101 protein-coding genes and 1 tRNA gene (2 of these 102 cut by a window edge) are annotated in these 113,233 nt (G+C 69.7%); 54 read left to right on the top strand and 48 right to left on the bottom strand.

Annotated elements, in window-relative coordinates; translation table 11 throughout:
- The 5 genes from NUG20_RS16735 to NUG20_RS16715 all read right to left on the bottom strand — a co-directional run.
- Positions 1-2,333: the 5' portion of a DUF802 domain-containing protein gene (locus tag NUG20_RS16735; protein WP_263395556.1), read on the bottom strand. It extends 4 nt beyond the left edge of the window; only the first 2,333 of its 2,337 coding nucleotides appear in the window; its start codon is at positions 2,331-2,333; the stop codon falls past the left edge of the window.
- Positions 2,334-2,343: 10 nt separating this feature from the next.
- Positions 2,344-3,081: a DUF3348 domain-containing protein gene (locus NUG20_RS16730; protein WP_263395555.1), complete on the bottom strand. Its 738-nt coding sequence runs from the start codon at positions 3,079-3,081 to the stop codon at positions 2,344-2,346.
- 349 nt (positions 3,082-3,430) lie between these two features.
- On the bottom strand, positions 3,431-4,138 hold the full coding sequence (locus NUG20_RS16725) for a M23 family metallopeptidase (RefSeq protein ID WP_263395554.1): 708 nt from the start codon (positions 4,136-4,138) through the stop codon (positions 3,431-3,433).
- Between the two features lie 4 nt (positions 4,139-4,142).
- On the bottom strand, positions 4,143-5,105 hold the full coding sequence (locus tag NUG20_RS16720) for a L,D-transpeptidase family protein (RefSeq protein WP_263395553.1): 963 nt from the start codon (positions 5,103-5,105) through the stop codon (positions 4,143-4,145).
- Positions 5,106-5,508: 403 nt separating this feature from the next.
- Positions 5,509-7,455, bottom strand: a complete 1,947-nt coding sequence (locus NUG20_RS16715) for an acetyl-CoA hydrolase/transferase C-terminal domain-containing protein (protein ID WP_263395552.1) — start codon at positions 7,453-7,455, stop codon at positions 5,509-5,511.
- A gap of 111 nt (positions 7,456-7,566) precedes the next feature.
- On the opposite strand from NUG20_RS16715, the gene NUG20_RS16710 reads away from it, so the two are divergent.
- The 3 genes from NUG20_RS16710 to NUG20_RS16700 are packed head-to-tail and all read left to right on the top strand — an operon-like array spanning position 7,567 to position 10,053.
- Positions 7,567-7,935, top strand: a complete 369-nt coding sequence (locus NUG20_RS16710) for a BlaI/MecI/CopY family transcriptional regulator (protein WP_263395551.1) — start codon at positions 7,567-7,569, stop codon at positions 7,933-7,935.
- On the top strand, positions 7,925-9,466 hold the full coding sequence (locus tag NUG20_RS16705) for a TonB family protein (RefSeq protein WP_263395550.1): 1,542 nt from the start codon (positions 7,925-7,927) through the stop codon (positions 9,464-9,466). The genes NUG20_RS16710 and NUG20_RS16705 overlap by 11 nt, the downstream gene beginning before the upstream one ends.
- Positions 9,463-10,053, top strand: a complete 591-nt coding sequence (locus tag NUG20_RS16700; protein WP_263395549.1) for a hypothetical protein — start codon at positions 9,463-9,465, stop codon at positions 10,051-10,053. The genes NUG20_RS16705 and NUG20_RS16700 overlap by 4 nt, the downstream gene beginning before the upstream one ends.
- A 205-nt stretch (positions 10,054-10,258) precedes the next feature.
- Here the strand turns inward: NUG20_RS16700 and NUG20_RS16695 are convergent, their stop codons facing one another.
- The 7 genes from NUG20_RS16695 to NUG20_RS16665 all read right to left on the bottom strand — a co-directional run bounded on the left by NUG20_RS16695 (position 10,259) and on the right by NUG20_RS16665 (position 14,718).
- Positions 10,259-10,816: a flavin reductase family protein gene (locus NUG20_RS16695; RefSeq protein ID WP_263395548.1), complete on the bottom strand. Its 558-nt coding sequence runs from the start codon at positions 10,814-10,816 to the stop codon at positions 10,259-10,261.
- A gap of 69 nt (positions 10,817-10,885) precedes the next feature.
- Positions 10,886-11,503 carry an ATP-binding cassette domain-containing protein gene (locus NUG20_RS16690; protein WP_263395547.1) on the bottom strand — a complete coding sequence of 206 codons (618 nt, stop codon included), beginning with the start codon at positions 11,501-11,503 and terminating at the stop codon, positions 10,886-10,888.
- 64 nt (positions 11,504-11,567) lie between these two features.
- Complete coding sequence (gene modB, locus NUG20_RS16685; RefSeq protein WP_263395546.1) at positions 11,568-12,263, bottom strand: molybdate ABC transporter permease subunit; 696 nt, start codon at positions 12,261-12,263, stop codon at positions 11,568-11,570.
- A gap of 10 nt (positions 12,264-12,273) precedes the next feature.
- Entirely contained in the window at positions 12,274-13,047 is a 774-nt protein-coding gene (modA, locus tag NUG20_RS16680) for a molybdate ABC transporter substrate-binding protein (protein ID WP_263395545.1), read from the bottom strand.
- A 122-nt stretch (positions 13,048-13,169) separates the two neighbouring features.
- Entirely contained in the window at positions 13,170-14,003 is an 834-nt protein-coding gene (locus tag NUG20_RS16675; protein WP_263395544.1) for an MBL fold metallo-hydrolase, read from the bottom strand.
- The gene (locus tag NUG20_RS16670; RefSeq protein WP_263395543.1) at positions 14,000-14,350 is read right to left on the bottom strand and encodes an ArsR/SmtB family transcription factor; all 351 of its coding nucleotides are present in this window, start codon (positions 14,348-14,350) and stop codon (positions 14,000-14,002) included. Before NUG20_RS16670 ends, NUG20_RS16675 begins: the two co-directional genes overlap by 4 nt.
- 5 nt (positions 14,351-14,355) lie before the next feature.
- Positions 14,356-14,718: a rhodanese-like domain-containing protein gene (locus tag NUG20_RS16665; RefSeq protein ID WP_263395542.1), complete on the bottom strand. Its 363-nt coding sequence runs from the start codon at positions 14,716-14,718 to the stop codon at positions 14,356-14,358.
- Positions 14,719-14,854: 136 nt separating this feature from the next.
- On the opposite strand from NUG20_RS16665, the gene NUG20_RS16660 reads away from it, so the two are divergent.
- From NUG20_RS16660 to trxC, 7 genes are all read left to right on the top strand, one after another.
- Positions 14,855-15,937 (top strand): efflux RND transporter periplasmic adaptor subunit, encoded by a 1,083-nt coding sequence (locus NUG20_RS16660; protein ID WP_263395541.1) that lies wholly within the window; start codon positions 14,855-14,857, stop codon positions 15,935-15,937.
- Between the two features lies 1 nt (position 15,938).
- Positions 15,939-19,163, top strand: a complete 3,225-nt coding sequence (locus NUG20_RS16655; RefSeq protein WP_263395540.1) for an efflux RND transporter permease subunit — start codon at positions 15,939-15,941, stop codon at positions 19,161-19,163.
- An 84-nt stretch (positions 19,164-19,247) separates the two neighbouring features.
- Positions 19,248-19,625 (top strand): OsmC family peroxiredoxin, encoded by a 378-nt coding sequence (locus tag NUG20_RS16650; RefSeq protein ID WP_263395539.1) that lies wholly within the window; start codon positions 19,248-19,250, stop codon positions 19,623-19,625.
- A 253-nt stretch (positions 19,626-19,878) separates the two neighbouring features.
- A complete protein-coding gene (locus NUG20_RS16645) occupies positions 19,879-20,874 on the top strand; it encodes a trypsin-like serine peptidase (protein WP_263395538.1) in 996 nt (331 codons plus the stop codon).
- A 101-nt stretch (positions 20,875-20,975) separates the two neighbouring features.
- Positions 20,976-21,254 (top strand): hypothetical protein, encoded by a 279-nt coding sequence (locus tag NUG20_RS16640; protein ID WP_263395537.1) that lies wholly within the window; start codon positions 20,976-20,978, stop codon positions 21,252-21,254.
- An 82-nt stretch (positions 21,255-21,336) separates the two neighbouring features.
- The gene (locus NUG20_RS16635; protein ID WP_263395536.1) at positions 21,337-21,642 is read left to right on the top strand and encodes an SRPBCC family protein; all 306 of its coding nucleotides are present in this window, start codon (positions 21,337-21,339) and stop codon (positions 21,640-21,642) included.
- Positions 21,639-22,085, top strand: a complete 447-nt coding sequence (gene trxC, locus NUG20_RS16630) for a thioredoxin TrxC (protein ID WP_263395535.1) — start codon at positions 21,639-21,641, stop codon at positions 22,083-22,085. Before NUG20_RS16635 ends, trxC begins: the two co-directional genes overlap by 4 nt.
- 118 nt (positions 22,086-22,203) lie before the next feature.
- Here the strand turns inward: trxC and NUG20_RS16625 are convergent, their stop codons facing one another.
- The 3 genes from NUG20_RS16625 to NUG20_RS16615 all read right to left on the bottom strand — a co-directional run bounded on the left by NUG20_RS16625 (position 22,204) and on the right by NUG20_RS16615 (position 24,490).
- The gene (locus tag NUG20_RS16625) at positions 22,204-23,016 is read right to left on the bottom strand and encodes a S1/P1 nuclease (RefSeq protein ID WP_263395534.1); all 813 of its coding nucleotides are present in this window, start codon (positions 23,014-23,016) and stop codon (positions 22,204-22,206) included.
- Positions 23,017-23,121: 105 nt separating this feature from the next.
- Positions 23,122-23,742, bottom strand: coding sequence for an OmpW/AlkL family protein (locus tag NUG20_RS16620; protein WP_263395533.1), 621 nt, complete (start codon positions 23,740-23,742; stop codon positions 23,122-23,124).
- Positions 23,743-23,860: 118 nt separating this feature from the next.
- The gene (locus NUG20_RS16615; RefSeq protein WP_263395532.1) at positions 23,861-24,490 is read right to left on the bottom strand and encodes an OmpW/AlkL family protein; all 630 of its coding nucleotides are present in this window, start codon (positions 24,488-24,490) and stop codon (positions 23,861-23,863) included.
- Between the two features lie 159 nt (positions 24,491-24,649).
- Between NUG20_RS16615 and gap the strand changes: the two genes are divergently transcribed.
- Positions 24,650-25,651 carry a type I glyceraldehyde-3-phosphate dehydrogenase gene (gap, locus tag NUG20_RS16610; protein WP_263395531.1) on the top strand — a complete coding sequence of 334 codons (1,002 nt, stop codon included), beginning with the start codon at positions 24,650-24,652 and terminating at the stop codon, positions 25,649-25,651.
- Between the two features lie 231 nt (positions 25,652-25,882).
- Here the strand turns inward: gap and NUG20_RS16605 are convergent, their stop codons facing one another.
- Both NUG20_RS16605 and NUG20_RS16600 read right to left on the bottom strand, forming a co-directional pair.
- Positions 25,883-26,344 (bottom strand): hypothetical protein, encoded by a 462-nt coding sequence (locus NUG20_RS16605; protein ID WP_263395530.1) that lies wholly within the window; start codon positions 26,342-26,344, stop codon positions 25,883-25,885.
- Between the two features lie 430 nt (positions 26,345-26,774).
- A complete protein-coding gene (locus tag NUG20_RS16600) occupies positions 26,775-27,374 on the bottom strand; it encodes a TetR/AcrR family transcriptional regulator (RefSeq protein WP_263395529.1) in 600 nt (199 codons plus the stop codon).
- A 217-nt stretch (positions 27,375-27,591) separates the two neighbouring features.
- On the opposite strand from NUG20_RS16600, the gene NUG20_RS16595 reads away from it, so the two are divergent.
- From NUG20_RS16595 to NUG20_RS16575, 5 genes are all read left to right on the top strand, one after another.
- Complete coding sequence (locus NUG20_RS16595) at positions 27,592-28,686, top strand: alkene reductase (protein ID WP_263395528.1); 1,095 nt, start codon at positions 27,592-27,594, stop codon at positions 28,684-28,686.
- A gap of 71 nt (positions 28,687-28,757) precedes the next feature.
- Entirely contained in the window at positions 28,758-29,546 is a 789-nt protein-coding gene (locus tag NUG20_RS16590; protein WP_263395527.1) for an SDR family NAD(P)-dependent oxidoreductase, read from the top strand.
- A gap of 40 nt (positions 29,547-29,586) precedes the next feature.
- Entirely contained in the window at positions 29,587-30,372 is a 786-nt protein-coding gene (locus NUG20_RS16585; protein WP_263395526.1) for an SDR family NAD(P)-dependent oxidoreductase, read from the top strand.
- Positions 30,315-30,752 carry a hypothetical protein gene (locus tag NUG20_RS16580; RefSeq protein ID WP_263395525.1) on the top strand — a complete coding sequence of 146 codons (438 nt, stop codon included), beginning with the start codon at positions 30,315-30,317 and terminating at the stop codon, positions 30,750-30,752. Before NUG20_RS16585 ends, NUG20_RS16580 begins: the two co-directional genes overlap by 58 nt.
- On the top strand, positions 30,749-31,750 hold the full coding sequence (locus NUG20_RS16575; protein ID WP_263395524.1) for an NADP-dependent oxidoreductase: 1,002 nt from the start codon (positions 30,749-30,751) through the stop codon (positions 31,748-31,750). Before NUG20_RS16580 ends, NUG20_RS16575 begins: the two co-directional genes overlap by 4 nt.
- Before the next feature lie 28 nt (positions 31,751-31,778).
- On the opposite strand, the gene NUG20_RS16570 is transcribed toward NUG20_RS16575, so the two are convergent.
- A complete protein-coding gene (locus NUG20_RS16570; protein WP_263395523.1) occupies positions 31,779-32,855 on the bottom strand; it encodes a methyl-accepting chemotaxis protein in 1,077 nt (358 codons plus the stop codon).
- A gap of 252 nt (positions 32,856-33,107) precedes the next feature.
- Between NUG20_RS16570 and NUG20_RS16565 the strand changes: the two genes are divergently transcribed.
- The 6 genes from NUG20_RS16565 to NUG20_RS16540 all read left to right on the top strand — a co-directional run bounded on the left by NUG20_RS16565 (position 33,108) and on the right by NUG20_RS16540 (position 42,408).
- On the top strand, positions 33,108-35,795 hold the full coding sequence (locus tag NUG20_RS16565; RefSeq protein WP_263395522.1) for a DUF2339 domain-containing protein: 2,688 nt from the start codon (positions 33,108-33,110) through the stop codon (positions 35,793-35,795).
- Entirely contained in the window at positions 35,792-37,156 is a 1,365-nt protein-coding gene (locus NUG20_RS16560) for a DUF3999 domain-containing protein (protein ID WP_263395521.1), read from the top strand. The genes NUG20_RS16565 and NUG20_RS16560 overlap by 4 nt, the downstream gene beginning before the upstream one ends.
- 264 nt (positions 37,157-37,420) lie before the next feature.
- Positions 37,421-38,599: a phosphoglycerate kinase gene (locus NUG20_RS16555; protein ID WP_263395520.1), complete on the top strand. Its 1,179-nt coding sequence runs from the start codon at positions 37,421-37,423 to the stop codon at positions 38,597-38,599.
- Positions 38,596-39,237, top strand: a complete 642-nt coding sequence (locus tag NUG20_RS16550; RefSeq protein WP_263395519.1) for an HAD-IA family hydrolase — start codon at positions 38,596-38,598, stop codon at positions 39,235-39,237. The genes NUG20_RS16555 and NUG20_RS16550 overlap by 4 nt, the downstream gene beginning before the upstream one ends.
- 352 nt (positions 39,238-39,589) lie before the next feature.
- The gene (pyk, locus tag NUG20_RS16545) at positions 39,590-41,056 is read left to right on the top strand and encodes a pyruvate kinase (RefSeq protein ID WP_263395518.1); all 1,467 of its coding nucleotides are present in this window, start codon (positions 39,590-39,592) and stop codon (positions 41,054-41,056) included.
- 347 nt (positions 41,057-41,403) lie between these two features.
- Positions 41,404-42,408 (top strand): class I fructose-bisphosphate aldolase, encoded by a 1,005-nt coding sequence (locus tag NUG20_RS16540; RefSeq protein WP_263395517.1) that lies wholly within the window; start codon positions 41,404-41,406, stop codon positions 42,406-42,408.
- Between the two features lie 135 nt (positions 42,409-42,543).
- Here the strand turns inward: NUG20_RS16540 and NUG20_RS16535 are convergent, their stop codons facing one another.
- A complete protein-coding gene (locus tag NUG20_RS16535; RefSeq protein WP_263395516.1) occupies positions 42,544-43,434 on the bottom strand; it encodes a LysR family transcriptional regulator in 891 nt (296 codons plus the stop codon).
- Positions 43,435-43,604: 170 nt separating this feature from the next.
- Here NUG20_RS16535 and NUG20_RS16530 point away from each other — a divergent pair, with 170 nt between their 5' ends.
- Positions 43,605-44,693, top strand: a complete 1,089-nt coding sequence (locus tag NUG20_RS16530; RefSeq protein WP_263395515.1) for an epoxide hydrolase family protein — start codon at positions 43,605-43,607, stop codon at positions 44,691-44,693.
- 258 nt (positions 44,694-44,951) lie between these two features.
- A complete protein-coding gene (locus tag NUG20_RS16525) occupies positions 44,952-45,860 on the top strand; it encodes an alpha/beta fold hydrolase (RefSeq protein WP_263395514.1) in 909 nt (302 codons plus the stop codon).
- 152 nt (positions 45,861-46,012) lie between these two features.
- Here NUG20_RS16525 and NUG20_RS16520 read toward each other — a convergent pair whose 3' ends face one another.
- The gene (locus tag NUG20_RS16520; RefSeq protein WP_263395513.1) at positions 46,013-46,552 is read right to left on the bottom strand and encodes an O-acetyl-ADP-ribose deacetylase; all 540 of its coding nucleotides are present in this window, start codon (positions 46,550-46,552) and stop codon (positions 46,013-46,015) included.
- Positions 46,553-46,678: 126 nt separating this feature from the next.
- Here NUG20_RS16520 and NUG20_RS16515 point away from each other — a divergent pair, with 126 nt between their 5' ends.
- A complete protein-coding gene (locus tag NUG20_RS16515; protein ID WP_263395512.1) occupies positions 46,679-47,164 on the top strand; it encodes a hypothetical protein in 486 nt (161 codons plus the stop codon).
- A gap of 154 nt (positions 47,165-47,318) precedes the next feature.
- On the opposite strand, the gene NUG20_RS16510 is transcribed toward NUG20_RS16515, so the two are convergent.
- Complete coding sequence (locus tag NUG20_RS16510; protein ID WP_263395511.1) at positions 47,319-47,825, bottom strand: methyltransferase family protein; 507 nt, start codon at positions 47,823-47,825, stop codon at positions 47,319-47,321.
- 478 nt (positions 47,826-48,303) lie between these two features.
- Here NUG20_RS16510 and NUG20_RS16505 point away from each other — a divergent pair, with 478 nt between their 5' ends.
- Positions 48,304-49,410 (top strand): nucleoside hydrolase, encoded by a 1,107-nt coding sequence (locus tag NUG20_RS16505; RefSeq protein ID WP_263395510.1) that lies wholly within the window; start codon positions 48,304-48,306, stop codon positions 49,408-49,410.
- Positions 49,411-49,777: 367 nt separating this feature from the next.
- On the opposite strand, the gene cysK is transcribed toward NUG20_RS16505, so the two are convergent.
- Entirely contained in the window at positions 49,778-50,737 is a 960-nt protein-coding gene (gene cysK / locus NUG20_RS16500) for a cysteine synthase A (RefSeq protein ID WP_263395509.1), read from the bottom strand.
- 29 nt (positions 50,738-50,766) lie between these two features.
- Complete coding sequence (gene cobA, locus NUG20_RS16495; RefSeq protein WP_263395508.1) at positions 50,767-51,984, bottom strand: uroporphyrinogen-III C-methyltransferase; 1,218 nt, start codon at positions 51,982-51,984, stop codon at positions 50,767-50,769.
- A 169-nt stretch (positions 51,985-52,153) separates the two neighbouring features.
- Here cobA and NUG20_RS16490 point away from each other — a divergent pair, with 169 nt between their 5' ends.
- The 3 genes from NUG20_RS16490 to NUG20_RS16480 all read left to right on the top strand — a co-directional run bounded on the left by NUG20_RS16490 (position 52,154) and on the right by NUG20_RS16480 (position 54,608).
- Positions 52,154-53,137: a LysR family transcriptional regulator gene (locus NUG20_RS16490; RefSeq protein ID WP_179566748.1), complete on the top strand. Its 984-nt coding sequence runs from the start codon at positions 52,154-52,156 to the stop codon at positions 53,135-53,137.
- A 15-nt stretch (positions 53,138-53,152) separates the two neighbouring features.
- Positions 53,153-53,413: a hypothetical protein gene (locus NUG20_RS16485; RefSeq protein WP_263395507.1), complete on the top strand. Its 261-nt coding sequence runs from the start codon at positions 53,153-53,155 to the stop codon at positions 53,411-53,413.
- A 607-nt stretch (positions 53,414-54,020) separates the two neighbouring features.
- Positions 54,021-54,608 carry an LURP-one-related family protein gene (locus NUG20_RS16480; protein WP_263395506.1) on the top strand — a complete coding sequence of 196 codons (588 nt, stop codon included), beginning with the start codon at positions 54,021-54,023 and terminating at the stop codon, positions 54,606-54,608.
- A 164-nt stretch (positions 54,609-54,772) separates the two neighbouring features.
- Here the strand turns inward: NUG20_RS16480 and arsH are convergent, their stop codons facing one another.
- Genes arsH through NUG20_RS16465 form a run of 3 tightly spaced genes read right to left on the bottom strand, consistent with a single transcriptional unit; the run spans position 54,773 to position 56,275 of the window.
- Positions 54,773-55,507 carry an arsenical resistance protein ArsH gene (arsH, locus tag NUG20_RS16475; RefSeq protein WP_263395505.1) on the bottom strand — a complete coding sequence of 245 codons (735 nt, stop codon included), beginning with the start codon at positions 55,505-55,507 and terminating at the stop codon, positions 54,773-54,775.
- Positions 55,482-55,907: an arsenate reductase (glutaredoxin) gene (gene arsC / locus NUG20_RS16470; RefSeq protein ID WP_263395504.1), complete on the bottom strand. Its 426-nt coding sequence runs from the start codon at positions 55,905-55,907 to the stop codon at positions 55,482-55,484. Before arsC ends, arsH begins: the two co-directional genes overlap by 26 nt.
- Positions 55,908-55,939: 32 nt before the next feature.
- Positions 55,940-56,275 (bottom strand): ArsR/SmtB family transcription factor, encoded by a 336-nt coding sequence (locus NUG20_RS16465; RefSeq protein WP_263395503.1) that lies wholly within the window; start codon positions 56,273-56,275, stop codon positions 55,940-55,942.
- A 387-nt stretch (positions 56,276-56,662) separates the two neighbouring features.
- Here NUG20_RS16465 and NUG20_RS16460 point away from each other — a divergent pair, with 387 nt between their 5' ends.
- From NUG20_RS16460 to NUG20_RS16450, 3 genes are all read left to right on the top strand, one after another.
- Positions 56,663-57,010, top strand: coding sequence for a DUF2946 family protein (locus NUG20_RS16460; RefSeq protein ID WP_263398514.1), 348 nt, complete (start codon positions 56,663-56,665; stop codon positions 57,008-57,010).
- A 69-nt stretch (positions 57,011-57,079) separates the two neighbouring features.
- Positions 57,080-59,140 (top strand): TonB-dependent receptor, encoded by a 2,061-nt coding sequence (locus NUG20_RS16455; RefSeq protein ID WP_263395502.1) that lies wholly within the window; start codon positions 57,080-57,082, stop codon positions 59,138-59,140.
- Positions 59,140-60,639: a PepSY-associated TM helix domain-containing protein gene (locus tag NUG20_RS16450; protein ID WP_263395501.1), complete on the top strand. Its 1,500-nt coding sequence runs from the start codon at positions 59,140-59,142 to the stop codon at positions 60,637-60,639. The genes NUG20_RS16455 and NUG20_RS16450 overlap by 1 nt, the downstream gene beginning before the upstream one ends.
- 518 nt (positions 60,640-61,157) lie before the next feature.
- On the opposite strand, the gene NUG20_RS16445 is transcribed toward NUG20_RS16450, so the two are convergent.
- The 3 genes from NUG20_RS16445 to NUG20_RS16435 all read right to left on the bottom strand — a co-directional run bounded on the left by NUG20_RS16445 (position 61,158) and on the right by NUG20_RS16435 (position 65,605).
- The gene (locus NUG20_RS16445) at positions 61,158-61,898 is read right to left on the bottom strand and encodes a phosphoadenylyl-sulfate reductase (protein WP_263395500.1); all 741 of its coding nucleotides are present in this window, start codon (positions 61,896-61,898) and stop codon (positions 61,158-61,160) included.
- A complete protein-coding gene (cysI, locus tag NUG20_RS16440; protein WP_263395499.1) occupies positions 61,895-63,619 on the bottom strand; it encodes an assimilatory sulfite reductase (NADPH) hemoprotein subunit in 1,725 nt (574 codons plus the stop codon). The genes NUG20_RS16445 and cysI overlap by 4 nt, the downstream gene beginning before the upstream one ends.
- A 114-nt stretch (positions 63,620-63,733) precedes the next feature.
- A complete protein-coding gene (locus NUG20_RS16435; protein WP_263395498.1) occupies positions 63,734-65,605 on the bottom strand; it encodes an assimilatory sulfite reductase (NADPH) flavoprotein subunit in 1,872 nt (623 codons plus the stop codon).
- A 206-nt stretch (positions 65,606-65,811) separates the two neighbouring features.
- On the opposite strand from NUG20_RS16435, the gene cysD reads away from it, so the two are divergent.
- From cysD to NUG20_RS16405, 6 genes are all read left to right on the top strand, one after another.
- On the top strand, positions 65,812-66,720 hold the full coding sequence (gene cysD / locus NUG20_RS16430; protein WP_263395497.1) for a sulfate adenylyltransferase subunit CysD: 909 nt from the start codon (positions 65,812-65,814) through the stop codon (positions 66,718-66,720).
- 176 nt (positions 66,721-66,896) lie between these two features.
- Positions 66,897-68,756: a sulfate adenylyltransferase subunit CysN gene (gene cysN, locus NUG20_RS16425; protein ID WP_317852752.1), complete on the top strand. Its 1,860-nt coding sequence runs from the start codon at positions 66,897-66,899 to the stop codon at positions 68,754-68,756.
- Positions 68,757-68,948: 192 nt separating this feature from the next.
- A complete protein-coding gene (locus tag NUG20_RS16420) occupies positions 68,949-71,630 on the top strand; it encodes a M1 family metallopeptidase (protein WP_263395495.1) in 2,682 nt (893 codons plus the stop codon).
- Positions 71,631-71,790: 160 nt separating this feature from the next.
- Positions 71,791-72,216, top strand: a complete 426-nt coding sequence (locus tag NUG20_RS16415) for a hypothetical protein (protein ID WP_263395494.1) — start codon at positions 71,791-71,793, stop codon at positions 72,214-72,216.
- A gap of 173 nt (positions 72,217-72,389) precedes the next feature.
- Complete coding sequence (locus NUG20_RS16410) at positions 72,390-73,481, top strand: efflux RND transporter periplasmic adaptor subunit (protein WP_263395493.1); 1,092 nt, start codon at positions 72,390-72,392, stop codon at positions 73,479-73,481.
- Positions 73,478-76,603, top strand: coding sequence for an efflux RND transporter permease subunit (locus NUG20_RS16405; RefSeq protein ID WP_263395492.1), 3,126 nt, complete (start codon positions 73,478-73,480; stop codon positions 76,601-76,603). The genes NUG20_RS16410 and NUG20_RS16405 overlap by 4 nt, the downstream gene beginning before the upstream one ends.
- 18 nt (positions 76,604-76,621) lie before the next feature.
- On the opposite strand, the gene NUG20_RS16400 is transcribed toward NUG20_RS16405, so the two are convergent.
- Both NUG20_RS16400 and NUG20_RS16395 read right to left on the bottom strand, forming a co-directional pair.
- Positions 76,622-77,743, bottom strand: coding sequence for a glycosyltransferase family 4 protein (locus tag NUG20_RS16400; RefSeq protein ID WP_263395491.1), 1,122 nt, complete (start codon positions 77,741-77,743; stop codon positions 76,622-76,624).
- Positions 77,740-78,486: a polysaccharide deacetylase family protein gene (locus NUG20_RS16395; protein WP_263395490.1), complete on the bottom strand. Its 747-nt coding sequence runs from the start codon at positions 78,484-78,486 to the stop codon at positions 77,740-77,742. The genes NUG20_RS16400 and NUG20_RS16395 overlap by 4 nt, the downstream gene beginning before the upstream one ends.
- A 216-nt stretch (positions 78,487-78,702) precedes the next feature.
- Between NUG20_RS16395 and NUG20_RS16390 the strand changes: the two genes are divergently transcribed.
- The 4 genes from NUG20_RS16390 (at position 78,703) to NUG20_RS16375 (ending at position 83,598) form a co-directional block, all read left to right on the top strand.
- Positions 78,703-79,260: a GNAT family N-acetyltransferase gene (locus tag NUG20_RS16390; protein ID WP_263395489.1), complete on the top strand. Its 558-nt coding sequence runs from the start codon at positions 78,703-78,705 to the stop codon at positions 79,258-79,260.
- Between the two features lie 88 nt (positions 79,261-79,348).
- On the top strand, positions 79,349-80,863 hold the full coding sequence (locus NUG20_RS16385) for an alanine/glycine:cation symporter family protein (RefSeq protein WP_263395488.1): 1,515 nt from the start codon (positions 79,349-79,351) through the stop codon (positions 80,861-80,863).
- Between the two features lie 399 nt (positions 80,864-81,262).
- Positions 81,263-82,093 (top strand): TrmH family RNA methyltransferase, encoded by an 831-nt coding sequence (locus NUG20_RS16380; protein WP_263395487.1) that lies wholly within the window; start codon positions 81,263-81,265, stop codon positions 82,091-82,093.
- The gene (locus NUG20_RS16375; protein ID WP_263395486.1) at positions 82,090-83,598 is read left to right on the top strand and encodes a carboxylesterase/lipase family protein; all 1,509 of its coding nucleotides are present in this window, start codon (positions 82,090-82,092) and stop codon (positions 83,596-83,598) included. Before NUG20_RS16380 ends, NUG20_RS16375 begins: the two co-directional genes overlap by 4 nt.
- 307 nt (positions 83,599-83,905) lie before the next feature.
- Here the strand turns inward: NUG20_RS16375 and NUG20_RS16370 are convergent, their stop codons facing one another.
- From NUG20_RS16370 to NUG20_RS16350, 5 genes are all read right to left on the bottom strand, one after another.
- Positions 83,906-84,976 carry a LacI family DNA-binding transcriptional regulator gene (locus tag NUG20_RS16370; protein ID WP_263395485.1) on the bottom strand — a complete coding sequence of 357 codons (1,071 nt, stop codon included), beginning with the start codon at positions 84,974-84,976 and terminating at the stop codon, positions 83,906-83,908.
- A 64-nt stretch (positions 84,977-85,040) separates the two neighbouring features.
- Positions 85,041-86,453: a M28 family peptidase gene (locus NUG20_RS16365; RefSeq protein WP_263395484.1), complete on the bottom strand. Its 1,413-nt coding sequence runs from the start codon at positions 86,451-86,453 to the stop codon at positions 85,041-85,043.
- A 65-nt stretch (positions 86,454-86,518) separates the two neighbouring features.
- The gene (gene mscL / locus NUG20_RS16360; RefSeq protein WP_263395483.1) at positions 86,519-86,938 is read right to left on the bottom strand and encodes a large-conductance mechanosensitive channel protein MscL; all 420 of its coding nucleotides are present in this window, start codon (positions 86,936-86,938) and stop codon (positions 86,519-86,521) included.
- Positions 86,939-87,051: 113 nt separating this feature from the next.
- The gene (locus NUG20_RS16355; RefSeq protein WP_263395482.1) at positions 87,052-87,759 is read right to left on the bottom strand and encodes a fumarylacetoacetate hydrolase family protein; all 708 of its coding nucleotides are present in this window, start codon (positions 87,757-87,759) and stop codon (positions 87,052-87,054) included.
- 121 nt (positions 87,760-87,880) lie between these two features.
- Positions 87,881-88,156: a hypothetical protein gene (locus NUG20_RS16350; protein WP_263395481.1), complete on the bottom strand. Its 276-nt coding sequence runs from the start codon at positions 88,154-88,156 to the stop codon at positions 87,881-87,883.
- Positions 88,157-88,429: 273 nt separating this feature from the next.
- Here NUG20_RS16350 and NUG20_RS16345 point away from each other — a divergent pair, with 273 nt between their 5' ends.
- The gene (locus NUG20_RS16345; RefSeq protein WP_263398513.1) at positions 88,430-88,768 is read left to right on the top strand and encodes a Rieske (2Fe-2S) protein; all 339 of its coding nucleotides are present in this window, start codon (positions 88,430-88,432) and stop codon (positions 88,766-88,768) included.
- Positions 88,769-88,919: 151 nt separating this feature from the next.
- Here NUG20_RS16345 and NUG20_RS16340 read toward each other — a convergent pair whose 3' ends face one another.
- The 4 genes from NUG20_RS16340 to thiS all read right to left on the bottom strand — a co-directional run bounded on the left by NUG20_RS16340 (position 88,920) and on the right by thiS (position 92,717).
- Positions 88,920-90,788, bottom strand: coding sequence for an SLC13 family permease (locus NUG20_RS16340; RefSeq protein WP_263395480.1), 1,869 nt, complete (start codon positions 90,786-90,788; stop codon positions 88,920-88,922).
- Positions 90,789-90,904: 116 nt separating this feature from the next.
- On the bottom strand, positions 90,905-91,657 hold the full coding sequence (gene trmB, locus NUG20_RS16335) for a tRNA (guanosine(46)-N7)-methyltransferase TrmB (RefSeq protein ID WP_263395479.1): 753 nt from the start codon (positions 91,655-91,657) through the stop codon (positions 90,905-90,907).
- Positions 91,658-91,667: 10 nt separating this feature from the next.
- Entirely contained in the window at positions 91,668-92,462 is a 795-nt protein-coding gene (locus NUG20_RS16330) for a thiazole synthase (RefSeq protein WP_263395478.1), read from the bottom strand.
- A gap of 54 nt (positions 92,463-92,516) precedes the next feature.
- Positions 92,517-92,717 (bottom strand): sulfur carrier protein ThiS, encoded by a 201-nt coding sequence (gene thiS / locus NUG20_RS16325; protein ID WP_263395477.1) that lies wholly within the window; start codon positions 92,715-92,717, stop codon positions 92,517-92,519.
- A gap of 154 nt (positions 92,718-92,871) precedes the next feature.
- Here thiS and NUG20_RS16320 point away from each other — a divergent pair, with 154 nt between their 5' ends.
- Together NUG20_RS16320 and NUG20_RS16315 are read left to right on the top strand one after the other, a co-directional pair.
- A complete protein-coding gene (locus NUG20_RS16320; protein WP_263395476.1) occupies positions 92,872-94,692 on the top strand; it encodes an autotransporter domain-containing protein in 1,821 nt (606 codons plus the stop codon).
- A gap of 268 nt (positions 94,693-94,960) precedes the next feature.
- Positions 94,961-95,034, top strand: a tRNA-Gly gene (locus NUG20_RS16315).
- Between the two features lie 182 nt (positions 95,035-95,216).
- Here the strand turns inward: NUG20_RS16315 and NUG20_RS16310 are convergent.
- From NUG20_RS16310 to NUG20_RS16290, 5 genes are all read right to left on the bottom strand, one after another.
- The gene (locus NUG20_RS16310; protein WP_263395475.1) at positions 95,217-96,308 is read right to left on the bottom strand and encodes a serine hydrolase domain-containing protein; all 1,092 of its coding nucleotides are present in this window, start codon (positions 96,306-96,308) and stop codon (positions 95,217-95,219) included.
- Between the two features lie 489 nt (positions 96,309-96,797).
- Positions 96,798-97,223, bottom strand: coding sequence for a hypothetical protein (locus NUG20_RS16305; protein ID WP_263395474.1), 426 nt, complete (start codon positions 97,221-97,223; stop codon positions 96,798-96,800).
- 88 nt (positions 97,224-97,311) lie between these two features.
- Complete coding sequence (locus NUG20_RS16300; RefSeq protein WP_263395473.1) at positions 97,312-97,938, bottom strand: hydrolase; 627 nt, start codon at positions 97,936-97,938, stop codon at positions 97,312-97,314.
- Positions 97,939-97,958: 20 nt separating this feature from the next.
- The gene (locus NUG20_RS16295; protein WP_263395472.1) at positions 97,959-98,477 is read right to left on the bottom strand and encodes an ester cyclase; all 519 of its coding nucleotides are present in this window, start codon (positions 98,475-98,477) and stop codon (positions 97,959-97,961) included.
- 39 nt (positions 98,478-98,516) lie between these two features.
- On the bottom strand, positions 98,517-99,035 hold the full coding sequence (locus NUG20_RS16290; protein ID WP_263395471.1) for a Dps family protein: 519 nt from the start codon (positions 99,033-99,035) through the stop codon (positions 98,517-98,519).
- Between the two features lie 383 nt (positions 99,036-99,418).
- Between NUG20_RS16290 and NUG20_RS16285 the strand changes: the two genes are divergently transcribed.
- The 5 genes from NUG20_RS16285 to NUG20_RS16265 all read left to right on the top strand — a co-directional run bounded on the left by NUG20_RS16285 (position 99,419) and on the right by NUG20_RS16265 (position 105,895).
- Entirely contained in the window at positions 99,419-101,380 is a 1,962-nt protein-coding gene (locus tag NUG20_RS16285) for a PAS domain-containing sensor histidine kinase (RefSeq protein ID WP_263395470.1), read from the top strand.
- On the top strand, positions 101,377-102,024 hold the full coding sequence (locus NUG20_RS16280) for a response regulator transcription factor (RefSeq protein WP_263395469.1): 648 nt from the start codon (positions 101,377-101,379) through the stop codon (positions 102,022-102,024). The genes NUG20_RS16285 and NUG20_RS16280 overlap by 4 nt, the downstream gene beginning before the upstream one ends.
- A gap of 173 nt (positions 102,025-102,197) precedes the next feature.
- Positions 102,198-102,521, top strand: a complete 324-nt coding sequence (locus NUG20_RS16275; RefSeq protein ID WP_263395468.1) for a response regulator transcription factor — start codon at positions 102,198-102,200, stop codon at positions 102,519-102,521.
- A 112-nt stretch (positions 102,522-102,633) separates the two neighbouring features.
- Complete coding sequence (locus tag NUG20_RS16270) at positions 102,634-103,464, top strand: alpha/beta fold hydrolase (protein WP_263395467.1); 831 nt, start codon at positions 102,634-102,636, stop codon at positions 103,462-103,464.
- 409 nt (positions 103,465-103,873) lie between these two features.
- On the top strand, positions 103,874-105,895 hold the full coding sequence (locus NUG20_RS16265; protein ID WP_263395466.1) for a phosphocholine-specific phospholipase C: 2,022 nt from the start codon (positions 103,874-103,876) through the stop codon (positions 105,893-105,895).
- A gap of 247 nt (positions 105,896-106,142) precedes the next feature.
- Here the strand turns inward: NUG20_RS16265 and NUG20_RS16260 are convergent, their stop codons facing one another.
- On the bottom strand, positions 106,143-108,452 hold the full coding sequence (locus NUG20_RS16260) for a TonB-dependent receptor (protein WP_263395465.1): 2,310 nt from the start codon (positions 108,450-108,452) through the stop codon (positions 106,143-106,145).
- 298 nt (positions 108,453-108,750) lie between these two features.
- Between NUG20_RS16260 and rimK the strand changes: the two genes are divergently transcribed.
- The 4 genes from rimK (at position 108,751) to NUG20_RS16240 (ending at position 112,387) form a co-directional block, all read left to right on the top strand.
- Positions 108,751-109,644: a 30S ribosomal protein S6--L-glutamate ligase gene (rimK, locus tag NUG20_RS16255; RefSeq protein WP_263395464.1), complete on the top strand. Its 894-nt coding sequence runs from the start codon at positions 108,751-108,753 to the stop codon at positions 109,642-109,644.
- A gap of 265 nt (positions 109,645-109,909) precedes the next feature.
- On the top strand, positions 109,910-110,368 hold the full coding sequence (locus NUG20_RS16250; protein ID WP_263395463.1) for a hypothetical protein: 459 nt from the start codon (positions 109,910-109,912) through the stop codon (positions 110,366-110,368).
- A gap of 14 nt (positions 110,369-110,382) precedes the next feature.
- Positions 110,383-111,060, top strand: coding sequence for a response regulator transcription factor (locus NUG20_RS16245; RefSeq protein ID WP_145703507.1), 678 nt, complete (start codon positions 110,383-110,385; stop codon positions 111,058-111,060).
- Positions 111,053-112,387 carry a sensor histidine kinase gene (locus NUG20_RS16240; protein ID WP_263395462.1) on the top strand — a complete coding sequence of 445 codons (1,335 nt, stop codon included), beginning with the start codon at positions 111,053-111,055 and terminating at the stop codon, positions 112,385-112,387. The genes NUG20_RS16245 and NUG20_RS16240 overlap by 8 nt, the downstream gene beginning before the upstream one ends.
- A gap of 117 nt (positions 112,388-112,504) precedes the next feature.
- Here the strand turns inward: NUG20_RS16240 and coaE are convergent, their stop codons facing one another.
- Together coaE and NUG20_RS16230 are read right to left on the bottom strand one after the other, a co-directional pair.
- On the bottom strand, positions 112,505-113,125 hold the full coding sequence (gene coaE, locus NUG20_RS16235; RefSeq protein ID WP_263395461.1) for a dephospho-CoA kinase: 621 nt from the start codon (positions 113,123-113,125) through the stop codon (positions 112,505-112,507).
- Positions 113,126-113,138: 13 nt separating this feature from the next.
- A protein-coding gene (locus NUG20_RS16230) for a prepilin peptidase (protein ID WP_263395460.1) crosses the window boundary here: on the bottom strand, positions 113,139-113,233 show its final stretch. 769 nt of this gene lie beyond the right edge of the window; only the last 95 of its 864 coding nucleotides appear in the window; its start codon lies beyond the right edge, outside the window — the gene reads right to left on this strand; its stop codon occupies positions 113,139-113,141.

Below are 113,233 nucleotides of genomic sequence, written 5' to 3'. Positions count from 1 at the left end.
GCCGCTTCGGCCCCGCCGTGGCCATGCTGGCCGGGCAGCTGGCGCAGTTCCTCGATGATCTGCTTCTGCGACAGCATGCTCAGGTCGATCACTTCACGCGCCTGGGCCACGTAGTAGGCCAACTGCTCGTCGCTGCGCGCCAGCGACTTGTCCAGCGCCTGTTCGATGCCCTGCAGGCGCTCCAGCAGCGCCGCGTTCGACTGGCCGAACGCCTCCACCGCGCCACCGAACGCATCGCCCAGGCTCGCCACTTCGGTGGCGCCGACCGCGACCTGCGCGGCGACCGATTCGAGCTTGCCGGTCTCGGCCTCGATGTGGTCGGTGAAGCGGGTGCCGACGCGGTCGAGCAGATCCGCCGAGGTGGTGACCAGCGCGTCCACCGCCGTGCGTTGCTCGGTGGACGCGTGGTTCACCGCATCGAGCAGCGTGTGCAGCGTGTCCAGCAGGCGGCTGCGCTCTTCCAGCATGGCGGTATCGCGGACCATGCTCTCGGAGAGCTTCTGGCGCAGCTCGGCGACGACGTCGGCGGCGGCCTTCGGCGCTTCGGAGGCGGTCTGCACCAGGCGCGAGATCTCGGCGATGGTCTCGCTGGCATGCGCCTGGGTCTGCGCCGCGATCGCGGCTGCGGTGCGTTCGAGCGTGTCGCAGATCTCCTGCTGGCGCTGCGCGCTGTGCGCGCTGTTGCGTTCCCACTCCGCATTCAAGCCGGCGACCATGGTGGCGAACGTGTCCGCCCACGCGGCCAGGCGCGCCTGGTCGCGTGCCTGCAGCGCGTCCTGCAGCTGCGCATGCGCTTGCTGCATGACCGCGACCAGCGCCGCCGCGCGTTCTTCCAGCGTCGTGGCGGCTTCGCTCAGCGCCTGCGCGTTGCGCTCGGCCAGAGCCGTGTTGACCTGCTCCTGGCGCGACAGGGCATCGTTCCAGGCTTGCTTGGCGGCGTCCGCGGTGGCGTCCAGGCGCGCCGAGATCGCGTCCAGCGCCTGTGCGTTGCGCGCCGCCAATTGCGCGTTGATCTCCTCCTGGCGCGACAGCGCGTCGCTCCAGGCCTGCTTCGCGCCGTCGGCGGTGGCGTCCAGGCGCACCGCGATCGCGTCCAGCGCTTGCGCATTGCGCGCCGCCAGGCGGTCGTTGAGGTCTTCCTGGCGCGACAGCGCCTCGTGCCATGCCTGTTTGGCGCCGTCCGCGGTCGCGTCCAGGCGCGCCGACACGGCATCCAGCAGCCCGGCCGAGCGCGTCGCGAAGCTGTCGCCGGCACCCTCCAGCGCGCTGCGCAGATCCTGGACCAGCGCCTCGTTGGTGCCGCGTTGCCCCGCCAGTGCGGCGTCCCAGGTCTGCGCAGCGCGCGCAGCGGCGGTTTCGAAGCCGGACGTCAGGCCGTCCAGCTGCCGCTGCACGGCGTGTTCGACGCGCTCGTGCAGCGTGGCGGTTTCGCGCGCCAGGCCGGCCAGCGTGGCCTGCACCACCGGCTGCAGCGCGGCGCCGAGCGCGCGCGCGTTTTCGGCGACCCCGGCCTGCAGCGACTGCTCCACCGCGCCGGCCAGGCGCGTGTAGGCGGCCTCGGTCCGGGCGTGGAAGGCGTCCTGATGGCTCGCCAGCCGGTCGCCGCTGGCGGCGCCCTGTTGCTCGATGCCCGCCGCCATCGCCTGCAGCCGGTCGATCAGCGCCGGCATCAGCTCGGTCTGCCGTTGCAGCAGCTTGAACGCTTCGCTGCGCTGGAACGCTTGCGAATGGGTGTGCAGGGTGGTCGCGATCTGCAGGTCGAGCGCTTGCACCGCCTGCGAGCGCTCGCGCCGGCACAGCGCGGCGAGCAGGCCGAGCATCGCCGAACTGGCCACGCCGGCGATCGAGGTGCCGAACGCGAAGCCCAGGCCCTTGACCGGCGCGGCCAGCGAGTCGCGGATGGCCTGCAGGTCGGTCGCGCTTTCCAGCGCCAGGCCGGTGCCGCGCAGCGTCGCCATCATGCCCAGGAAGGTACCCAGCATGCCCAGCAGGACCAGCAGGCCGACCAGGTACGGGGTCAGCCCCGGTGCTGGCAAGGCAACGCGCTCGCCCTCGATGCGCAGGCGCACCGCGTTGCGCAGGCTCGGATCCAGGCGCGCGAGCCAGCCGCCCAGGTCGGCCTGCGCCGCACTGGCTTCGGTCACGGCATGGGCGAGGCTGGCGGTTGCTTGCCGGTAGCGGTACAGCTCCAGCGCGCCGGCCACGTAGCACGCGCCGATCAGCAGCGCGAAGCTGGCGCCCAGCGGGTTGGAGCCGAGGTAGCCCACGCCGATCCAGCACACGGCGGCGAGGCCGGCAAGGAAGACGATGGAATGGAAGATGGTCTTGAACATGTCGTCTCGGTCAGCGGGTGCGAAGCGCTGCGAGCAGCCCTTCGATGGGATGGAAGCGGACGTCCAGCTCGGCGCGCAGCACGCTGCGCATGTCCTGGCGGAACACGTCCAGCCAGGCGCCGGCGCGCGCGGCCTGGGAGGCGGTGTCCGGCGGCTGCGCGTCGGCCGGCGGCGGGTGCCCGGCCTCGCGCAGGCGTTCGAAATGGTGTCCCAGCAGCGTCGGGACCGCGGCCAGCAGGGTCTGCTCGCGCGGGCTCAGGGTCGACTCCATGACCGCGTCCACCTCCGCCAGCCGCGCCATGTCGGCCGAGGACCGCGCCAGCGTGTCGCGCAGCTGGCCGCGCAGGCGGCCGGTGGCGGTCAGCATCGCCCGCTGCAGCGACAGGTAGCGCTCGCGGAACGGCGCATAGTCGATCGGCGCGGTCGCGTCGGCGCCATGGCCATGTCCGGCGCCCCGAGCTTTGCCGGCGCCCGTGGCCGGATCGGCGCAGATGGCCTCCTCCAGCGCGCCGCGCACCCGCGCGCATTCGTGCTCGTCGGTGCTCTCGAAGGGCGCGTCGTCGTCGATGGCAGGCAGCTTGCCGTCCAGCGCCCTGGACACGGCGACGGCACGCGTCCAGTCGATCCATTGGCCGAGGCGATCGGCCAGTGCGGGGCTGGACGGCGCCATGTCGGCGTCGCTGAGACGTGCGAGGAGGCGAATGAACGCCGGGCCCGGGACAGGCGGCCGTGGAGGAGCTTTCGCCATGCTTCTGCGCAAAGCGCGCAATTTTACACGCGAATGACATCCCGGGCCGGGCGGACCTTCGAAGCGATGCCGGAAACCGGGCTGTCGGTCCGCTGCGGTTCAAGCGCTCGCCGCGTCGCCGACGCCAGCCAGGCACCGTGGTGCCTGCCGCTCGGCGCTGGTTGGCGGCCTGCCGGGCCTGCGTGGCTTGCTCGGAGAAAGCAGCCCAGCCGCGCACGGTGCGAACGCCAGCCGGGGCCGGCCTGGACCTGAACCGACTCGGATTCGATGCTTCCGGTCCGGCTGGCCCCCAAAGTGAAGCAGGCCAAGATGCGGCAGGCCGCCAAGGGGTCTTCGGGCGGCCCCTCGGCTACAACTGCCGCTCCCCGCGCAGCAACGGATACGGATTGAGCGATTCGCCCTTCCACCACTGCTTTTCCGGGCCGAGCCGGTGGATCTCGAAATGCAGGTGCGGCGCGCCAGGGTCGGCATTGCCGGTGCTGCCGACATAGCCGATCACCTGGCCGCGGCGGATCGCCTGCTTCTCCGCCAGCCCGTCCGCATAGCGCTGCAGGTGCGCGTAGTAGTAGGCGTAGCGGCCGCTGGGCTCGAACTGGTACACGGTCAGCCCGCCGCGCTCGCTGTCGAACAGTTTTTCCACGCTGCCGTCGGCGACCGCCAGCACCGGTGTGCCGGCCGGCGCCAGGATGTCGATTGCGTCGTGGCGGCGGCCCTGGCTGCGGGCGTCGGTGAAGGTGTCCTGCAACTGGTCGCCGGTCACGCCCTGTACCGGGATCAGCAGACCGGCGGATGCGCTGGCCGGCGCCGCTGCGCTCGCTGGCGCCGCAACCGGTCGAGCCTGCGCGGTGTCCGCGACGGACGGAGGCGATGGTGCAGTCGCCACAGGTTGTGCCTGCGCCGCTGCCGGCCCGGCAGCGGGGGGTGCCTCTGGCGTGGCGGGCGCCGCGCTGTCGGCCGATGGCACGGGGCTGGGACGGACCTGCACCACGCCGCCGCGCAGGCTCAAGTACCCCAGTGCCGCCGCGACCAGCAATGCCAGGATCGGAACGCTACGCATGCGCTCAGTCCTGCATGGTGACCGGCACCGACGCGTTCACCGCGGCGGCGACGGTCAGCGCATCCCAATTGGTCAGGCGGACGCAGCCGTGCGATTGCGCCTTGCCGACCCGTGCCGGATTCGGCGTGCCGTGCAGGCCGTAGTGGTCCTTGGACAGGTCGATCCACACCTCGCCAACTGGGTTGTTCGGGCCTGCCGCCAGCGTCGCCTTCTTGTCCGACTTGTCGGCGTCCCAGAACAGCTTGGGGTTGTAGTGGAAGGTCGGCTGCCGCACCACGCCCTTGATCTTCCATTCGCCGATCGGCAGCGGATCGTGCTCGCTGCCGGTGGAGGCGGGGAACTGGGCCAGGATCGCGCCGTTGGCGTCGAGCAGGCGCACGGTGGAATCGGACTTGTCGACCAGCAGCTTGGCCGCCTTGGGCAGCGCGGCGGTGCCGAGCACGTTCGGCACTTGCACGCTGGCGCCGGCCTGGGCGAAGTCGATCGAGGGGTTCAGCGCCCGCAGCAGCGCAGGCGCGGCGTGGAAGCGCTCGCCCAGGCGCTCTTCCACCGATTCGTAGCCCAGCGCCGGCAACGTGGCCTTCTCCGCGGTGTCCTCGGGGATCTTGGGGAACGGACCGGCGACGTCCTCGGCGGTGAGCGTGTAGGCGACCAGCGCCGGCGCGGTGTCCTGCGCCAGCGCCTGCCAGGTGGCGTCGTCGAGTTCGCCGCTCGCGTTCAGGCCGCGCGCGGCCTGGAACCCGGAGACGGCGCGGCGCTGGTTGGAGCCAGCCTGGCCGTCGATCTCGCCCGGCGAGAAGTGCGCGCGGTCCAGCAGCACCTGCGCGCGCAGCAGCGAGCGCTCGCCGCTGTCCGGCGCCGGTGCTGGCGCGGTGGCGGCTTTGGCGGGCGGTTGCGCCGCCGCACTGTCGATCGTGCTCGCGAACAGGACGGCAAGGCAGGCGAGTGGAAGCGATAGACGGGACATCGGCGACTCCAGCAGGAATTCCGTCCACCATGCCTACGCGCTGCGGCTAGCCCGCGTGAAATGGCTGGCTCCCCGCTGACCGGAGCGCAGCGAGGCTGCCGGGCCGCGCTCCTGCACCGTATCGCGAGCGTCCATCGGGGTATCGCGGAGCGTCCCATCGGCAAGATGCGGCGGCGAGCCGCGAGCCGCGGGCCGCGAGCGGCGACGCCGGGTCGGGCATCGCCTCGGGTTCCGCTCGTGTCTGCATCGGCGGTGGCGATGCTTCTCCCTGCGCTGGCCTGCGCCGGCAGCGTTACCGACACGGCGGCCAGCGCATGTCTTCCCTCGTATCGCCGCGCGCACCATCCCAATCGCACCGACAGGCTCGGGCAGCGACATGCTGCCGTGGCGGGATACTGATGCTTCAGCCCGCCTCGGTTTGCCGAAGGGCGTAGGCGAGCAACCGCGCCTGCACGCGTTCGCCCAGGCTGCGCGGCGCATCCAGGGCCATGCGCTGCAGGCACGCCGGATCGGCGGCGGTGCGCGACAGCAGCGCGCGCGCCACGGTCGCGAGCTTCGCGCCGGTGCCGGCGGTGTTGCGTTTCAGCCAGGCCAATGCGCGCAGCAGGCGCTGCTCGATCTCGGTGAAGTCGCTGCCGAGCGGATAGTCGGGCAGGGTGCCGTCGGCGCGGAACGGAGCCAGCGCGGCACGCACCCGCTCGGCGCGGTTGCGCTGCCAGTGCCGCGGCGCGACGAAATCCACGGCGAGCTTGCGCGCTTGCCTGGCCTGCTGCAGCAGTGCCGGCTGGAACGCCACGTCGGCCAGGCCGGCCATCGCCACGGCGCAGTCCTCGTCGGTCATGCCGCGCAGGTCGGCGATGCCGTATTCGTTGAGGTAGATGTCGCGCAGGTGGCGCGGGATCGTGGTGTGGGCGTAGTTCCAGCGCAGATTGGACTGCAGCGTGCGCGCCTCGCCGCGGGTGGCGCGGAACATCAGCACGCTGCGCGCGTCGTCCAGCGCATGCGCCATCGCCACGAAGTTGTACTGGCCGCCCACGCCGGACACCACGCGGCCGTCGTCCAGCGCATCGGACACCGCCGCGCCCAGCGCGGTGGCCATCATGCACGAGTTGAAGAAGCGCGCCTCGCGCCGTTGCGCGCGGCGCAGCGCCTCGCCGCCGTACAGCTGGTTGATCTCGCTGATCCGCCGCATGCCGATCGCGGCGCATGCCTCCGGCGCCATGTCGCGCAGCCAGGCGTAGAACTCGGGCGAGCCGAGGTAGAACGCGCCCTGCAGGTATTCGCCATCGCGCTGCAGCCGCGCCTGGTCGTCGGCACTGGCGCTGCCGTCGGCCACGCGCTGCATCAGCGCGGCATCGTCGAGCACCTTGCGCCGGATCACGCCGCACTGGACCAGTTGCCGGAAGCCTTCGTTGAGCATTTCGCTGCAGCCGAACAGGCCGATCGAGAACGGTGCCAGTCCGCCGCATTCCTGCACCGCCGGGTGCGTTTCCAGTTCCGGATCCAGCGCCGCCAGCACCTGCCGATAGCGCGCGTTGTCGGTATGCCGCAGCACCAGCGCGTGGCACAGCGCGTCGGCCAGTGTGCCGATGCCGATCTGCAGTGTGCCGCCATCGCGCACCAGCGTGCTCGCGTACAGGCCGATGGCGTAGTCGGCATCGGCCACCGGTTGCCGCGGCAGCCCGAACAGGCGCGGATACGGACCCGGCGGCGTCGCCACCACGTCGAAGAACGACGGCTCCACCGCCGCGCTGCCGCCGATCCACGGCAGCTGCGGATCGACCTCGGCGACCAGCAGCGGCCGCGGCAGGCCGCGCCGGCGCACCGCGTCCAGCGTGTCCTGGGTGATGTCGTTGTTGCACGAGAACGACAGGCGCGTGCCGCCGGGTTCGCGCGCCACCTTCTGCACGATCAGGTTCGGCGCGCGCTGCGCCACCGCGTCGGCGGCATGGGTGTAGTTGAGGCTGGTGTAGCCGCGCTGCGCCTGTGCCGAGTGCAGCAGCGCGCCGGACTGCATGTAGAACTCCTCGACCTGGATATGCGCCGGCAGCGCATCGCGCTGCAACGCCTGCACGTACTTGAGCGCCGGGAAATCCTCGCCGAAATGGCGCTGCACGAACGGCCGCACGAAGCGGCCTTCCAGCCCGCCGCCGGCCGGCGGTGGGTTCAGCGACAGCGCGGTGTAGAGCTGCATCGGCCGCGCCGGATCGGCGGCGACGCGGTCGTACAGCGCGTTTAGCAGGCGATGCGGCTTGCCGATGCCCAGCGGCGCGCCGATGCGCAGCGTGCCGGGGATGCGCTGCAGGATCAGGTCGGCAACGGCGTCTAGGTCTTCGAGGTGGTCGGTCATCCGCATAGCTTAGGCGAGGGCCACGGTTCCAGGGTTCGGCAATGTGCGGTGACCGCTTGACAAGCGGTTCGTTTACTCGTGTAATCGATAAAAATTACAGGTGTAAACGCTATGGCGATCAGCGATGCGGAAGCGGTGGTGATGGAAGTGCTGTGGAGCCGGCATCCGCTCGCGGCCGAAGAGGTGTTCGCGGCCCTGTCCGGGCATGGCGGCTGGGCCGAACCCACGGTCAAGACCTTGCTCAACCGGCTGCTCAACAAGGGCGCGATCCGCGCCGACAAACAGGGACGACGCTATCTGTACGCGCCGCTGCTGCAGCGCGAACAGTGGGTGCAGCAACAGAGCGAAGGCCTGCTCGAACGCCTGTTCGGCGGCCGCGTCGCGCCGCTGGTGGCGCACTTCAGCGAACGCGGCAAGCTCAGCGACGCCGATATCGCCGAACTCAAACGACTGATCCAGGAGCTGGACGATGAGCGTTGAAACTTTCGTGGCGGGGATGTGGGCGACGGCGCTGGCCGGCAGTGCGGCGATCGTAGCGGTGCTGGCGCTGCGCGCGCCGTTGCGGCGGATGTTCGGCGCCAGCGTCGCCTATACGTTGTGGGCGGTGGTGCCGTTGGCGATGCTCGGCGTGCTGCTACCTGGCGATGTGCGCCCGGCGCTGCCGGCGGCGCTGGCGATGCCGCAGGTCTGGGTCGGGCTGCCGCAGGGATCGGCTGGCGCTACTGGCGCGATGGCGATGGCGAACGACCATCTGGCATTGTGGATGGCCGCACTGTGGCTGCTGGGCGCAGCGTCGATGGCTGCCGTCCTGTGGCGGCAGCAGCGGCGCTACCGGCGCAGCCTGGGGCGGTTGTCGCCGGGTGCAGATGGCGTGCTGTACGCGCAGCATGCGGCACACGGTCCGCTGGTGCTCGGCGCCTTGCGGCCGCGCGTGGTGCTGCCGATGGACTTCGCCCTGCGCTATCCGGCCGCGCAGTCGGAACTGGTGCTGGCGCACGAACGCATGCATATCGCCCGCGGCGACACCCGCTGCAACCTGCTGCTGGCGGCGCTGCGCTGCGTGCACTGGTTCAATCCGTTGCTGCACTGGGCCGCGCCGCGGTTCCGCTTCGACCAGGAACTGGCCTGCGATGCGGCGGTGCTGGCGCGGCATCCGGCCTCGCGCCGCAGCTACGCCGAGGCGATGCTGCAGACCCAGCTGGATGCGATCGCGTTGCCGGTCGGCTGTCATTGGCAGGCCGGGCAGACCTTGCGGCAGCGGATCGGCATGCTGCGACGGCCGGCGGTGAGCGGCTGGCGGCGGCGCACGGGAGTTGCTTTGGTGGCGATGGCGGGGCTGTGCGGCGGCGCTACGGCCTGGGCGTTGCAGCCACCGCCGGCGTCCGCGTTGGCGGGAAGCGGCATCGCGCCTGGGCGGTCGGATGCGCAAGCCCCGGATGCGGGTGTTGTGCTGGCGGGGGACGCGTCTGCAGCGGGCACTGGGCCGGCAAGCAGCGGGAAGCGCCTGCCGATGACACTCGCTGCCGCAGCCGGCGCCGCGGCGACGGACACGGCCGCCAAGCGCGCAACCATGCCTGCCAAGCCCATGACGATGCTGCCGCCGCGCTATCCGCGCGAAGCGCTGCGCGAGGGTGCCTCGGGAAAAGTGATGCTGTTGGTCAGTGTGGATGAAGCCGGTACGGCCAGCGACGTGCGTTTGCTCGGTCGTGGCAGCGGCAACGCGGCATTGGACCAGGCGGCCATCGCGGCCGCCCGGCAGTGGCGCTTCACGCCGGCCCAGGAACACGGGCGTGCGATCCGTGGCCGGCTGAAGATTCCGGTCACGTTCGAGTCCGGGATGCAGCCTGTCGCGACGCCTACGGGACTGGCCGATGCGGATGGCTATCGCTGGTATCTGCTGGATGCGGAGACGCGCAATACGGACCAGCGCATGTGCGATGTGGTCAAGTCCGATGGACAAGGGCCGGCCCGGCGCGTGTATTGCGGCGTGACCGTGGCGTCGCAGAGATGAGCGCGCGCCGGATCGGTTCGGCAGGTCTGTTTCTGTGCCTGGCAGCCTGCGCCAGCCAGCCGCAGCGCGAGCAGACCCAGCGGCTGGATTCCGTGGACCAGCGCCTGCTTGCGCCACGCGGCGACGGCGCCCCCGCGGGGGCCATCTCGGCCTACGAGATGCAGCCGCAGCAGGTGTTCCGCATGCCGCAGCCGCTGGACGCGGCGACACCGCAACTGCCGACCGAGTCGCCACGGCGCACGCTGCCGCCGACCACGGTGTGCGTGCGCGTGATCCTGTCCGCGCAGGGCGCCGTCGAGCGCAGCGAGCCGTTGCACGATCGCGAGGAATGCAGTGCCGGTGCGTTGGTCGACAATGCCGACTTGCTGCAGGCGGTGCAGCGCGAGGTCGCGGGCTGGCGTTTCGTGCCAGCGGCGATCTGCACCTATGCCGATCCGGCGCAGCGGCCGGCAGTAGAGGGCCGCTGCGACGATGCAATGTCGGTGGAAGAGGTGCCGGTGACGCTGGCCTATGCGTTCACCTTCGAGGTGCGCGAGGGCAAGGCCAGCGTGCAGACCGGGCGCGTGGGCGGTCGAAGTGCGCGTTGAGTGCGTGATGCCGAACCGTGAGCGCTGGAAAGTATTTCTCTGACGATTGAGGATTGCGGAAGCGATCGGTTAGCTTCTGGCCATCGGTTGCGATAGGCGTCGCCGTACAGTCTGTCGCGACTGAAGTCGCTCCTACAAGGTCGGCATCTCGACGGGATGCCCGATGTGGCAGCAGCAGGATCGCTGCCGTGCATTGTCATCGCGGCTACAGCATCTCCGGCTTGAACAGCCGCCGCCGCGAGACTTCCGCGCCGGACAGCATGAACTTGCCGTCGCCGCGGTAGTGCAGGGTCCTGGGCAGTTTCGGCGACGTGGCGACCTGCGCCTTGACCACTTCCCAGACGAACAGGTTGTGCCTGGCGATCTGGCGGCCGTCGTGCAGGCGGCACTCGAAGCTCGCGTAGCACTCGGCGATCGACGGCGCACCGACGTGCGTGCTGGGTATCGCGGTCAGCCCGAAGTGGGCGAACTTGTCGAGCTGCGCGCCGCTGCTGTTGCCGATGCCGACCACGGTGTCGAGCAGGTCCGCGGTCGGCAGGTTGATCGTGCATTGCCTGCTGCGCCGGACCAGCTCGAAGCTATGGTTGGCGCTGGAGATGCAGCAGGCGATCAGCGATGGCGAGAACTCCAGCACCATGTGCCAACCCATGGTCATGATGTCGCGCTGCCCTTTCCATGCCGAAGCGAGCAGCACCACCGGGCCGGGTTCCAGGAACCGGCGTACCTGGTCGAGCGGGAAATCGTGCTTGCGGTAGCGACGCATGGCGGCGGCCTCGCTTCGATGGCGATGGCGCACAGTCTGGCCATCGGCGGTGAATGCGGCGTCGGCGCCCTAGTCCAGCTGATGGATCGCATCGGCGATGCGTTCCACTTCCTCGGCCTGGTGGCTGACGTAGAGCATCGGCAGGCGCACCTCGTCGCGCACGCGCTGCAGGTACGGGATCAGCTCGCCGCGGCGTTGCGCATCCAGCGCCGACAGCGGTTCGTCGAACAGCAGGATCGCCGGCTGCGACAGCAGCGCGCGGCCGATCGCCACGCGCTGCGCTTCGCCGCCGGACAGATTGCCAGGGCGCCGCGACAGCAGCGGCGCGATGCCGAGCAGCTCGACCACCGCATCGAAGCCGAAGCGCTCGGCCTGGCCGCGGCCGTGGCGGCCGTAGCCGAGGTTGCGGCGCACATCCATGTGCGGGAACAGCCGCGCGTCCTGGAACACGTAGCCGATCCGGCGCCGGTGGGTGGGCACGTCGATGCCGGCGTCGCTGTCGTAGAGCACGCGCGCGTCGATGACGATGCGCCCGCTGCGCGGCCGCAGCACGCCGGCGATGGCGTTGAGCATGCTGGTCTTGCCGACGCCGGAGGGGCCGACCAGCGCGACCACGCGCGCCTGTTCCTCGACCCGCAAGCGGCGCTGGAAGCGGCCGCGTTGCACTTCGATGTCGATGCTCAGCATCGGCGCGCGCTCCCGTGCCGCGAACGCGGTATGAGCAGGAGGCGCGCAGCGGCGTTGGGCCGGCTCATGCGTCCGCCTCCGGCCCGCGCTGGCGCCGCACCAGCCATTCGGACAGCAGCAGCGCGGCCAGCGAGATCGCCAGGGCAACCGCCGCCAACCGCCAGATGCCCGCTTCGCCGCCGGGCACCTGCAGCAGGCCGTAGATCGCCGCCGACAGGGTCTGCGTTTCTCCGGGAATATTCGACACGAAGGTGATGGTGGCGCCGAATTCGCCCAGCGCCTTGGCGAAGGCGAGCGCGGTGCCGGCGACCAGCCCCGGCCAGGCCAGCGGCAGGGTGATGCTGAAGAACACCCGCCACGGCCCGGCGCCGAGCGTGGCCGCGGCCGCCTCCAGGCGCCGGTCGGTGGATTCCAGGGCCAGGCGGATCGCGCGCACCATCAGCGGGAATCCCATCACCGCGCTGGCCAGCGCGGCGCCGGTCCAGCGGAACGCGAACTGCACGCCCAGATGCTCCAGCAACCAGGCGCCGACCGGTCCCTGCGTGCCGAGCACGATCAACAGCACGTACCCGGTGACCACCGGCGGCATCACCAGCGGCAGGTGCAGCAAGGCGTCCAGCAGCGATTTGCCGGGGAAACGGCGCCGTGCCAGCAGCCAGCCGCAGGCCACCCCGAACGGCAGGCTGCCCAGCGCCGCGACCAGCGCGACCTTGACGCTGAGCGCGATGGCGGTGAGTTCCTGCGGCGTGAACGCGAACAACGGCGACGGCTCAGTGCGCGAGCGAGAAACCGCGGCGCTGGAAGATCGCCTGCGCCGACGGCGTGCCCAGCCAGCGCACGAAGTCGGCCGCGGCCGGGTGCTTGCTCGCGCGCAGCGCCGCCACCGGATACACGATCGGCGCGTGACTGTCGGCGGGGAACACCGCCACTACCCGCACCTTCGGCTCGGCCTTGGCATCGGAGCCGTAGACGATGCCCAGCGGCGTTTCGCCGCGCGCGACCAGCATCAGCGCGGCGCGCACGCTGTCCGATTCGGCCAGCCGCGCCTGCACGCCGTCCCACTGGCCGAGCGTCTGCAGCGCGGCGCGCGCGTACTTGCCGGCCGGCACGCTATTGGTCTGGCCGAGCGCCAGCCGGCCCTGCGCGCCGAGCGCGGCAGCGAGCGCGCCGGGCTTGCGCAGATCGACCTTGGCCGCACTCGACGCGGGTGCGACCAGCACCAGCGTATTGCCCAGCAGATTGCGCCGCTGCGCCGGAGCGACCAATTGGCGCTGCTGCAGATAGTCCATCCACTCCAGGTCGGCGGAGAAGAACACATCCGCCGGCGCGCCCTGTTCCACCTGCCGCGCCAGCGCCGAGCTGGCCGCGTACGACACCTGTACCGGCGTGCCGCTGGCGCGCTGATAGGCCGCGGCGGCCTCGTCCAGCGATTCCTTCAGGCTGGCGGCGGCGAACACGGTCAACGGCGTCTGCGCAAAGGCCGGCACGGCCATGGCGACGGTGAGCGAGAGCAGGCACAGCAGGCTGCGTAGCGTGCGGGACATGGGGGATGCTCCGGGGACATCGGGGGGGACAGCGGCAACCGACTGGACATGGCGCACTTCGCGCGCCAGCGGCCGGTGCTGCAGCGCGACCGTGCGGCGGCACTTGCCGCATCCTAACGCCTTCACTGTGGCGAGGGGGACAGATCGTCGGTACGGCCGGCCTGGATGTTGGCGCGCACCGACGGTTGCATCAGCCGCGGCTGCGCCAGCGTCGCGTCGCGCGCCTGGCGCAGCGCGACGAACGCCGCTTCGTCGACGCCGTCGCGCACGTGGATGTTGTCGCGACGCTGCGCGCCGATGCTGGTTTCGCAGGCGACCGCGCGGCCGCCGGCGCCGTAGTCGTGGCAGACGAACACGCGGGTGGCGGGGGGCAGTGCGTAGAGCGTGTGGATCGAACGGAACAGCGTCGCCGCGTCGCCGCCGGGGAAATCGCAGCGCGCGGTGCCGCTGTCGGGCATGAACAGCGAATCGCCGGGAAACAGCGCATCGCCGATCAGGTAGGCGATGCTGTCGTCGGTGTGCCCGGGTACCGCGATCACCTGGGCGGACAACGCGCCGATCGCGAACCGCTCGCCGTCGGCGAACAGATGATCGAAGCCGCAGCGCATATCGCCGCCGTCCTCGGCCAGGCCGAACTGCGGCGCGAAGCGCGCGCGCACCTGGCGGATGCCGGCGCCGATCGCCAGCGTCGCCTGCGGCCAGCGCCGCTTGAACCACTGCGCGGCGGAAACGTGGTCGGCATGCGCGTGGGTTTCCAGGATCCAGCGCAACTGCAGGTCACGCGCGTGCAACAGCCCGGCCAGGCCTTGCGTCGGCGCATCGCGCAGCGCGCCGGTGTCCGGATCGAAGTCCAGCACCGGGTCGATCACCGCGGCCTCGTGGCCGTCTTCGACCAGATAGCTCCAGGTGCCGGAACCGGCGTGGTGGAAGGGGTGGACGTTGGGAACCTGGCTCATGGGCCTGCCTTGGCGGGAGAGGAGTGGCCGGCGCTGCAGTAGATGCCGTGCAAGGTATCGAGGATGCGCTGCGCCGGGCCGGGGACCAGCGAATAGTAGATGGTCTGCCCGTCGCGGCGGGTCTGCACCAGGCCGTCCTCGCGCAGCACCGCCAGGTGCTGCGACAGCGCTGATTGGCTCAGGTCCAGGCGCGTGTTGAGTTCGCCCACCGAGTGTTCGTGGTCCACCAGCAGGCACAGCAACAGCAGCCGCTTTTCGTTGCCGAGCGCCTTCAGCAGGCGCGCGGCTTCGCCGGCATGCGCGCGCATCGCCGCAGAATCCATCGCGGGTTGCAGGCGGCGGGCCATCGGACTCAGAAGGCGACCGGCAGGCCGGCAGCGGTCCAGCCGAGGAAGCCGCCGTTCAACGAGCGCACCGCGCTGTAGCCGAGTTGCTGCAGGCTCAGCGCGGCCAGCGTGGAGCGGCCGCCGGTGGCGCAGTACAGCAGGATCGGTTGGTCGCGCCGCGATAGTGCCGGATCGGTGTCGAGACGGAATTCGAGGATGCCGCGCGGGATGTTGATCGCGTTGGGCAGGTGGCCGACGGCGAATTCGCCGGGTTCGCGCACGTCGATGATCCATTCGCCAGGCAGCGGCGTGGCCGCGGCATCGGTGTCGACCTCGTGGATCTGCGGGCGCGCCCTGTCGACCAGGGCTTGTGCGGAGGAATGGGGCATTGGGGGCTCCGGTGGATGAACGGCGCCCATAATATCAGTTGACTCTAATATAAGAAAATTCTAATTTATCTCGCAGCCAGCGACGGTTCGCTGGCACCGACCGGGTTCCGTGGAACCCTCGTCCTGGAGCCGCCGCGTGAAGCCGTTTGCCCTCTCGATCGCGCTGGCCGCGAGTCTGTCGCTCGCGGCGTGCCGCCACGAATCCCCCTCGGCGGTGCCGCCGCCGCTGCCTGCGCTGCAGACCGACGCGGTGGCGTTCGCCGATTCCTCCGCGCGTGCCTGGGACGGCGTGGTCGCTGCGGTGGACCATGCCGACCTGTCAGCGCAGACCGACGGGCGCGTGCGTGAGGTCACTGTGGACGTCGACGACCGTGTCGCCGCCGGCCAGGTGCTGCTGCGGCTCAGCGCCGTGGAGCAGCGCGCCGGCGTGGACAGCGCGCAGGCGCAGCTGCGTTCCGCCACGGCCAGTGCCGACGAAGCCGAGGCCAGCTATCGCCGCTACGCCGCGCTGGCCGGCGCGCAGTACGTGTCCAGGGCGCAGCTGGATCAGGTCCGGGCCACCCGCGATGCCGCGGTCGCGGCGCGCCAGTCCGCCTCCGCGCAGCTGGCGCAGGCGCGGCAGCCGGCCGACTACACGGTGATCCGTGCACCGTTTGCCGGCGTGGTCAGTGCGCGGCAGGTGCAGCCCGGCGAAGCGGTGGCGACGGGCCAGCTGCTGCTGTCGTTGTACGCGCCTGGGGCGCAGCGCATCGAGGTGCAGGTGCCGCAGTCCGATGCCGCGGCGATCCGCGCCGCGCCGCACGCGCAGGTGCGGCTGGACGACGGCCGCGCGCTGGCGGTGCAACGGGTGCGGGTGTTTCCCACCGCCGATCCGAACAGCCACAGCGTGACGGTGCGCGTGCCGCTGCCCGCGCTGCTGCCGGCACCGGCACCGGGCACGACCGCCAAGGTCGCGTTCGCCGTACCGACCGATGGCACCGACGCGGCCACGACCACGCTGTGGATGCCGCGTGCGGCGTTGCTGCAGCGTGGCGAACTCAGCGCGGCCTATGTGCTGGCCGCCGGCGCGCTGAGCCTGCGCCAGCTGCGCGTGGGCCGGCAGGAGCCGCAGCGGGTCGAAGTGCTGGCGGGATTACGCGTCGGCGAACGCGTGGCGCGCGATCCGGTCGCCGCCGGGCAGGCGCTGGCCGCGCAGCGGCGCGCGCTGGCGGAGCGCTGAGATGGCGGCGCGACTGGGCGTGTCCGGGCGTCTGGCGGCGGCGTTCCAGGCCAATCCGCTGGCCCCGTTGCTGGCGCTGCTGGGCCTGCTGCTGGGCCTGGCCGCGGTGGCGATCACTCCGCGCGAGGAAGAGCCGCAGATCGACGTGACCATGGCCACCGTGTCGGTGGCCTTCGCCGGCGCCGATGCGCGCGAAGTGGAGCAGCTGCTGAGCACGCCGCTGGAGCAGAAGCTGTCCGAGATCGAAGGGGTCAAGCACGTGTACTCGGTCAGCCGCCCGGGGCAGGCGCTGCTGACCGTCGAGTTCCAGGTCGGGGTGCCGCGCCAGGCGGCGCTGGTGCGCCTGTACAACCAGGTGTATTCGAACCTGGATGCGTTGCCGCAGGGCATGGGCGTGGGCACCCCGCTGATCAAACCCAAGGGCATCGACGACGTGCCGGTGATGGCGGTGACGTTGTGGAGCGACGATCCGCAGCGCAGCGCGGTGGACCTGGGCGAGGTCGCGCACACCCTGGAAAGCGAACTCAAGCGCATTCCCGGCACGCGCGACATCTACAGCATCGGCGCGCCGCAACGGGTACTGACGCTGACCCTGGATCCGACGCGGCTGGCCGCCTACGGCCTGACCGTGTCCGACCTGAGCCAGGCGCTGCAGGCGGCCAATGCGGTGCGCCAACTCGGCGAGCGCATCGGTGGCGGCCGCGCGGTGCCGGTCGCCGCCGGCACCTTCCTGGCCGATGCCGACACGGTGGCGTCGCTGGTGATCGGTGTGCACGACGGCCAACCGCTGCACCTGCGCGACGTGGCGCAGGTGCGCGCTGGCGCCGACCTGCCCAGCAGCTATGTCTGGTACGGCGCGCCGGCCGCACGCGGCGGTCCAGCACAGGGCCGCGCGCCGGCGGTGACCCTCGCCATCGCCAAGCAGCCCGGCAGCGATGCCGCCGCGATCACCCGAGCGGTCGCCGCGCGCCTGCAGCAGCTGCGCGGCGAAACGATCCCGCAAGGCGTGCACGCCCAAGTGACCCGCGATTACGGCGCCAGCGCCGACGCCAAGGCCGCCAAGCTGATCCACAAGCTGGTGTTCGCGACCGGTTCGGTGGTGCTGCTGGTGCTGTTCGCGCTGGGCTGGCGCGAGGCCATCGTGGTCGGCAGCGCGGTGGTGCTGACCCTGGCGCTGACCCTGTTCGCGTCGTGGGCGATGGGCTTCACCCTCAACCGGGTGTCGCTATTCGCGCTGATCTTCTCGATCGGCATCCTGGTCGACGACGCCATCGTGGTGGTGGAGAACATCCACCGGCACATGCGCGCCGGCGGCAAGACCCTGCGCGAGGCGATCCCGCCGGCAGTGGACGAGGTCGGTGGGCCGACCATCCTCGCCACCTTCACCGTGATCGCGGCGCTGATGCCGATGGCCTTCGTCAGCGGATTGATGGGGCCGTACATGCGGCCGATTCCGATCAACGCCTCGGTCGGCATGCTGCTGTCGCTGGCGATCGCCCTGATCGTGACCCCGTGGCTGGCGCTGAAGCTGCTGGCGCGGCATGCGCCGGCGACGTCCGATGCCGATGCCGGCAGCGAAACGGCGTCCGCATCGCCACGCCTGCAGCGCTTCTTCTCGAGACTGCTGCATCCCTTCCTCGCCCCCGAGCGCGGCGCGCGGCGGCGCGGCTGGTTGTTCGCCGGCATCGCCGCGCTGCTGGTGCTGGCGGTGTCGCTGGTCGGGCTGCAATGGGTGGTGATGAAGATGCTGCCGTTCGACGACAAGTCCGAACTGCAGATCGTGGTGGATCTGCCCGAAGGCAGCACGCTGCAGGACACCGATGCGCTGCTGGTCGAGCTGGCCGGCGTGCTCGACCGCACCCAGGGCGTGCACGACTACCAGGGCTATGCCGGCACCTCGGCGCCGGTCAATTTCAACGGCCTGGTGCGCCAGTACTATCTGCGCAGCGGCAACAACGTCGGCGACCTGCAGGTGAATCTGGTCGACAAACACCTGCGCACCCGGCAGAGCCACGCCATCGCGCGCGCGTTGCGTCCCGAACTGGCGGCGATCGCGCGCCGTCATGGCGCGGCGCTGAAGGTGGTGGAGGTGCCGCCGGGCCCGCCGGTGCTGGCGCCGCTGGTCGCCGAGGTGTACGGCCCGGACTACGCGCGCAGCCGCCAGCTGGCCCTGGCTTTGCAGCGGCGCTTCCTGCGCACGCCGAACGTGGTCGATGTGGATACCAGCGTGGAAAGCGCCGCGATGCGCGAGGTGATCGTGGTCGATCGGGTGCGCGCGGCGCGGCTGGGCGTGACCCAATCGGCGATCGCCGATGCGCTGGCGGCGTCGGTGCAGGGCGTGGACGCGACCTGGCTGCACGATGGCGCGTCCAAGTATCCGCAACCGATGCGGCTGCGCCTGGCCGCGGCCGACCAGGCCGGCGTCGCGCGCATGCTGGCGCTGCACGTGCGCGGCGGCGACGGCCAACTGGTGCCGTTGTCGGAGCTGGTCGCGGTGCAGCGGCTGCCCTGGGACGGTGCGATCTCGCACAAGGATCTGCGGCCGGTGGTGTACGTCACCGGCGACGAGGCCGGGCGCCTGGACAGCCCGCTGTACGGTATGTTCGACCTGGTCGGGCAGCTGCGCCAACACCGCGTCGGCGGGCAGGCGGTGGCGCAGTCTTTCATCGCGCAACCGCTCGACAGCGGCGACTTCGCGGTCAAGTGGGAGGGCGAGTGGCAGATCACCTACGAGACCTTCCGCGACATGGGCATCGCCTACGCGGTCGGCCTGCTGCTGATCTATCTGCTGGTGGTGGCGCAGTTCCGCAGCTATCTGGTGCCGCTGGTGATCATGGCGCCGATCCCGCTGACGGTGATCGGGGTGCTGCCGGGACACGCGCTGCTCGGCGCGCAGTTCACCGCCACCAGCATGATCGGCATGATCGCGCTGGCCGGCATCATCGTGCGCAACTCGATCCTGCTGGTGGACTTCATCGGCCAGGCGTTGGCGCGGGGCCGCAGCGCCGAGCAGGCGGTGGTGGAGGCCTGCGCGGTGCGCGCGCCGCCGATCGTGCTGACCGGGTTGGCGGCGATGCTGGGCGCATTCTTCATCCTCGACGACCCGATCTTCAACGGTCTGGCGGTGGCGCTGATCTTCGGCATCCTGGTCAGCACCGCGCTGACCCTGCTGGTGATCCCGCTGCTGTACTACCCATTGGCGCGCCGCGCTGCCAAGCCGGCGTGAGCGCGATGCGCATGCGCGTCCATGCGGTCTTTGCAGTGCCGGCGTAGAGCCGGCGATTCCGTCATCGACGTCCTGGAAATCCGCATGAGCATCGGCGATCCGATCCGCGTCACCCTCGAACAGGAGACGGATTTCGCGTTCCGCATCCAGTTCGACGAAACCGATCTGGCGCCGTGGCTGGGCGACGAGACCGCGCCGCTCGGTCACGAACGCGGGCCCAATCCCTCGCGCATCCTGTTGGCCAGCATCGTCAATGGCCTGGCCGCCAGCCTGCTGTTCGCGATGCGCAAGTTCAAGAACGATCCGGTCGGCGTGGTCGCGCACATCACCGCCACGCCGATGCGCAACGCGGACGGCTTCTGGCGCATTCCGCAGGCGTCGGTGGAACTGCAACTGCCCGACGGCAACCAGAGCTGCGCTCCATCCGGACGACGCACGCAGGCTGCGGCTTCGTTGCAGTAGTTAAGAAAAACGTCAGAGGCATGAAGCGCTCCTGTTAGTCGGACACGAGCTGCAGCTGAATGCGAAGAGGATTCGTCCGATCGCCGGGACGCATGGCGCGAGTATCGGAAGCAATCACAGAATCAGTCGAAACTCTATCGTTTTCACGACTTTCTAACGCTGGCCGGCGTAGCCGTCGATTGGCGTGGCTGGCATGGGATAGCAATTGCCGATCACGCTGCTAAGGATCATTCAACTGACAACGGAGCTTGTTATGAAAAATCTAGCCGTTCTGAGTTTGGTGTTGCTGGTTTCGGCCCCCGCGGTTAATACGGCGGTAGCAAAGGAAGCCACATTCGAGAAGTTGAACAAGAAAGCCAGCTTCATACATGGCGACAATCTGGTGACAAACGTTCTACCGGAAAGGGGTGCTTCGGCTGACGACCGTCTGCAGTCACCGCAGCAGAAGGCCGCCGGGCTAAGTGCTGTCATGGTCACCCGCAATGGCGACTTGTACGAATCCAGGATGGATCCGGAAGATGTCGCCATTTTCGAGCAGGCCATCATGGACTTGCAGATGCTTGGCCGCACATCCACGACGTTCAGCACGCCTCCGAGGCTTCCAGATTTCTACAGAAGCAGTCGCGTCAATCCCAATGTCGTTATCGGCACCGACGACCGGGTGCAAGTGTCGAATACCGTGGCGTCTCCGTACTGGCATATCGGTCGTATCGGAATCGGTTGTACCGGTACGCTGATTACGCCGAAACATGTCCTCACCGCGGGGCACTGTATATCCAACGGAGCGGGTACCTTTTATTCCAGCCTGGATTTCACCACGGCGCAGAACGGTAGCTATCAGCCTTGGGGGACGACCACATGGTCGAGGGCCATCACCACGTCGGCATGGCACAACAGCGCGGACAGCAACTACGATTACGCGCTGATCGTGCTGAGCACGGCTCCGCATGGCGGCAACTCCGGCTGGGGCGTGTATTCGGGAGGTACGCATACCATCACCGGTTATCCAGGTGACAAACCTCTGGGTACGATGTGGACGCATTCCGGGTCGGTATCGACCAGTGGTTCTTACAGGCTTTGCTATACCATCGATACCTTCGGCGGGAACAGCGGAAGCGGGATTGCAAGCGACGGTGGGGTCAATGTCCGCGGGATCCATACTACGGGATCGTCCAGTCAGAACTGTGGAACGAGGCTGACCAGCACCGTCTACAACACGCTTCAAAACTGGATCGCTACGTACCCGTGACTGCTCATTGACGCTGACTTGAAGTAACACGGACGTGGTGCGCCGCATGGCTGGCGCACCACGTTTTCGCGGCGTATCGGCCAACGCGCGAGGAGGCAAATATGAAAACGGTTTTTATTGCAGCGCTGGTGCTGTTGACAGGCTGCGGCCTCGACCGTACACAGCCGACCAAGAATCAAGAGCCGTTGGAGCGCGCGCTGATTGTCGGCAGTGCAGAATCTCCGGACCCAGTGCTGGTCAAGGTCATGGAGTTGGAAAAAAGCGGTGTAGTGGAAGATGTCGTCGTGCACGAATCCTTTCCCGTGCAGATCCGCTTGCGCGCACCACAGAAAGTAATCGACGAGCTCAATGGAATTCCTCGGTCCGGCAAGTTGCGTTAGCGGTAGCCGACTTTACCGGGGATACTTACTCGACTCATCCGCATTTCGGGGGACTGGCATGGCAGTAGGCGACGCGCTAGAGATGAATTGGCTGGCGTCTTGCTCTCGTTCGGTTGACGTCGTCGGAACGACGAACCCAGGCCGCAGCCGCCATGCCCACCACCCGCATCGCCGGCCGCATCCATGCATTGCGCGCGGCGCCGTCCATCGCGCATCGATCGATTCCGACGCTGTCGCGACATGGACGGTTCCCGGCGGCGTGACCAGCGAGGTCCATGTTTTCGAAGCGCGCGAGCAGGGGCGGTGCCGCATCTCGCTCACCTATACGGTCAAGGACGCGCACGGCACTGTGCTGCTGGGCGACAAGAGCATCGAGGCCGGCGTGTGAGCGATCCGCTGCACATCGCCTGCCCGCACTGCCAGGCGCTGAACCGGGTGCCGGGCGAGCGCCTGGCGGCGGCGCCGCAATGCGGCCGCTGCCATCGCGCGCTGTTCGTCGGTGCGCCGGTGGTGCTGACGGGGAACAACTTCGCCGCCCACGCCGAGCGCAGCGACATCGCGTTGCTGGTGGATTTCTGGGCGCCGTGGTGCGGCCCGTGCCGGACCATGGCACCGCAGTTCGAGGCCGCTGCCGCGCAACTGGAGCCACGCCTGCGCCTGGGCAAGCTGGATACCGAAGCACAGCCGGCGCTGGCGACGCGCTTCGGCATCCGCAGCATTCCGACTTTGGCCTTGCTGCGGCATGGCCGCGAGCTGGCGCGGCACAGCGGCGCGATCGGTGTTGCCGAGATCGTGCGCTGGGCGCGACGGCATGCCGGCCAGGTCCCGTAGTGCGCCGAATCCCGCCGTATTCCTGTAGGAGCGGCTTCAGCCGCGACAGGATCTATCGGTAAGGCCTGTCGCGGCTGAAGCCGCTCCTACAAAAAGCAGATGGAGCAGATGCCGCGCGCTACTTCCCCAGCGCAGCGTTCAGCGTCGCCGCCAGATCCGCGCCGGCCTGGCGCAGCTGCGCCTCGGCGACCGGGCGCCAGGTCGTCACGTAGTCCGGCGGCAACTTGGCGCCGGGCGGGTAGAAGCCCGGGCGCAGCATGATCCGGCACGAGGCTTCGGCCCAGGCCGCGGCCGGCGGCGGCAGCGCGCTGCCGGCCGGCGAGGGCGCCGGTAGCGGCTGTGCCTGCAACTGCGCCAGGTAGTGCGCTTCGTCCAGGCCGCGGCTGCGCAGCAGCCCGCTGTCCCACAGCGCGTGCAGGTTGCTGCCCTTGCCCTCGAACTGGATCTGGAAGGTGTTGGCGCCCTTGTCGCGCGCATAGCCGGCGTGCAGCGGCTGCTGGATGTCGCCGGCGAAATGCACCACGAACTTCAGCGCCTGGGTGCGCGTCGCCTGCGGCTGGCTGCGGTCGGCCAGGATCGCGGCCTGGCGGCGCAGCGCTTCCACCGCGCAGTTGCCGTCGGGGCAATCGCGGTTTTCCTCGTAGTGGCACTGGTCTTCGCCGAGGTTGACGTAGTGCCATGGGCCGGTGCGCTTGCCCATGTCCGGGTCGCTTTCGCGCAATTGGTCGGCCCAGTTGGCGACGCCGGCCAGGGTCGGCTCGGCTTCGCCCTGCAGCAGTTGCTGGACCTGCGCGCGTGCCTGCGGAGTGAGTTGGGAATCGGCCAGGTCGGCGACCAGGCGATGGCCCAGCGGGCCCCAGGCGAAGGCGGCCGACGGCGCGGCGGCCAGGGCCGCGGCGAGCGCGGCGGAAACGAAGAGAGAGGATTTCATGCGCGGATTCTAGCCGGCGCCGATGACGTTGCCATGGCCGCGTCATCGCGCCGTTGCGCAACCGCTAAGCCTCGCCCACGCGGCGAGGCCCGCGAGCGCGTTGGATCAGAAGTACATCATGTAGGCGACGCCGTAGGTGATCGGGTCGAGCTTGGCCTCGCCGAGCTTGCCGCTGTTCACTTCCACGTCGCTGCGCATGCTGGTCCAGCGCGCGTCCACACGCAGCGCGCTGCGCTCGCCCACGGCGAAGTCCACGCCGGCATGCACCGCAGGGCCGAAGCTGTCCTTGAACTTGACGTCTTCCCTGGAGAACGCGCCCTTGCCGTCGGCGCCCAGGAAGGTGGTGTAGTTGAGGCCGACGCCGACGAACGGGGAGATGTCGCCGTTGCCGTTGAAGTGGTACTGCAGCGAGAACGTCGGCGACAGCGCCCAGGCGCGGCCGACATCGCCGCCCTGTTCCAGGCCGATCTTCTGCTGCCCGACCAGGGTCTGGATCTCCAGGCCGAGGTTGCCGCGGAAGAAGTATTCGTAGCTGAACGAGAGCGCCGGCGTGGTGTCGGCGCTGAAACGCTGGTCGCTGCCCTCCAGCGTGCCGTTCGACGAGCCGGGCACCATGCCGTGGATGCCGTAGCTGGTGGTGTAGTGGCCGGCCGACTGCGCCGCGGCGGGCAGGGCGATGGCAGCGAGGGCGGCGACGGCGAGACGGCGGAACAGGCGTGGCTTCATTGGGGACCCCGGTGGACGGCGAATGGGCGGATGCGAATCCCAGTGCCGGCCCGGCGGCGGCCGATCCACATCCTTGTGGAGCCTAGTCTGCCAGAGAAGCGGCGTCGCCGTGCAGCCCTCAGAACTTCATCACATAGGCCAGGCCGTACACCAGCGGATCGATCTGCGCGGTGCCCATGCTGGCGCCATCGACCTTGACCTTGCTGTCGATGTCGGCCCAGCGCAGGTCCACCCGCAGCGCCGAGGTGTCGGTGAGCGCGAAGTCCACGCCGACGTGCGCGGCCAGGCCCCAGGAATCTTCCAGCTTGAGCTTGGTGCCGGCCAGCGCGCCGCTGGTGTCCTCGCTGAAGAAGGTGGTGTAGTTGATGCCGGCGCCGACGAACGGGGAGACCTTGCCGGCGCTGTTGAAGTGGTACTGCAGCGAGACCACCGGCGGCAGGTGCTTGGTGCTGCCGACCTTGCCGACGCCCTTGACGTCGATATCGTGCTTGAACGGCAGCGCGGCCAGCACCTCGATGCCCAGGTCCTGGCGAACGAAGTATTCGAAGGTGACGGTCGGCTTGATGTCGCTGCCGATGCTCAGCGGCAGCGTGCCGCCGGCCAGCTTGCCGTTGTCGGATTTCGGATTGACTTGGTGGGCGCCGATGCCCACGGTCCAGTCGCCCTGCGACTGCGCCAGCGCGGGCAGGGCGCACAGCGAAAGGGCGGCCGCCAGGCCGGACAGCAGGAGGGGGGAGGTCTTGCGCATGATGAGGTCTCGGTTGGGTGTGGGCGCAGTGTCCTGCCAAGGGCTGCGCGCCGCCTTGATCCTGATCAAAACCGGGTGCAGGGCGCGATACGGCCGGCCTGATAGAATGTCGTCCCCCTTCCATCCGCCGCGTCAGGCGCGGCCGCAGGAGCTACTGAAATGGCAATCAAGGTTGGCATCAACGGTTTCGGTCGCATCGGACGCAATGTGCTGCGCTCGGCGGTACAGAATTTCGGCAGCGACATCGAGATCGTCGCCATCAACGACCTGCTCGAGCCCGACTACCTGGCCTACATGCTGCAGTACGATTCGGTGCACGGCCGCTTCGACGGCGAGGTGTCGGTCGACGGCAATCACCTGGTGGTCAACGGCAAGAAGATCCGCCTGAGCCAGGAACGCGATCCGGCCGCGCTGAAGTGGGACGAGGTCGGCGCCGAGGTGGTGATCGAATCCACCGGCCTGTTCCTGACCAAGGACACCGCGCAGAAGCACATCGATGCCGGCGCCAAGAAGGTGATCCTGTCGGCGCCGTCCAAGGACGACACGCCGATGTTCGTGTATGGCGTCAACGACAGCACCTACGCCGGCCAGGCGATCGTCTCCAACGCCAGCTGCACCACCAACTGCCTGGCGCCGCTGGCCAAGGTGATCAACGACAAGTGGGGCATCAAGCGCGGCCTGATGACCACCGTGCACGCGGCCACCGCCACCCAGAAGACCGTGGACGGCCCCAGCAACAAGGATTGGCGCGGCGGCCGCGGCATCCTGGAGAACATCATCCCGTCCAGCACCGGTGCGGCCAAGGCGGTCGGCGTGGTGATTCCGGAGTTGAACAAAAAGCTGACCGGCATGAGCTTCCGCGTGCCGACCTCGGACGTGTCGGTGGTCGACCTGACCGTGGAGCTGGAAAAGCCGGCCACCTACGCCGAGATCTGCGCCGAGATCAAGGCGCAGAGCGAAGGCGCGCTGAAGGGCATCCTCGGCTACACCGAGGACAAGGTGGTGGCCACCGATTTCCGCGGCGACGCACGCACTTCGATCTTCGACGCCGACGCCGGCATCGCCCTGGACAGCACCTTCGTCAAGCTGGTGTCCTGGTACGACAACGAGTGGGGCTATTCCAACAAGTGTCTGGAGATGGTCAAGGTGGTGGCGAAGTAAGCCAGGCCGCGTCCGCACCGTCGCGCCGGATTCATCGCTTTGCCGGGGCTTGCCGTGCAATGTCCCGGCGGTGAATCTGGCGGTTGAATCGGCGGGCGACAGGGGAATGCAAAAAGGAGCGCAACTGCGCTCCTTTTTGTTTGAGACATGCCAGGAGCCGATCGGTCGGCACCTGATGCGCTTGCATGGCTATGCCTGGCGAGGTGCCCTCATGTCGGGCGGATGCGCCGGTTACAGCGAGTCCTTGGAGTTGTTGTCTTCGGTCTGCTCGTAGTCGGTGACGACGCCTTTCGCATCGTAGGAAACGGACAAGCTGTAGCCTTTGACGTTGCGCGCGCCGACACCATGTTTCTGCGCCTCGTTCACTGCCTGTCCGGTGTGCCAGCCGGGCAACATTCCCCTGACGATTCCGCCCACGGTCTCGCGCACTTTCTCGCCATGCGATTCGGTGGGACTGTAGCTCCAGGACGTCTCATATCCGCCTTCCTTCGCGGAGGCTCTATGCACATAGTCCGGATCGCCATAGATGGCGCGAACCTCTTCCTTCGTCGTCTTGCCGAGGACCAAGTTCTTCTTCAGCGCTTCGGTCGTGTAGAGGCTCGGGTCGTCCACCTTTGCGGCGAATGCCGGAGCAGCGAAGGTGGCGGCCAGCATGGCCGAGATGCAAAGCGTGCGAAAAGGTTTCATGGTCATGTCCGTTTACCTTGTGATTGCGCCTGAATTTCCAAATTCCATCCATACCATGCTGACACACCCGCATTCGGCTCGCATCAGCGATGCGCGCCGAGCTTAGGCATGCCGAAACGGCACCGTCAATATGATATTTGCGCTCATGCGCATTCATGCGGGTCGATGCACGCTGCATGGCGCATGGGCTTGCGGACAGCGCCCGCGTCGCGCGTGGTCGGCGGACCACTGCAAGCTCGGAGAGCGTCTTGTGATGGGATGCGCTCTTTCCGACATCGGTTGCCAGCGATGGCAGCCAAAGGAGGGGCGTGCGACGTGTTGGCTCTGCAGACGGCGTCCCGCCGAGCCAGCAGCCGCGGCGAGCGCGCTGGCGCCCGCGGCGGTATCGCGTCACCGCTGGCGGCGTGCGTGCATGTGGCGTTGCGGGGCGCCGCGATCACGCCGCGCCGCGCGTGTCTGTCTCCAGGCCCGGGTCCAACGATGCGAGCAGGGTGGCGCGGCAGGTGGCGAGGATCTCGTCCGCCAGCGGCGAATCGTCGGGGCAGGCCCGGGACATGACGATCGCGCCGAGGGCGTGCGCCAGCATGTCCAGGCGCTTGGCGCGCGCTTGGTCGGGGCCGCCGTCGGTCGCTGCAGCGTCCTCGCGTTCCAGGGCCGCCAATACGCCTTCGATGCCGTCCGCGAACGCGGCCCGCACCGCCTCCGGCTGGCGCGCGGCGTCGCCGCCCAGCGCGGCCATGGTGCAGCCGACCGTGCGGGTATCGCGGTGCGCGCGCGACACATAGCGGCGGACGAATTCCGGCGCATCGATTCCTCCGACCTGGGCCACCGTCTGCGCAATCCCGCATGCCGTCGCCTCCGCCGCCAGGTCGGCCTTGGACGCGAAGTGCTTGTAGAAGCCGCCGTGGGTGAAACCGGCGGCGGCCATCAGATCGGCCACGCCGATCCCCTCGTAGCCGCGCTCGCGAAACAGCGCGGACGCGGTTTCGACGATATGCGCCCGGTTCGCCTGCGCCTGCGCCTTGCTGACCTTCATCGCGGATGCCCTCCAGTGTCGCCTTTCCAGGGTCAAGGATACATTGATGCTGGTCATCATCAAAACATTGACAAGTTAGATTATGGTCGTCATCATTGCGTGGCTGCTTCGATTCACCTGTTTCCCGGGGGCGCCCGTCCATCGCCGCGCCGCGCCGCATTGCGGTGCCGATCGTCGCGCCGCCGGCACGCCTCCACCTTCGAGAACCAACGCCACCATGTCCGATACCGCACTGTTCACGCCGTACCCGCTGGGCCCGCTGACGCTCGCCAACCGCATCGTCATGGCGCCGCTGACCCGCAATCGCGCCGGCAAGGGCCTGGTGCCCAGCGAACTGGCCGCCACCTACTACGCCCAGCGCGCGTCCGCAGGCCTGTTGATCACCGAGGCGACGCAGATCTCGGTGGACGCGCAGGGCTACCAGGACACGCCCGGCATCTACACTCCGGCGCAGATCGAAGGATGGCGCGCGGTCACCGACGCGGTGCACGCCAAGGGCGGGCGCATCTTCGTGCAGCTGTGGCACGTCGGCCGCGTCTCGCACGTGGACCTGCGTCCCGGCGGGACCGCGCCGGTGGCGCCTTCGGCGATCGCCGCCGCCACCAAGACCTTCGTCAACAACGGCTTCGCCGACGTGTCCGCGCCGCGCGCGCTGGAGCGCGACGAGCTGCCGCGCATCGTGGACGACTTCCGCCAGGCCGCGATCAACGCCATCGCCGCCGGCTTCGACGGGGTGGAACTGCATGGCGCCAACGGCTATCTGCTGGAGCAGTTCGTCAAGGACGGCGCCAACCAGCGCAGCGACGCCTACGGCGGTTCCATCGAGAACCGCGCGCGCCTGTTGCTGGAGGTCGCCGCGGCGGTGGCCGCGGCCATCGGTGCCGACCGTACCGGCGTGCGCATCTCGCCGGTGTCGCCGGCCAACGGCATCTCCTGCAGCGATCCGCAGCCGCAGTACGACTACATCGCCGAGCGACTCAGCGCGCTGGGCATCGTCTACCTGCATGTGGTGGAGGGCGCCACCGGCGGGCCGCGCGACGTGGCGCCGTTCGACTACGCCGCGCTGCGCAGTCGCTTCAAGCAAACCTATCTGGCCAACAACGGCTACGACCCGGCGCTGGCCAGCGCCAGCCTTGCCGCCGGCAGCGCCGACCTGTTCGCCTTCGGCCGCGCGTTCATCGGCAATCCCGACCTGGTCGAGCGGTTGCAGGCCGGCGCGCCGCTGGCCGCCCCGGATCCGGCCACGCTCTATGGCGGCGGCGCCAAGGGCTACATCGATTACCCGACGCTGGCCGAAAGCGCCAGCGCCTGAGCGGCACCGTCGTCCCACCGGCCACGTCGTCGTGGCCGCACTTTCCCTTTCGATCCGAAGAGACCACTCGCATGAGCAGCACTTCCACCGTCCTCATCACCGGCGCCTCCAGCGGCATCGGCGCCGTCTACGCGCAGCGTTTCGCCCAGCGCGGCCACGACCTGGTCCTGGTCGCACGCGACAAGACCCGCCTGGACGCGCTCGCCGCGCGCCTGCGCGTGGAGCACAAGGTCGCGGTCGACGTACTGCAGGCCGATCTCACCGCAGCGGCCGACGTTGCGCAGGTCGAAGCGCGCCTGCGCGACGACGCGCGCATCGGCATCCTCATCAACAACGCCGGCATGGCCCAGTCCGGCGGCTTCGCCGAGCAGACGGGCGAGGGCGTCGAACGCCTGCTGGCGCTCAACACCACCGCGCTGACGCGGCTGGCGGTGGCGATCGCGCCGCGGCTGGCGCAGTCCGGCAACGGCGCGATCGTCAACATCGGCTCGGTGGTCGGCCTGGCGCCGGAATTCGGCATGACCGTGTACGGCGCGACCAAGGCCTTCGTGCTGTTCCTGTCGCAGGGCATGAACCTGGAACTGGCGCCCAAGGGCGTGTACGTGCAGGCGGTGCTTCCGGCGGCCACCCGCACCGAGATCTGGGAGCGTGCGGGCATCGACGTCAACACGCTGCCCGAGGTGATGGACGTCGAGGAACTGGTCGATGCGGCGCTGATCGGCTTCGATCGCCGCGAACTGGTGACCATCCCGCCGCTGCACGATGCCGACCGCTGGGACGCCCTCGACGGCGCCAGGCAGGCGCTGCTGGGAAGCATCCGCCAGGCCAATGCCGCGGAACGCTACCGGCCGGCGGCCTGAAGCCTGCAGCCCCTCACCTGTCGCGATCGAGACCATCACCATGAAACCGCAACGCGACAGCTGGGTGCTGATCACCGGCGCATCGAGTGGATTCGGCGAGGAATTCGCCCGGCAGTACGCGGCGCGCGGCCACAGGCTGATCCTGGTCGCGCGGCGCCTGGACCGGCTCGATGCGCTGGCGCAGGCGTTGCGGCAGCGGCACGGCGTGGAGATCCTCGTCGAACAGGTGGATCTGTCGCAGATCGCGGCAGTGCGCCGGCTCCACGCCGGCCTGCACGCGCGCGGCATCGACGTCGAGGTGCTGATCAACAATGCCGGGCACGGGCTGCAGGGGCGGTTCCTGGCGGCCGAACTGGAGCCGGTGCTGTCGATGATCCAGCTGGATATTGCCAGCCTGACCGCGATGACGCACCTGTTCGGCCAGGACATGCAGCGGCGCCGGCACGGGAAGATCCTGCAGGTGGCCAGCCTGCTGGCCTACCAGGGCGTGGAAGACTTCGCGGTGTATTCGGCCGCCAAGGCCTACGTCCTGCGCCTGGGCGAGGCGCTGCATCGCGAGTTCGCCCGCGATGGCGTCACCGTGACCACGCTGTGTCCGGGACTGACCGACACCGGCTTCGCGCGCGTCGCGCAGCAGCGGATCACGCCGCAGCTCGCGGCGTTGATGATGCAGACGCCGCCGGTGGTGCGTGCCGGCATGCGCGCGCTGGACGCCGGTCGCATCAGCGTGGTGCCCGGGCTGATCAACAAGTTGAACGCGGTCTTCATGTGGACGACGCCGCGCTGGATCCACCAGGCCGTGCTGTCGCGCATCCTCAACCGGTGACCGTCATGCGCCTGGGTTTCCGCTCGCTGTCGGTCCTGGCCTCGCTGCTGTTCCTGGCGATCGCCTGCACCTGGATGTTCTCGCCGGGTGCGATGCTGGCGAACTGGGACGTCGGCGCTTCGCCTTCGGCCGAGCTGATGGCGCGACGCGGGGCCGCGTTGTATGCGGGCCTGAGCGTGATGTTCTTCATGGCGCGCGGCGCGGCGCCATCGCCGGCGCGTTCGGCGCTGGTGGCGGGCTTCGTCACCGCCTGTACGTTGCTGGCGGCGCTGGGCATCGGCGAACTGGCCAGCGGCCACGCGGGCCGCGGGATCCTGGTCGCAGCCGTGCTCGAAATCGGGTTCGTCCTCGCATTCGTTTTCGTCAGGGAAAAATCATGAAAGCGTTCTTCATCGAAGGCTATGGCAACAGGCACCCGGGTCGGATCGGCGAGCTGCCCGAACCGGAGCTGCGCGACGACGATGTGCTGGTGGAGGTGCATGCCGCCGGCGTCAACGTGCTCGACGCGAAGATCCGCAAGGGCGAGTTCAAGCTGATCCTGCCGCACCGGTTTCCGCTGGTGCTGGGTCACGACGTGGCCGGCGTGGTGCTGCGGGTCGGGGCCGGCGTGCGCCGCTTCAAGCCCGGCGACGCGGTGTACGCGCGTGCCGACCGCATCGGCAGCTTCGCCGAACGTATCGTGGTCAAGGAAAGCGCGCTGGCGTTGAAGCCCGCCAACCTCGGCATGGAGGAAGCCGCCTCGATTCCGCTGGTCGCGCTGACCGCGTGGCAGGCCCTGGTCGAGACGGCGGGCCTGCAGAAGGGGCAGAAGGTGCTGATCCATGCCGGCTCCGGCGGCGTCGGCAGCATCGCCATCCAGCTCGCCAAGCACCTTGGTGCCTTCGTCGCGACCACCACCGGCACCGGCAACGTCGGCTGGGTGAAGGCGCTGGGCGCCGACCTGGTCATCGACTACCGGACGCAGGACTTCGAGACCCTCGTGCGCGACTACGACGTCGTCCTCAACAGCCTGGGCAGCGACGTGCTGGAGAAATCCCTGCGCGTGCTCAAGCCCGGCGGCAAGCTCATTTCCATCTCCGGCCCGCCGGACCCAGACTTCGCCGCGCAACAGGGACTGGCGTGGCCGCTGCGGCAGGTGATCCGCCTGCTCAGCGGCGGCATCCGCAGGAAGGCCAGGCGGCGCGGCGTCAGCTATGCCTTCCTGTTCATGACCGCCAACGGCGACCAGTTGCGCGAGATCGGCGCGCTGCTCGAGGCCGGGATCCTCACCCCGGTGCTGGACCGGGTGTTCCCGTTCGAAGCAACGGCGCAGGCATTGGCCTACGTCGAGAGCGGGCGCGCCAAGGGCAAGGTGGTGATCAGGGTCGGCCAGCACTGAGCGTGCGCGCCGCCCCGAGCGCAGCGCGCTACAGCGCCTGCAGGATCAGCGAGTGCCAGCCGGTGCGGTAGGTTTCGTAGCCGGGCGAAGCGGCATGCGCGATGCAGTGCGGACGCCCGTCGAGGTCGCTCAGCACCGCGCCACGCGGTTGCTTGAACAGCGCTTCGCGGCCGGGGAAGTCGATCCGTTCCTGCAGCATGCGGCCGGCCGAATCGGCCAGGACCTGGCCGCGCTGGTCGACGATGCACACCCGGCTGCGGCCCCATTCCTGCTCCGACAGCGGGGTGCGCTGCACCACCGTCTGCGCCAGCGCGTCCCAGCGGAACACGATGCCGAGCACGCCCAGCACGCGCCCGTCGACACGGCCGCCGTCGCGCACCGTGCACGCATACACCAGCACGCGTTCGCCGTCGGCCAGGGTGCTGGCATGCACGTCCTGGAAGCCGAATTCCTCGCCGCTGCGGGTGCGCGCGGCGGTTTCGAACCAGGCCTGCGCGGACACGTCGCTGCCGACCGAGGCGTACTGCTGCGGGCGGCCGTTGGCCAGGACGCGGCCGTCGGTGCCGGCCAGCACCAGGTCGAAGTACACCGTGTACGAGTCCAGGATCTGGCCCATGCGGCGCGACGCGTAGGCGAGTTCCTCGTCGCCGCGGCCGTGGCGCGCGGCGGCGACGATGGCCGCATCGGTCGCCCACCAGCGCACGTCGCAGCTGCGTTCGTAGAGGTTACGGTCGATCAGGTCGATGTTGCTCAGCGCCAGTTCGCTCAGGCGCGTGCGGCGCACGTCGTCCTGCAGCCGCTGCAGGGTGTGGCCCATGTCGGCGCTGGTGCTGGCGGCGACCTTGTCCAGGTCCTGGGTGGCATCGGCGACGCGCCGCGACAGCACGTCCATTTCCTGCGCGATGACGCTGAAGCCGCGTCCGGCCTGGCCGATCCGCGCCGACTCGATGCGCGCGTTCATCGAGATCACATGGGTGGTGCGGTTGATCTCGTCGATGCGTTGCAGCGAACGCCGCAGCTGTCCGAGCAGTTGGTCGGACAGGCCGACCACCGAACGGATATGGTCGTCGATGCCCGCTTCGGTGGGTTGGGCTGGCAGGTTCATTGGCACACTGTCGGTGGGAGGGAGGGGAACAGCGGGCGCAACGTGGGATAAGGGAGTTAGCGGCCGCCGATGCACCGGCTTTAGCGGCGCGTGCGCACCGCTGCGCGGCGCGAACCCTTGCCATGCCTGGGCTGCGTGTCCGCGGCCCGGGCCGCGCCGAGGCCGAACTCGTCTACCATCTGCGCCAGGACCGGCGTCGCCGGACCATTGGCACGCCGCGCTGCGGTATGCCGCCTTGGGGATGGATGCCGGATGGAAGCGTTGATCGTGTTGGTGGTGGTGGCGGTATTGGCGGTGCCGGTGCTGCTGATCGTGTTGCTGGTGTCGTTGTCGGGTGTGCGCCGGCGCGTGGCGGTGCTGGAACTGCAGCTGGCGCACTTGCGCGGTGCGGCGCCGCGGGCGGCGCAGGCCGATAGCGAAGCCGAAGCCGAATTCGATGCCGGGTTCGAGCAACGCGATGCGGCGGAAGGTCCAGTCTTCGTCACTGCGCCTGTCGCCATCGCACCCGCAGCGCCCACGCCACCGCCGCTGCCGCCGCAGTTCGCGACCCGTGCATCCGCAGTGCGCGACGTTGCGGACACGGATGCCGACACGGCTGCTGCGCCAGCGCCGGAGACATATGTGCCGCAGGGCCCAGGCCCGCTCGAACGGCTGCTGGCCGGCGCCAAGCGCTGGTTCACCGAAGGCAACGTGCCGGTCAAGATCGGCATGCTGGTGTTGCTCGCCGGTGTCGCCGCGTTGCTCAAGTACGCCGGCGACCAGGGCTGGCTGCGGATGCCGATCGAGCTGCGCTACGCCGGCATCGCCGCCGCGGCGCTGGCCGGGCTGGGCTTCGGCTGGCGCCAGCGCGAACGCAAGCGCAGCTTCGCGCTGGCCCTGCAGGGTGGTGCGATCGGCGTGCTGCTGCTGACCGTGTTCGCCGCGTTCAAGCTGTCGGCGCTGATCCCCGCCGGCGCCGCATTCGCGCTGAGCATCGTGCTGGTGGCCAGCATGTGCGTGCTGGCGGTGGTGCAGGAATCGCGCACGCTGGCGGTGCTGGCCACGCTGGCCGGGTTCCTGGCGCCGATCTGGCTGTCCACCGGCAGCGGCAACCATGTCGGCCTGTTCTCCTACTACGCGGTGCTGAACGCGGCGGTGTTCGCGATCGCCTGGTACCGGCCGTGGCGGGTGCTCAACCTGCTCGGGTTCGGTTTCACCTTCGGCATCGGCACGCTGTGGGGCGTGCTGCAGTACCAGCCGGCGAAATTCGCCAGCACCGAGCCGTTCCTGCTGCTGTTCTTCGCCTTCTACCTGTTGATCCCGATCCTGTACGCGCGGCGCCAGCCGGCCACGCGCGGCAACCTGGTCGACGGCAGCCTGGTGTTCGGCACGCCGCTGGTCGCGTTCTCGCTGCAGGCCGGGCTGCTGCGCGGCGACGGCCTGGCGCTGGCGCTGTGCGCGCTGGGCCTGGCGGCGATCTACGCGCTGCTGGCCGCGGCGCTGATCCGGCGTACCCGCTTCGAGGTGCTCGGTCAGGCCTACGCGCTGCTGGCGGTCGGTTTCGCCACCCTGGCGGTGCCGTTGGCGCTGTCCGCGCGCGCCACCGCCAGCATCTTCGCGCTGGAAGGCGCGGCGCTGGTGTGGCTGGGGCTGCGGCAGCGGCGCTGGTTGCCGCAGTTCAGCGGCGCCGGCCTGCAGCTGGCCGCGGCGATCGGCTTCGTGCTGGGGCTGGATGCGGCCTGGCAGGACACCCAGGCCGTGGCCAACGCGACCTTCATGAGCGGCGCGCTGCTGGCCCTGGCCGGTTTCGCCAGTGCCTGGAGCTATCGCCGCGCGGGCGCCGCCATGCCGGCGCTGGCCTATTACCTGTGGGGTCTGGCGTGGTGGTGCGGGATCGGGGTCGCGGAGATCGGACGCTTCGTCGACTATGCGGCGCGTGCCGATGTGTGGCTGGCGTTCGTCGCGCTCAGCGGCTGGCTGGCTGCCGAGGCGCAGCGGCGTTGGCCGGCGCGCGCGCTGGCGGCGACCACGCTCGGCGGCTTGCTGCTGGCGCTGCCGCTGGCGGCGCTGCAGGCCGATGCGCATGGCCAGCCGTTCGCCGGACACGGCGCCTGGGCCTGGACGCTGTTCGCGGTGCTCGGCGTGCGCAGCCTGATCTGCCTGCGCGGCAGCGGCGGTGGCGTGGCGAAGGCGGCGCAGTTCGTGTGGTGGCTGGTGTGGCCGTCGGTGCTGTCGCTGCTCGGCATGTGGCTGGCGCGGCGCTTCGACCTGGCCGAGGGCTGGCAATGGGCGTTGCTGCTGGCGCCGTGGCTGCTGGCGGCGGCGCTGTCGCTGCTGCGCTGGCGCTGGTTGGCCGCGCCGCTGGGGGCGGACTTCGATCCTTGCCGCAGCGCGCTGCAGGGCAGCTATTTCGGCCTGCTCGGGGTGGCCTGGCTGTGCACTCTGTTCGTGCCCGGCGCCAGTGCGCCGCTGCCGTGGGTGCCGCTGCTCAATCCGCTGGAACTGAGCCAGCTGCTGGTACTGGCGCTGGCCGCACGCTGGCTGTGGTCGCCGACCCTGCCGGCGGCGCTGCGCGGCTGGCGCCTGCAATTGCTGGCCGGCGGCGGTTTCCTGTGGATCACCAGCGTGACCCTGCACGCAGTGCACTACTGGAGCGGCGCGCCGTGGAGCGGCTTGCTGTCCGATGGCGTGGCGCAGACCAGCCTGACCGTGGTGTGGAGCGTGCTCGGCGTGCTCGGCTGGGTGCTCGGCTCGCGCCGCCGCCAGCGCGGCCTGTGGCTGGCCGGCGCACTGCTGATGGCGGTGGTGCTGGGCAAGCTGCTGCTGGTGGATCGCGGCAATCTCGGCAACGTCGCCGGCATCGCCTCGTTCATCGCCTACGGCCTGCTGTGCACCGTGGTCGGCTATTTTGCGCCGGCGCCGCCGCGCGCCACCGAACCGGCCGAGGAGGCCCATCCATGAACCGCCTGATCTTTCCGGCCTTGTTGCTGGCGTTGTCGCCGCTCGCGGCATCCGCCGCCAGCCAGCGCGACGACTATGCGCAGCAATGGCCGCTGACCCTGCAGGATGCCGACGCCGGCGCCTACCGCGTGCAGCTCGACGATGCGGTGTACCGCAGCGCGCATCGCGCCTCGCTGGGCGACGTGGATGTGTTCAACGCCGCCGGCGACGCATTGCCGTCCGCGCTGTTCGCCGCCGAACAGGCCGAAACCACGCCGCGCCGGCAGCCGCTGCCGTGGTTTCCGCTGCCGCCGGTGGCCGGTGGCGGCGCCGACGACCTGGAGTTGATCGCCGAGCGCGACGCCGACGGCAGCGTGCGCGGCATCCGCGCGCGCGTCGCCAGCACCCCGACCGGCGCGAGCGAGGCCGGTTGGCTGATCGACGCCAGCGCGCTGCGCGAGCCCTTGCGCGCGCTGTCGCTGCAATGGGCCGCCGATGCGCAGCCGCGGCAGGCGCGCTACCGGGTCGAGGCCAGCGACGACCTGCGCGACTGGGAAATGCTGGTGCAGGAAGCGACGCTGGTCGACCTGGCCAACCAGGGCAATCGCCTGCAGCAACTGCGGATCGCCATCGACAGCCGCGCGCGCTACCTGCGGCTGCTGCCGTTATCGTCGCCGCCGCTGCCGCGCCTGACCGGGGTGGAGGCCGAACTGGCGCCGGCGCCTGCCGCCGCCGACTGGCACTGGCAGCAACTGGATGCATTGCGCGCCGACCCGGCGCAGCACAGCTTCGACTTCGCCTCGCCCGGCCGCTATCCGGTCGCGCAGCTCGACATCGCCCTGCCCGGCAACAGCGCGATCGAATGGCGCGTGCAGAGCCGCGACAGCGACGAGGCGCCGTGGCAGGACCGCGCCGGGCCGTGGGTGGCCTACCAGGTCGGTGCCGGCGCCGGCCGCTCGCCGCCGCAGGCCCTGGCGCAACCGGTGCGCGATCGCTACTGGCGGCTGCTGGCCACGCAGGACCCGGGCCGGCAACGGCCGGCGCTGCGCCTGGGCTACCAGCCGGAAACGCTGATCTTCCTGGCCCAGGGCGCGCCGCCGTACTCGCTGGCGGCCGGCAGCGCACGCACCCAGCGCGCCGCCGCGCCGCTGGCGACCACGCTGCAGGCGCTGCGCACGCAACGCGGGCCGCAATGGACGCCGGCCACGGCCACGCTCGGCGCGGCGGTGCCGCTGGCCGGTGCCGCCGCATTGCAGGCGCCACCGCCGTCGCGCGACTGGAAGACCTGGCTGCTGTGGGCGCTGCTGGTCGGCGGCGCGCTGATCGTGGTCGGCTTCGCCTTCAGCCTGTTGCGCAAGCCGGCCACGCCCGGCGCGGACTGAGCGATCGGCTGGGGCGCCGCGCTGCGCGCCTGTGCCCTGCATGACGGCCCGGGCGCGCTTGTCGCCCGTGGCCCGGCATCCGCGCGCGTTCGACGTTGCGCGACGTCCCGATTTGCCGCTGCGCGGCCGACGCCGGACAATGCCCTTCTTTCGTCGCCGGTGCGCGATGGCCGAGCGCGCCGACAGCGGGCGTTGCAGCGGCGACGCCCATGCTGCGCGGCAGCTTCACTTCCCCCGCAACCCCACGATAGCGAGCAACCGACAATGCCCATCCTGCGAATGACCGATCTCGACCTGTCCGGCAAGCGCGTGCTGATCCGGCAAGACCTGAACGTGCCGATCGACGACAACGGCCAGATCACTTCCGAGCAGCGCATCCTGGCGTCGGTGCCGACGCTGCGCCACGCGCTGGAGCAGGGCGCGGCGGTGATGGTGACCTCGCACCTGGGCCGGCCCAAGGAAGGCGTGTGGACGCAGGCCGATTCGCTGGCGCCGGTCGCCGCGCGGCTGGCCGCGCTGCTCGGCACCGAGGTGCCGCTGCTGCGCGATTGGGTCGACGGCGTGGACGTGCAGCCGGGCAAGATCGTGCTGCTGGAGAACTGCCGCATGAACGTCGGCGAGGGCAAGGATGACGAGGCGCTGGCGAAGCAATACGCGGCGCTGTGCGACGTGTTCGTGATGGACGCGTTCGGCACCGCGCACCGCGCCCAGGCCTCCACCCACGGCGTGATCCGCTTCGCCCCGGTGGCGGCCGGCGGCCCGCTGCTGATGGCCGAACTGGACGCGCTGGCCAAGGCGCTGGAACATCCGGCCAAGCCGTTGCTGGCGATCGTCGCCGGCAGCAAGGTCTCGACCAAGCTGGAGCTGCTGTCGAACCTGGTCAACAAGGTCGAGCAGCTGATCGTCGGCGGCGGCATCGCCAACACCTTCATCGCCGCGGCCGGCTATCCGGTCGGCAAGTCGCTGTGCGAGCCGGACCTGCTCGACACCGCGCGCAAGATCGTCGCCGACGCCAATGCGCGCGGCGCGGCGATCCCGCTGCCCACCGACGTGGTGGTGGCCAAGCAGTTCCTGCCCGACGCGCAGGCCACGGTGAAGGCGCTGGCCGACGTGGACGACGACGACCTGATTCTGGACATCGGCCCGCAGACCGCCGCGCACTACGCCGAGCTGATCGCCAAGGCCGGCACCGTGGTCTGGAACGGCCCGGTCGGCGTGTTCGAGTTCGACGCGTTCGGGCAGGGCACCGAAACCCTGGCGCGCGCGATCGCCGCCTCGCCGGCGTTCTCCATCGCGGGCGGCGGCGACACCCTGGCCGCGGTCGACAAGTACGGCATCGCCGGGCAGGTGAGCTACATCTCCACCGGCGGCGGCGCGTTCCTGGAATTCCTGGAAGGCAAGACCCTGCCGGCGGTGGCCGCATTGCAGGCGCGCGGCGCGTGAGCGCCGGTCCGCTGTTCTTCGACCTGGACGGCACCTTGGTCGATTCGGAGATCGGCATCGTCGGCAGCATCGCGCACGCCTTCGAGCAGCTGAACCAGCCGGTGCCGGCGCCGGACGCGCTGCGCGCCTGGATCGGCCCGCCGTTGCGCGACAGCTTCCACGCACATTTCGACGATCCGGCGCTGGTCGAGCAGGCGCTGGCGCTGTACCGGCAGCGTTACGACGAGCGCGGCTGGCGCGAGCACACGGTGTTCCCGGAGATCGGCGCGGCGGTCGAGGCATTGGCCGCGGCCGGCCACCGCATGGCGGTGGTGACGTCGAAGAACGAACGTTTCGCCCGGCGGATCGTCGAGACGCTGCCGTTCGCCGCGCATTTCGAGGAGGTCGTCGGCGCCAGCGACGACGGCCAGCGCCGCTTCAAGCCGGACCTGATCGCCGAGGCGCTGCGGCGGCTGGCATTGCAGCCGGCGCAGTGCGTAATGATCGGCGACCGGCGCATGGACATCGAAGGCGCCAACCACCACGGCATGCGCAGCGTCGGCGTGCTGTGGGGCTTCGGCGACGAAGCGGAACTGCGCCAGGCCGGTGCCAGTGCGTTGGCGCAGGTTCCGGGGCAGTTGCTGGCGTTGGTTGGCTGATGGTTCGGGCCCGGGGACTCGGGATTCGGGACTCGGGACTCGGAAAAGCGGTTGCGCTACCGGTCGTCCGTCTACGGACGATGACTGGTCTGCGCGTGCTGTTCGCGCAGGCCTGGCAGTGGCCAGCGGTGTCGGCTTCGCGTGGCAATCCGGCAGTGGCACAGCGTGGTAAGGGCACGCTTTCCGGCATGGCGCCGCGTCGCTGGGCGTCGCGCAACGGCAATGTCGAGTCCGCATACTGTCCCGCACTGTCCGCAAGACATGCATGAATCCGCAGGGCGCTATGCCGATTCGCCATCCTGCCGAAGCGGTGCTTGTGCTAGTTTTAACGGCTTTTCCAGGGAATGATGTCATGATCGAACGCCAGCGCCGCACCAAGATCCTCGCCACCCTCGGCCCGGCGACAGATCCACCTGGCGTGCTCGAGGACCTGTTCCGCGCCGGCGTCAACGTCGTGCGCCTGAATTTCTCGCATGGCGACCCCTCCGGCCAGGCCAAGCGCGCCGCCGAAGTGCGCGCCGCCGCGCAGCGCGTGGGCAGCGAAGTTGGCATCCTCGCCGACCTGCCGGGTCCGAAGATCCGCATCGAGCGCTTCGCCACCGGCAAGGTGTCGCTGAAGGCCGGCGCGCGCTTCGACCTGGTCGCCGACCCCAATGCGCCGGCGGGCGACGAGCAGCAGGTCGGCGTCAGCTACCTGGGCCTGCCCAACGACGTCAAGCCGGGCGACGTGCTGCTGCTCGACGACGGCCTGCTGCAGCTGCAGGTGGTCGAGGTCGACGGCCCGCGCATCGTCAACACCGTGCTCAACGACGGCGTGTTGTCCGACCGCAAGGGCCTGAACAAGCAGGGCGGCGGCCTGTCGCTGGGCGCGCTGACCGAGCGCGACAAGGAGCTGATCGGCATCGTCGCCAAGATCGGCGTGGATTTCATCGCCGTGTCGTTCTGCCGTAACGCGCAGGACATGCACGACGCGCGCCGCATCGCCGAGCAGCATGGTTGCTACGCCGCGCTGGTGTCGAAGATCGAGCGCACCGAGGCGATCGAGAACCTCACCGAGATCGTCGAGGCCAGCGACGTGGTGATGGTCGCGCGCGGCGACCTCGGCGTGGAGATCGGCGATGCCGAGCTGCCGGGCCTGCAGAAGAAGATCATTCGCGAGTCGCTGGCGCAGAACAAGGTGGTGATCACCGCCACGCAGATGCTGCAGTCGATGGTCGAGAACCCGATCCCGACCCGCGCCGAGGTGCTGGACGTGGCCAACGCGGTGATCGACGGCACCGACGCGGTGATGCTGTCGGCCGAGACCGCTGCCGGCGCCTATCCGGTCAAGGCGGTGCAGGCGATGGCACGCATCTGCCTGGGCGCCGAGCGCCAGTTCGAGATGGACACCGACTTCGAGGCCGCGCAGCGCAACCTCGAACGCGCCGACCAGGCGATCGCGATGGCGACCATGTTCCTGTCCGAGCACATCGGCCTGAGCGGCGTGGTCACCCTGACCGAATCCGGCGGCACCCCGCGCTTCCTGTCGCGCTTCCGTTCGAAGATGCCGATCTACGCGTTCACCCGCCACGACGGCGCGCGCCGTGGCATGGCGATGATGCGCGGCGTATTCCCGATCAACTTCGACAGCCGCGGCCTGACCCCGCGCGAAGCCGCGCGCGCGGCGATCCGCCTGCTGGTCGAGGCCGAGCGCATGGGCCCCGGCGACCGCGTGGTGTTCACCAGCGGCGAGCACATGGAAACGCACGGCGCGACCAACACCCTGCGCCTGCTCGAGGTCGGCCCTGACGGCCGCGCCAGCGGCCTGGGCGAGCTGTAGCCGAAAGCCGGGTCGCCCGCGACCCACAGGACCGCGCGATGCCCATCGCGCGGTCTTTTTTTTGCCTGCCGTGCGGGCCGCCGCAACCGCAACGCGCCGCTCGCGCCGACAACTCTTCGCAATCGGCCGTGCCCTTGCCGGACCTGGCAACGCCAGCGGCATCGCGACCTGCGCCACGGTGCCGCTGCAACATCGCAAGCCGCAGGGCGATTCTTGTCACGCGATGGCAATGCACGTGCGCTCGCGCAGCGCGTCTACCGGTGGAAACGGTTGCAGGCATTCCGTGAAGGAATGGGCGGCGTTTGCCGCGATATACTTCGGGTTTCCCCCCGTGCCATAGGAATTCCATGAGCATCGAACAGCTTGCCGAAACCGCACAGGCAATGGTCGCCCCGGGCAAGGGCATCATCGCGATCGACGAATCCACCACGACCATCGCCAAGCGCTTCGCCAGCGTCGGCATCGAGAATGTCGAGGAGAACCGCCGCGCGTATCGCGAGCTGCTGTTGACCACGCCGAAGCTGAGCGAGCACATCTCCGGCGCGATCCTGTACGACGAGACCATCCGCCAGAAGACCAAGGACGGCGTGCCGTTCCCGAAGTACATGGCCGAGCACGGCATCATTCCCGGGATCAAGGTCGACAAGGGCACGCATCCGCTGGCCGGCATGCCCGGCGAGCTGATCACCGAAGGCCTGGACGGCCTGCGCGCGCGCCTGGAGGAGTACTACAAGCTCGGCGCGCGCTTCGCCAAGTGGCGCGCGGTGATCACCATCGGCGAGGACATCCCGTCGGGCGTGTGCATCGAGACCAATGCGCACGCGCTGGCGCGCTACGCGGCGCTGTGCCAGGAGCAGGGCCTGGTGCCGATGGTGGAGCCGGAAGTGCTGATGGACGGCAACCACGACATCGAGACCTGCTACGAGGTCACCGAAGCCACGCTGCGCTCGCTGTTCGGCGCGCTGTACGAGCAGAACGTGGTGCTGGAAGGCACCATCCTGAAGGCCTCGATGGTCATCGCCGGCAAGGATTGCGACGAGCAGGCCAGCGTCGAGGAAGTGGCCGAGTCCACCGTGATGTGCCTGAAGAGCACCGTGCCGGCGATCCTGCCGGGCATCGTGTTCCTGTCCGGCGGCCAGACCGACGAACAGTCCACCGCGCATCTCAATGCGATGAACCAGATCGGCACCCTGCCGTGGCCGCTGAGCTTCTCCTACGGCCGCGCGATGCAGCAGGCCGCGCTGAAGCTGTGGTCGCAGGACATGAAGGGCAACTTCGCCAAGGCGCAGCAGGTGGTCTACGAGCGCGCCAAGGAAAACGGCCTGGCCGCACTGGGCAAGTGGCAGGACTGAGGTCGGCGCCACCGCTGGAGTAAGCAAGAACGCCGGCGACCGCCGGCGTTCTTCGTTTCGCGATGCGCCGCCGCGCCTCGCTTCGTTTCACGCTTGTCCGGCCCGAGCCCGCCATGCTCTCGGCACGCGTTTGGATCAACGCGTTTTGCCCAGCCGCTGCACGAGGTAGTCGACGAAGCAGCGGACCCGCGCCGGGGTATGCGTGCCGCCGACGAACACCGCATGGACCTCCTCGCCGTCGCCAGGGTTGAACTCCTGCAGGAGCGCGACCAACTGGCCGGCCTGGATCGCGTCCTCTGCCGTCTCGGCACACACCCGCGCGATCCCGAGGCCTTCGATGGCGAGCTGGCGTTGGGTTTCGCCATTGTTGGTTTCCACGCTGCCCTTGATCGGCAACGCGTAGTCGCGCCCGTCCTTGCGGAAGGGCCAGGTCGGGGCGGCGCGCTTGAAGTTGAAGCCGATGCAGTCGTGCGCGTGCAGATCCTCCGGAACGACTGGCGTACCGCGGAGCGCGAGATACCCAGGCGCGGCCACGATCACCTTGTGGGTCTGGCCAAGCGTGCGGGCCGTGAGCAGGCTGTCGGGGAGGGGGCCGAGCCGCACCGCAACGTCCGCCTGGCCGGCGGCGATGTCGACGACGGCATCGGTGGAGATCACCTCGAGCAGGATGCCGGGGTGGCTCTGGATGAAGTCGCGCAGAAGCGGCACCACGAACATCCGGCCGTAGGTGAGCGAGAGGCTCACGCGCAGGCGCCCCTTGGGCGAGCTCTGGTCGGCGATCAACTGTTCGGTTTCGCGCAGGTCCGCCAGGATCCGCCGCGCGGAGGACAGGTAGGTCGCGCCTTCCGGCGTCAGCCTCAGGGCCCGTGTCGTCCGCAGCAACAGGCGGACGCCGAGGCGCGCTTCGATCCGGTCGACGACCCGTGCGATGGACGACGGCGCCAGCTTCAGCCGTCGCCCCGCCGCCGAGAAACTGCCGGCCTCGGCCACCAGGGTAAAGACTTCCAGTTCGCCAGCGATGTCCATTGGGGGGTGGCTTGTGCGAAGAACGCAAAGGTGTTGAGCGCAATTCTAATATAGACATGGGGTGTGCCCGATCTCTATCGTTGCGTCGGCCGAAAGACTCGAGTTCCAGCCGATGAACGCACCGCTCGCCAACCGACGTGGCGGTCAACTCCGAGCGACGCGAGGTAATCATGGTCTCGCCCTATACGATCGACATTCCAGATGCACGGCTCGTCAGCATCAAGGCGAAAGTAGATGCCTACGACTGGAGCCAGCTCGCCGACGCCGGAGGATGGAGCGCAGGCGTGGGGATCGACGACCTCAAGCGGCTCGTCGCCTACTGGCGAGGCAGCTACGATTGGCGGGCGACCGAACGGCGCCTCAACCGGCTCCCCAACTTCACCACCGAGGTCGAGGGCGAGCGCCTGCATTTCGTCCACCTGCGCGGCGACGGATCCAAGCCGCCGCTGCTGCTCCTGCACGGCTGGCCAGGCTCGTATCTTGAATTCGAGCGGCTCCTCGAGCCCCTGGCGGCGGACGGGCACGACGTCGTGGTTCCGTCTCTCCCAGGCTTCGCCTTTTCCACGCCGATCACCGGCGCCATCGGCCCACGCCGGGCCGCCGAGTTCATGCACGCGCTGATGGTCCGGCTGTTCGGCCAGCAGGCGCGCTACATCGTCCAGGGCGGCGACTGGGGCGCGCATATCGCAAGCTGGATGGCCTTCCTGCGACCCGACGCGCTGCTCGGCTTCCACATCAACATGGTGAGCATCTTCGCCAGCGACGCCGCTGCCACGACCGCGCAGGAGAAGGACCTGATCGCCCGCCGCGACGCGATTCTCGATCTGGAGACCGGCTACGCGCACCAGCAGCGCACGCGCCCGCAGACGTTGGGCGTGGCGATGGCCGACAGCCCGGTCGGCGTGGCAGGCTGGATACTCGAGAAGATCGGAAGTGGGCCGATCTTACGACGCGGGCCGATGGCGGCCCGGACATCTGGAGCAAGTTCTCGGAGGAGGAATTGCTCACCACTATCATGCTGTATGTCGCACCCGCGGCCGCCGTCACTTCGACGTGGATCTATCACGGCCAGCGGCTGGAAGGGTCTGACCGCTTTCCCGCCGCAACGCGCATCGCGGTGCCCACCGGCGTGGCGGCCTTTCCCGATCCGGTGTTTCTGCCCACTCCGCGCACCTTCGCCGAGAAGACGTATCCCATCGTGCATTGGAGCCAGATGCGCAGAGGCGGCCACTTCGCCGCCTGGGAGGAGCCGCAGCTGATGCTCGACGACCTGCGCGGCTTCGTCGCCACGGTCCTGGCGCGCTCCTGAGGCTTGGTGCTGCAGTGCCTGCGCTGCTGCGCGGGCTCGGCGGCATCGGCGTGGCGCGCTCCGCTAGGCGCGCAGGTTTCCTCGCCCGCTGCTGCATGCCGCGTTTCCCGCAGATTCCACGACAACACAGACTGAACGTCCGCCAGCAATGCCGAAGCGCTGCTTCGGAGATCGGAAACGAACGTCCCCGCAACAGAGGTGAATCGTCATGAACGAGCAGAGGGCAAATAGCGTCCAGACCGATACCCTGCGAATCGCCTATGTCGAGCACGGTCCCGCCGAGGGGTGGCCGGTGATCCTGTCGCACGGGTTTCCCTACGACATCCACGCCTTCGACGCGGTGGCCGTGGCGCTCGCCGGTGCGGGCGCGCGGGTCGTGGTTCCCTACACGCGCGGGTTCGGCCCGACCCGCTTCGTGTCCGATGCCGTCATGCGCAGTGGCCAGCAAGCCGCGCGCGGCCGCGACATCGTCCAGCTCGCCGACGCGCTGGGCCTGGAGCGCCCGATCCTGGCCGGTTTCGATTGGGGCGGCAATGCATCCTGTGTGGTGGCGGCGCTGTGGCCCGGGCGCATCGGCGGCCTGGTCTGCTACGCCGGCTACGACATCATCGATGTGCAGGCGCAACGGCTTGCGGCCGCGCCATCGCTCGAACGCGTCTGCTGGTATCAGCATCTTTTCCAGACCGAACGCGGGCGCCACTGCCTGGCCGAGCATCGTCGCGATCTGTGCCGCTTGCTATGGGAGGAGTGGTCGCCCGGCTGGCAGTTCGACGATGCGACCTTCGCGCAGACCGCAAGCGCGTTCGACAATCCGGACTTCGTGGACGTGGTGATCCACGCCTACCGCCATGCCTTCGGCCGGGAGGCCGGCGACCCGGCGTTGCAGCCGCTCGAAGACCGCTTGGCGGACCGGCCCGCGATAACCGTTCCTGCGGTGACGCTCGACGGTGCGCGCGATCCGCTCAAGCCGGGAGGGACCGGGAGCCACGCCCGCATGTTCGTCGGGGTGCACGAGCACCGTGTCGTCGACGCCGGGCACAACCTGCCCCAGCAGCGGCCCGACGTGTTCGCCGACGCGGTATTGACCGTCCGTGCGTGGCTCGACCGACGCCATTGACGGGCGAGGATTGCCAGCGCCGCTGTCTCCTGCGAGTGGGTCATCGGAGAGGGCACATACAACCGGCAAGCCTGTCAGGCGGCAGGCTGTCAAGAAAGCGATACGGGAGTAGGGCGATCGCGGCGGCCTGCGCCGGCCGCGCGCAATGCAGCTCAGGCGACCTGCAGCTGGCTCTGCATCAGCGCCTGCTGGTAGGCCTTGTAGGCCGCCTCGTTGTAGGCGACCAGGATCACCCGCTTCGGCACCGCATGCGCGCGCTGCCAGGCCATGGTTTCGGCGACCGCGATGCGCGCGGCCTGGTGCAGCGGATAGCCGTACACGCCGCAGCTGATCGCCGGGAACGCCACCGAATGCAGGCCCATCTGTTCGGCCAGGCGCAGCGAGCGCCAGTAGCAGTTGGCCAGCAGCGCCGGTTCGTCGTGGGCGCCGTCGCGCCACACCGGGCCGACGGTATGCAGCACGTGGCGCGCCTTGAGCCGGTGGCCGGCAGTGGCGCGGACTTCGCCGACCGGGCAACGCACGCCGGGCTTGAGTTCCGGCAGGCGCAGGCATTCCTCCAACAGCTGCGGGCCCGCTGCGCGGTGGATCGCGCCGTCCACGCCGCCGCCGCCGAGCAGGGATTCGTTGGCGGCGTTGACGATGGCGTCCACGTCCAGTTCGGTGATGTCGCCTTGCCAGATTTCGATCTTCATGATGCGATCTTTATGGGATTCCAATGATGGAAACGTGATGAACCTGACGGCCAGGCCAGCCCGGTGCAACGGCGGCTTAACCGGAGAACGGCAAGACTGCAGCGTTTCCATCTCAGCGCCTGCGACATGAACCGGACCCAGCCATCACCCGCCATCGCCGAGGCCCTGGCGCGCGGCGAGATCATCAAGGCAATCAAGCTGTTGCGTGACCAGAGCGGCATGGATCTGCGCAGCGCCAAGCAACAGGTGGACGCGTGGCTGCAGGCGGGGGCGGCGCAGACGGTCGCGGAGATGCTGCACCGGCAGGCCGGCAGCGAACCGCCGCAGGCCGCCGCGTCGGCGGAAGCGCAGAGCGGGGGGCTGCCGCCCGCCGCGCTGCAGGCGCTGGGCCAGGGCCAGTTTCTGCAGGCGATCAAGCTGACCCGCGAGCAGCATCCGGGCATGGGCCTGCGCGAGGCCAAGGAGTTGGTCGAACGTTACCGCGACCGCAACGCGCCGCGCGCAGGAACGCCGCCGACCGTGGCCACCGGCGATCGCCCCGGCGCGTGGCTGTGGGGCACGCTCATCCTGCTGCTGGCCGTCGCTGCGACATTTTGGTGGTTGAGCAGCTAGTGTGGGAGCGACTTCAGTCGCGACGCGCTTTACTGGCGAGGCTTGTTGCGACTGAAGTCGCTGCTGCAAGAATGTCGAGCCGGTGACGATGACTCGGTTGGATGCGGGTGCGGTGCCCATCTATCGCGACGCATCTCATTCTGCGCGGAGCGGCCTACAGCCAGCGCTTCACCTGCGCGCAATAACGGTCGTAGGCATCACCGAAGCGCTGGCGCAAGCGCGCCTCCTCGAACGGGATCACCACCCGCTGCAGCGCCAGCAGCGGCAATGGCAGCAGCAACAGCGCCCACGGCCAGCCGATCTGCACGCACAGGCCGACATAGCTCAGCACCAGGCTTACGTACATCGGGTTGCGGGTGTAGCGGTACGGACCGCGCAGTACCAGGCGCGACGGCGCGCCTTCGGGCAGGATCGTGGTACGGCGCTGCGCGAACAGCACGAAGCAGGCCAGCGCCAACAGCAATCCGGCGCCGGCGACGATGCCGCCGGCGATCTGTATCCATGCCAGCGTGCGGCCCTGCGGCAGTGGCAGGGCGAGCATCCGCTGCAGCAGGGCGCCTAGCAGCAGCGCGACCAGGAAATGCGCTGGCGAGGTCGAACGCACCAGCAACGGCACACGCGCGGACCGGCTGTCGTCCCGCCCTGAAACTCGATTGCTCAACGCTCCCTCCCCGGTTGCCAGGCTCCCTGCGCGGCTACTCTACCGTGCCGGTCGGTGCCATGTCCCATGCCGGCTGGGCATGCCATGCGAAACCGCAGCTGCCATGCCAGCGTGTGCGGCCACGTCGATCAGTGCCGTGCACACCAACATTCGCAGGCAAGTGGCGTTGCATGGCGGGGACGCGGCATCGCCTGCGCGTGTCGAGGCGGGTGCATGCGAAACAGGCGAACGGTTGTCCAACTGCGGCCGCATCGGGAAGAAGGATGCGTCACGCCACGCGTGCTGCGGGGCGCACAGCGGAGTGCTCAATAAGTTCGCGATGCCGTGCTGCATCGAAAGGCGCGCATGCACCCAGTGCATCGCATCCAGTGTCACCAGGCAATGCCTCGGAAATGCATCGACGGACAAGTTCCGTCATGCCAGAGACGGCAAAAGCTACACTGCCGCGCGACACTCCCTCACTCGCCAGTTCCAATCCATGCCCCTACCGCAAGCGTCCGCCGACACCGCCTCCGTTCCGCGCCGTCGCGTCATCCTCGAAGACGACATCGACGGCTTCACGCCCGCGCAGTTGCTGTTGCTGCAATCGCCCGACGTCGAGGTGCTCGGCATCTCGGTGGTCAGCGGCAACATCTGGCGCGACGCGGCGCTGGCGCATACGCGCCGGCTGCTTGAAATCGCCGGCCGCGGCGAGGTGCCTGTGGTGCCGGGTCCTGTGCATCCGTTGCTCAACAGCGAACTGGCTACCGAGCGCTGGGAGGCGCTGTACGGCAAGCTGCTGTGGAAGGGCGCGTGGACCAAACAATGGATCGAGCACGACACGGTGCAGAGTTCGCCGCGCTACCACGCGCACGACGTGGTGCCCGACCTGGCGCTGGGCAATCCGTCGGTGGTGCAGATTGCGGACGAGCCGGCGGCGTTGTTCATGATCCGCAAGGTGCGCGAGTTTCCCGGCGAGGTCAGCATCGTCGCCACCGGCCCGCTGACCAACCTGGCGCTGGCGCAGCGGCTGGATCCGCAGTTCGCGTCGCTGGCCAAGGAACTGGTGTACATGGGCGGCAGCCTCAATCCGCGGCAGCGGCGCGACAGCGTGTCGGCGCGGCAGTTCGCGCGCGAGTTCGTCAATTCGCCGCGGCGCGAATTCAACATCCGCTGGGATCCGGAAGCGGCGAGCATCGTGATGCGGTCGCCGTGGCGGCGGATGCTGATGGTGCCGGTGGACCCGTCCACCGCGACCGAACTGAGCCCGCAACTGCTGGCGCGGATGAGCGCCGCCGACACGCCGATCGGCCACGCGCTGCGCCGGCGCGAACCGGGCTTTCCGCTGTGGGACGAACTGGCCACGGCGCTGTGGTTGCGCCCGGAGTTGGCTACCGCGACCGAGACGCTGTACGTGGACACCAATACCGAGTTCGGTGCCGGCTACGGCGACATCCTGTCGTGGGCGCCGGGCTACCAGCCGGGGCTGGGCGAACAGGCGCAGACGGTGGTGCGCGAGGTCGACGTGGAGGCGATCGAGCGATTGCTGGTGGAGCGGCTGACCGCCCCGCAGCCGCCGGCGCTGGGCGTGCCGTTGCCGGGCTAGCGTCTTGTTTCGGATGTCGCGAAGCGTCGGGACTGACGTCCCTCCCACAGTGCACTCAGCTTGGTGCGGGGATCAGGACGGCACGCGCGACGAACGCAGTGCTGAGCTTTGTCCGGCCTCGGATGGTTTTGGGACTGATGCACGCGGCCGCGGAGTTCTTCGAGGTTGCCTCACATTCGCCGCAGCGGCACCGCTCCCCTGTAGGAGCGACTTCAGTCGCGACGAGCGGAGAGGCACGCTTTCCGGCGTCGGGACGCATCAGAGTCGAAGCGCTTCCCGCGATGCGCTGCGTTACTTCGCAGCGCATCGGGGCCATGCGCGGGCGCGGGCGACGCGCCGCCGCGCGTCGATGCGCTCCCGCTCCCCGTCACGGCAGACCGGCCAGCCAGTCGTCGTCGGAGCCTTCGTTGATGTCGGCGAACAGCGGCGTGGAGAAGTAGCGCTCGCCGGTGTCGGGCAGCATCGCCAGGATCACCGAGCCGGGCGCGGCGGTCTCGGCCACGCGCAGCGCGGTGGCCACGGTGGCGCCGCCGGAGATGCCGGTGAAGATGCCTTCCTCGGCGGCGAGGCGGCGCGAGACGGCGATGGCGTCGCTGTCCTCCACGCTCAGTACCTCGTCGTAGACCTCGCGGTTGAGCACTTCCGGCACGAAGTCCGGGGTCCAGCCCTGGATCTTGTGCGGCTTCCACTCCTGCCCCTGCAGCAGCGCGGCGCCGGCCGGCTCGGTGGCGGTGATGCGCACGTCCGGGCGGGCCACGCGCAGCACTTCGCCGACGCCGGTGAGGGTGCCGCCGGTGCCCCAGCCGCTGACGAAATGGTCCAGCCGGCGGCCGGCGAAATCGCGCAGGATCTCCGCGGCGGTGGTGCTGCGGTGATACGCCGGATTGGCCGGATTGGCGAACTGCCGGGCCAGGAACCAGCCGTGCTGCTGGGCCAGTTCCTCGGCCTTGCGCACCATGCCGCTGCCGCGCTCGGCGGCCGGGGTCAGGATCACCTTGGCGCCGTAGGCGCGCATCAGCTTGCGGCGCTCGATCGAGAAGGTCTCCACCATCGTCGCCACGAACTTGTAGCCGCGCGCGGCGGCGACCATCGCCAGGGCCACGCCGGTGTTGCCGGAGGTGGCTTCGACGATGGTGTCGCCGGGCTTGAGCAGGCCCTTGGCCTCGGCATCGAGCACGATCGCCAGCGCCAGGCGGTCCTTGACCGAGCCGCCCGGATTGAACGCCTCGACCTTGACGTACAGGCTCACGTGATCGGGCGGCAGGCGGTGCAGCTTGACGATCGGGGTGTGGCCGATGGTGTCGAGGATGTTGTCGTAGATGGCCATGCGCAGGGTCTCCGGAAAAGGGATGCGGGTCAGGCGGCGTGGGCCAGGGTAGGCACGGCCGGCTTCGGGAAAGGTGAGGGCGGTGGCGCCAGCGGCGCGCCGCCGAACCAGTGCAGCGTGGTCGCCAGCGCGGCCACCTCGCCCAGGATCAGCAGCGCCGGCGACCGCACCTGGTGCGCGCGGGCGGTGTCGGGCAGGTCGGCGAGGGTGCCGACCACCACCCGCTGCTCCGGGCGCGAGCCGTTTTCCACCAATGCGAACGGGGTGTCGGCGGCGCGGCCGGCGCGCAGCAGGCGCTCGCGCACCGTGTCTAGCCCGGCCACGCCCATGTACACCGCCAGGGTCTGCCGCTCCTGCGCCAATGCGGCCCAGTCCAGCGTGTCGAACGAGTCCTTGCAGTGCGCGGTGGCCAGGCGCAGCGACTGCGCGTGCTCGCGGTGGGTCAGCGGGATGCCGGCATAGGCCGCGCAGGCCAGCGCGGCGGTGATGCCCGGCACCACCGCGTAGGGCACGCCGTGCGCGCGCAGGCATTCCAGTTCCTCGCCGCCGCGGCCGAACACGAACGGGTCGCCGCCCTTCAGCCGCACCACGCGGCGGCCGCGTCGCGCATGCTCCAGCATCAATGCGTGGATCTGCTCCTGGCGCACGCTGTGGCCGCTGGCCGACTTGCCGACTTCGATCCGCTCGGCCGTGCCCGGCAGCAGATCCAGGATCGCGGCGCTGACCAGGCGATCGTGCAGGACCACGTCGGCGCTGCGCAGTGCGTGCAGCGCGTTGAGGGTCAGCAGGCCGGGATCGCCGGGGCCGGCGCCGACCAGGGTCACCATGCCGGGACGGATCGCTTGCGCCTGCGGCGTCGCGGCGTCCACGCTGAGGCTGCCGTCGGCGGCGTCTGCCGACGGCGTGGCCACGGCCGCATCGGCCGCACCAGGCACGGCCTGTGCCAGCACCCGCTGCGCGGCGGCGATCTGCAGCGCCTGCCGGTTCACCGCGGGGTCGTCGCTGGCGGCGATCAGGTACCACACCGCGTCCAGCCAGGCGCCATCGAAGCGGCCGCGCAGCCACTGGATGCGTCCGGCCTCGGCCAAGGCCTGCAGGGCCGGGGTCAGCGTTGGCGCACCCAGTCGCGGCACCGCGCCGGCGGCGAGTAGCGCCTGCACCTGGCGCTCGGCGGCAGCACCGCCGCCGACCACCAGCACGGGCCGCTCGCGCAGGTCCGGATACAACGCAATCGGGGCAGGGCTCACGGCGGTCGCAACGCAGGAAAGAGGGAGGAGGCGTGACCGTAGCGCCGGCTTATAGCCCCAGGAAATGACTTCATGCCTCTACCAGATAGCTTTCGGTTATAAGGTGGCAGGACCATTTCCACTACAGTCGTGGCTGCTCCCGCCAGGCGGCGCCTCGCCCACGCTTTCGATGACGCTGACCCAACTCCGCTACCTCGTCGCCATCGCCGATGCCGATCTCAACATCACCCTGGCGGCGGCGCGCGTGCATGCGACCCAGCCGGGGCTGTCCAAGCAGCTCAAGCAGTTGGAGGACGAACTCGGCTTCCTGCTGTTCGTGCGCAAGGGCCGCAGCCTGGAGACGGTGACGCCGGCCGGCCGCGAAGTGATCGAGCGCGCCCGCGCGGTGCTGGCCGAGGCCAACAACATCCGCACCTACGCCGCCAACCAGCGCCGCGAGAGCCAGGGCCAGCTGACCCTGACCACCACCCACACCCAGGCGCGCTTCGTGCTGCCGCCGGCGGTGGCGCAGATCAAGCAGGCCTACCCGCAGGTCAGCGTGCACCTGCAGCAGGCGGCCGAGAGCGCGGCGCTGGACCTGCTCAGCCAGGGCGATGCCGACATCGCCATCGTCAGCACTGCCGGCAGCGAGCCGGGCGCCGGCATCGCGGTGCCGCTGTACCGCTGGCGGCGGCTGGTGCTGGTGCCGCGCGGGCACGCGCTGGACGTGCCCAAGCGGGTGCCGGACATGGCCGCGCTGGCGGTGCAGCCGCTGATCAGCTACGAATCCTCGACCCGTTCCGGCTCCTCGCTGCAGCGCGCCTTTGCCCGGCTCGGCCTGGAGCCGAGCATCGCCCTGACCGCGCTCGACGCCGACCTGATCAAGACCTACGTGCGCGCCGGTCTCGGCGTCGGCCTGCTCGCGGAGATGGCGGTGCATGCCGGCGATACCGACCTGCGCGCGTGGCCGGCGCCGCCGGAAATCCCCGAATGCATCGCCTGGGCGGTGCTGCCGCGCGACCGCGTGCTGCGCGACTACGCGCTGGAACTGGTGCACGTGCTGGCGCCGCAGATCGACACCCGCGACCTGCGCCGGGTCATGGAAGGCAACCAGGAACCGGATTGGCCGACGCCGCCGACCTGGGAAGAGTTGACCCAGACCATCACCAGCTGAGTCCGGCGCGCATCCGTGCTGGTCGGCGGCGGCGCGATGCTGCGCGCGCCTGTTGCGCATGGCGCACCCACTGCGCAGTGGTCGTTGCGCGGCCTCGGCGCAACGACTGGATGCCGTGTCAGGACGCTGGCGACGCGCCTGTCGCAGTTGCCTGAGCTGGAGGCTAGCTACTCCGGACTGGAACTGCAGGTGCGGTTGGCCGCGTTCCGCCAGCAGGCTTTTCAGGCACTGGCGCAGAAATGCGCAACGGCCCCGAACGCCGCGCCGTCGCGCTGACGCCGCGCCACGGCCGTTGCGCGAAGGGTCGCCGCGGGCAGAGCCGGGCGCATCGCTGACGCGCCATGCATCTCGCGGTGGTACGGCCCCCGGGCCCGGCCGGCCCAGGCGCCTAGCCATCGGCGCCGACGCGCCAGCGCGGCGGTTCGCGCGTTGCCGCGGTCCGGGCCGCCGCCTATGATGCGTGCCGGCGTGTTCGCCACGGCCGACGGCAGCCGCGACGGGCCGCGATCAAGGACGAGCGGCGCGGCCCCGGCATGGCCAGGCGCGCGTCCGATGCCGATCATCAGGGGGAAGGATGGCAGCTTGTGCATGTTGTGACGCGACCGTGCTGTTCGGCGGTACGCGCGTCGGCGATCGCCGGGATTGCAACGCGAGTTGCGCGTCGCGTGGCCCATCGCAATCGGTAGTGCTGCAGGTGCCGCTGCAGGCCGCGCACGCGCAGGCGCTGCAGATCTTCCGCCGGCGTTGCCCGCAGTCCGGTGCGACGCGCCAGCCGCCGCCGTTGCCTGCCGCGAACGCCTGATCTCACACCCCCTTATCGCCTATCGCCGCATTCCGTCGGCTCCGACGCGCTGCGTTCTTTTTTCTCAACCCAAGGAAGTCCATGCATCCCGTCCTCCAGCAGAACCTGTTCTTCGTCAAGGAACAGGTCGGCATGTTCAAGGCCGCCAACAACTACGACGTGTTCGACCCGCAGAGCAACCAGAAGGTGCTCGAATGCCGCGAGCCGAACCTGGGCATCTTCACCAAGATCTTCCGTTTCACCGACTACAAGCGGATGACCCCGTTCCACGTGGAAGTGCGCACCCCGGACGGGCACAAGGTGCTGACGGTCAAGCGCGGTTTCTCGCTGTTCCTGTCCAAGGTCGAGGTGCTGGACGAGCACGATCGCCTGGTCGGTTCCTTCAGCCAGAAGTTCTTCTCCATCGGCGGCAAGTTCGACGTGCTCGACGCGCGCGAGAAGCTGGTGTGCACGCTGCGCGGCAAGTGGACCAGCTGGGACTTCCGCTTCGTGCAGGGCGAGCGGGAACTGGCGCGCGTGTCCAAGAAGTGGGCCGGGCTGGGCAAGGAGCTGTTCACCTCGGCCGACAACTACATGCTGGCGATCGAGAACGCGGTGCCGGCCGAGGATGACGTGCGCGTCCTGATCATGGCCGCGGTGCTGTGCATCGACATGGTGCTGAAGGAATAAGCGCCGGTCGCCGCGCGTGCGCTGTCGGTGCGCGCGGCGACTTCGCCCAGGCTGCTCGCCGTGCCGCCAGCGGCATCGGGCTGGGCGTCAGCGTTGCAGACACTGTCTCGGCGGTGCGGCACACGCCGAGACGCGCTTGAATCGCTACCGCGCGCCACCGTGCCTCAGGCCGGCGCAGCGCCGGACGCTGCCGCCAGCGTTTCGGGCGTGGGCAAACGCTCGCTGTAGCGGTCGACCAGGTGCGGGGCCAGGTCGCGGGTGAGCAGGGTGAACTTGACCAGCTCCTCCATCACGTCGACCACGCGGTCGTAGTACGCCGACGGCCGCATCCGTCCGGGCGTGTCGAATTCCTGCCAGGCCTTGGCCACCGACGATTGGTTGGGGATGGTCAGCATGCGCATCCAGCGGCCGAGCACGCGCATCTGGTTGAGCGCGTTGAACGACTGCGAGCCGCCGGAGACCTGCATCAGCGCCAGGGTCTTGCCCTGGGTGGGGCGGCGTGCGCCCTGGCTGAGTGGAATCCAGTCGATCTGCGCCTTGAGCACGCCGCTCATTGCGCCGTGCCGTTCCGGCGAAGACCACACCATGCCTTCGCTCCACAGCGTCAGTTCGCGCAGTTCCTGCACCTTGGCGTCGCTGTCGGGCGCGGCGTCGGGCAGCGGCAGCCCGGCCGGGTCGAACAGCCGGGTTTCCGCGCCCATCGCCTGCAGCAGCCGCGCCGCTTCCAGCGCCAGCAACTTGCTGTAGGAACGCTCGCGCAGCGAGCCGTACAACAGCAGGATGCGCGGCGGGTGCGCGGCGCGCGCGGCTGTCGGCGCCGACGGATCCGGGCGCACGAAGGCGGCCGGGTCCAGGTTCGGCAGGTCGGACAGGTCAACCGACACGATGGCCGTCCGCATCGATCAGCGCTGCGCCGTCTTCCTTGGCGAAGGCGCCGCGCTGCGGCGACGGCAGGATCTCCAGCACCATCTCCGATGGCCGGCACAGGCGCGTGCCCAGCGGCGTGACCACGATCGGCCGGTTGATCAGGATCGGATGCTGCAGCATCGCGTCCAGCAGCGCGTCGTCGCTCAGCGCCGGGTCGTCCAGGCCCAGCTCGGCGTAGGGCGTGCCCTTCTGCCGGATCGCCTCGCGCAGCGGAATGCCCATCGCCGCGATCAGCGCCTGCAGGGTGGCGCGGTCGGGCGGGGTCTTCAGGTATTCGACCACGGTCGGTTCCGCGCCGCTGTTGCGGATCAGTCCCAGGACGTTGCGCGAGGTGCCGCAGGCGGGGTTGTGGTAGATCGTGATCGGGTTCATCGGGACTCGGGACGGTAAGGGGAAATGGGGCGTTACGGCCTGTGCGCCGCGGCGGGTACGGCAGCATCGGGGAGGCTGCATTCGCCGTTGCCGCAGCAGTTCTCGGTCAGGAACCCGATCAGCGCGTACATGCGCGCATAGTCGGCGCGCAGCCGGATCACCCGGCCCTGGCGTTCGTCGCCGATCAGGCCGGCGCCGCGCAGCACATGCAGATGCGCGGTCAGCGTGGCCGGCGCCAGCCCCAACGCGGCGCGCAGTTCGCCCACCGCCATCCCGTCCGGGCCGGCCTGGACCAATGCGCGGTAGGCGGCCAGGCGGTGCGCGTGGGCCAGGGCGCGCAAGGCGGAAACGGTGCTGTCAGTGTCCATCGTTTCGATATTTCCAGAAATTACGAAATGAGGCAAGGTGTACGGCCGGTAGAGTGCGCCACGGATGCCGAGCCGGCGTGATGTCCGCGAGCCGCAACAAGCGGCACATCCTCGCTCTGCGCCAACCATGATCCGGTCGAGCAGCCGACACGGCGCGTCACCGCAGGTCGTCTGCCTGCTCGCCTCCGCGGCTGGGCCTGCTTCCATGCTGGACGTCGCAATGCAGCCGCCACTGCGCTGCGAACGTTGCCCGGCCTCCCGCGAACATGCGCTGCGCGCTTTCGTCGCGTTGGCATCGTGCGAGTGGCCGACTAGACTGCCGCGGTGATCCGTCGCCGCCAGCCGCTATCGTTCTGGGCACTGCTCGCCACGCTGGCGATCGTGCTGATGCTGACCGCGCCGCTGTTGAGCCGCTGGCAGCAGGCACGGTCCGGCGCCTGGGTCGACACGGGCGCCGGGGCGCTGTGCAGCAGCCGCGGATCGCAAGCGTTGCCCTCGCTGCCGATCGCAATGGTGGCGTCGCACGCAGGCGTGCACGACGACGGCGGCATGTCGCACGAGCAGGCCTGCGACTACTGCCTGCTCGCGGCGCGGCTGCTGCCGTGGGTGGCGTTGCTGCTGGTGCTGCTGCCCTGGCTGCGGCTGCGCCTGCCGGCCGCGTCGCGCAGCATACGGATCGTGAAGGCCGCGCCCTGGCGCGCTCACGCCGCGCGCGGACCGCCTCTGTTCTCCTGAACCACGAGTTGGCTGTTCTTTCGTGCCGCGGCATCGCCGCGGTACGTCTTCGTGCTGATGGAGCCATCGATGATCCGTTTCTTTTCCCTGCCGCGGATGGCGGCGTACAGCTGCGTGTGTCTGGCGGCCAGCGCGACCGCGCCGACACGCGCGGCCGATAGCGGCGTGCAACTTCCCCCCGGCGATTCCGCGCTGACCCTGGGCAAGGTCCAGGTCACCGCCCAGCCCCTGTCCGCGCCGGCCGCGCGCAGCGTCCTGAGTTCGGTGGACATCCTCGGCGGCGACCTGCTGCAGGACCAGCACGTGGACTACAGCTGGGAGCTGCTGATGCGTGCGCCCGGCGTGCAGGTCACCCAGTTCAAGATGGGCACCGATGCCGGCCGCTTCTCGTTCCGCGGCTTCAACGGCGAAGGCCGGGTCAACGCGGTCAAGCTGCTGATCGACGGCGTGCCCAGCAACGACAACGCCGGCGGCATGCCGTACCTGGACGCGGTGTTTCCGCTGGATATCGCCGCGATCGAGATCGTGCGCGGCACCAACGATCCGCGCTACGGATTGAACGCCATCGCCGGCAGCGTCGATGTGCTGACCCGCAGCGGCGGCAACGACGGCCGCGCCAGCGTCACCGCCGGCAGCTTCGGCACGCGCGAGGTGCAGGCCAGCCAGGGCATCGAACGCGGCGGCTGGAGCCAGAACTATTTCGCGGCCTGGCGCGACAGCGACGGCTACCGCGCGCATGCCGACGCACGCAAGCGCGCCTTCGCCGGCAAGTGGTTCTACACCGCGCCGGACGCCGCCTGGCGCGCCGGGCTCAGTGCGCGCTACTACCGCAACCAAGCGCTGGAAGCGGGCTATCTGGACGACGCCAGCGCGCAACGCGCGCCGCGCAGTTCGCCGGACTATGCGCGCGACGACCGCAGCGAACGCCAGACCGGGCAGGTGAGCCTGCATCTGGATGCGCAGCTGGCGGACGCCGTGCAAGGCAGCGCCAAGCTGTACTGGAATCGCTACCAGAACCAGCGCTGGGTGCGCTTCACCGCCGCCGGCGCGCAGCAGGAGCGCGATACCGACGAAACCCAGCGCGGTTTCCTGGCCAAGGCGACCTGGCGCCCCGAGGTGGACTGGGCGACGGCGTTCGCGCTGGAAGGCGGCATCGACGGGCAATGGCAGGACAACACCTCGCAACGCTATCGCACCGTGGCGCGGGCACGCACCGCGCCGCTGCGCGACTGGGATTTCGATCTGGACACGCGCGGCGCCTATGTGCAGGCGGTGATCCGCCCATTCGAGCGCTTGCAGCTGGTGCCGGCCTATCGCGTGGATCGGATCGACGGCAGTTTCCGCGATCGGCTCGGCGGCGTGCGCTACCCGGCCTACGCCTACGGCACGATCAAGCAGCCCAAGCTCAGTGCGGTGTTTACGCTGACCGCACAGACCAGCGTCTATGCCAACATCGGCCGCACGTTCCAGATCGGCAGCGGCAACGGTGCCTACCGCAGCCAGACGGGCAACCTGGCGCCGTCGTACAACGACGGCTGGGAGGCCGGACTGAAGTTCGCCGACGCCAGGCGGCTGGATGCGCGCATCGCGTACTGGGAGCAGCGCGCTTCCGACGAGGTGGCGACGATTCTCGGCGTCGATGGCATGGTCGGCAGCGGCGAGGTCGGCAACGTCGGCAAGACCTTGCGCCGCGGCTGGGATGCGCAGTTGAACCTGCGCGCGGACGAACGCTGGACGCTGTGGCTGGCGTACTCGCGGCAGCGCGCGCGCATCGTCACGCCCGATCCGAGCGCGCCGGCCACGCGCGGCAAGGAGATCGAGAACGTGCCGCGCTCTCTGGCCAGTGCCGGCGTCGACTGGCAGGCCACGCCGCGGCTGAAGCTGTCGGCGTGGGGCAACGCGCAGGGCGACTACTACGTGGAGCGCAGCAACACGCTCGGCCGCTACGGCGGCTACGCGCTGGCCAATATTGGCGCGACCTGGGCGTGGCGCGTGCAACGCGAGTTGTCGCTGCAGTTGAAGAACCTGACCGATCGCCACTACGTCTATGCCTGGTACGACAGCGGTTCGTCCGGCTATTCGCCGGGCGACGGCCGCGCGCTGTACGCCAGCCTCGGCTGGGGGTGGTGATGGCCACGCCGATGGCCGCGCCCAACCCGACCGCGGCGGCGCCGGCGCGTTTCTACCGCGCGGTGTGGCGCTGGCATTTCTACGCCGGCCTGCTGGTGCTGCCGCTGCTGGCCTGGCTGGCGCTGACCGGCGCCGCCTTCGTCTACCAGCAGCCGATCGACGGCTACTTCCATCGTGCGCTGAAGACGGTGCAGGTGCCGGCGCAGGCCCGGGCCGTCGCGCCGCAGCGGCTGCTCGATGCGGCGCTGGCGGCGCAGCCGGGACAGGCGTTGCGCTACACCACGCCGCTGCGCCGCGACGCGTCGGCGGAGGTCACCGTGGGTACGGCCGATGGCCGCCGGCTGGTGGTGTACGTGGATCCGTACCGCGCGCGCGTGCTGGGCAGCCTGCCCGAGCACGGCACGGTGGCATGGACGATCCGGCGCCTGCACAGCCTCGCCCTGGTCGGACCGTGGGCCAGCGCGCTGATCGAAGTGGCGGCCGGCTGGGCGATCCTGCTGGTGCTGACCGGCGTGTACCTGTGGTGGCCGCGCGGCCGCCGCGGCGGCGTCACGACGGTGCGCGGACGGCCGCCGCAGCGCGTGTTCTGGCGCGATACGCATGCGCTGACCGGCAGCGTGGTCGGAGCGATGCTGCTGTTCCTGGCGCTGACCGGCATGCCGTGGTCGTGGTTCTGGGGCGCGCAGGTCAACCGCCTTGCCAATGGCCATCACTATGGCTATCCGGCCGGCCTGCGCGTGGACCTGCCGATGTCCACGCAGCGCCTGAGCGATGCAGAGGTGCCGGCCTGGTCGCTGCGCCAGGCGCGCTTGCCGCAGTCGCAGCTGCCGCAGGCCGCGTCGATGCCGATGCCCGCGACGGCGGATGCGCGTTCTGCATCAAACATAGGGGACAACGGCAACGGTTCGCATGCAGAGCATGCAGAGAACGCAGAGCATGCCGCGCATGGCGCTATGGCGATGGATGCGATGGATGCGATGGCGCTGCAGCCCGGTGCGATCGGCCTGGACGCGGCGGTGGCGCAGTTCCAGGCACGCGGCATCGCCGCCGGCTACGGCGTGGCGCTGCCGCGCGGTGCGCGCGGCGTGTACACCGCGTCGGTGTATCCGCCGGAGTTGGCGCAGCAACGGGTGATTCACCTCGATCAGTACAGCGGCAAGGTGCTGCTGGACATGCGCTACGCCGACTACGGGCCGCTGGCCAAGGCGTTGGAATGGGGTATCAACGTGCACCTGGGGCAGCAGTACGGCACGTTCAATCAGCTACTGCTGATCGTCTCGTGCATTGGCATCCTGCTGTTGTGCGGCAGCGCCGCACTGATGTGGTGGAAGCGGCGGCCGGCCGGCGGGTTGGGCGTGCCGCCGCTGCCGGCGGACCAGCGCACCCTGCGCGGCGTGCTCGCGCTGCTGGCGATCGGCGGCGTGCTGTTCCCGCTGGTGGGGGTGTCGTTGGTGCTGATGCTGGCACTGGATTGGTTGCTGGTGCTGCGGCGGGAGTGAGGTGGTGCTGTTTGGACGCACGGATACGGTCAGCTCACTGGTGGCGCTGTGGAAGACATCGGTCTCAATGACATCCGAGTCCGGGAGGTTCCTCGTTCCGCTCGTCGCGACTGAAGTCGCTCCCACAGGGACTCGCGGTCAGCTCATCGGGTGCACTGCGGGAGATACTTCAGTCCCGACGGCATCCCGAAGCCGGAAGGCTCGCCGCTTCGTTCGTCGCGGCTGAAGCCGCTCCTACAGGAGGGCTGCGCGAGGCGGCTGCTGGGTGCACTGTAGGAGGGACTTCAGTCCCGACCGTATCTATCCGAAGCGGAAGGTTCGCCGCTCCGTTCGTCGCGGTTGAAACCGCTCCTGCAAAGCGCCGCGCGTAACCGGCTGTGCACTGTGAGGGGGCTTCAGTTCCGATGGCATTCGACGCCGGATGGTCTATGGCTTCGTTCGTCGCGACTGAAGTCGCTCCTACAGGGGCGTGCGGTGGCCTGTGACGCCCCGCGGCATGCGTCGCTCCTCACGCAGACTCAGACATCCTCGTGGATGCCGCATTCGCGCTTGAGGCCGAAGAAGCGGGTGTCTTCCTCGCGCATGCCCGGTTCCCAGCGGCGGGTGGTGTGGAAGTCGCCGATCGACACGTAGCCTTCCTCCCACAGCGGGTGGTAGGGCAGGCCGTGCTGCTGCATGTACTGCCACAGGTCGCGGTCGCTCCAGTCGGCGATCGGGTTGATCTTGTAGCGCTCGCCGCGCTTCTGCACGAACGGGGTCTGCGCGCGGCTGTCGGACTGGCTGCGGCGCAGGCCGGTGAACCAGGTGCCGACCTTCAGTTCGTCCAGCGCGCGGCGCATCGGCTCGACCTTGCGCAGGTTGTTGTACTGCTCGATGCCGACCATGCCCTGTTCCCACAGGCGGCCGTGGCGCGCCTCCATCCAGGCGCGGCTGACCAGCGGCCGGTACACCTTGAGGTTGAGCTTGAGCCGGTCGCTGAGCGCGTCGGCGAAGCGATAGGTCTCGGCGAACAGGTAGCCGGTGTCGATCAGGATCACCGGGATCTCCGGCAACTGCTGGGTCAGCAGATGCAGCGTCGCCGCCGATTGCGCGCCGAAGCTCGAGGACAGCGCGGCCTCGGCCGGGCCGTGTTCGAGCGCCCAGGCCACGCGCTGCACCGCAGTCATCGGCGCCAGCAGCGCGTTGACCGCGTCGAGATCCCATGCCGTCGCCGGGGCGTTGGCGGAGTCGTGTGGGGCGGAGGCGGGCAGGGCGCTCATGCGTGCAGTTCCGAAGGAATGAGATGGCGGTGGGTGGGGTAGGCAGGCAGGTCGACCAGCCCGCTGCGGTGCAGGAAATCGCCGAAGCCTTCGTCGGCATCGCGTTCGCCGGCATAGCGCGCGAACAGCGGGTCCAGCGCGTCGAGGATTTCCGGCTCGGTGATGTTCTCGCGGTACAGCGTGTTCAGGCGCTGGCCGCGGTGATCGGCGCCGAGCATCAGGTTGTAGCGGCCGGGCGCCTTGCCGACCAGCGCGATCTCGGCCAGGTACGGCCGCGAGCAGCCGTTCGGGCAACCGGAGATGCGCAGCAGGATCGGCGCCTCGCGCAATCCATGCCGGTCCAGCAACGGCTCCAGCTTGCCGGCGAAGTCGGGCAGGTAGCGCTCGGCCTCGGCCATCGCCAGGCCGCAGGTCGGCAGCGCCACGCAGGCCATCGCCGCGCGCGCCAGCGCGGTGCGCGCCTGGTTGCCGGCGTCCAGCGCATGCGCGCGCACCAGGGTGTCGACCGCCTCGCGCTGCGCGGCGGGAATGCCGGCGATGACCAGGTTCTGGTTGGAGGTCATGCGGAAATGCGCGCCATCGCCGGCGCGCTGCAGCAGTTCGGCGATCTCGCGCAGGCCGCTGAGGTGGCGCGCGCCGGCGTCATGGTCGGCGATGCGCCCGGCCGGCAGCGACAGGGTCAGGTGCGCGCGGCCGTCCTCGCCTTCGCTCCAGCCGTAGCGGTCGCCGTTGTGCGCGAAGGAAAACGCGCGGGTCGGCTGCAGCACGATGCCGGCGCGGCGCTGGATCTCGGCGACCACGACATCCAGGCCATGGTCGTCGATGGTGTACTTGAAGCGCGCGCGCTTGCGCACGGTGCGGTTGCCGAGGTCGCGCTGGGTGGTGACCACGGCGGTGGCGACGTCGAGCAGCTGGTCGCGTGCGATGAAGCCGATCACGTTGGCCACCCGCGGGTAGGTCTCGGCGTCGCCATGGGTCGCACCCATGCCGCCGCCGATGCTGACGTTGTAGCCGGCCAGTTCGCCGTCGGCGCCGGCCACGCCGATGAAGCCCAGATCGTTGGCGAACACGTCCACGTCGTTGATCGGCGGCAGCGCGAAGCCGATCTTGAACTTGCGCGGCAGGTAGGTGTCGCCGTACACCGGCTCGTCTTCGCGGCCGCTGCCGGCCACCTGCTCCTCGTCCAGCCAGATCTCGTAGTAGGCGCGGGTGTTGGGCAGCAGGTGCTCGGACACCCGCGCCGCGTCGGCGTACAGCGTGGCGTGCGCACGCGAGGCCAGCGGGTTGGCGGCGACCTGCACGTTGCGGTTGACGTCGCCGCACGCGGCCAGCGTGTCGATCAGCGCGGCGTTGATCGCCTGCATCGTCGCCTTGAGCTCGCGCTTGATCACGCCGTGGAACTGGAACGCCTGGCGCGTGGTGACGCGCAGCGAATGGTTGCCGTAGGTGGTGGCGATGGCGTCGAGCTTGAGCCACTGTTCCGGGGTGATCACGCCGCCCGGCGTGCGCGTGCGGATCATGAACTGGTAGGCCGGTTCGAGCTTCTGCCGGCGCCGCTCGTCGCGCAGGTCGCGATCGTCCTGCTGGTAGCTGCCGTGGTACTTGATCAGCGTCTGGTCGTCCTCGCGCAGCGCACCGGTCACCGGATCGGCCAGGCTCTGCAGCAGCGACCCGCGCAGGCGGCGGCTTTCGGCTTTGATGTCTTCTACGGAGTGGCTCATTTGCGGGACTCGGGACTCGGGACTGGGGACTCGGAAAAGCGCACGATCGCGTACTGAGGCTTCACCGGCTTCCGTTCTTCGAGTCCCGGGTCCCGAGTCCCGAGTCCCGACTTCTCAATAGACATCGCGCGCATACCGCCCCTCCCGCTGCAGCGAGGTGAGATAGGCCGCGGCGTCCTCGGCGCTGTGCGCGCCGTGTTCGACCACGATCTGCTGCAGCGTGGCGTGCACGTCCTTGCCCATGCCGATCGCGCCGCACACGTACAGGTGCGCGCCGTTCTGCAGCCAGTCGTAGACGTCACGGCCGTGCTCGCGCAGGCGCTGCTGCACGTAGACCTTGTGCGGCAGGTTGCCGTCGCGCAGCGGCTGCACGTCGCGCGAGAACGCCAGGTCCAGCCGCTGCAGTTCGCCGCTGCGCAGCGCCTGCTGCCACTCGGCCTGGTACAGAAAGTCCTGGTTGAAGTGGCGGGCGCCGAAGAACAGCCAGTTGCGGCCGCCGGCGCCGCTCTCGGCGCGTTCCTGGACGAAACCGCGGAACGGGGCCACGCCGGTGCCGGGGCCGATCATCAGGATGTCGCGGCTGCCGTCGGCGGGCACCCGGAAGCGTTCGTTGGGTTCGATGTAGACCGCGGCGCTGTCGCCTTCGGCCAGGGCGGCGAGATGGCCGCTGGCCGCGCCGCCATGGGCGTGGCCGTGCGCCTGGTAGGCCAGCACGTCGACGGTGAGGTGGACTTCCTCGCCGACCCGCTTGCGGCTGGAGGCGATCGAATACAGACGCGGGGCCAGCGGCCGCAGCGCGTCCAGCAGCGCGCTGTGGTCCCAATCCGCCGGCCAGCGTCGCAGCACGTCGATCACCTGGTGATCGTCCAGCAACGCCGCCAGACCGGCGGTCTGGGTAGGGTCGAGCAGCTGGTCAAGCGCCGGCGCGGCTGAGCGACGGGCGACCGCGGCCAGGAACGGCCGCGATGCCCGGGTCAGTTCGCGATGCGCGGCGAGCCACTCGTGCAGGGGCAGAGTTTCCGCATCGACGGTGACGTGCGCATGACCGTCCAGTCGCGTCGCCGTCAAGACCGCCTCGACCAGCGCCGGCGGGTTGCGGTGGCGGATGCCCAGCGCGTCGCCGGGCTCGTAGTGCAGGCCGCTGCCGGCCAGCGACAGCTCCAGGTGGCGCACGTCCTTGTCGGCGTCGCCATGCGCGGCATAGCGCGGGCCCTTGAAATCGCGGCCGCTGATGCGCTGGTTGGCCAGCACCTCGGCGGCGAACGGGCGCGCGTGGCTCCAGCTGGCGGTGGCGGCGCCGCGCAGCGGGGTCACCGTCGCCGACGGTGCGGCCGCGCTCTTCAGCAGTTCGCGCGCCTGCGCCAGCGCCTGCGTGCGCCACGGCGTCGCCACGGTGTCGATGTCCAGGTCGGCCTCGCCCAGCGGGACCACCCGCTGCGCGCCGAGTTCGGCCAGGCGCGCATCGATGCGCTTGCCGATGCCGCAGAAGTCGGCGTAGCTGGAATCGCCCAGGCCCAGCACCGCGTACTTCAGCTCGGGCAGCTTGGGCGCGCGCCGGCCCTGCAGGAACTCGACCAGGCCGATCGCATCGTCCGGCGGATCGCCTTCGCCCTGGGTGCTGATGACCACGTACAGCAAACGCTCGTTGGCCAGTTCGCGGGTCGGGTAGGCGTCGGCGCGCAGCACCCGCACCGTCAGCCCGGCCGCTTCGGCGTCGGCGGCCAGCTGTTCGGCGGCGCGGCGCGCGTTGCCGGTCTGGCTGCCGTAGACCACGCTCAGCCGCTGCGCGCTCTGGCCGGCCGCCGCACCGCCCGGCAGCACCGCCAGCGATGGCGGCGCATGGCCCTGGCCCTGGGCCAGGCCGGCGGCATAGCCGGATAGCCACCACAGGCTGGCCGCATCCAGCCCCTCCACCGTCCGCGCCAGCAGCGCCTTGCGCTCGTCGGGCAAGGGGCTGGGCGGCAACGCGGGCGAGGCGGCGGTCATGACCGGTCCGGGTGGGAAGAAGGGATGACCGATGTTAGGGATCCGTTGCGCAGCGCAGAAAGGAGCAGGGGTTATCGGCTTATGCCCCCCGCTTATTTCAGTGCCCGCCTGGCGCATCACACACTGCCGGCCCCGGTCGCCCCAGGCGCCGCGGGCGCTGCTACCCTCGGCACATCCCCTTTCCAATGAGCCTCGCGTTGTCCCCGATGCAGTCTTCCGCCCTGTCCCACCTCGACCGGCTCGAGGCCGAAAGCATCCACATCCTGCGCGAGGTGGCGGCCGAGTTCCGCAATCCGGTGCTGCTGTATTCGGTCGGCAAGGACAGCTCGGTGCTGCTGCACCTGCTGCTGAAGGCGTTCGCGCCGGCGCCGCCGCCGATCCCGCTGCTGCACGTGGACACGCGCTGGAAGTTCCGCGAGATGATCGCGTTCCGCGACCGCCGCGCCGCCGAGACCGGGGTGGACCTGCGGGTGCACATCAATCCCGATGGCATCGCCCAGGACATCGGCCCGTTCACCCACGGCGCCACCGTGCATACCGACGTGATGAAGACCCAGGGCCTGAAGCAGGCGCTGGACCAGGGCAGGTTCGACGCGGCGATCGGCGGGGCGCGCCGCGACGAGGAGAAGGCGCGGGCCAAGGAGCGGGTGTTCTCGTTCCGCAACGACAAGCATCGCTGGGACCCGAAGAACCAGCGCCCGGAGCTGTGGAATCTGTACAACGCCCGGGTCCATGCGGGCGAGAGCGTGCGCGTGTTCCCGCTGTCCAACTGGACCGAGCTGGACATCTGGCTGTACATCTACCGCGAGTCGGTTCCGGTGGTGCCGCTGTATTTCGCGGCCGAGCGCCCGGTGGTGGAGCGCGACGGCGCGCTGATCCTGGTCGACGACGCGCGGCTGCCGCTGCGCGAGGGCGAAGTGCCGCAGTTGCGGCATGTGCGCTTCCGCACCCTGGGCTGCTATCCGCTGACCGGCGCGATCGAATCGCAGGCCGACACGCTGGAGAAGATCATCGCCGAGATGTTGCTGGCGACCTCGTCGGAGCGGCAGGGGCGGGTGATCGATCAGGATCCGGGCGCGTCGATGGAGAAGAAGAAGTTGGAGGGGTATTTCTGATGGCTATTCATGCGGGACTCGGGACTCGGGACTCGGGACTCGAAAAAGCACCGGAACTTGAGACCCCAGATTCGGCCGTTGGGCGACTGTCTGCGTCCGGCGCGGACTCTCAGTTCGCGGGGTCGTCCGAGTCCCGAGTCCCGAGTCCCGAGTCCCGCGGCGACGGCGGCAACGCCATCGCCGCCTACCTGCAACAGCACGAACAAAAACCGCTGCTGCGCTTCATCACCTGCGGCAGCGTCGACGACGGCAAGAGCACCTTGATCGGGCGCCTGCTGTACGACAGCAAGCGCCTGTTCGACGACCAGCTCGCAGCGCTCAGCGCCGACAGCAAGCGCCACGGCACCCGTGGCGGCGAGATCGACTACGCGCTGCTGCTCGACGGCTTGGCCGCCGAGCGCGAGCAGGGCATTACCATCGACGTGGCCTACCGCTACTTCGATACCGACCGGCGCAAGTTCATCGTCGCCGACTGCCCCGGCCACGAGCAGTACACCCGCAACATGGCCACCGGCGCGTCCAGCGCCGACGTGGCGGTGGTGCTGGTCGATGCGCGCAAGGGCCTGCTGACCCAGACCCGCCGCCACAGCTACATCGTCTCGCTGCTCGGCATCCGCCACGTGGTGCTGGCGGTCAACAAGATGGACCTGGTCGGCTTCGACCAGGCCACCTTCGACGCGATCGCCGCCAGCTACCGGGCGCTGGCCGCGCAGCTGGGCATCGCCCAGGTGCAGTGCATCCCGCTGTCGGCGCTGGACGGCGACAACCTGTCGCAGCGGTCCGCGCGCACGCCCTGGTACGCCGGCCCGGCCTTGCTCGAACACCTGGAAGGCCTGGACCTGGAAGCGCGCGACGCCGACAGCGGCCTGCGCCTGCCGGTGCAATGGGTCAATCGCCCGAACCAGCAGTTCCGCGGTTTCGCCGGCACGCTCGCGGCCGGCCAGGTGCGCCCGGGCGATGCGGTGGTGGTGCTGCCGTCGGCGCGCCGCTCCACCGTGGCGCGGGTGCTCGACGGCAACGGCGATGTCGCGCACGCGGTGGCCGGGCAGGCGGTGACGCTGACCCTGGCCGACGAGATCGACATCAGCCGCGGCGACGTCATCGCCGCCGCCGGCGACCCGCCGGAAGTGGCCGACCAGTTCGCCGCGCACGTGCTGTGGATGGACGATGCCGCGTTGCTGCCGGGGCGCCCGTACTGGCTCAAGCTCGGCACCCGCACCGTGTCGGCCAGCGTCAGCGAGATCAAGCACCGCATCGACGTGAACACGCAGGAGCGGCTGGCGGCCAAGCGCCTGGAGCTCAACGAGGTCGGCTACTGCAACCTGGCGCTGGACGAACCGATCGCGTTCGAGCCGTACGTGCGCAACCGTGCGCTCGGCGGTTTCATCCTGATCGACCGGCAGAGCAACGCCACCGTCGCCGCCGGCACGCTCGACTTCGCGCTGCGCCGCGCCGGCAACGTGCACTGGCAACACCTGGACGTGGACAAGGCGGCGCGCGCACGGATCAAGGGCCAGGCGCCGAAGGTGCTGTGGTTCACCGGCCTGTCCGGCGCCGGCAAGTCGACCATCGCCAACCTGGTCGAGAAGCGGCTGCATGCGCAGGGCCGGCACACCTTCCTGCTCGATGGCGACAACGTCCGCCACGGCCTCAACCGCGACCTCGGCTTCACCGACGAGGACCGGGTGGAGAACATCCGCCGCGTCGCCGAGGTCGCCAGGCTGATGGCCGACGCCGGGCTGATCGTGCTGGTCAGCTTCATCTCGCCGTTCCGCGCCGAGCGCGCGATGGCGCGGTCGCGTTTCGAGGACGGCGAGTTCGTCGAGGTGTTCGTCGACGTGCCGCTGCACGTGGCCGAGGCGCGCGACGTCAAGGGGCTGTACGCCAAGGCGCGCGCCGGGCAGATCCCCAACTTCACCGGCATCGATTCGCCGTACGAGGCGCCGGCGCAGCCGGAACTGCACCTGCAGGCCGATGGCGACAACGCCGAGGCGCTGGCGGCGCGGGTGCTGGCCTGGCTGGACGCGCAGGACTGAGCTGCGGCAGCGCGCTGTCCGGCGCACACCGGTAGCTGCGTCGCGTTCGCCGCGAGCGCGACGCGCTGCAGCGCGCATGCAGGGACCGGCGCTACACCGGCCCGCGCGCACGCGCATGGGTCCTCGGCCACATGACACCCGGCGCCGCGCGTGCTTAAGTCCACGGCTCCTCGCCGTCGAAGAAGCCGTCCCATGGCCCGCCTGTCGCTTTCCTTGTTGCCCTCTGTGTTGGCGCTGTGCTGCGGCGCGGCTTTTGCGCAGGCGCCCGACGCGGTGCCGAGCGGGCGCCTGCCGCCCTGGGCGGTGCCGCAGCACTACGCGCTGGACCTGAAGATCGACCCGGCGCAGCCCTCATTCAGCGGCACCGCCACGATCCGCGTGCGGCTCGCGCAGGCGTCCGACCACCTCTGGCTGCACGGCAAGGAATTGCGCGTCGCCAAGGCCACGCTGCGCACCGCCACCGGCACGCCGTTCGCGGTGCGCTACGCGCAGGCCGACGCGCAGGCCGGCGTGGCGCGCATCGCGTTCGGTCGCGTGCTGCAGCCGCAGGAACTGACCCTGACGATCGCCTACAGCGCCCCGCTCAACCAGCAGTTGCAGGGTCTGTACCAGGTCAGATACCAGGGCCATGCGTATGCGCTCACGCAGATGGAGCCGATCAGCGCGCGCTACGCGTTCCCGGGCTTCGACGAGCCGTCGCTGAAGACCCCGTTCGCGCTGCGCCTGACCGTGCCCGAGGCCGACCAGGCCCTGGCCAACACCCAGGCCGTCGCCACCAGTCCCGCCGGCAAGGGCTGGAAGACGGTGCGCTTCGCCGAGACCGAGCCGCTGCCGACCTACCTGGTCGCCTACGGCGTCGGCCCGTGGGACGTGGTCGACGCACCGGCGCTGCCGGCCACGCCGCAGCGCGCGCACGCCACGCCGCTGCGCGGCGTCACCGCGCAGGGCCAGGGGCCGCGCATCCGGCGCGCGCTGGAACAGACCCCGGCCATCATCACCGCGCTCGAGGACTACTACGGCTTCGGCTATCCGTTCGACAAGCTCGACCTGGTGGCCGCGCCGGATTTCTCCGCCGGCGCGATGGAGAACCCGGGCTTCGTCACCTTCCGCGACTGGTTGCTGCTGCTGGACGAGGATTCGCCGCGGCGCAACTTGCAGGGCTCGTTCAACGTCACCGCGCACGAACTGGCGCACCAGTGGACCGGCGACACGGTCACCATGACCTGGTGGGACGACCTGTGGCTCAACGAGGCGTTCGCCACCTGGATGCAGCAGAAGATCACCATGCAGCTGCGCCCGGAGTACCGCGCCGACCTGGACCGCGTCGCATCCGCGCAGACCGCGATGGACAACGACAGCCTGGTCAGCGCGCGCAAGATCCGCCAGCCGATCACCGGCAACGGCGACATCGAGACCGCATTCGACAGCATCACCTACAAGAAGGGTGCGGCGGTGCTGGGGATGTTCGAGGCCTTCGTCGGCGCCGACACCTTCCGCACCGGGATGCGCAGCTACATCGCCGCGCACCGCTTCGGCAACGCTACCGCCGACGACCTGATCGATGCGATCGCCGTGGCGGCCGGCAAGGGCGACGACTTCAAGGCCGCCTTCCGCAGTTTCCTCGACCAGCCCGGCGTGCCCTACGTGCAGGCCCGGCTGGAGCCCGGCAGGCAGGGCGCGGTGCTGCGGCTGCAGCAGCAGCGCTACCTGCCGCTGGGCTCCAGCGGCGAGGCCGCGCGCAGCTGGGGCCTGCCGGTGTGCGTGAAGTACGGCACCGCGCAAGGCGCGCGACGCGCCTGCACGATGCTGTCCGGCGCCGACGGCAGCATCGTGCTGCAGGGCGCCGACAAGAACAGTTGGGTGCTGCCGAACGCCGAGGGCGCCGGCTATTACCGCTTCGGCCTGCCGAAGGCGCAGCTGGACACGCTGGGCCGCCACCTGGATGCGCTCGGCGACGCCGAAAAGCTCGCCTATGCCGATGCCATCGACGCGGCGTTCCGCAGGGGCGATGCCGACAGCGCCGACGTGGTCGCGGCGATGCAGCGGCTGGCGCCGGCACCGGCCGCGCCGGTGGCGACCGCGCTGGTCGACCGCTTCGGCTGGATCTGGCGCGTGTTGGCGACCGACGACGCCCAACGTGCCGCGCTGCGCAGCCAGGCCGAACAGGCGTTTGGTGCGCGCCTGCAGGCGCTGGGCTACCGGCGCCGCGCCAGCGACAGCGCCGACGACGTGGCGCTGCGCACGGATCTGGCCAGCCTGCTCGGCGTGGAGCTGGGCGTGCCGGCGGTGCGCCAGGCGCTGCTGGCGCAGGGCGATGCGGTGCTGGCCGGCAGCAACGGCCGTGGCCCGGACTTCGCCGCCGCCGATCCGGACCTGCTCGGCAGTGCGTTGGCGGTGGCGGTGCAGGAGCGCGGCGACGCGGCCGTGGACGCGCTGCTGGCGGCGCTGCGCAGTCATGGCGAACCGGCGCAGCGCAACGCGATGATCGCTGCGCTGTCGATGGTGCGCGATCCGCGGCAACTGCAGAAGGTGCGCGATGTCGCGCTGACCGACGCGGTCAAGGTCGGCGAGATGACGAGCCTGCTGATGGGCGCGCATGCCGATGCCGCCACCCATGAATCCATGTGGAGCTGGTACACCGCCCACTTCGACCGCCTCGTCGCGCGGTCCGGGTCCTTCGACGGCGGCCGCCTGCCGGCGCTGGCCGCGTCTGGCGGCTGCGAGGTGGCCGAGGCCGAGCGCCTCGAGGCGTTCTTCGCGCCACGCCTGCAACAGCTCAGCGGCGCCGATCGCGGCCTGGCGCAGACCGCCGAGACGATCCGGCTGTGCAGCGCGCTGCGGCAGCAGCAGCGCGCCGCGCCGCTCGTGCGCTGAGGCACGGATGCCGCCGCGCCGGCATTGCCGGCCGCGGCGATGTTGCGCATGCTATGGCAGCAGGGATGCGGTAGGGATCCGCGGCGACCGCTCCGGAGGCCGTGTCCACGCGGCGGCGGCGCGAGTGGCGCAGCGGCCGCACGACGTTCAGGGGGAACGCGTGGATCCGAAGATGCAGGCCTTGCTGGCCAGGACCAATGTCACCGAGCTGGTCGCGCCGGCGGCCGTGGAACAGGTGACCGATCAGCCGGTGCGCCCGGAACCGCCACCGACGCAGCGTCCGCTGTATTCCACCAGCGATCCGTTCCAGTACCACCTGGCGACCACCGAGATCGTCGGCAAGCTGCAGGACCGGCGGACCAAACCGGCGTTGCGGGTGTTCGGCTGGTTCGTCTTTGGCCTGCCGATGGCGGTGTTCGGCGTGCTGCTGTTGCAGCTGACTTGGTACGACAGCGCGCTGCAGGCGTGGAAGATCCCGCACAGCGCCGGCCAGGCGCTGCGCGCGCTGTTCGGCAGCGCTTGCGCGCTCGCGTTCATGGCGGCGTACCCGTACTTCACCCGCCGTCGCGGGTCCGGCTCCGCCTGAGCGGGTAATCCGGTTCGATGACCTGGCGCCTGCACCGCCAGTGGCGTGGCGGCAGGCGCTGGCGAAGGGCGTCCGGCGGCGCTGGCAAGGGTCGTTGGTCATGGCCGGTCTGTGTCAACGACCGTCACGTCGTCCCGTTAAACTGGGCTAAACCTCTTGCGTCCGGGATGCTCATGCCGCACCGACCACGCGCCGGCGTCCGCCTGGCGTGCCTCGTCTCGCTGTCCATCGCCCTGATCGCCTGCGGCAAGCCGCCCGCGCCGGCGAAGACCGCCGACGCCGTGCCGGTGACGCTGCAGACGGCGGCGGTGCGGCCGTGGAGCGACAGCCTGTCGTCGCTGGGCACGGTCAAGGCGCGCGAATCGGTGACGCTGACCGCCAAGGTCAGTGAGATCGTGGAGCGGGTGCATTTCGACAGCGGCCAGGAGGTGGCGGCCGGCGCGCCGCTGGTGACGCTGCGCGGGCAGAGCCAGCAGGCCGCGCTGCGCGAGGCCGAGGCCACCTTCACCGAGGCCGAGCAGCTGTACCGGCGGCAGAGTGAGCTGGTCGGCCGGCAGCTGGTGTCGCGCGCGCAGCTGGACACGCAACGCGCGCTGCGCGATGCCGCCGAGGCGCGGGTGCTGCAGATGCGCGCGGACATCGGCGACCGCAGCGTGCGCGCGCCGTTCGCCGGCGTGCTCGGCCTGCGCCAGATCAGCCCCGGCTCGCTGCTGACCCCGGATGCGACGATCGCCACGCTCGACGACGTGGCGCGGGTCTACGTGGACTTCCAGGTGCCCGAGGCGGCGATGGCCTCGGTGGCGGTCGGCGACAAGGTCGGCGGCGCCAGCGTGGCCTATCCGGGGCGCAGCTTCGAGGGCGTCGTCAGCACCGTCGATGCGCGGGTGGACAGCGCCACCCGCGCGATCACCGTGCGCGCCGATTTCGACAACGCCGACCGCGCGCTGCGCCCGGGCATGCTGATGGACGTGCGCCTGTACCGCCCCGAGCGGCAGGCGCTGGTGATCCCGGAGATCGCGGTGGTGCAGGTCGGCCGCGAGTCGTTCGTGTACCGGGTCGGTGCCGACGGCAAGGTCGAGCGCGTCGACGTGCGCACCGGGGTGCGCCGCAGCGGCCTGGTCGAGATCCTGGACGGGCTGGCCGCCGGCCAGCGCATCGTCGTCGACGGCACCGGCAAGCTGCGCCCGGGCGTGGCGGTGGTCGATACCGCCGCGGCGGCGCCCGGCGCCGGTGGCGCGAACGGCGCCGCGGACCGCGGCCGATGAAACTGTCGGACGTCTCGATCACGCGGCCGGTGTTCGCCGCGGTGATGAGCCTGCTGCTGGTGGTACTGGGGGTGATGGCGTACAGCCGCCTGACCCTGCGCGAGCTGCCGGCGATCGATCCGCCGATCGTCTCGGTGGAGGTTCGCTATCCCGGCGCATCGGCGGCGGTGGTGGAAAGCCGCATCACCCAGGTGCTGGAGGATGCGCTGGCCGGCATCGAAGGCATCGAGACGATCGAGGCGCGCAGTTCCAACGGCGTGGCCGACATCAGCATCGAGTTCCGCGTCAGCCGCGACATCGAGGCCGCCGCCAACGACGTGCGCGATGCGGTCAGCCGGGTGCTGGACCGCATGCCGGACGAAGCCGATCCGCCGGAGATCGCCAAGGTCGAGGCCGATGCCGACGCCATCATCTGGCTCAACATGAGCTCCAGCACGATGGATGCGCTGCAGCTGTCCGACTATGCCGAGCGCTACGTGGTCGACCGCCTGTCCAGCATCGACGGCGTGGCCCAGGTGCGGCTGGGCGGGCGCCAGCGCTATGCGATGCGGATCTGGCTGGAGCGCGACCAGTTGGCCGCGCGCGGGCTCACCGTCGCCGACGTGGAAGCGGCGCTGGCGCGCGAGAACGTGGAACTGCCGGCCGGGCGGCTGGAATCGGCCGACCGCGATTTCACCCTGCGCGTGGAGCGCGGCTACCGCACGCCGGCGGACTTCGCCGCGATCCCGCTGCGCAAGGGCGGCGACGGCTACGTGGTGCGGCTGGGCGACGTGGCCAAGGTGGAGCTGGCCTCGGCCGAACGCCGCGCCTATTTCCGCAGCAACGGCGTGCCCAACGTCGGCCTGGGCATCGTCAAGACTTCCACCGCCAACAGCCTGGACGTGGCCCGCGCCGCGCGCGCGGCCGCGCAGCAGATCCAGCAGAGCCTGCCCAAGGGCACCAACATCTTCGTCGCCTTCGACACCACCGTGTTCATCGATGCCTCGGTGGAGCGCGTGTACCACACGCTGATCGAGGCGGTGGTGCTGGTGCTGGTGGTGATCTGGCTGTTCCTGGGCAGCGTGCGCGCCGCGCTGATCCCGGCGGTGACGGTGCCGGTGTGCCTGATCGCCGCGTTCATCGCGCTGTACGCGTTCGGCTTCTCGATCAACCTGCTGACCCTGCTCGCGCTGGTGCTGTGCATCGGCCTGGTGGTGGACGATGCGATCGTGGTGGTGGAGAACATCCAGCGCCGCGTCGACCTGGGCGAGCCGGCGCTGGTCGCCGCGCGGCGAGGCACCGCGCAGGTCGCGTTCGCGGTGATCGCCACCACCGCGGTGCTGGTGGCGGTGTTCCTGCCGGTGGGCTTCCTGGAGGGCAACACCGGCCGGCTGTTCCGCGAGCTGGCGGTGGCGCTGGCCGCGGCGGTGGCGATCTCCGCGTTCGTCGCGCTGACGCTGACGCCGATGATGTCGTCCAAGCTGCTCAAGGCGCACGCCAAGGAGAAGCCCAACCGCGTGCATGGCTGGATCGAGGCGCGCTTGCAGGGCATCAGCAACCGCTACCGGCGCGTGCTCGAGCGCCACGTCGGCCGCTACTGGCTGTTCGGCGCGCTGATGCTGGCGGCGGTCGCCGCCAGCGCATTGCTGGCGCGGAGCATTCCGTCGGAACTGGCGCCGGCGGAGGACCGCGGGTCGTTCCAGGTCATGATCGATGCGCCCGAGGGCGCCGGTTTCGACTACACCGTCGGGCAGATGCACCAGGTGGAGGGCATCCTCGATCGCCACCGCGGCGAGGACAAGCCGATCCGGCGCGCCAACCCGCGCGTGCCCGGCAGTTTCGGCGTCAGCGAGGAGATGCATACCGGGCGGGTCAGCGTGTTCCTGCAGGACTGGGGACAGCGCGAGGTGGCCACCGCCGACGTCGCCGCGCAGCTGCAGCAGGAACTGGCCGCGCTGCCCGGCGTGCGCGCGCGCACCCAGGTCGGCGGCGGCCTGGTCAACAGCCGCGGGCAGCCGTTCCAGATCGTGCTCGGCGGCCCCGACTACGCCGAGATCGCGCAATGGCGCGACCGCATCCTGGCGCGCATCGGCGACAACCCGGGCCTGGTCGGCGCCGATTCGGACTACAAGGAAACCCGGCCGCAGATGCGCGTGGAGATCGACCGCCAGCGCGCCGCCGACCTCGGCGTGCCGGTCACCGAGATCGGCCGCGCCCTGGAAACGCTGATGGGCGCGCGCCAGGTCACCACCTTCGTCGACAACGGCGAGGAATACGACGTGATGCTGCAGGCCAGCCGCGACGGCCGCGCCACCCCGGACGACCTGGCCGCGATCCGCGTGCGCGCCGATGGCGGCCAGCTGATCCCGCTGTCCAACCTGGTGACGCTGCGCGAGGTCGCCGAGCCGGGCAACCTGCACCGCTTCAACCGCTTGCGCGCGATCACCATCAACGCCGGCCTGGCCCCGGGCTATCCGCTCGGCGAGGCGATCGTCTGGGCGCAGCAGGTGGCGCGCGAGGAGCTGCCGGACTACGCGCAGATCGACTGGAAGGGCGAATCGCGCGAATACCAGAAGGCCGGCGGCGCGGTGCTGCTGACCTTCGCGCTGGCGCTGCTGATCGTGTACCTGGTGCTGGCGGCGCAGTTCGAGAGCTTCATCCATCCGCTGGTGATCATGCTCACTGTGCCGCTGGGGGTGCTCGGCGCGCTGATCGGCCTGGCGCTCAGCGGCGGCACGCTCAACCTGTTCAGCCAGATCGGCATCGTCATGCTGGTCGGGTTGGCGGCCAAGAACGGCATCCTGATCGTGGAGTTCGCCAACCAGTTGCGCGACGAGGGCCGCAGCGTGCGCGAGGCCATCGTCGAATCGTCGGCGGTGCGGCTGCGGCCGATCCTGATGACCTCGCTGGCCACCGTGGTCGGCGCGATCCCGCTGGTGGTCGCCGGCGGACCCGGCTCGGCCAGCCGCGCCACCATCGGCATCGTGGTGATCTTCGGGGTGTCGGTGTCCACGCTGTTGTCGCTGTTCGTGGTGCCGGCGTTCTACGCGCTGCTGGCGCCGTACACGCGTTCGCCGGACGCGCTGAAGCAACGCCTGCAGCACTTGGAGGCGCAGACGCCGTCGGTGGGCGGCCACGCCTGAGCGCGGCGCCGGCGCGGCTCAGTGCGGCTCCGGCTGCGCCTGGGCCAGCCGCTGCGGCGCGCGGCGCGGCGCCTGCAGTGCCTGCACGAACTGCGCGGCGATCACCGCCCCGGCGAAGTGGCGCTGCACGAACTGGCGGCCGGCCTGTCCCATGCGCTGGCGCCGCGGCGCATCGCACATGCGCACGATCGCGTCGCGCCAGGCGCCCACGTCGCCCGGCGGCAACAGTTCGCCGCTGACGCCGGCCTCCAGCGTCTCCACCGCGCCGCCGATACGGCTGGCCAGCACCGGCACTTCGCTGGCCTGTGCCTCCACCGAGACCCGGCCGAAGGTTTCCGGCGCCAGCGACGGAAACGCCAGCATCGACATCGCGTTGTAGTAGGGAGTGGCGTCGTTGACCCAGCCGACGAAGCGGTGCCGTGCGGACGTAGCCTGGCCGCTGCTCTGCGCATGCAGGCGCGCCGCATCAGGGCCGTCGCCCAGCCACAGGCAATGCAGTGCCGGTTCGACCGCCATCGCCGCGGACACCGCTTCCATCAGAGGAAAGATGCCCTTGCCGACCTGCAGGCGGCCGCTGTAGCCGACCACGATCGCCTCCTCGGGCAGGCCGAGCATGGCGCGGACCTGGCGGCCGCGCTGCGGATCCGGTCGCAGGCTGTCCATGTTCACCGGGTTGTACAGCACCTGCACCAGCGCCTCGGGCACGCCGCGTTGCAGATAGGCCTGCCGCGCATAGCGCGATACCGCGAAGAAGCGCGCGGCCAGGCGCGGGATCGCGTAGCCGGAGAAGGCGCGCATCGCCGGCGCGCGATGCCGGAACAGCGCCACACGCACGCCGAGCGCGTGGCCGGCCAGCAGCAACGGCCAGTACTCCTTGCCGAAATTGCCGACCAGCCAATCCGGCCGCAGGCGCCGCGCCAGGCGCAGCAGCGGTGCGTAGCCAGCCGGATCGAGCGCGTTGCGAAAGTGGCCGAAATGCACCTGGATCCCGCTGCGGTCGAGTTCCTCGGCGATCAGCCCGCCTGCGCAGGCGACGACCTCGACGTGGTGGCCGGCGCCGGCCAGTGCCTGCGCCAAGGCCACGAAATGCGTCGCCGCGCCGGTGTTCTCGGGATTGGTGCCGACGAACAGGAAGTTCATGCGCGCCGGTCCTCGTAGCCGGTCAGCGCGCGCAGCGCGAACTGCGGCAGCAGGTGGTGCCGCGCCACCTGGATGCGCGGATAGCGCCAGGGGTCCGAGCCGGGCACGGCGCGGCCGCGCCGGGTGCTGGTCGCGGCGACATAGCCGGCCTCGCGCACCGCCGCGGCGACGCGCGCGTCCACATCGCCGTACGGATAGCAGAACTGGGCGACGGGTTCGCCGAGCAGGTCCTCCAGTTCGCGCTTGCAGCCGCCGATCTCCTCGCGCAGCGCGGCATCGCTGCAGGCGGTCAGGCGCGGATGCGAACGGGTGTGCGCGCCGATCTCCATGCCGGCGCTGCGCCATTGGCGCAGTTCGGCCAGGGTCATCAGCGGCTTCTCGATGCCGAGTTTCTGCGCGTCCCAGTCGTTGTGGCGGCCGATGCTGCCGCTGACCGCGTAGACGGTGGCGCTGAAGCCCAGCCGTTGCAGCACCGGCAGCGCCGCATGCAGGTTGTCGGCGTAGCCGTCGTCCAGTGTCACCACCGCGATCCGGCCGCGGCGTTCGCCGCGCAGGTACGGCGCGGCTTCGGACATCGACACGCCGCGGTAGCCCAGCCGCCGCAGCAGCCGCATCTGCCGGGCGAAGCGCGCCGGCGCCACGTACAGGCTGCGGTACACCTGCAGCTGCGGCGGCGCCTGCGCGATGTTGTGGTACATGAAGATCGGAATCCGTGCGGCAGCGGCGGAGGGCGCGGGATGCATCGGGACGGCTCGTGACGATCGCGGGGGAGGGGAGGGCGCAGTGCATTAGCGCGCGCAGACCTTTCGGCGGCCTGTCGCGCGTCGGAGTCGCGACGGCAGCGGCGAGAGGCGCCGCTGCGACACGTCGCGGCGGTGCCTCTGCGGCGCACATGCCCTGCCGACAGGCACGCAATGCTCCGGTTATGCTCGGCCGCTCATCCGCACGAGAGACCGCTGATGCCCGATGACACCTGCGCCGCGGCCTGGCGCGAGCTGCGCCTGAGCGTGGACGACATGCAGCTGCGCCGTTGGCGCCGCGACGATCTCGATGCGCTGCTGCGCCATGCCGACGATGCGCAGGTGGTGCGCGGACTCAGCGAGCGCTTCCCGCATCCCTACACCCGCGCCGACGGCGAAGCGTTCTTGGGCGGGCACGTGGTCGACCTGAGCCAGCCGGTGCTGGCGATCGAGATCGGCGGCGAGGCCTGCGGCGGCATCGCCCTGCGCCCCGGCCACGGCGAGCGCGCGCATGCGGCGGAACTGGGCTACTGGCTGGGGCGCCAGCACTGGGGCCAGGGCCGGATGACGCGGATCGTCGCCGCGTACCTGGACTGGGCGGTTCCCGCGCTCGGGCTGTTGCGCGTGGAGGCCAGCGTGCTGGACGGCAACGCGGCCTCGGCGCGGGTGCTGGAGAAGAACGGGTTCGTGCGCGAAGGCGTGCGCCGCGGCGCGCTGCGCAAGCAGCAACGGCTGCACGACCTGCTCTTGTTCGGCCGCCTGCACGTGCCGCGGTGAACGCCGCGCTTCGCGGTCATCGCCGATTCATGCACAATCGAACCAGCCCCCGTCGCCGGGGCATCCTTCTTGCGCCTCGGGGAACTGCGTGGAATCGATCATCACAGCATTGAACGGCTTGATCTGGAGCAAGGCGCTGATCTTCATGTGCCTGGCCGCCGGCCTATACTTCACCATCCGCACCCGCTTCATGCAGGTGCGCGGCTTCGTCGAGATGCTGCGGCTGACCATCGGCGGGCAGAAATCCGACGCCGGCGTGTCCTCGTTCCAGGCGCTGGCGATGTCCATGGCCGGCCGCATCGGCATCGGCAACATCGCCGGCGTGGCCACCGCCATCGCCTTCGGCGGGCCGGGCGCGATCTTCTGGATGTGGGTGATGGGCTTCTTCGGCGCCTCCACCTCGTACATCGAATCGACCCTGGCGCAGATCTACAAGGTCAAGGACGCCGACGGCCGCTACCGCGGCGGTCCGGCCTACTACATCGAAAAGGCGATGGGCCTGAAGTGGTACGCGCTGCTGTTCGCGATCGCCACCATCGCCGCCACCGGCTTCCTGATGCCCGGCGTGCAGGCCAACGCGATCGCCGACAGCGTGGTCAACGCCTGCCGCGGCGGCCCGCTGTGCGGCCCGCTCGACGGGCTGTGGATGGGGCTGCCGGCAGCGCAGGCGCTGAAGCTGGGCATCGGCATCACCGTCGCGCTGCTGCTGGCGGTGATCATCTTCGGCGGGGTCAAGCGCATCGCCAACTTCGCCGAGATCGTGGTGCCGTTCATGGCGCTGGGCTACATCCTGATGGCACTGGTGGTGATGGCGCTCAACGCCGAGCGCGTGCCGGAGATGTTCTCGCTCATCTTCCGCAGCGCGTTCGGCGCGCACGCCGCGTTCGGCGCGCTGCTGGGCCTGGCGGTGGAGTGGGGGGTCAAGCGCGGCATCTACGCCAACGAGGCCGGGCAGGGCACCGGTCCGCACGCCGCCGCGGCGGCCGAGGTCTCGCACCCGGCCAAGCAGGGCTACGTGCAGGCGTTCGCGATCTACTTCGACACGATGATGGTGTGCACCGCGACCGCGTTCCTGATCCTGGCCACCGGCAAGTACAACGTGTACGCGCCCAGCGGCGGCGAGCCGCTGTTCTCCGGCCTGCGCGGCGTGCAGGAAGGCCCGGGCTACGCGCAGGCCGCGGTGGACGCGATCCTGCCCGGCTGGGGCGCGGGCTTCGTGGCGCTGGCGCTGTTCTTCTTCGCCTTCACCACGATCATGGCCTATTACTACATGGCCGAGACCAACCTCAGCTACATCAACGGCAACCGCCGGCGCCCGCTGACCGTGCTGGTGCTGCGGCTGGGCATCCTGGGCATGGTGATCTTCGGCGCGTTCCACGACGCCAAGCTGGCGTGGTCGCTGGGCGACATCGGCGTGGGCCTGATGGCCTGGCTCAACATCATCGCCATCCTGATCCTGCAGAAGCCGGCGCTGCTGGCGTTGCGCGACTACGAGCGGCAGAAGAAGGCCGGGCTGGACCCGGTGTTCGATCCGGTGCCGCTGGGTATCAAGAACGCCGACCTGTGGCACGAGCGCCTGCAGCAGGCGCCGCGCAAGGAGTGATCGGCGTAGGCCGTGCCCAGGCATGACCGGGCCAGCACGCGGCACTGCGCTGGCAGCGTCGCGCCAGCTGCTCCGCCCGCTGACGCGGATCGCCAGCCGGCGGAGCGACGGCGCGCGATGTGACGGCAACGCCATCGGTGTGGCGGCAAATCCTCGCCGCCGCATCCGAAACCGGTAACCGCAATGCGTCTTGCCGCGCCGGCGCTGGCCAGGCGGACCGCGGGCGCTTGGCCATGCGTGCAGCGGTTTTCACCGGCGATGCCGGGGATGAGCGAAAATCCCCCGGTCGCGCCGATGCGGCGCGTTGCCGTTGCTCCAGGAGACCTTGCCCATGTGCCATGTCCTTACTTTCCCGTGCGCCGTCCGCGCGCCGGGCACCACGCGGCCGAGCGTGCCGCGATGAACAATCCCTGGGGCAAGAGCCCGCGCGGCCCGCGCCCGCCGGCGCCGCCCGAACGCGTCGCCGCCGCACCGCGCGCTGCCGACGCCAATCGCGGCGAACTGCGCCTGTACGGGCTCAACGCGGTGCGCGCGGTGCACGCGCGCCGGCCCGAGGCGATCCGCAAGCTGTACCTGGCCGAGGCGCGGATCCCGGCGCTGCAGCCCTTGCTCAAGTGGTGCGCGGCCAATCGCGTCGGCTACCGGATCGTGGACGAGGCCGATCTGAACAAGCTCGCGGCCAGCGCGCACCACGAAGGCGTGGTCGCCGACGTGCTGCGCGAGGACGCGTTGCCGCTGGCGGCCTGGCTGCAGTCGTTGGCCCCGGGCCCGGCGCTGGCGCTGTGGCTGGACGGGGTCGGCAACCCGCACAACTTCGGCGCGATCCTGCGCTCGGCCGCGCATTTCGGCGCCGCCGCGATCCTGCTGCCGGAGACGGCGACGCTGGCGCTGTCCGGCGCCGCCGCGCGCGTGGCCGAGGGCGGCGCCGAGGCGGTGCCGCTGGTGCGGCTGCCGCCGACCGAACAGGCCCTGGCGCAGGTGCGCGCGGCCGGCTTCGCGCTGGCGGCGACGCTGGTGGACGGCGGCGGCGACGTGTTCGCCGCGGCGCTGCCGCCGCGCCTGGTGTACGTGATGGGCGCCGAGAGCGAGGGCATGGACCGCGCCTTCGCGCAGGCCTGCGAACTGCGCCTGTCGATCCCCGGCAGCGGCGCGGTGGAGAGCCTCAACGTCGCCGCCGCCACCGCGGTGCTGCTCGGCGCCTGGCGCGCGCAGCAGGGTACGGCGCGGTGACGCCGGTACTGCGGCGTTGCCTGGCGTACGCGTGCCTGCTGCTCGCCGCTGCGCCGGTCGCAACGGTCGCTGCCGGGCCGGCGCCGCAGCTGACCTTGCCCGCGGGCACGCTGCGCGGCCAGATCCAGGCGGACGGCAGCGTGCTGTTCCGCGCCATCCCGTTCGCCGCGCCCCCGACCGGCGCGCGCCGCTGGCGTGCGCCGCAGGCGCCGGCACGCTGGCGCGGCGTGCGCGACGCCAGCCAGCCGGCGCCGACCTGCGCGCAGCCGGCGATCGGATGGAACGCTGCGCTGGCGCAGCGCTCCAGCGAAGACTGCCTGTACGTGGAAGTGCAGACCCCGCGGCTGGACCCGGCGGCGAAACGGCCGGTGATGGTGTGGATCCACGGTGGCGCCAACGTCGCCGGCGGCGCCGACATCCTGCCGTCCTCGCTGGTGCAGCAGGACGTGGTGCTGGTCACCGTGCAGTACCGGCTGGGCGTGTTCGGCTTCCTGTCGCTGCCCGAGCTGAGCGCCGAGTCAGGGCAGCGCGCCTCCGGCAACTATGCCCTGCTCGACCAGATCGCGGCGCTGCGCTGGGTGCGCGACAACATCGCCCGCTTCGGCGGCGACCCTTCGCAGGTGACGATCTTCGGCCAGTCCGCCGGCGCGCAGGACGTGGGCCTGCTGCAGCTGTCGCCGCTGACCAAGGGGCTGTTCCGCGCGGCGATCGAACAGAGCGGCACCGCCGGCTTCGGCCTGCCGCCGCGCAGCCTGGGCGAGAACGAGGCGCTCGGCGCGGCGATCGCGCAGCGCGCCGGGATCGGTGCGGCGCAGCGCCTGCCGGCGTTGCGGCGGCTGCCGGTCGCGCGCTTGCTGCAGGCCGCGCAGAGTGTCGACGTGCCCGCGCTGGACGACGACGGCTATGTCTGGCTGCAGGCCATCGTCGATGGCTATGTACTGCCGCGCGCGCCGGCGGCGATGCTGGCCGCCGGCGCACAGCACCGCGTGCCGCTGCTGCTCGGCAGCGTGGCGCAGGAACTGACCTATGGCGGCGCCGGCGGCGCCGAGGCGCGCCTGCGTCGCGACTATCCGGTGGAGGCCGCACGGGTGCTGGCGCCGTCTCGCACGGCTGCCGCCGCGCCCGATCCGCGCTACGGCGACGCGGCGATGCAACTGGCCACTGACCTGACGTTCCGCTGCCCGGCGCTGGCGGTGGCGCGCGCGCAGGCGCGGCAGGGCGTGCCGGTGTGGCACTACGAATTCGACCTGGCCGCGCCCGGCGGCGGCGTGACCCACAGCGCCGAACTGCCGTTCGTGTTCAAGGGCCTGCCGATCGGCCAGCCGCCGCTGAACCTGCAGCGCTACTGGGCCGCGTTCGCGCGCAGTGGCGATCCGAACAGCGCCGGCTTGCCGCGCTGGCCCGCGTTCGCGCCGACCCAGGCCTCGCTGCGTTTCGATCAGGACGGCGCGCACGCGGTGACCGGCTTGCGCCGCGAGGCGTGTGCGCTGCTCGATCTGCCGTAGCCAAGACTGCCGCTGCTGCCGCTCGTAGCGGCTTGCCGTCAGGGCGGTCCGCCGCAGCCCTTCCTGCGGGCTGCTGTGCCATGACCCGACCGCGATGCGTGCCGATCAGGTGCAAGTGGATCGCTGCACAACTGGAGTCGACTGCGCCGTGAGCACTTTTGACTCGGATATCGCAGTCGACCAATCTTGTGGGAGCGACTTCAGTCGCGACGGGCCTTACCAGCAAAGCGCATCGCGACCGATGGCCCGAAGCCACCTGCAGTCGCGCCTACGACTTCCGTGGATTAAACACAACGAAGAAAACGCGCTAGCCCACTGCCTGCAGCAACGGCGGCTCTGCCGGCGGCGCGGTCGAGCCGCGCGTGACCAGCGTGTACTTCATCACCTGGTGGACGCCGCGGTTGGGCAGGCCGTCGCGGCGTTGGCGGATCTCGCTGAGCAGCAGCGCGACCGCGGCGCGGCCCATCGCGGTGACCGGCTGGTGGATGGTGGTCAGCTCGGGCCAGATCGTGGTCGCCACCGGGGTATCGTCGAAGCCGGCGACCGACAGGTCCTCGGGCACGCGCAGGCGCAGGCTGTAGGCGATGGCCACCGCGGCGGCGGCCATGTCGTCGTTGCTGCACAGGATCGCGGTCGGGCGCGACGCGACTTGCAGCAGCGCGGTCGCGGCGAGCAGCCCGGAGCGGTAGGTGAACAGGCCGTCGGCCACGCGCGTGGCGGCGACCGGCAGGCCGGCCGCGGCCATGGTGTCGAAGAACGCGCGACTGCGCAGCGCGCTCGGGGTGTGCTTGGGGTCGCCACTGATGAAGCCGATGTCGCGGTGGCCGAGCTCGATCAGGTGGCGGGTGATCGCGCAGGCGGCCTGGTAGTCGTCGATGCGCACCGAACTGACGCCGTGCATCGGCGCGCCGGTGGCCACGGCGACGACCGGGATGCCCCGCGCGTCCAGTTCCTCGATGGTCTGCTGCGAGTCGCACAGCGGCGGCGGCAGGATCACCCCGTCCACGCCGGCTTCGAGCAGGCGCTCGGTGGCGGCGCGCTGGCTGCCGATGTCGTCGCTCTTTTCCACCAGCACCTGGCTGCCGTCCAGGCTGCTTTGCTCGAGGATACCGAGCATGAACTGGTTGAGATAGGCCGCGCTGGGGTTGCTGTACAGCACGCCGATCCGCGCCAGGCTGGCGGTGCGCAACGAGCGCCCGGCAAGGTTGGGCCGGTAGCCCAGCGTCTTGATCGAGGCCTCGACGCGCTCGCGCATCGCCGCGCCCACCCGCGGGTGGTGGTTGATCACGCGCGAAGCGGTCATCGGCGAGACGCCCGCGTGCCGCGCCACATCCAGCAGCGTCACCGCCGAGCCTGCACGACCTTGCCGTTTGCCCATCGTGGGTCCTGGCGTTGCGAGAGAGGGAAGGCCTGCACGCATCCCCCGCGGCAGGCGTGGCAGCTTACTCCGTGGGCGGTTCCACTGTCTTGGCCTGACTGCCGAAGCCGCCATCCGCTTCGGCGGCCAGATAGGCGAACACCGCGTAGGCGGCGACGTTCTGCGCCAGCGCCTTGGGGTCGATCTTGTCCAGGGTATCGTCGGCGGTGTGGTGCAGGTCGAAGTAGTCGCTGCCGTCCTGCGCCAGCCACGCCCAGGCGCCGCCCTTGGCCGCGAGCGGGCCCACGTCCGGGCCGGGGCCGCCCTTGTCCGGCGCGTAGTCGATGCCCAACGGCGCCAGCGCCTCGGCGATCTGCCGGGTCGCCTCGCGCGAGGCGGCGGCATCGCCGGAGCCGGTGTTGAACGCATAGATGCGGCCGGCGCCGAAGTCGCTTTCGGCGGCGATCTGGTGCAGCGCCACGTCCTTGGCGTGCGCCTGCGCGTAGGCCTTGCCGCCGTACAGGCCCTGCTCCTCGTTGGCGAAGGCGACCACGCGGATGCTGCGCTTGGGCGCGCGCTTGAGCTGGCCGATCAGGTGCCCGGCGGCCATGCTGATGCCGACGCCGGCACCGTCGTCGATCGCGCCGGTGCCCAGGTCCCACGAATCCAGGTGGCCGCCGATCACCACCACTTCCTTGGGCTTGCTGCGCCCGGTGATCTCGCCGATCACGTTGTACGAGGTGGCCTGGCCGTCCCAGCCGCAGTCCAGCGCCAGGCGCAGCCGCACCGGGCCGCGCGCGACCAGCCGCGCCAGCTGGTTGGCGTCGGGCACCGACAGCGCCGCCGCCGGCACCGGGGTCAGGCCTTCCTCGAAGCGGGTGATGCCGGTATGCGGCACGCGGTGCGAATCGGTGCCGGCCGAACGCATCACGAAGCCGATCGCGCCCTTGCGGATCGCCTCCGATGGGCCCTTGCTGCGCACCGCGCCGCTATTGCCGTAGTCCTTGCCGTCGCGCGCCTTGACCATCTGGTAGTCGACGAAGGCGATCTTGCCGCGCAGCGAACCGGCCGGTGCGGCCTGCAACGCGGCGAGGTCGGCGAAGCGCACCACCTCGGCCTCGACGGTACCGGCCGGGCTGCCGCCCAGCGCGGTCACGGTCAGCGGCTGCGCATTGGCGCCGAGCACCTGCGCATGCTCGCTGCGCCGCTCCCATTTCGGGAACGTCACCGGCTCGGTCCACACCCTGTCGAAGCCCAGCGCCTTGAACTTGGCCTTGGCCCACGCGACCGCGCGCGCATCGGCGTCGCTGCCGGCCATGCGCGGGCCGACTTCGGTGGTCAGCGATTCGACCACCTTCCAACCGGTGTCGTCGGCCAGCGCCTGCTCGCGCAGCGTGGCGGCGGTGGACAGCGCCGCGTCCGGGATGCGGGTGGTCTCGGCCGCGGCGGCGGACGAGGTGGCGAGCATGGCGGCGATGACGACAGCAAGACGACGCATGGAGGACTCCGCGACAGGGGAAGCCACGAGCTTAGCAGCGCGTGGCGCGCCTGCGGGCGCCGCGCTTACTTGTGTGCGGCGTCGTTGTTCAACGCATCGCGGATCTCGCGCAGCAGCAGCACTTCCTCGCTCGGCGCCTTGGGCGCCGGCGGTTCCTTGCGCGCGATGCGGTTGATCGCCTTGACCAGCATGAAGATGGCGAAGGCCACGATCACGAACTGGAGGATGGTGTTGAGGAAATCGCCGATGCCGATCACCACCGCCGGCACTTCCTTGCCGGCCGCGTCCACCGTCGCCGCCTTCAGCGTCCACGCCCAGCGCGAGAAATCCACGCCGCCGGCGAGCAGGCCGATCGGCGGCATGATGACCTTTTCCACCAGCGCGGTGACGATCTTGCCGAACGCGGCGCCGAGCACCACGCCGACCGCCAGGTCCAGCACGTTGCCACGCATGGCGAATTCCTTGAACTCGCGGATCATGCCCATTGGAGATGCCTCGAATGTTTGCGCGGGCCGATCGCCGCTGCGCAAGCCTAGCGCAGTCGTTGTCGATCGCGAATCACGGTGCGCGGCGCGCGGCGCGCCGACATCATCGGCGCTCAAGCGACGATGGTGCCGTGGCGCTCGGCGACGTTCTCCAGGCGCGCGCTGAAGCGATCGCCCGGCTGCAGCGCGGCCACGCCGGCCGGCGTGCCCATGAACACCAGGTCGCCGGCACGCAGCGCGAACAGCTTGGACAGTTCGTGCAGGATCTCCGGCACGTTCCAGATCATCTGGTCGAGCAGCGATTGCTGGCGCACCTGCCCATTGACCTCCAGCGACAGGTTCAGCGCCTCCAGCGCGCCGACTTCGCCGGCCGGAATCAGTTCGCTGATCGGCGCGGAATGGTCGAAACCCTTGGCGATGTCCCACGGCAGGCTCTTGGCCTTGGCCGCGGCCTGCAGGTCGCGCCGGGTCAGGTCCAGGCCGACGCCGTAGGCCAGCACCAAGGCGCTGGCATCCTCGACGCTCAGCACGCCGGCCGGCGCGTCCTGGCCGAGCGCCACCACCAACTCCACTTCGTGGTGCAGGTCCTGGGTCGCGGACGGATAGGGGATGGACTCGCTGCCGACCACCAGCGCATCGGCGGGCTTCATGAAGAACGTCGGTTGGCCGCGCGCGTCCTTCGACGCCGGCGCGGTGGCGCCCATTTCGCGCGCATGGTCGGCGAAGTTGCGGCCCACGCAGTAGATGCGATGCACCGGAAACAGTCCCAGCCCACGCACGGGCACGCGCGGAGCTTCGGCAGCGGCGAACAGGTCTTTCATCGGGCACGCATCCAGAGAAGAACGGGATGCAGCAGTTTAGCGCGTCAGGTTCGACCCGACTCCGGCAGGCATGCGGACGTCGCTTTCGCGAATCCCCAATCCCGATTCCCCAATCCCGGCCTTACAACGGCAACGCTGGCTTGCGCACCACGCGGTACTCGCCATCGACCACGTGCTGGCGCGCCGCTGACGGCCGCTTGCCGCTGCGCTGGCTCAGCAGCTTCACCGCGATGCCGCCGAGGATCATCGCCGCACCGACGAACACGCTGACGAACACCAGCCCGGCGAGGATCGCCAGGCCGAGCAGCCCGACCGCCAGCTTCACCAGCGGATGGCGCGGCTTGCGCGGCGCGAAGACATGCCGGAACTGATCGAAATTGAAGGCGCGTGCACGCATGGCAGAAGTCTGTGTCAGTTGGAACCGATGGCGCAGTATCGGCGGTGTCTTCTGTGACGGAGTGAAAAGTTCGTTAAGCGGAAAATTAACACTTGGTTGGTCAGTGTCTTGCATGGCGTTGTGCTGATGCGCGGGACCGGGGACCGGGGACCAGGGACCCGAAGAACGGAAGTCGGTAACGCTTCAAATCGCGATGTCCGAGTCCCGAGTCCCGAGTCCCGTGCAAACGGACATGCAAGAATGACGGCCCTTCCGCAGCTGTCGCCGTCTTCCATGACCGAGTCGTCCGCCGTGCTGGCGCAGCTGGAGCAACTCGCGCCCGGTGCTCTGGTCGAAGTCGAGGCCGCCATCGGCGGCGATGTCGAATCGCTGCTGCTGTACCGCGACGGCGATGGCGTGCGCGCATGGTTGAACGTGTGTCCGCATGCCGGGCGCCGGTTGGATTGGGCGCCGGGACAGTTCCTGAAGAGCCGCGAGGGCCACGTGGTGTGCGCCGCGCACGGCGCCGCGTTCGAGTTGCAGCACGGCAGCTGCGTGTCCGGGCCGTGTCGCGGCCAGAGCCTGCTTGCGGTGCCGGTGGCGGTGCGTGAGGGCCAGGTGGTGTTGGCCTGAGGCCGGTGCGCCGATATCGATCCGACTGCGGTCACTGAGAAGATGTCGTCTTGTGAGCGCAGTCATGCAAGGCCTGGCGGGCAAAGCCCGTCGCGACTGAAGTCGCTCCCACATTTCTTCCGGCCGCAGCGTCTGCGTCGCCAATGCCTGGCTAGAACGCGCCCCACCAGGCCATCGACATCAGGTTGACCATCAGCACCACCACTGCGGTATAGATCAGCGACAGCGGCGCGCCGACGCGCCACAGTTCGCGTGGCTGGTAGTTGGCCGGGCCGGTGATCATCGAGATCACCGGATTGGACGCGGTCATCAGGTTGTTGGAGGCCGACAGCGCCACGATCAACGCGAACGCGGTGGGATTGCCGCCGGCGGCCAGCGCCAGGTTGACCGCGATCGGCACCATCACGATGGTCGCGCCGACGTGGCTGATCACCAGCGAGAACGCGGTGGTCAGCAGCGCCAGCGCGATCTCCAGCGCCCACACCGGCACGCCTTCGGGCAGCCGCGCGATGGTGTGGCCGGCGACCCACGCCGCCGCGCCGCTGCTGTCCATCGCCCAGCCCAGCGGGATCAGCCCGGCCATCATGAAGATGGTCTTCCAGTTGATCGAGGCATAGGCCTCGTCCATGCGCAGCACGCCGGTCAGCAGCATGCCGGCCACGCCGGTCATCAGGGTCAGCGCCACCGGCAGCTTGCTGGTCAGCGCGATCAGGATGGTCAGGGCGAAGATCGTCATCGCGATCTTGAACTTGTGCGGGCGGTGCTCGCCCTTCGGATAGTCGGTGACGACGACGAAGTCGCGGCTCTCCGAAGCCTGCGCCAGGTCCTGCCAGATGCTGTGGAACACCAGCATGTCGCCGGCGCGCAGCGGCACCTTGCGCACGTCCTCGCGGATCACCTGCTTGTCGCGGTTGATCGCCAGCAGGCTGATCCCGGACTGCTTGCGCAGGCGCAGCTCGGCCGCGTTCTTGCCGATGAAGCGCGAGGTCGGCGGGATCACCGCCTCGGAGATGCCGGCGCGGCTGGGATTGAACAGGTCGCCGAGGTTGCGCAGCCGCGAGGACAGGCGCAGGAACTGGTTCTGCGCGAAGTCGGCCACCTGCTGGCGTGCGCCCATCACCCCGAGCACGCTGCCGACCCAGATGCGCATGTCCGCCGGCGGCGCCAGGCGGGTGTCGTTGCCGGTCTTCAGCGCCAGCAGCAGCGGCGCGTCGTGCACCGTCTCGGCTTCGCCCAGGGTCATGCCGACCAGGGGGCTGTCGGCGCTGACGATCAGTTCGAACACGTCGCCTTCGATGCCGTAGGTGCGCGCGAAGTAGCTCTCGGTGCGCGCCGGGGTGACCCCGTTGTTGATCAGCTGCTCTTCCTCCATCAGCGTCTTGTCGCCGCGCACGCGGAAGTAGATCAGCGACGCCAGCAGCAGCGCCAGGCCGATCGGCAGCGGCGCGAACATGCGCAGCGGCTCGATCGTGGCCATGCCCGAGGGCAGGTTGTTGTTGGCCGACTGCAGCAGGTCGTTGAGCAGGATCAGCGGCGAGTTGCCGACCATGGTCAACGCGCCGCCCATCACGATCGCCGCGGCGATCGGCAGCAGCAGGCGCTGCAGGGTCAGCCCGGTGCGCGCGGCCAGGCGCGAGGCCACCGGCAGGTACAGCGCCATCACCGACGGGTTCTGCATGAACGAGGAATTGAGCCCGGCGATGGCGGTGGTCAGCAGCATCAGCCGCTCCTCGACCCCGCGCGCGCGGCGCAGCAGCCACGAGGCCAGCCGGTTCAGCGCGCCGGTGCGCTCCAGCCCGGCGCCGAGGATGGTGGTGGCGATGATGCTCATCACCGCGTTGCCGGAGAAGCCGCTGAACAGTTCTTCCGGCGGGATCAGCCCGGTGACGCCCAGCACCACCAGCACCACCAGCGCGACCACGTCGGCACGGATCCGCTCGAACACGAACATCGCCATCGTGAAGCCGACCAGCCCGAGCACGAGCTTCATGTCGTTGGTCAGCGTCAGCGCGGTGTCCATTTAGGGCCGGGATTGGGGATTGGGGATTAGGGAGTGGACAAGGCGGCAGGCGGAGCCGGCCGCGGCAATGGCTTGCCGTGGAAATACGTCGTCGGGATGGCGGCTGCGCTCCTCATCTAGTCCCGAATCCCCGATCCCGGCTTGTCGTACAGCAGATCCCACACGCCATGGCCGAGCTTCTGGCCGCGGGTCTCGAAATGGGTCTGCGGGCGCCAGTCCGGGCGTGGCACGTGGCCGCGCGGGCCGGCACGGTTGACCAGGCCGTCGGTGGCATCGAGCACGTCCCACATCTGCTCGGCGTAGTCGGCCCAGTCGGTGGCCGCGTGCAGGCGGCCGCCGTCGCGCAGCTTGCGCACCAGCAAGGCGGCGAACGCCGGCTGCAGCAGGCGGCGCTTGTTGTGGCGCTTCTTGTGCCACGGATCGGGGAAGTAGATGCGCACTTCGTCGAGCGCGCCGTCGGCGATCTCGTGCTCCAGCACTTCCACCGCATCGTGGTGGTACAGGCGCACGTGTTGGCTGTCGTCGGCGGCCAGCGCGTTCAGCACGCGGCCCACGCCGGGCGCGTGCACTTCGATGCCGATGTAGTCGCGGGCCGGGTCGTGGCGCGCGGCGAAGCGCAGCGCCTCGCCGTTGCCGAAGCCGATCTCCAGCACCTTGCGCGCGGCGCGGCCGAAGGTGGCGTCCAGATCGCGCGGCTGACCGGCGTAGTCCAGGCCGAAGCGCGGCCACAGTTCGTCGAACGCGCGCTGCTGCGCGGGAGTGAAGCGGCCCTGGCGCAGCACGAAGCTGCGCACCTGGCGGCGGCCTTCCTCGATGGTGAAGGGCTTGGGCGGGGTCTTGGCGCCGGCGCTGGAGAACGGATCGGTCATGCGCGCGGCCTCAGCCGATCAGCCCGTCGACCGGCGACGACGCGCTGGCGTAGCGTTTGCGCGGGATGCGCCCGGCCAGGAACGCTTCGCGCCCGGCCTCGACCGCCTTGCGCATCGCGCTGGCCATCAGCACCGGATTGCGCGCGCCGGCGATGGCGGTGTTCATGAGCACGCCGTCGCAGCCCAGTTCCATCGCGATCGCCGCGTCCGAAGCGGTGCCGACGCCGGCGTCGACGATGATCGGCACTTTGGCGTTGTCGATGATCTCCAGCAGGTTGTAGCGGTTCTGGATGCCCAGCCCGGAGCCGATCGGCGCGGCCAGCGGCATCACCGCCACGCAGCCGATCTCCTCCAGGCGCTTGGCCAGGATCGGGTCGTCGCTGGTGTAGACCATCACTTCGAAACCGTCGGCGACCAGGATCTCGGCAGCCTTCAGGGTCTGCACCACGTCCGGGAACAGGGTGCGCTGGTCGCCCAGCACTTCCAGCTTGGTCAGGTTGTGGCCGTCGAGCAGTTCGCGCGCCAGGCGGCAGGTGCGCACCGCGTCCTCGGCGGTGTAGCAGCCGGCGGTGTTGGGCAGGATGGTGTAGCGCTGCGGCGGCAGCACGTCGAGCAGGTTGGGCTCGCCGGGGTTCTGGCCGATGTTGGAGCGGCGGATCGCGACGGTGACGATTTCCGCGGCGGCGGCCTCGGTAGCCTGCCGGGTCTGTTCGAGATCGGCGAACTTGCCGGTGCCGGTGAGCAGGCGCGAACGGTAGGGCTTGCCGGCGATCACCAGCGCATCGTGGGGGGCGTGAGCGTTCATCGCCGGATTATCGCCCATCGCACCCGACGCTGCCGAGCCGGCGCCGCGCGGGATTCAGCCGCCGCCCAGCGCGTGCACGATCTCCACCCGGTCGCCGTCGCGCAGCGCGTGCTCGGCGTGCGCGCCGCGCGGCACGATCGCGCCGTTGACCTCGACCGCGACGCGGCGTTGCGCCAGGCCTTCCTCGATCAGCAGGACGGCGACGGTGGTGTGGGGCTGCAAAGGGCGGAGCTGGCCGTTCAATTCGATGTTCATGTCATCATTGTGCAGTGCGTGCCGTCAGGCGCGCGATGTATTGCGGCAGTGCAACGTGAGCGCGCAGGGCAGAGGTGAAATCATGCCTGCCATGCGGCTGCGTATGTTCTGGCCGTGCCCCGAGTCACCTTCATTATCGCCCGGGAGGGCATCCATGACTTCGTCCATCCGTCCACTCCGCTCGCTGCTGGCCGCCGCGATCGTGCTCGCCGCCGCGCCCGCGTTCGCGCAGCAGACCTATAGCCGCACCGTGTTCTTCGGCGACAGCCTGACCGACGCCGGCTACTACCGGCCGCTGCTGCCGGCCTCGGCGCAGGCGGTGACCGGCCAGTTCACGACCAATCCGGACTGGGTCTGGGCGCAGTACATCGCCGACTACTACCACACCGACGGCCACGCCAACGGCAACGGCCAGATCGGCGACAACTACGCCGCCGGCAACGCCCGCGTGGGCGTGGCCAACCCGAGCGCGCTGGGCGTGGCGCCGTCGCTGGCGACGCAGACCAGCAACTACCTGGCCGCCAACGGCGGCAAGGCCGACCCGAACGCGCTGTACAGCGTGTGGGGCGGCGCCAACGACCTGCTGGCGGTCGCCGCCGGCGCACCGGCGCAGGTCACGATCGGCAACTCGGTGACCGCGCAGGTGGGCATCGTCGCCGGCCTGCAGAACGCCGGCGCGCGCTACGTCATGGTCACCACCATCCCCGACGTCGGCCTCACCCCGCGCTTCCGCGCCGGCGGCGCCACGACGATGGCGCAGGGCACCGCGCTGGCCGGCAGCTACAACAGCGCGCTGTTCGCCGGGCTCAAGAGCGCCGGGCTGCAGGTGATCCCGGTGGATACCTTCCATCTGCTGCAGGAAGTGATCGCCAGCCCGTCCACCTACGGTTTCAGCAACGCCACCGGCACCGCCTGCCAGCCGCAGATCACCGCGCAGTCGCTGACCTGCAACCCGACCAGCTACGTCAGTGCCGACGCCGCCGACAGCTACGTGTTCGCCGACGGCATCCATCCCACCGGCCGCACCCACGAACTGCTGGCGCAGTACGCGCTGTCGATCCTGGAAGGCCCGCGCCTGCAGCAGGTGCTGAGCCACTCGGCCGAGGTCACCGGCCGCGCGCGCGCCGACCAGGTCGCCTGGCACGTCGACGGCCGCCCGGACGCGGACGGCATGCGCTGGTGGGGCAACCTGCGCGGCGACATGCAGCGCTATTCGCACGGCGACCTGTACGACGGCCTGGCCCCGGCCGGCCTGTTCGGCGTGGACTGGTCGCGCGGCGAGTGGGTGTTCGGCGGCTTCGGCGGCTTCGGCCGCGTGGACGCCGACTTCGGCAACCGCGGCGGCGACTACACCCAGGACGACAGCACCCTGGGCGGCTTCGCCGGCTGGTACGGCGAGCGCGCGTGGGTCAACGCGCAGGTCAGCTACAGCTGGCTGAGCTACGACGTCAAGCGCAAGGTCAACCTGGCGGCGGCCACCATCGAGCACAACGGCTCGCCGGACGGCAGCAACCTGACCGCAGCGCTGCAGGGCGGCTACGAGTTCGGCGAGGGCGCGTTCAAGCACGGCCCGGTGGCCGCGGCGATCTGGCAGAAGGTCAAGCTCGACGGCTACACCGAGAGCAACCCGAACTCCAGCGCGCTGGGCTACTACGACCAGGACGTCGAGTCGCTGGTCGGCCGCCTCGGCTGGAAGGCCAGCGTCGACGCCGGCATGGTGAAGCCGTACGTGCAGGCGACCTACGACCACGAGTTCAAGAAGGGCGAGCAGGCCACCGCGTGGCTGCAGACCATGCCCGAGCTGGGCGCCTACGCGGTGCCGGGCCTGGCCATGGACCGCAACTACGCCTCGGTGGTGCTGGGCGCGCGGACCAAGGTGTGGGGCCTGGAGAGCAATGTCGGCATCGCCGCCACCACCGGCCAGAGCCGCGCGCGCGACACCTCGCTGTTCGTGAACTTCGGCGGCAGCTTCTAAACGCTGCGTCGCGGCTGTCCATCGTGCCCGGCCTGCCGGGTACGATGGGCGGCGCATGACCTTGCGACATCGCAAGGTCACGTTGTGGGAGGGGCTTCAGCCCCGACGCCTTGTCGACAAGGCGTCGGGGCTGAAGCCCCTCCCACAAGAATCCCACCTTGCAAGTACCGGCATCGCGATCGCGTGGGTGCCGGCGCGCCATCGCCGCAGTTTGTCGCACCGATTTCTTGCGCAACCGCCGGCCCACCGCATAGACTGCACCGGCGACGCGGGCGTAGCTCAATGGTAGAGCTGTAGCTTCCCAAGCTACTGACGTGGGTTCGATTCCCATCGCCCGCTCCAGTCGTTGCAAGGTGCATGCGCGTCGGCGCGCTCCGCACTCTCCAGTCCGCTCCGCAATTCACTGCCCGGCGCGGCCTTGAAACCTCCTTTTTTTTTCGATAGCCCGCAAGCCAGCCTGCGTTGCGCAATGGCTGCCACCGGCGTGCCCGGGGATGCGCATCGCAACCGGCGAGCGCGCGCGCTCAGGACTGCGTGGCGATCGCGAACTCGTCGAGTTGGCGCTGCGACATGCTGCTGTTGTTGAGGATCACGATCGTCTCGCGCGTGTCCAGGCGGTGCGCGAGCAGCGAGCGGTAGCCGGCGGTGTTGCCGGTTTCCCAGGCGTAGGTGCGGCGCTTGCCCTGCAGCGTCAGTGTCTTCACGCGGCCGCCGAGCGCATATTCCTCCGGCATTTCCACCGTGTTGAGCTGGCGCAGCGAGGCTGCCGACAGAAAGCCCTTGTCGTAGACGCGGTGTGCGGCCTGCATCAGGTCCTGGGCGTTGCTGAAATAGCCGCCGGCCGCGGCGATGAAGCCCGGCCTGTCGTAGGTACGGCGCTCGGGCGGCGACAGCGTCCGGTAGGAGGGCACCGTGGTCGGCGCGGTCGCGATCGCCGGGCCGGTGCCGGTGTGGCGCAGCTCCAGCGGGTCCAGGACCAGGCTGCGCACGGCGTCCACAAAGGGCATGCCGGCGACCGCTTCGACGATGGCGTAGACGACGATCCAGTTGGCGAAGATGTAGTCGAATTTTGCGCCCGGCTCGAACGCGAGGTCGGCGCTGGCGAACCGGCGCACGGCCTCGGAAGCCGGCAGCTCCAGCGTCATCAGCGATGGGTCGGCCTTGGCGGCCGGGCCGTACTGCTCGGTCAGGCCGCTGCTGTTGGACAGCAGGCGGCGTAGGTTGATGCGGGCGCCGGTGTCGGCGCGATAGTCCGGCAGCCAGGCGGTGATCGGCCGGTCGAGGTCGAGCTTGCGCCGTTCGACCAGGCGCAGCACCGCCAGCGTCGTGAGCCATTTGGAAATCGAAGCGATGCCGTAGACGTCGTCGAGCTGCGCCGGCCGCTGCGCTTCCACGTCCACGATGCCGAAGGGCTGCGCATAGGCGACCTTGCCGTCGCGGGCGAGCAGGACCACGCCCTGGAAGCCGTTCGCCTTCGCCCACGCGTCGATGATGCTTGGCGCCTCCTTCGCGGCCGCCGATGCGGGGCGAGGCAGTGCGGCCAGCAACAGCGCCGCGCCGGAGGCGGCCAGCAGCGATCGCCGCGACATCGAGGGCGCAACGGGCGAATCGGGCATGGCAATGTCTCCAGAATGGGTGCGGCGCCGGAATGCGATGCGTCTGGCTTGGCCGACACTGACGGCCGTGGCCACGATCGCGCCGTGGCGGCGAGGAGCAAAGGCCGCGTCCGCGCCGATTCGGGCGCATCGACTGTATCAGTTGCAGGCGATCGCACGGTTGCGGTTTCCACGTGTCGCCACGGCGCAGGGCGTTCGGTCGAACGGGAACCGGTGGTCGCGAGTACGGCGCGCCAGGCCGTTTCATCCGTACATGCACGCCGATCGACACGCCGCGATACTGCCTGGCGCCATGGCGAGGGGAGTTCCCGGTGCTGGCGCCGAACGACGTGTTGGTCGATGCCAGCGGTGTGGTTGAGCAGTGCGCGCGCGCCGATCCGGTCGAGCTGGCGAGCAAGGCGATCCGCTAGGACATCGCAGCACGCGCGGTCGCGGGCCGGCGATCCGTATTCGCCGGGCTTCGCCGATTGCCTGGCTGTTCGTTCTTGCCTACTTGCTTGCCGATGCGTGTGAGTCTTCCGCGCGCTCGATCCTGCTGCTGCCATCGGCGGCGAGGGTGGCGCTGAGGCGGCGCTGGCCGTCCGCCGCGATCAGCACCACGCCCGAGCCGCCGGCATTGTTGAGGAACAGGTATGACGAGGCGCCGCCTGGGCGTTCCAGCAGCAGGTGCGCGCCCTTGTCGTCGATTTCGACGGTGGCCTGCGGGCCGGCGGCGAGCGGGTTGAGCAGCGTCAGCGCCGGGCGTCCGTCGGCGTCGAGCGCGACGCGCGTGCCGGTGCTGCCGTCCTCGCGCAGCAGCACGATCTCAGGCACGCCGTTCAGCGCCGACAGCAGCATCCGCGGGCGGCCCTGCGCATCGACGATGCGCAACTCCTGGGTGATGACGGGCGGTGGAGGCGGTGGCAGGTCGCTCATCGGCGTTGTTCCTTGGGCTGTTGCGGGCATTGCGGCGCATCCATGGGGTGCACGCTTCGCGCGTGGCGCCGCGGCGCCACGCGCTGCCTCAGGCGGGCTTGATCATGTCGCGGGCGTAGTCGAGGCCGATGCCATAGCCGCCGCCGTGGTCGACGACGATGCTGCGTGCAGCCTCGTAGGTGGCGTGCCGGGTCCAGTCGCGCTGCAGTTCGAGCAGGAACTGCAGCCACGAGGTCATGACTGCGCCTGCCTGTTCCATGCGTCGCAATGCGGCATCGTGGCTGGCGGCGGTCAGGCCGCCGCAGGCATCGGCCACCACATGCACTTTGTAGCCGTCGGCCAGCGCCGACAGCACCGGGAAGCTGACGCAGGCTTCGGTCAGCAGCCCGGCGAAGACCAGGGTCTTGCGGCCGGTGGCGACGACGGCCGCCTTGGCCGCCTCGTCTTCCCACAGGTTCATGTTGCGCCGTTCGATCGGCACGATGTCCGGCAGCGCCGCGCGCAGCGGCGGCATCAGCGGGCCGCTGTAGACCTTCGACGCTGAGGTGCTGACCACCACCGGCACGGCGAAGGCGACGGCGCTGCGCGCGAGCGCCACGGCATTGCTGCGCAGGGATTGGCGGTCGGCGGAGCCGGCGGCGAACGCCAGGCCTGCCTGTTCGTCGACCAGCACCAGCGCGCACGCGTCGGGGGTCAGCAAGGGAAGATCGCTCATGATGCGCTCCAGGGGTGGGGTTACGGCGCGATGCCGAGTTGCTGGTCGACGGTCAGCCGGTCCCAGTAGATCGTGACCTCGTCGATCCGGTGGTCGGCGCGGTAGTGGAGCAGCATGACCCCGGGGTGATCGAAGCGGCGGCCGTTGCCGGGCGTGGTCTTGCCGGTCGCCGGGTCCACGTAGGGGCCGCTCCAGGTGCCGGTGACCCGTTCGACCGACACGCCCTGCATGCCGTCGACCAGCGCGTCGGTCAGGGTCACGTGGAAGTCGGGGTAGGTCTTGAAGATCATCGCGAAGAACGCGCGCGTCCCGGCCGCGTCGAGCGGCTTGGGATTGCTGGGCTGGTGGATCACCACGTCGGGCGTGAACAGGGTCATGACCGTGTCGATGTCGTGGCTGTTCCAGGCCTCGGCCCAGCGCTGGATGTCGGCATGGCCGATGGCGCCGGCCGTGGCCGGCGAGGCGGCCGCATGACCGGGCGCCGGGCTGGCGGCAAGTAGCACGGCGAGCAGTGCGGGCAGCGGCATCTTGGTGTGCATGGTTCGGTTCCTTGTCGCTGCGCGCATCCGCGCACGGGTTCAGCGCGCGGCGCGGGAGCTTTCGTAGAGGAACCAGGCGCGGCGTTCGGCCTCGTCGATCCACACTTCGATCAGGCTGGTGGTGGCGACGTCGTGGTGCTCGTCGCACACCGCATGGGTCGCGCGCAGGAAGCCGGTGAGCCGGCGATTGTCCTCGGCGAGTTCGGCCAGCATGTCCTGCGGCGTCACGTAGTCGGCGTCGTTGTCGAGCAGCCGCTGCAAGCGGTGGATATGGCCGATCGAGCGCAGCGTAGTCGCGCCGACCTTGCGCGCGCGCTCGGCGATCGCGTCGGTGGTGGCGAAGATCTGGTCGCCCTGTTCGTCGAGCAGCAGGTGGTAGTCGCGGAAATGCGGCCCCGACAGGTGCCAGTGGAAGTTCTTGGTCTTCAGGTAGAGCGCGAACGTGTCCGCCAGCAGGACGTTCAGCGCCGCGCCGATATCGGTGGTGGCCTGGGCGCCGAGATCGGTCGGCGTGTGCAGCGCGCTGCTCTGGCGCGACTTGATCGAAACGGTATCCATGGGTGTCTCCTGTTGAAGGGCCTGCCTGCTGCCGGGGCGGTGCCGCGGCGGTCCGTGGGCGAGTGGTGCCGCGATGCCGCTCCACTCGACGAGGCAGAGGTTAGGCGGCGGGCGAGGACACGGACATCGGCGGATCGTTTCGCCGCCTCATACCTTGGTGTGGGGCCGGCCGCGACGGCGACGCCGGGTGCCGCCCCGGCGTCGTGCGCGGCTGGCGCCTCGCAGCCAGGCGGCCGCTGGTCCGCAGATAAGGCAACGGCATCCAAGACGCCGCGCGAAGCAGGTCCTACCGTGCCTGTTGCCGCAGGTACCGCGTTGGCCAGGGCGCTTGGCCGTGGTCGCCTGCGCGGTCGCGCGCGCGTTCCCATCCCCGGAGGCACTCCTTGTTCACCCCCTCTCGCAAGCAGCGCTTCGCGCTTTCGCCATTGCGATGGGACGCCGCGACGTGGGCCTGCGCGGGCGCCGGCCGGCGCCGGCTGGCGTTGCGGCTGGTGGCGGGGCTGCTGATGTGCGCCATCTTCGTGGTCGATACCTTCACCGCGCTCGAAGGCGCCATCGCGGTGCTGTACGTCGTCGCCCTGCTGCTGGTGGCGCGCACCGCGCGGCGCAGCGACATGGTGGTGACCGCGCTGAGCGGTGCCGCCCTCACCATCGCCACCTATGTGGACACGCACGGCGTCGCGCAGGTCGGCTCGCAGACCTTGCGCGCCATCGTCAGCCTGGCGGCGATCGCGACCACCGCGGTGCTGCTGCTGCAGAACCAGAAGGCGATGAAGGCGCTGTGCGCCCAGGCCACCTTGCTGGACCTGTCGCACGACATGATCTTCGTGCGCGATCGCTTCGGCGTGATCACCTTCTGGAACCGCACCGCCGAGGAGGTGTATGGCTGGTCGGCGCAGCAGGCGCTCGGCCGGGTCGCGGACGACCTGCTCGATACCCGCTATCCGATCCAGCGGCAGGCGATCGAGGCCATGCTGCTGGACGCAGGCGCCTGGAACGGCGTGCTCGAGCAGCGCACCAGGGCCGGCGCCACGCTGGTCGTGGAGAGCCGCTGGGTGCTGCAGCGCGATCCCCACGAAGCGCCGATGGGCGTGCTGGAGACGCATACCGACGTCACCGAGCGCAAGGCCGCCTATGCGGCGCTGGTGCAGAGCGAGCGCCGCTACCGGCGGATGTTCGATGCCAGCCGCATCGGTGTCGCGCAGCAGGACTGGACCGCGCTGCGGGCCGAGCTGGCCGCGCTTGGGCTGCACGACACCGCGGCGCTGAACGCCTATCTTGCCGATCACCCGGACTTCGTCGAACGCGCGCGCCGGCTGACCAGGATCGACGGGCTGAACCCGGCGTTCCTGTCCATGGTCGGCGGCGACGCCGCGCTGCATGCGCGCAGCTCGCTCGACGACCTGCTGGGCGAAGGCGAACGCAGCTTCGCCGCGGCCCTGGCCGCGTTCGTCGCGGGCGATGCCTTCCACGAGGGCGAGACCGAGATCGTCCGCGCCGATGGACGCCGCATTCCGGTGCTTTTCACCATCACCTTCCCCGGCCCGGACGACGACGGTTGCGTGCTGGTGTTCGTGGTGGACCATTCGGAACGCAAGCAGGCGCAACGCGCGCTGCTGACGGCGCAGGTGGAACTGGCGCATGCCGCGCGGGTGGCGACGCTGGGCGAACTGACCGCGTCGATCGCGCACGAGGTCAACCAACCGCTGATGGCGGTGGTGACCAACGGCGAGGCGGCGATGCGCTGGCTGCATCGCGACGTGCCCGACCTGTACGAAGTGGATGCCGCCCTCGGCCGCATCATTGCCGAAGGGCGCCGCGCCAGCGAGATCGTCAGGGGCGTCCGCGATTTTCTGAGCAAGGCGCCGATGAAGCGCGACGCGCTGAGCGCCGCCGCGCTGGTCGAGGATGCGGTGCGCCTGGTGGAGCACGAGTTCGCGCGCGGCCAGGTGGCGTTGCAGGTGGACCTGCAGCCGGATCTACCGGCCGTGGTCGGCGACCGTATCCAGCTGCAGCAGGTGCTGGTCAATCTGATGGTCAACGCCAGTCAGGCGATGGCCGGCCAGTCCGCGCCGCGCGTGTTGCGCATTCGCGCGATGCGCGACGCGCACGACACGCTCGCAATCACGGTCGCCGACACCGGCCCGGGTATCGCCGCGGAGCATCTGCAGCGCCTGTTCGATCCGTTCTTCACCACCAAACAGCAGGGCATGGGCATGGGCCTGGCGATCTGCAGGACCACCGCCGAAGCGCATGGCGGGCACTTGTCGGTGGAAAGCGCGCCCGGCCAGGGCGCGACCTTCCGGCTGCTGTTGGCGGCAATGCTCGGCGCTCCGCAGGCATGAGCGGGCAAGCGCCGACGCACGCCGCCGCGCCCGGCCCGCCCGTGGTGGTGGTCGTGGACGACGATGCGGCGGTGCGCGATTCGCTCGACAGCCTGTTGCGCTCGATCGGCCTGCGCACGCGGATCTTCGCCTCCCCGGCGGAGCTGCTGCAGGCGGCGCTGGCGGACGTGTGCGGATGCATCGTGCTCGACGTGCGGCTGCCTGGCATCAGCGGCCTGGACTTCCAGGACCAGCTCGCGCGCAACGGCATCCACCTGCCGATCGTGTTCATGACCGGCCATGGCGACATCCCGATGACGGTGCGGGCGATGAAGGCCGGCGCGGTCGATTTCCTGTCCAAGCCGTTCCGCGACCAGGACATGCTGGATGCGGTCAGCGCGGCGATCGAGCGCGACCGGCAGCGGCGCGTGGCCAGCTGCGCGGTGCAGGCGCTGCACGCCAGGTACGCCACGCTGACGCCGCGCGAGCGCGAGGTGCTGGCGTTGGTGGTGTCCGGGCTGATGAACAAGCAGGTCGCCGGCGAGCTGGGCCTGAGCGAGATCACGGTGAAGATCCATCGCGGCAACGTCATGCGCAAGATGGGCGTGCGCTCGCTCGCCGACCTGGTGCGCAGCGCCGAAACGCTTGGGGTTTCCCGACCCTGAGGGTCACGGGCAAACCTGTGTATGATTTTCGCCGCACCGGCGAAATGGGACAAAGGGGCATCGGCCGCGCACCGGACGCACTTGACGTGCGACACGCGGTGCGAAGGACCCCCGTGGATAGCCAGGCTGCCGTAATCGCGATCATCGACGACGACGAAGGGGTGAGGGCCTCCTTGTCCAGTCTGTTGCGCTCGTTCGGCTACGCGATCCGAAGCTACGGCTCGGCCACCGAGTTCCTGGACGAGCGGGAGCGCGCCGATCCGGATTGCCTGATCGCCGACATGCAGATGCCGCGGATGAGCGGCGAGCAACTGCAGGCCGAATTGCTCGCGCGCGGCCGCAGCTTCCCGATGATCTTCATGACCGCGTTCCCCGCCGAGACGGTCCGCACCCGGGTCATGGCGCGCGGCGCCTGCGCGTTCCTCGACAAGCCGGTCGATGGCGACCGCATCGCCCATTGCCTGGCCAGCGCGCTCGCCGGCAACGGCGCGTCATAGCCGCGACCCACACCTTCGTATGAGGCGGCAAGCCGAGCGTAGGATTTCCGCGTGCCGCCCGAATCCCTAGTCTGTGTCTGCACTTCACCCCTCACCCAACAAAGGCAAACCGATGAGCACGATCACCACCAACGACGGCGTCGAGATCTTCTTCAAGGATTGGGGCCCCAAGACGGCCCAGCCGATCTATTTCCACCATGGCTGGCCGCTGTCGAGCGACGACTGGGATGCGCAAATGCTGTACTTCCTCGGCAAGGGCTTCCGCGTCGTCGCGCACGACCGGCGAGGCCACGGCCGTTCCAGCCAGGTCAGCGACGGCCACGACATGGAGCATTACGCCGCCGACGTGGCCGCCGTCGTCGAACATCTGGACCTGCGCAATGCGGTGCACATCGGCCATTCGACCGGCGGCGGCGAAGTGGCGCGCTATGTCGTCGCGCATGGCAAGGGCCGCGTGGCCAAGGCGGTGCTGATCAGTTCCGTGCCGCCGATCATGCTCAAGACCGCGGCCAACCCGGGCGGACTGCCGATGGAGGTGTTCGACGGCATCCGTGGCGGGCTCGCCGCCAACCGCGCGCAGTTCTATCTCGACTTCGCCAGCGGCCCGTTCTATGGCTTCAACCGTCCGGGCGCCCAGGTCTCGCAGGGCGCGATCCAGAACTGGTGGCGGCAGGGCATGCTCGGCGGCGCCAAGCCGCACTACGAAGGGATCAAGGCGTTCTCGGAAACCGACTTCACCGAAGACCTGAAAGCAATGGACGTGCCCACCCTGGTGATGCACGGCGACGACGATCAGGTGGTGCCGATCGCCGACTCCGGCCTGCTCTCGGCCAAGCTGCTGAAGAACGGCTCGCTGAAGGTCTACCCGGGCTATCCGCACGGCATGTGCACGACCCACGCCGATGTGATCAACCCCGACCTGCTGGCCTTCATCCAGGGCTGAGGCGGGCTTGCGCAGGAGCGGGGCACCCGCTCCGCTCCTGTCGCATGCAGCGGTACCCACGCGTGGCCGCTGATTCGATTTTCGATCGGCCGCCACGCGGTAGCGATCAGAAGGGGGAATGCACTGGCGTGCCCGCACCGCCTTGCCGAGACCGCCGTCCTGCCGTAGCGAAGATGGTCGTCAGGGCGCCACGACGAATGGAAGCATGTATTCGCCACGCTCGCTCACGCAGTTGGTCGGACCTGCTCGTCTGATCCGCGAGGCGTGCTGTCAAACCCGCTTCATCCGCCGCGGCTACGCTGGCAGGCTCATGAGCGCATGCTCGTTGCCGGTCTCTCCCCCCATGGTCGAACACAGTCGTCGCCGTTTCCTCGCCAGTGCATCCCTGGCCCTCGGCGCGGGGGCGGTCATGCCGCTGTTGCCCGGCGCGATCCGCAGCGCGCTGGCGGTGCCGCCGGCGCGGGTCACCGGCACCGTGCAGGACGTGCAGCACGTGGTGATCCTGATGCAGGAGAACCGCTCGTTCGATCATTACTTCGGGTGCCTGCGCGGCGTGCGCGGCTTCGGCGATCCAAGGCCTTTGCGCCTGCCCAGCGGCCGCCCGGTCTGGTACCAGCCCGAGGCCGGCGCCGGCGATCGCTACGTGTTGCCGTTCCGCCTGAACGGCCAGACCAGCAGCGCGCAGTCGATGGAGGGCCTGGACCACCACTGGAAGGGCTCGCACGAGACCTGGAAACACCACGACGCGTGGATCGCGCAGAAGACGGCGATGACCATGGGCCACTTCCAGCGCGAGGACCTGCCGTTCTACTACGCGCTGGCCGACGCCTTCACCATCTGCGACGGCTACCACGCCTCGCTGTTCGGCCCGACCAATCCCAACCGCATGTACATGTTCACCGGCACCAGCGGCCTGGACGTGGGCAACGACGGCGAGCAGGCGGTGAACAACCGCGACGACGGCAACTGGACCGGCGACATGGCGCGCGACAATCAGGCGTTCCCCGGCTACACGTGGACCACCTATTCCGAGCGCCTGCAGCAGGCCGGGGTCAGCTGGCAGGTCTACCAGGAATTCGACAACTACGGCGACAACAGCCACCCGTACTTCGCCAATTTCCGCAATCTCGACCGCAGCTCGCCCCTCTACCAGCGCGGTCGCGCGATCGTGCCGGGTTCCACCGCCGACAACGCCAAGGCCTCGCGCGGCGAGCATCTGGTCGCTGCGTTCGAACGCGACGTGCGCAGCGGCAAGCTGCCGCAGGTGTCGTGGATCGTGGCGCCGTACCTGCTCAGCGAGCATCCGCAGGGCACGCCGGCGTATGGCGAATCGCTGAGCGCGCGCCTGCTGGAGACGCTGGCGGCCTCGCCGGAGGTCTGGTCCAAGACCGTGTTCCTGATCAACTACGACGAGAACGACGGCTTCTTCGACCACGTGCCGCCGGCGCTGCCGGCGACCGATCCGGCCATCGGCGCCAGCAACGTGGATCTGCGCGGCGAGAACTACCACGGCGTTCCGGTCGGCCTCGGTCCGCGCGTGCCGATGCTGGTGGTGTCGCCGTGGAGCCGCGGCGGCTGGGTCGATTCGCAGGTGTTCGACCACACCTCGGTGATCCGTTTCCTGGAGCGCCGCTTCGGCGTCGCCGAACCCAACATCGGCCCGTGGCGCCGCGCGATCGCCGGCGACCTAACCTCGGCGCTGGATTTCGCCGGCCACGACGACGCCCGCGTCGCCCTGCCGGACACGCGCGATTTCATCGCCCGTGTCGACGCGACCGCGGCCTTGCCGCTGCCGCAACGGCCCGCGCAGCAGGCGCTGCCGGTGCAGGAGCCCGGACAGCGCCCGGCGCGCGCGCTACCCTACGATTTCGACGTGCGCCTGCAGCCCGGAGCGCAGGGCACGGCGTTGCGGATGGTCAATCGCGGCGCCGTCGGCGTCGCCCTGAATGCCTACGCCGATGGCGGTGGTGCCGGCCCGTGGTTCTACACGGTGGCGGCGTGCAGCGAATTGCAGGATGCGCGCGCATGGCGCGGCGCCGCGGCCGATGCTGGCTATGCCTTGCGCGTGCATGGCCCCAACGGCTTCCTGCGTGAATTCCACGGCGATGGCGTAGCCGACGCCGGACTGCAGGCCGAGGCCGACTACGAGGCGACCACGCAATGCCTGCTGCTGGAGCTGCGCAATGCCGGCACACAGGCGTGCCGGCTGCGCATCCGCGACAGCTACCGTGGCGGAGCGGAACAGATGCAGGAACTGGCCGCCGGCGCGCACCAGGTGCTGCGCTTCCCGCTGCAGGCCCAGCACCACTGGTACGACCTGGAGATCGCGAGCGAGGCCATGCCGCAGTGGCGGCGGCGCCTGGCCGGGCATATCGAGACCGGCCGCCCGAGCATGAGCGACCCGGCGATCGGTCGCGTCGTTGCAGGTTAGCTGCGGCGGCGGGGTTCAGGTGGCCTTGGCTGTGTGTCGCGGCTGAAGCCGCTCCTACAAAAGCCTGGTAGGGCGCACGCCACGCCCCTGTAGGAGCGGCTTCAGCCGCGACAGATCACCTGGCATGCAACATACGCACAAAAAAAGAAGCCGCCCAATGGCGGCTTCTTTCGTATGCGGCATTCCGATGCAACCGCCGCCGTTACCCAATGCAACGGCGGCGCATCGCCTTCCCTGGCGATCTCGCCTAGAACTTGCCGCTGAAGGTGACGAAGAACTGCCGCGGCGCGCCGGCCATCAGCGTCTGGTTGTAGCCATTTGGATCGGAGACCACGTAACCATTGGTGCCGACCGTGGCGAAGTAGCGCTTGTCCAGCAGGTTGGTGACGTTGGCGCTCAGGCCCAGGTTCTGGAACATGCCGACCTGGCCGAAGTCGTAGCCCGCGCTCAGGTCGAAGCGCCAGTAGCTCGGCACCGACGAGTCGTTGAGGTAGCTGATGTAGCGGCGGCCGGTGTACTTGCCATCCAGCGCTGCGTGCCAGCCGGCGTTTTCGTAGGCCAGGCTGCTGGAGAACATCCACTCCGGGATGCCGACCACGCGCTTGCCGGCGGTGGCGACCACGCCGCCGCTGAGGTAATCGTCCTGGTAGGTGGCGTCGTTGTAGGACAGCGAGTTCAACCAGCGCAGCTGCGCGATCGGGCGCCACATCACCGCCAGGTCGGCGCCCTGGCTACGCACCGAGCCGACATTGTTGAGCGTGGCTGCGCAGGTCTGGATCGCGGTGCACGGCGAGGTCACCAGCAGGCGGTCGTCGAAGGTGGTGTGGTACAGCGCCAGCGACGCCTCGATGCCGTCGCCGCGCACGCGGTAGCCCAGTTCGTAGGTCTGCGCGGTCTCCGGCTCCAGCGAGCTCTTGATCGCGTCGAACGCCGCCTGCGATTCCTGGAACGGCGTGAAGCCGAAGCCGGCCATGTTCTTGTTGTAGGACGCGTAGATTTCCTGATGCTCGTCGAGCTTGTAGTTCACGCCCACCTGCGGCAGCAGGTCCGAATCGGCCTTGATTTCGCCGACCGCGTAGGACGTGGTCGGCACCAGCGACTGCGAGGTGGTGTCCACCTGCAGCTTCTTGGCGCCGAAGTTCACGGTCAGGCGTTCGTCGAGCAGGCGCAGCGTGTCCTGCGCATAGAACATGCGCGTGTCGGTTTCGTAGTGCTGGGAGAAACCGCGCTCGAACCGGGTGCCGGCCTTGTTGAAGTAGAACAGATCGGTGAACGCGCCATCGAGCAGGAAGTAGTTGCGCTCCTGCACGGTCTTGGCGTTCTGGTACCAGCCGCCGATCTCGATCTCGTTGCCGGCGACGGTGAAGTTCAGCGACGCGGTGACGCCATGCCGGTTGAGCCGGTAGTCGGTGGTGCGCATCGACAGCGGCACCGTGGCCGAGGAGGGCACGTACGGCGTGGTCCACTGCCCTTCGCCGGTGTTGTCGTGGTAGTAGCCGGCCAGGTTCAGCGTGGCCGTGCCGCCGAGGTTGAAGGCGCCGCTGAGCGCGGCCAGGTTGTCGTCGCGCAGGCCGGCGCCGGAGTAGTACGACGCGTCGGCCTTGCCGTAGTCGGCGGGCAGGGCGTTCAACGACGCCGGATAGCTGCCGTTGCCGTTGAGCGCGTTGGCGATCTGCACCGCGCTGTTCCAGTCCGGCATCAGGTAGTCCCAGTCCCAGCCCAGCGCCTTCTGCGAGGTCAGCGACAGGTCCATGATGTCGTATTCCTTGCGCTTGGAGCTGTCCAGGAACAGGCTGACCCGGTTGCCGTCGCCCCACTGGTACAGCGCCTTGACGTTGGCCTGGCTGTACTCGTTGTTGCCGTAGCCCTTCCACTTGTCGGTTTCGCCGTGCACCAGCGCGGTGTACATCGAGAACCCGTTGAGGTCGCCGATGTCGCCGCGCAGGTAGGTGCGGCGCGCGGAATCGGAGCCGAAGGTCTGGCTGAAGCGGATGCCCGGCTCGGCATCCGGGTCGTCGGAGTAGTAGCGCACGGTGCCGCCGAGGTTGCTGCTCGAGGCGGTGCCCAGCGCGCCAGCGCCCTGCGCCAACTCCACCGAGCCCACGTTCTCGGAGATGATCGCGCGGGTCACCTGCAGGCCGTCGCTGACGCCGTAGTTCATGGTGCCCAGCGGGATGCCGTCCAGGGTGAAGCCGAGGCGGCTCTGGTCGAAGCCGTGCAGGGTGATCGCGGTCGACCACTCGTAGGCGCCCCACGCATCGGCCGACTGGAACTGCACGCCGGGCAGCTTGTCCAGCACCTTCAGCGCGCTGGTGCCGGGGGCGGCGGTGCCGATGTCCTCGCGGGTGATGCGCTGCACCTGGCGGGTGGTGCCGGTGGACACCACGGTGATCGCGTCGAGCATCGTCGCATCGCTGCCGCTGGTGGCGCTCGCCGCATCGGCGCTGGCGCCGTCGGCAACCGGCGCGGTCTCGGCCAGCGCGGCGAAGGCCGGCAGCGCGGACGCGACGGCGAGCACCAGCGCATGCAGGCGCAAGGGTCTGGAGGTGGGGATCATCGAAATTCCAATAAAAGGTGGGGAGGCGTGGGGACCCGCCGCGTGATGCGTGACAGCCAGCACACGGCCGGTGTGGCCCGCCCGCCACCATGCAACCGTTTTGTGAAGGTTTCGGGGCGGTCCCGTGTCGGCTGTGGGACAGCCCGGCGGCGGCGGTCGAGCTCGCACCCGGGCAGGCCGCGTATTACGCGCTGCCGTGTACATGCGCCAGCCGCCGGTCAGCGCCGGCACCGTGCCGATGCCGCAGTGCCGACGGCGCAACGTATGATGCCGGGCCAGCCACCGCCGTCGCGCCTCGATGAAGCTCGCCATCCTGTCCCGCAACACCAAGCTGTATTCGACGCGCCGCCTGGTCGAGGCCGGTCGCGAACGCGGGCATACGGTGCGCGTGCTCGACCCGTTGCGCTGCTACATGCGCATCGCCGCCGGCTCCTTCACCATGCATTACAAGGGCAAGCCGATCACCGGCTACGACGCGGTGCTGCCGCGCATCGGCAATTCCGTCACCCGCTACGGCACCGCGGTGCTGCGTCAGCTGGAGATGATGGGCGTGCGCACGCCCAATCCGTCCGACGCGATCCTGCGCGCGCGCGACAAGCTGCGCGCCCACCAGTTGCTGGCGGCCAAGGGCATCGACATGCCGATGACCGTGTTCGGCGACAACCCCGACGACACCGGCGACCTGCTGTCGATGCTGGGGCCGCCGCCGCACGTGGTGAAGTTGAACGAAGGCACCCAGGGCACCGGCGTGATCCTCACCGAGAAGACTAGCGCCTCGCGCGGCGTGGTCGAGGCGCTGCGTGGGCTGTACGCCAATTTCCTGGTGCAGGAGTTCATCGGCGAGGCCGAGGGCGCCGACCTGCGCTGCTTCGTGGTCGGCAACCAGGTGGTCGCGGCGATGCGCCGGCAGGCGCCGGAAGGCGACTTCCGCTCCAACCTGCATGTCGGCGGCAGCGCGCAGCTGGCGATCGCCAGCCGCGGCGAACAGGAGGTGGCAGTGCGCTCGGCCAAGGCCCTGGGCCTGGGCGTGGCCGGAGTCGATCTGATCCGCTCGCGGCGCGGTCCGCTGGTGCTGGAGGTCAACTCCACCCCGGGCCTGGAGGGGATCGAGGCGGTCTGCGGGTTGGACATCGCCGGCAAGGTCATCGAGCACCTCGAGGCGAGCTTGATCCGAAAGAAATCAGCAACTTAAGGCGATATCCGTCCGGCCATTCTGGCTTAACACGGGTTTAATTCGCGCCTGCGTATGCTTCGTCGGACCGCAGCTCTGCCCTCCTCAGCAGGAACGGTAATCGGGATATACCTTTCGGCCCAAGCGGCCTTGCCGCTTGGGCCTTTTTGTTCCCGCGGGCCGGTTTTTCGGTGGCCAAGCGCACCAGTATTGCGTGCAGCTTGCGGCGCCGTTCGCAGGGGGGCTACATTTGTGATTCACACCACCAATCGCCTAGGGGACAGGGATGAAAAGCGTGATCGGTTTGATGCTGGGGATGGCGCTCGCGTGCACCGCGGTCGCTGCGCCGAAAGGTGAGGCGCCCATGAACGTGAAGAAATCGTTCGCGCAGCAACTCAGTACAATTCGCCAGCAGTTGGACGACGGCAAGACCTATTCCGAACTCGGCACAGAAGATCGCGGCAAGGTGGAAGCGGCACTGTCGCGCATGGCGACGGTGCTCAACGCCCATCCCGACGTCGACACGCTGCGCGAGGAAGAAAAGGTCGTGTTGTTCAACGATCAGGAAACGGTCAACGCGCTGCTGACCAAGGCATCGGCGGACAGCCGGCTGATCTGCAGGCGCGAAGCGGTCACCGGATCGCTGCGTACCACGACGCAATGCAAGACCGTGGCGGAACGCCGCCGCGACAACGAGGATGCGCAGGAACTGATGCGGCGCAATCCAACTGGCAAGTACGACTGACGGGGTAAATGTTGGTGCGAATTCTAGTGATCGAAGACAACAGCGATATCGCTGCCAACCTGGGCGACTACCTCGAGGACCGCGGGCATACGGTGGATTTCGCCGCCGATGGCGTCACCGGCCTGCACCTGGCGGTGGTGCACGAATTCGACGCGATCGTGCTCGACCTCAACCTGCCGGGCATGGACGGCATCGAAGTGTGCCGCAAGCTGCGCAACGAAGCGCGCAAGCAGACCCCGGTGCTGATGCTCACCGCGCGCGACTCGCTGGACAACAAGCTGGCAGGTTTCGATTCCGGCGCCGACGACTACCTGATCAAGCCGTTCGCGCTGCAGGAAGTGGAAGTGCGGCTCAACGCGCTGTCGCGCCGCGGCAAGGGCGTGCACACCCGGGTGCTGGAGACCGGCGACCTGGAATACAACCTGGACACGCTGGAAGTGCGGCGCCAGGGCAAGCTGCTGCAGCTCAACCCGACCGCGCTGAAGATCCTGCAGGCGCTGATGGAAGCCTCGCCCGCGGTGGTGACCCGGCAGGAGCTGGAAACCCGCGTCTGGGGCGAGGAACTGCCGGATTCGGACTCGCTGCGCGTGCACATCCACGGCCTGCGCGCGGTGGTCGACAAGCCCTTCGACGTGCCGATGATCCAGACCCGCCACGGCATCGGCTACCGCATCGCCGCGCCCGATGCCTGAAGCTGGGGAGTTGCCGCGCGCGGTGCGGCGGCGCGGGCGCTACCGCCGCCGCCTGCGCAGCCGCATCATCCTCTCCTTCGTGCTGTTGGGCTTCGGCCTGACGGCACTGTTCGCGTTCGCCACCAACTGGGCGCGCGCGCGGGTGGAGAACCAACTGGTCGAAGCGGTGATGAATCGCAATATCGACGAGTACGCGCGCCGGTTCTTTTCCGCGCCGTCGAAGAACCCCGACCTGCCGGTGCAGCAGATGGTCGGCCGGGTGGTCAAGAGCGATCGCTTCGAAGCGCTCAAGCGCGAGCAGCCGGAGTGGTACAACTTCTCCGACGGCATCCACACCGTCTCCGGGCGCGACGAATCGGGCAAGCCGTTCTCCTACAAGGTCGCGGTGCGCAAGACGCCGGACGTGTGGTTCTTCCTCGCCTACGACATGACCCAGACCATCCAGGGCGAGGTGCAGCTCAACCGCACCCTGATCCTGTCGGTGCTGGTGTTCAGTGCGTTGTCGCTGGTGATCGGCTGGTGGTCGGCGTCGCGGGTGATGCGCCCGGTCTCCGATCTGGCGGCGCGCCTGCGCGCCTATCGTGGCAGCAGCGATCCCAAGCCGCTGGCGCCGCATTTCCCCGACGACGAAGTCGGGCAGCTGGCCGAGGCGCTGGACGACTATTCGGCCAGGCTCACCGAAGTGGTGCAGCGCGACCGCGAGTTCAACGCCGACGTCAGCCACGAACTGCGCACGCCGTTGGCGGTGATCCGCGGCGCCACCGAACTGCTGCTGACCCGCCCCAATCTCGACGACAAGGTGCTGCAGCGCCTGCAACGCATCCAGCGCGCCGAACAGCAGTGCAGCGATCTGATCGGCTCGTTGCTGCTGCTGTCGCGCAACGAGCGCGGGCAGGGCAACAGCAACGTGGCCAAGGTCGCCGAGCAACTGATCGAATCGCACCGCGCGCAACTGGGCGGCAAGCCGCTGCAGCTGTTGCTGGAGGGCGAACGCAACCTGAGCATCGACGCGCCGGAGGCGGCATTGTCGGTGGCGTTGGGCAACCTGATCGGCAACGCGGTCAAGTACACCCACGAAGGCCAGGTGGTGGTGCGGGTGCTGAGCGATGCGGTGCAGGTGATCGACTCCGGCCCCGGCCTCAGCGAGGAAGACGCCGCCAAGCTGTTCCAGCGCGGCTACCGCGGCACCCACGCCGGGCACTCGCAGGGCGGCGGCATCGGCCTGTCGATCGTCAGCCGCCTGTGCGAGCTGTACGGCTGGCAGGTCAACGTGCGCCCGGGCGCGACCAAGGGCGTGGTGGCGACGCTGTGGTTCAGGGCGGCGTGACAGAGACTGGACGGGCCGGCTTCCTGTAGGAGCGGCTGCAGCCGCGACAGGTTTCCTGATGGATCCAGTCGCGGCTGAAGCCGCTCCTGCAAAAGCGCGCGTCGCCGAATTGGACTGTTACGCGATCTTCGCCGCCGCCAATGCGCGGTACTGCCGATCCAGCGCATCGGCCGCGTCCTGCAGTCGCGACGCATCGCCATCGTTGACCACGACATCGTCGGCAATCGCCAACCGCGCCGTGCGCGTGGCCTGCGCCGCGATCATCCGCTGCGCCAGTTCGGCGGTAATGCCGTCGCGCTGCATCAGGCGCGCATGCTGCGTCGCTTCCGGAGCATCGACCACCACGATCCGATCCAGCCACGGATAGGCCGTGCGCGCGCCGACTTCGGTCAGCAGCGGGATCGCCGCAACCGCATAGGGACTGGCGGCCTCGCGGCACGCCTGCTGCATCAGCGTACGAATGGCGGGATGGGTGATCGCCTCCAGGTCGCGGCGCGCCACCGGGTCTTCGAAGATTTGCTGGCGCAGCGCGGCGCGGTCGAGGCTGCCGTCCTCGCGCAGGATCTGCGCTCCGAAACGGGCCACGATCTGCCCGAGCGCCGGATGCCCGGGCGCGACCACCGCGCGCGCGGCAACGTCGGCATCGGCGACGACGATGCCCTTGGCCTCGAAGCGCCGGCTCAGTTCGCTCTTGCCGGAGGCCACGCCGCCAGTCAGGCCGACGATGAAATCGCTCAAGGCACCGCCTCGCTCAGCGCAGCCCGGACCAGCGCATGTAGGTGTCGATGATTTCCGTGCCCCAGAAGAACGTGATCCAGCCGGCGATGGCCAGGTAGGGACCGAACG

Origin of the sequence: Xanthomonas sp. CFBP 8443 (assembly GCF_025666195.1) — a bacterium.
In the GTDB taxonomy this organism is placed as follows: Bacteria; Pseudomonadota; Gammaproteobacteria; order Xanthomonadales; family Xanthomonadaceae; genus Xanthomonas_A.
This window is presented reverse-complemented; position numbering and strand designations above follow the sequence as displayed.

Coding starts and splice junctions, on each gene's coding strand:
- NUG20_RS16730 (WP_263395555.1), bottom strand. CDS start 3,081: ATGGCGAAAGCTCCTCCACGGCCGCCTGTCCCGGGCCCGGCGTTCATT.
- NUG20_RS16725 (WP_263395554.1), bottom strand. CDS start 4,138: ATGCGTAGCGTTCCGATCCTGGCATTGCTGGTCGCGGCGGCACTGGGG.
- NUG20_RS16720 (WP_263395553.1), bottom strand. CDS start 5,105: ATGTCCCGTCTATCGCTTCCACTCGCCTGCCTTGCCGTCCTGTTCGCG.
- NUG20_RS16715 (WP_263395552.1), bottom strand. CDS start 7,455: ATGACCGACCACCTCGAAGACCTAGACGCCGTTGCCGACCTGATCCTG.
- NUG20_RS16710 (WP_263395551.1), top strand. CDS start 7,567: ATGGCGATCAGCGATGCGGAAGCGGTGGTGATGGAAGTGCTGTGGAGC.
- NUG20_RS16705 (WP_263395550.1), top strand. CDS start 7,925: ATGAGCGTTGAAACTTTCGTGGCGGGGATGTGGGCGACGGCGCTGGCC.
- NUG20_RS16700 (WP_263395549.1), top strand. CDS start 9,463: ATGAGCGCGCGCCGGATCGGTTCGGCAGGTCTGTTTCTGTGCCTGGCA.
- NUG20_RS16695 (WP_263395548.1), bottom strand. CDS start 10,816: ATGCGTCGCTACCGCAAGCACGATTTCCCGCTCGACCAGGTACGCCGG.
- NUG20_RS16690 (WP_263395547.1), bottom strand. CDS start 11,503: ATGCTGAGCATCGACATCGAAGTGCAACGCGGCCGCTTCCAGCGCCGC.
- modA (WP_263395545.1), bottom strand. CDS start 13,047: ATGTCCCGCACGCTACGCAGCCTGCTGTGCCTGCTCTCGCTCACCGTC.
- NUG20_RS16675 (WP_263395544.1), bottom strand. CDS start 14,003: ATGAGCCAGGTTCCCAACGTCCACCCCTTCCACCACGCCGGTTCCGGC.
- NUG20_RS16670 (WP_263395543.1), bottom strand. CDS start 14,350: ATGGCCCGCCGCCTGCAACCCGCGATGGATTCTGCGGCGATGCGCGCG.
- NUG20_RS16665 (WP_263395542.1), bottom strand. CDS start 14,718: ATGCCCCATTCCTCCGCACAAGCCCTGGTCGACAGGGCGCGCCCGCAG.
- NUG20_RS16655 (WP_263395540.1), top strand. CDS start 15,939: ATGGCGGCGCGACTGGGCGTGTCCGGGCGTCTGGCGGCGGCGTTCCAG.
- NUG20_RS16650 (WP_263395539.1), top strand. CDS start 19,248: ATGAGCATCGGCGATCCGATCCGCGTCACCCTCGAACAGGAGACGGAT.
- NUG20_RS16645 (WP_263395538.1), top strand. CDS start 19,879: ATGAAAAATCTAGCCGTTCTGAGTTTGGTGTTGCTGGTTTCGGCCCCC.
- NUG20_RS16640 (WP_263395537.1), top strand. CDS start 20,976: ATGAAAACGGTTTTTATTGCAGCGCTGGTGCTGTTGACAGGCTGCGGC.
- NUG20_RS16635 (WP_263395536.1), top strand. CDS start 21,337: ATGAATTGGCTGGCGTCTTGCTCTCGTTCGGTTGACGTCGTCGGAACG.
- NUG20_RS16625 (WP_263395534.1), bottom strand. CDS start 23,016: ATGAAATCCTCTCTCTTCGTTTCCGCCGCGCTCGCCGCGGCCCTGGCC.
- NUG20_RS16620 (WP_263395533.1), bottom strand. CDS start 23,742: ATGAAGCCACGCCTGTTCCGCCGTCTCGCCGTCGCCGCCCTCGCTGCC.
- NUG20_RS16615 (WP_263395532.1), bottom strand. CDS start 24,490: ATGCGCAAGACCTCCCCCCTCCTGCTGTCCGGCCTGGCGGCCGCCCTT.
- gap (WP_263395531.1), top strand. CDS start 24,650: ATGGCAATCAAGGTTGGCATCAACGGTTTCGGTCGCATCGGACGCAAT.
- NUG20_RS16605 (WP_263395530.1), bottom strand. CDS start 26,344: ATGACCATGAAACCTTTTCGCACGCTTTGCATCTCGGCCATGCTGGCC.
- NUG20_RS16600 (WP_263395529.1), bottom strand. CDS start 27,374: ATGAAGGTCAGCAAGGCGCAGGCGCAGGCGAACCGGGCGCATATCGTC.
- NUG20_RS16595 (WP_263395528.1), top strand. CDS start 27,592: ATGTCCGATACCGCACTGTTCACGCCGTACCCGCTGGGCCCGCTGACG.
- NUG20_RS16590 (WP_263395527.1), top strand. CDS start 28,758: ATGAGCAGCACTTCCACCGTCCTCATCACCGGCGCCTCCAGCGGCATC.
- NUG20_RS16585 (WP_263395526.1), top strand. CDS start 29,587: ATGAAACCGCAACGCGACAGCTGGGTGCTGATCACCGGCGCATCGAGT.
- NUG20_RS16575 (WP_263395524.1), top strand. CDS start 30,749: ATGAAAGCGTTCTTCATCGAAGGCTATGGCAACAGGCACCCGGGTCGG.
- NUG20_RS16570 (WP_263395523.1), bottom strand. CDS start 32,855: ATGAACCTGCCAGCCCAACCCACCGAAGCGGGCATCGACGACCATATC.
- NUG20_RS16565 (WP_263395522.1), top strand. CDS start 33,108: ATGGAAGCGTTGATCGTGTTGGTGGTGGTGGCGGTATTGGCGGTGCCG.
- NUG20_RS16560 (WP_263395521.1), top strand. CDS start 35,792: ATGAACCGCCTGATCTTTCCGGCCTTGTTGCTGGCGTTGTCGCCGCTC.
- NUG20_RS16555 (WP_263395520.1), top strand. CDS start 37,421: ATGCCCATCCTGCGAATGACCGATCTCGACCTGTCCGGCAAGCGCGTG.
- pyk (WP_263395518.1), top strand. CDS start 39,590: ATGATCGAACGCCAGCGCCGCACCAAGATCCTCGCCACCCTCGGCCCG.
- NUG20_RS16540 (WP_263395517.1), top strand. CDS start 41,404: ATGAGCATCGAACAGCTTGCCGAAACCGCACAGGCAATGGTCGCCCCG.
- NUG20_RS16535 (WP_263395516.1), bottom strand. CDS start 43,434: ATGGACATCGCTGGCGAACTGGAAGTCTTTACCCTGGTGGCCGAGGCC.
- NUG20_RS16530 (WP_263395515.1), top strand. CDS start 43,605: ATGGTCTCGCCCTATACGATCGACATTCCAGATGCACGGCTCGTCAGC.
- NUG20_RS16525 (WP_263395514.1), top strand. CDS start 44,952: ATGAACGAGCAGAGGGCAAATAGCGTCCAGACCGATACCCTGCGAATC.
- NUG20_RS16520 (WP_263395513.1), bottom strand. CDS start 46,552: ATGAAGATCGAAATCTGGCAAGGCGACATCACCGAACTGGACGTGGAC.
- NUG20_RS16515 (WP_263395512.1), top strand. CDS start 46,679: ATGAACCGGACCCAGCCATCACCCGCCATCGCCGAGGCCCTGGCGCGC.
- NUG20_RS16505 (WP_263395510.1), top strand. CDS start 48,304: ATGCCCCTACCGCAAGCGTCCGCCGACACCGCCTCCGTTCCGCGCCGT.
- cysK (WP_263395509.1), bottom strand. CDS start 50,737: ATGGCCATCTACGACAACATCCTCGACACCATCGGCCACACCCCGATC.
- NUG20_RS16490 (WP_179566748.1), top strand. CDS start 52,154: ATGACGCTGACCCAACTCCGCTACCTCGTCGCCATCGCCGATGCCGAT.
- NUG20_RS16480 (WP_263395506.1), top strand. CDS start 54,021: ATGCATCCCGTCCTCCAGCAGAACCTGTTCTTCGTCAAGGAACAGGTC.
- arsH (WP_263395505.1), bottom strand. CDS start 55,507: ATGCGGACGGCCATCGTGTCGGTTGACCTGTCCGACCTGCCGAACCTG.
- arsC (WP_263395504.1), bottom strand. CDS start 55,907: ATGAACCCGATCACGATCTACCACAACCCCGCCTGCGGCACCTCGCGC.
- NUG20_RS16465 (WP_263395503.1), bottom strand. CDS start 56,275: ATGGACACTGACAGCACCGTTTCCGCCTTGCGCGCCCTGGCCCACGCG.
- NUG20_RS16460 (WP_263398514.1), top strand. CDS start 56,663: ATGCTGACCGCGCCGCTGTTGAGCCGCTGGCAGCAGGCACGGTCCGGC.
- NUG20_RS16455 (WP_263395502.1), top strand. CDS start 57,080: ATGATCCGTTTCTTTTCCCTGCCGCGGATGGCGGCGTACAGCTGCGTG.
- NUG20_RS16450 (WP_263395501.1), top strand. CDS start 59,140: ATGGCCACGCCGATGGCCGCGCCCAACCCGACCGCGGCGGCGCCGGCG.
- NUG20_RS16445 (WP_263395500.1), bottom strand. CDS start 61,898: ATGAGCGCCCTGCCCGCCTCCGCCCCACACGACTCCGCCAACGCCCCG.
- cysI (WP_263395499.1), bottom strand. CDS start 63,619: ATGAGCCACTCCGTAGAAGACATCAAAGCCGAAAGCCGCCGCCTGCGC.
- NUG20_RS16435 (WP_263395498.1), bottom strand. CDS start 65,605: ATGACCGCCGCCTCGCCCGCGTTGCCGCCCAGCCCCTTGCCCGACGAG.
- cysD (WP_263395497.1), top strand. CDS start 65,812: ATGCAGTCTTCCGCCCTGTCCCACCTCGACCGGCTCGAGGCCGAAAGC.
- NUG20_RS16420 (WP_263395495.1), top strand. CDS start 68,949: ATGGCCCGCCTGTCGCTTTCCTTGTTGCCCTCTGTGTTGGCGCTGTGC.
- NUG20_RS16410 (WP_263395493.1), top strand. CDS start 72,390: ATGCCGCACCGACCACGCGCCGGCGTCCGCCTGGCGTGCCTCGTCTCG.
- NUG20_RS16405 (WP_263395492.1), top strand. CDS start 73,478: ATGAAACTGTCGGACGTCTCGATCACGCGGCCGGTGTTCGCCGCGGTG.
- NUG20_RS16400 (WP_263395491.1), bottom strand. CDS start 77,743: ATGAACTTCCTGTTCGTCGGCACCAATCCCGAGAACACCGGCGCGGCG.
- NUG20_RS16395 (WP_263395490.1), bottom strand. CDS start 78,486: ATGCATCCCGCGCCCTCCGCCGCTGCCGCACGGATTCCGATCTTCATG.
- NUG20_RS16390 (WP_263395489.1), top strand. CDS start 78,703: ATGCCCGATGACACCTGCGCCGCGGCCTGGCGCGAGCTGCGCCTGAGC.
- NUG20_RS16380 (WP_263395487.1), top strand. CDS start 81,263: ATGAACAATCCCTGGGGCAAGAGCCCGCGCGGCCCGCGCCCGCCGGCG.
- NUG20_RS16370 (WP_263395485.1), bottom strand. CDS start 84,976: ATGGGCAAACGGCAAGGTCGTGCAGGCTCGGCGGTGACGCTGCTGGAT.
- NUG20_RS16365 (WP_263395484.1), bottom strand. CDS start 86,453: ATGCGTCGTCTTGCTGTCGTCATCGCCGCCATGCTCGCCACCTCGTCC.
- mscL (WP_263395483.1), bottom strand. CDS start 86,938: ATGGGCATGATCCGCGAGTTCAAGGAATTCGCCATGCGTGGCAACGTG.
- NUG20_RS16355 (WP_263395482.1), bottom strand. CDS start 87,759: ATGAAAGACCTGTTCGCCGCTGCCGAAGCTCCGCGCGTGCCCGTGCGT.
- NUG20_RS16350 (WP_263395481.1), bottom strand. CDS start 88,156: ATGCGTGCACGCGCCTTCAATTTCGATCAGTTCCGGCATGTCTTCGCG.
- NUG20_RS16345 (WP_263398513.1), top strand. CDS start 88,430: ATGACCGAGTCGTCCGCCGTGCTGGCGCAGCTGGAGCAACTCGCGCCC.
- NUG20_RS16340 (WP_263395480.1), bottom strand. CDS start 90,788: ATGGACACCGCGCTGACGCTGACCAACGACATGAAGCTCGTGCTCGGG.
- trmB (WP_263395479.1), bottom strand. CDS start 91,657: ATGACCGATCCGTTCTCCAGCGCCGGCGCCAAGACCCCGCCCAAGCCC.
- NUG20_RS16330 (WP_263395478.1), bottom strand. CDS start 92,462: ATGAACGCTCACGCCCCCCACGATGCGCTGGTGATCGCCGGCAAGCCC.
- thiS (WP_263395477.1), bottom strand. CDS start 92,717: ATGAACATCGAATTGAACGGCCAGCTCCGCCCTTTGCAGCCCCACACC.
- NUG20_RS16320 (WP_263395476.1), top strand. CDS start 92,872: ATGACTTCGTCCATCCGTCCACTCCGCTCGCTGCTGGCCGCCGCGATC.
- NUG20_RS16310 (WP_263395475.1), bottom strand. CDS start 96,308: ATGCCCGATTCGCCCGTTGCGCCCTCGATGTCGCGGCGATCGCTGCTG.
- NUG20_RS16305 (WP_263395474.1), bottom strand. CDS start 97,223: ATGAGCGACCTGCCACCGCCTCCACCGCCCGTCATCACCCAGGAGTTG.
- NUG20_RS16300 (WP_263395473.1), bottom strand. CDS start 97,938: ATGAGCGATCTTCCCTTGCTGACCCCCGACGCGTGCGCGCTGGTGCTG.
- NUG20_RS16295 (WP_263395472.1), bottom strand. CDS start 98,477: ATGCACACCAAGATGCCGCTGCCCGCACTGCTCGCCGTGCTACTTGCC.
- NUG20_RS16290 (WP_263395471.1), bottom strand. CDS start 99,035: ATGGATACCGTTTCGATCAAGTCGCGCCAGAGCAGCGCGCTGCACACG.
- NUG20_RS16280 (WP_263395469.1), top strand. CDS start 101,377: ATGAGCGGGCAAGCGCCGACGCACGCCGCCGCGCCCGGCCCGCCCGTG.
- NUG20_RS16270 (WP_263395467.1), top strand. CDS start 102,634: ATGAGCACGATCACCACCAACGACGGCGTCGAGATCTTCTTCAAGGAT.
- NUG20_RS16265 (WP_263395466.1), top strand. CDS start 103,874: ATGCCGCTGTTGCCCGGCGCGATCCGCAGCGCGCTGGCGGTGCCGCCG.
- NUG20_RS16260 (WP_263395465.1), bottom strand. CDS start 108,452: ATGATCCCCACCTCCAGACCCTTGCGCCTGCATGCGCTGGTGCTCGCC.
- rimK (WP_263395464.1), top strand. CDS start 108,751: ATGAAGCTCGCCATCCTGTCCCGCAACACCAAGCTGTATTCGACGCGC.
- NUG20_RS16250 (WP_263395463.1), top strand. CDS start 109,910: ATGAAAAGCGTGATCGGTTTGATGCTGGGGATGGCGCTCGCGTGCACC.
- NUG20_RS16240 (WP_263395462.1), top strand. CDS start 111,053: ATGCCTGAAGCTGGGGAGTTGCCGCGCGCGGTGCGGCGGCGCGGGCGC.